At 72.4% G+C, this 109989-nt stretch carries 109 protein-coding genes (2 of these 109 only partly in view); 61 read left to right on the top strand and 48 right to left on the bottom strand.

Features of this window, described 5'->3' with window-relative positions:
- Positions 1-922, bottom strand: the 5' end (the start) of a protein-coding gene (locus ACIA5G_RS13335; protein WP_395923037.1) for a hypothetical protein. The gene continues 1487 nt to the left of window position 1, outside the view; only the first 922 of its 2409 coding nucleotides appear in the window; it begins with the start codon at positions 920-922; the stop codon falls past the left edge of the window.
- Positions 923-1197: 275 nt separating this feature from the next.
- Entirely contained in the window at positions 1198-1668 is a 471-nt protein-coding gene (locus ACIA5G_RS13330) for a MerR family DNA-binding transcriptional regulator (RefSeq protein ID WP_395923035.1), read from the bottom strand.
- A gap of 45 nt (positions 1669-1713) precedes the next feature.
- On the opposite strand from ACIA5G_RS13330, the gene ACIA5G_RS13325 reads away from it, so the two are divergent.
- Both ACIA5G_RS13325 and ACIA5G_RS13320 read left to right on the top strand, forming a co-directional pair.
- Positions 1714-1851 carry a hypothetical protein gene (locus tag ACIA5G_RS13325; protein WP_395923033.1) on the top strand — a complete coding sequence of 46 codons (138 nt, stop codon included), beginning with the start codon at positions 1714-1716 and terminating at the stop codon, positions 1849-1851.
- A 3-nt stretch (positions 1852-1854) separates the two neighbouring features.
- Positions 1855-2379, top strand: coding sequence for a class I SAM-dependent methyltransferase (locus tag ACIA5G_RS13320; protein WP_395923031.1), 525 nt, complete (start codon positions 1855-1857; stop codon positions 2377-2379).
- On the opposite strand, the gene ACIA5G_RS13315 is transcribed toward ACIA5G_RS13320, so the two are convergent.
- The 6 genes from ACIA5G_RS13315 to ACIA5G_RS13290 all read right to left on the bottom strand — a co-directional run bounded on the left by ACIA5G_RS13315 (position 2376) and on the right by ACIA5G_RS13290 (position 9030).
- Positions 2376-3113, bottom strand: a complete 738-nt coding sequence (locus ACIA5G_RS13315) for a GntR family transcriptional regulator (RefSeq protein ID WP_395923029.1) — start codon at positions 3111-3113, stop codon at positions 2376-2378. The two genes, ACIA5G_RS13320 and ACIA5G_RS13315, sit on opposite strands and share 4 nt — an antisense overlap.
- Positions 3110-4633 (bottom strand): beta-N-acetylhexosaminidase, encoded by a 1524-nt coding sequence (locus ACIA5G_RS13310; protein ID WP_395923027.1) that lies wholly within the window; start codon positions 4631-4633, stop codon positions 3110-3112. Before ACIA5G_RS13310 ends, ACIA5G_RS13315 begins: the two co-directional genes overlap by 4 nt.
- Entirely contained in the window at positions 4633-5451 is an 819-nt protein-coding gene (locus tag ACIA5G_RS13305; RefSeq protein WP_395923026.1) for a carbohydrate ABC transporter permease, read from the bottom strand. The genes ACIA5G_RS13310 and ACIA5G_RS13305 overlap by 1 nt, the downstream gene beginning before the upstream one ends.
- Positions 5448-6392: a carbohydrate ABC transporter permease gene (locus tag ACIA5G_RS13300; protein ID WP_395923024.1), complete on the bottom strand. Its 945-nt coding sequence runs from the start codon at positions 6390-6392 to the stop codon at positions 5448-5450. The genes ACIA5G_RS13305 and ACIA5G_RS13300 overlap by 4 nt, the downstream gene beginning before the upstream one ends.
- A 72-nt stretch (positions 6393-6464) precedes the next feature.
- Positions 6465-7748 carry an extracellular solute-binding protein gene (locus ACIA5G_RS13295; RefSeq protein ID WP_395923022.1) on the bottom strand — a complete coding sequence of 428 codons (1284 nt, stop codon included), beginning with the start codon at positions 7746-7748 and terminating at the stop codon, positions 6465-6467.
- 115 nt (positions 7749-7863) lie between these two features.
- Complete coding sequence (locus ACIA5G_RS13290; protein WP_395923020.1) at positions 7864-9030, bottom strand: carbohydrate-binding protein; 1167 nt, start codon at positions 9028-9030, stop codon at positions 7864-7866.
- Between the two features lie 214 nt (positions 9031-9244).
- Between ACIA5G_RS13290 and ACIA5G_RS13285 the strand changes: the two genes are divergently transcribed.
- The 3 genes from ACIA5G_RS13285 to ACIA5G_RS13275 are packed head-to-tail and all read left to right on the top strand — an operon-like array spanning position 9245 to position 11692.
- Positions 9245-9616, top strand: a complete 372-nt coding sequence (locus tag ACIA5G_RS13285; RefSeq protein ID WP_395923017.1) for a YciI family protein — start codon at positions 9245-9247, stop codon at positions 9614-9616.
- Positions 9609-10838 (top strand): RNA polymerase sigma factor, encoded by a 1230-nt coding sequence (locus tag ACIA5G_RS13280; protein WP_395923015.1) that lies wholly within the window; start codon positions 9609-9611, stop codon positions 10836-10838. The genes ACIA5G_RS13285 and ACIA5G_RS13280 overlap by 8 nt, the downstream gene beginning before the upstream one ends.
- The gene (locus ACIA5G_RS13275) at positions 10838-11692 is read left to right on the top strand and encodes a hypothetical protein (protein WP_395923013.1); all 855 of its coding nucleotides are present in this window, start codon (positions 10838-10840) and stop codon (positions 11690-11692) included. Before ACIA5G_RS13280 ends, ACIA5G_RS13275 begins: the two co-directional genes overlap by 1 nt.
- On the opposite strand, the gene ACIA5G_RS13270 is transcribed toward ACIA5G_RS13275, so the two are convergent.
- Positions 11670-12689, bottom strand: a complete 1020-nt coding sequence (locus tag ACIA5G_RS13270; protein WP_395923012.1) for a hypothetical protein — start codon at positions 12687-12689, stop codon at positions 11670-11672. The genes ACIA5G_RS13275 and ACIA5G_RS13270 overlap by 23 nt on opposite strands.
- 146 nt (positions 12690-12835) lie before the next feature.
- Between ACIA5G_RS13270 and ACIA5G_RS13265 the strand changes: the two genes are divergently transcribed.
- The 7 genes from ACIA5G_RS13265 (at position 12836) to ACIA5G_RS13235 (ending at position 22310) form a co-directional block, all read left to right on the top strand.
- Positions 12836-14002 carry an acyl-CoA dehydrogenase family protein gene (locus ACIA5G_RS13265; RefSeq protein ID WP_395923010.1) on the top strand — a complete coding sequence of 389 codons (1167 nt, stop codon included), beginning with the start codon at positions 12836-12838 and terminating at the stop codon, positions 14000-14002.
- Complete coding sequence (locus ACIA5G_RS13260; protein WP_395923008.1) at positions 13999-14826, top strand: MaoC family dehydratase N-terminal domain-containing protein; 828 nt, start codon at positions 13999-14001, stop codon at positions 14824-14826. The genes ACIA5G_RS13265 and ACIA5G_RS13260 overlap by 4 nt, the downstream gene beginning before the upstream one ends.
- Before the next feature lie 195 nt (positions 14827-15021).
- Entirely contained in the window at positions 15022-17016 is a 1995-nt protein-coding gene (locus ACIA5G_RS13255; protein WP_395923006.1) for a hypothetical protein, read from the top strand.
- Positions 17013-18494, top strand: coding sequence for a hypothetical protein (locus tag ACIA5G_RS13250; protein ID WP_395923004.1), 1482 nt, complete (start codon positions 17013-17015; stop codon positions 18492-18494). Before ACIA5G_RS13255 ends, ACIA5G_RS13250 begins: the two co-directional genes overlap by 4 nt.
- A 506-nt stretch (positions 18495-19000) precedes the next feature.
- Positions 19001-20026 (top strand): amidohydrolase family protein, encoded by a 1026-nt coding sequence (locus tag ACIA5G_RS13245; RefSeq protein ID WP_395923002.1) that lies wholly within the window; start codon positions 19001-19003, stop codon positions 20024-20026.
- On the top strand, positions 20023-20931 hold the full coding sequence (locus tag ACIA5G_RS13240; RefSeq protein ID WP_395923000.1) for an amidohydrolase family protein: 909 nt from the start codon (positions 20023-20025) through the stop codon (positions 20929-20931). The genes ACIA5G_RS13245 and ACIA5G_RS13240 overlap by 4 nt, the downstream gene beginning before the upstream one ends.
- A gap of 20 nt (positions 20932-20951) precedes the next feature.
- A complete protein-coding gene (locus ACIA5G_RS13235) occupies positions 20952-22310 on the top strand; it encodes an MFS transporter (protein WP_395922999.1) in 1359 nt (452 codons plus the stop codon).
- On the opposite strand, the gene ACIA5G_RS13230 is transcribed toward ACIA5G_RS13235, so the two are convergent.
- Genes ACIA5G_RS13230 through ACIA5G_RS13220 form a run of 3 tightly spaced genes read right to left on the bottom strand, consistent with a single transcriptional unit; the run spans position 22294 to position 26599 of the window.
- Positions 22294-24867, bottom strand: coding sequence for a family 78 glycoside hydrolase catalytic domain (locus tag ACIA5G_RS13230; protein ID WP_395922997.1), 2574 nt, complete (start codon positions 24865-24867; stop codon positions 22294-22296). The two genes, ACIA5G_RS13235 and ACIA5G_RS13230, sit on opposite strands and share 17 nt — an antisense overlap.
- Positions 24864-25322: a DUF3237 family protein gene (locus ACIA5G_RS13225; RefSeq protein WP_395922996.1), complete on the bottom strand. Its 459-nt coding sequence runs from the start codon at positions 25320-25322 to the stop codon at positions 24864-24866. The genes ACIA5G_RS13230 and ACIA5G_RS13225 overlap by 4 nt, the downstream gene beginning before the upstream one ends.
- Positions 25322-26599 carry an MFS transporter gene (locus ACIA5G_RS13220; RefSeq protein WP_395922995.1) on the bottom strand — a complete coding sequence of 426 codons (1278 nt, stop codon included), beginning with the start codon at positions 26597-26599 and terminating at the stop codon, positions 25322-25324. Before ACIA5G_RS13220 ends, ACIA5G_RS13225 begins: the two co-directional genes overlap by 1 nt.
- A 118-nt stretch (positions 26600-26717) precedes the next feature.
- Between ACIA5G_RS13220 and ACIA5G_RS13215 the strand changes: the two genes are divergently transcribed.
- From ACIA5G_RS13215 to ACIA5G_RS13205, 3 genes are all read left to right on the top strand, one after another.
- Positions 26718-27497, top strand: coding sequence for an IclR family transcriptional regulator (locus ACIA5G_RS13215; protein ID WP_395922994.1), 780 nt, complete (start codon positions 26718-26720; stop codon positions 27495-27497).
- Between the two features lie 61 nt (positions 27498-27558).
- Positions 27559-29352, top strand: coding sequence for a glycoside hydrolase family 3 protein (locus tag ACIA5G_RS13210; RefSeq protein ID WP_395922992.1), 1794 nt, complete (start codon positions 27559-27561; stop codon positions 29350-29352).
- Between the two features lie 4 nt (positions 29353-29356).
- Entirely contained in the window at positions 29357-30268 is a 912-nt protein-coding gene (locus ACIA5G_RS13205) for an alpha/beta hydrolase fold domain-containing protein (RefSeq protein ID WP_395922991.1), read from the top strand.
- Between the two features lie 8 nt (positions 30269-30276).
- On the opposite strand, the gene ACIA5G_RS13200 is transcribed toward ACIA5G_RS13205, so the two are convergent.
- The 4 genes from ACIA5G_RS13200 to ACIA5G_RS13185 are packed head-to-tail and all read right to left on the bottom strand — an operon-like array spanning position 30277 to position 33769.
- Complete coding sequence (locus tag ACIA5G_RS13200; RefSeq protein ID WP_395922990.1) at positions 30277-30984, bottom strand: alpha/beta hydrolase fold domain-containing protein; 708 nt, start codon at positions 30982-30984, stop codon at positions 30277-30279.
- Entirely contained in the window at positions 30981-32240 is a 1260-nt protein-coding gene (locus ACIA5G_RS13195) for an amidohydrolase family protein (RefSeq protein ID WP_395922989.1), read from the bottom strand. The genes ACIA5G_RS13200 and ACIA5G_RS13195 overlap by 4 nt, the downstream gene beginning before the upstream one ends.
- Before the next feature lie 24 nt (positions 32241-32264).
- Positions 32265-33029: an SDR family NAD(P)-dependent oxidoreductase gene (locus ACIA5G_RS13190; RefSeq protein ID WP_395922988.1), complete on the bottom strand. Its 765-nt coding sequence runs from the start codon at positions 33027-33029 to the stop codon at positions 32265-32267.
- A gap of 11 nt (positions 33030-33040) precedes the next feature.
- A complete protein-coding gene (locus ACIA5G_RS13185) occupies positions 33041-33769 on the bottom strand; it encodes an SDR family NAD(P)-dependent oxidoreductase (protein ID WP_395922987.1) in 729 nt (242 codons plus the stop codon).
- A 124-nt stretch (positions 33770-33893) separates the two neighbouring features.
- Between ACIA5G_RS13185 and ACIA5G_RS13180 the strand changes: the two genes are divergently transcribed.
- From ACIA5G_RS13180 to ACIA5G_RS13170, 3 genes are read left to right on the top strand one after another with little or no spacing between them, the layout of a single operon-like run.
- Positions 33894-34475, top strand: a complete 582-nt coding sequence (locus ACIA5G_RS13180; RefSeq protein ID WP_395922986.1) for a carboxymuconolactone decarboxylase family protein — start codon at positions 33894-33896, stop codon at positions 34473-34475.
- Entirely contained in the window at positions 34472-35344 is an 873-nt protein-coding gene (locus ACIA5G_RS13175; protein ID WP_395922984.1) for a fumarylacetoacetate hydrolase family protein, read from the top strand. The genes ACIA5G_RS13180 and ACIA5G_RS13175 overlap by 4 nt, the downstream gene beginning before the upstream one ends.
- Positions 35344-36201 carry a fumarylacetoacetate hydrolase family protein gene (locus ACIA5G_RS13170; protein WP_395923516.1) on the top strand — a complete coding sequence of 286 codons (858 nt, stop codon included), beginning with the start codon at positions 35344-35346 and terminating at the stop codon, positions 36199-36201. Before ACIA5G_RS13175 ends, ACIA5G_RS13170 begins: the two co-directional genes overlap by 1 nt.
- Here ACIA5G_RS13170 and ACIA5G_RS13165 read toward each other — a convergent pair.
- The 5 genes from ACIA5G_RS13165 to ACIA5G_RS13145 form a co-directional block, all read right to left on the bottom strand.
- The gene (locus ACIA5G_RS13165) at positions 36170-36313 is read right to left on the bottom strand and encodes a hypothetical protein (protein WP_395922983.1); all 144 of its coding nucleotides are present in this window, start codon (positions 36311-36313) and stop codon (positions 36170-36172) included. The two genes, ACIA5G_RS13170 and ACIA5G_RS13165, sit on opposite strands and share 32 nt — an antisense overlap.
- Positions 36310-36561, bottom strand: coding sequence for an alpha/beta fold hydrolase (locus tag ACIA5G_RS13160; RefSeq protein ID WP_395922981.1), 252 nt, complete (start codon positions 36559-36561; stop codon positions 36310-36312). Before ACIA5G_RS13160 ends, ACIA5G_RS13165 begins: the two co-directional genes overlap by 4 nt.
- A gap of 340 nt (positions 36562-36901) precedes the next feature.
- A complete protein-coding gene (locus tag ACIA5G_RS13155; RefSeq protein WP_395922980.1) occupies positions 36902-37429 on the bottom strand; it encodes a sigma-70 family RNA polymerase sigma factor in 528 nt (175 codons plus the stop codon).
- Positions 37430-37619: 190 nt separating this feature from the next.
- The gene (locus tag ACIA5G_RS13150; protein ID WP_395922979.1) at positions 37620-39050 is read right to left on the bottom strand and encodes a DUF4389 domain-containing protein; all 1431 of its coding nucleotides are present in this window, start codon (positions 39048-39050) and stop codon (positions 37620-37622) included.
- A 179-nt stretch (positions 39051-39229) separates the two neighbouring features.
- A complete protein-coding gene (locus tag ACIA5G_RS13145) occupies positions 39230-40393 on the bottom strand; it encodes a YbdK family carboxylate-amine ligase (protein ID WP_395923515.1) in 1164 nt (387 codons plus the stop codon).
- Positions 40394-40549: 156 nt separating this feature from the next.
- Here ACIA5G_RS13145 and ACIA5G_RS13140 point away from each other — a divergent pair, with 156 nt between their 5' ends.
- From ACIA5G_RS13140 to ACIA5G_RS13125, 4 genes are all read left to right on the top strand, one after another.
- Positions 40550-41341, top strand: coding sequence for a GAF and ANTAR domain-containing protein (locus tag ACIA5G_RS13140; protein WP_395922977.1), 792 nt, complete (start codon positions 40550-40552; stop codon positions 41339-41341).
- Between the two features lie 43 nt (positions 41342-41384).
- Entirely contained in the window at positions 41385-42149 is a 765-nt protein-coding gene (locus ACIA5G_RS13135; RefSeq protein WP_395922975.1) for an ANTAR domain-containing protein, read from the top strand.
- Between the two features lie 96 nt (positions 42150-42245).
- Positions 42246-42593: an HPF/RaiA family ribosome-associated protein gene (locus ACIA5G_RS13130; protein WP_395922973.1), complete on the top strand. Its 348-nt coding sequence runs from the start codon at positions 42246-42248 to the stop codon at positions 42591-42593.
- Positions 42594-42648: 55 nt separating this feature from the next.
- Entirely contained in the window at positions 42649-43122 is a 474-nt protein-coding gene (locus ACIA5G_RS13125) for an STAS domain-containing protein (protein WP_395922972.1), read from the top strand.
- Between the two features lie 10 nt (positions 43123-43132).
- Here ACIA5G_RS13125 and ACIA5G_RS13120 read toward each other — a convergent pair whose 3' ends face one another.
- Together ACIA5G_RS13120 and ACIA5G_RS13115 are read right to left on the bottom strand one after the other, a co-directional pair.
- Positions 43133-43378, bottom strand: a complete 246-nt coding sequence (locus tag ACIA5G_RS13120; protein WP_395922970.1) for a hypothetical protein — start codon at positions 43376-43378, stop codon at positions 43133-43135.
- A gap of 269 nt (positions 43379-43647) precedes the next feature.
- Positions 43648-44031: a DUF6069 family protein gene (locus ACIA5G_RS13115; protein ID WP_395922969.1), complete on the bottom strand. Its 384-nt coding sequence runs from the start codon at positions 44029-44031 to the stop codon at positions 43648-43650.
- A 63-nt stretch (positions 44032-44094) separates the two neighbouring features.
- Between ACIA5G_RS13115 and ACIA5G_RS13110 the strand changes: the two genes are divergently transcribed.
- Positions 44095-44583 (top strand): MarR family winged helix-turn-helix transcriptional regulator, encoded by a 489-nt coding sequence (locus ACIA5G_RS13110; protein WP_395922968.1) that lies wholly within the window; start codon positions 44095-44097, stop codon positions 44581-44583.
- A 36-nt stretch (positions 44584-44619) separates the two neighbouring features.
- On the opposite strand, the gene ACIA5G_RS13105 is transcribed toward ACIA5G_RS13110, so the two are convergent.
- Both ACIA5G_RS13105 and ACIA5G_RS13100 read right to left on the bottom strand, forming a co-directional pair.
- Positions 44620-45960, bottom strand: a complete 1341-nt coding sequence (locus tag ACIA5G_RS13105; protein WP_395922966.1) for an MFS transporter — start codon at positions 45958-45960, stop codon at positions 44620-44622.
- An 84-nt stretch (positions 45961-46044) separates the two neighbouring features.
- Positions 46045-46827: a DUF1932 domain-containing protein gene (locus ACIA5G_RS13100; protein ID WP_395922965.1), complete on the bottom strand. Its 783-nt coding sequence runs from the start codon at positions 46825-46827 to the stop codon at positions 46045-46047.
- Positions 46828-46902: 75 nt separating this feature from the next.
- Here ACIA5G_RS13100 and ACIA5G_RS13095 point away from each other — a divergent pair, with 75 nt between their 5' ends.
- The 4 genes from ACIA5G_RS13095 (at position 46903) to ACIA5G_RS13080 (ending at position 50986) form a co-directional block, all read left to right on the top strand.
- Positions 46903-47580: a GntR family transcriptional regulator gene (locus tag ACIA5G_RS13095; protein ID WP_395922963.1), complete on the top strand. Its 678-nt coding sequence runs from the start codon at positions 46903-46905 to the stop codon at positions 47578-47580.
- Positions 47581-48262: 682 nt separating this feature from the next.
- A complete protein-coding gene (locus ACIA5G_RS13090) occupies positions 48263-48967 on the top strand; it encodes a 4-carboxy-4-hydroxy-2-oxoadipate aldolase/oxaloacetate decarboxylase (RefSeq protein ID WP_395922961.1) in 705 nt (234 codons plus the stop codon).
- Positions 48964-50019, top strand: coding sequence for a 4-oxalomesaconate tautomerase (locus ACIA5G_RS13085; protein WP_395922960.1), 1056 nt, complete (start codon positions 48964-48966; stop codon positions 50017-50019). The genes ACIA5G_RS13090 and ACIA5G_RS13085 overlap by 4 nt, the downstream gene beginning before the upstream one ends.
- A gap of 10 nt (positions 50020-50029) precedes the next feature.
- Positions 50030-50986 carry a catechol 2,3-dioxygenase gene (locus ACIA5G_RS13080; RefSeq protein ID WP_395922958.1) on the top strand — a complete coding sequence of 319 codons (957 nt, stop codon included), beginning with the start codon at positions 50030-50032 and terminating at the stop codon, positions 50984-50986.
- Positions 50987-51013: 27 nt separating this feature from the next.
- Here ACIA5G_RS13080 and ACIA5G_RS13075 read toward each other — a convergent pair whose 3' ends face one another.
- Positions 51014-51760, bottom strand: a complete 747-nt coding sequence (locus ACIA5G_RS13075; protein WP_395922957.1) for an SDR family oxidoreductase — start codon at positions 51758-51760, stop codon at positions 51014-51016.
- 71 nt (positions 51761-51831) lie between these two features.
- Here ACIA5G_RS13075 and ACIA5G_RS13070 point away from each other — a divergent pair, with 71 nt between their 5' ends.
- Both ACIA5G_RS13070 and ACIA5G_RS13065 read left to right on the top strand, forming a co-directional pair.
- Complete coding sequence (locus tag ACIA5G_RS13070) at positions 51832-52779, top strand: RNA polymerase sigma-70 factor (RefSeq protein WP_395922955.1); 948 nt, start codon at positions 51832-51834, stop codon at positions 52777-52779.
- Between the two features lie 42 nt (positions 52780-52821).
- Positions 52822-53934, top strand: a complete 1113-nt coding sequence (locus ACIA5G_RS13065) for a DNA alkylation repair protein (RefSeq protein WP_395922954.1) — start codon at positions 52822-52824, stop codon at positions 53932-53934.
- On the opposite strand, the gene ACIA5G_RS13060 is transcribed toward ACIA5G_RS13065, so the two are convergent.
- The gene (locus ACIA5G_RS13060; protein ID WP_395922953.1) at positions 53931-55811 is read right to left on the bottom strand and encodes a primary-amine oxidase; all 1881 of its coding nucleotides are present in this window, start codon (positions 55809-55811) and stop codon (positions 53931-53933) included. The genes ACIA5G_RS13065 and ACIA5G_RS13060 overlap by 4 nt on opposite strands.
- 110 nt (positions 55812-55921) lie before the next feature.
- Between ACIA5G_RS13060 and ACIA5G_RS13055 the strand changes: the two genes are divergently transcribed.
- Positions 55922-57232: a TetR family transcriptional regulator C-terminal domain-containing protein gene (locus ACIA5G_RS13055; RefSeq protein ID WP_395922951.1), complete on the top strand. Its 1311-nt coding sequence runs from the start codon at positions 55922-55924 to the stop codon at positions 57230-57232.
- 52 nt (positions 57233-57284) lie between these two features.
- On the opposite strand, the gene ACIA5G_RS13050 is transcribed toward ACIA5G_RS13055, so the two are convergent.
- On the bottom strand, positions 57285-57416 hold the full coding sequence (locus ACIA5G_RS13050) for a hypothetical protein (RefSeq protein WP_395922950.1): 132 nt from the start codon (positions 57414-57416) through the stop codon (positions 57285-57287).
- A gap of 101 nt (positions 57417-57517) precedes the next feature.
- Between ACIA5G_RS13050 and ACIA5G_RS13045 the strand changes: the two genes are divergently transcribed.
- Positions 57518-58108, top strand: coding sequence for a hypothetical protein (locus ACIA5G_RS13045; protein ID WP_395922948.1), 591 nt, complete (start codon positions 57518-57520; stop codon positions 58106-58108).
- Between the two features lies 1 nt (position 58109).
- On the opposite strand, the gene ACIA5G_RS13040 is transcribed toward ACIA5G_RS13045, so the two are convergent.
- Together ACIA5G_RS13040 and ACIA5G_RS13035 are read right to left on the bottom strand one after the other, a co-directional pair.
- Positions 58110-58286: a hypothetical protein gene (locus ACIA5G_RS13040; RefSeq protein ID WP_395922947.1), complete on the bottom strand. Its 177-nt coding sequence runs from the start codon at positions 58284-58286 to the stop codon at positions 58110-58112.
- Positions 58287-58347: 61 nt separating this feature from the next.
- Positions 58348-58902 carry a TetR/AcrR family transcriptional regulator gene (locus tag ACIA5G_RS13035; protein ID WP_395922945.1) on the bottom strand — a complete coding sequence of 185 codons (555 nt, stop codon included), beginning with the start codon at positions 58900-58902 and terminating at the stop codon, positions 58348-58350.
- A 64-nt stretch (positions 58903-58966) separates the two neighbouring features.
- Between ACIA5G_RS13035 and ACIA5G_RS13030 the strand changes: the two genes are divergently transcribed.
- Entirely contained in the window at positions 58967-60016 is a 1050-nt protein-coding gene (locus tag ACIA5G_RS13030; RefSeq protein ID WP_395922944.1) for an alpha/beta hydrolase, read from the top strand.
- Here the strand turns inward: ACIA5G_RS13030 and ACIA5G_RS13025 are convergent.
- Together ACIA5G_RS13025 and ACIA5G_RS13020 are read right to left on the bottom strand one after the other, a co-directional pair.
- Complete coding sequence (locus tag ACIA5G_RS13025) at positions 59926-61638, bottom strand: MOSC domain-containing protein (RefSeq protein ID WP_395922942.1); 1713 nt, start codon at positions 61636-61638, stop codon at positions 59926-59928. The genes ACIA5G_RS13030 and ACIA5G_RS13025 overlap by 91 nt on opposite strands.
- 8 nt (positions 61639-61646) lie before the next feature.
- Positions 61647-62156: a CGNR zinc finger domain-containing protein gene (locus ACIA5G_RS13020; RefSeq protein WP_395922941.1), complete on the bottom strand. Its 510-nt coding sequence runs from the start codon at positions 62154-62156 to the stop codon at positions 61647-61649.
- Positions 62157-62246: 90 nt separating this feature from the next.
- Between ACIA5G_RS13020 and ACIA5G_RS13015 the strand changes: the two genes are divergently transcribed.
- Genes ACIA5G_RS13015 through ACIA5G_RS13000 form a run of 4 tightly spaced genes read left to right on the top strand, consistent with a single transcriptional unit; the run spans position 62247 to position 65231 of the window.
- Positions 62247-63134 (top strand): DUF427 domain-containing protein, encoded by an 888-nt coding sequence (locus ACIA5G_RS13015; RefSeq protein ID WP_395922939.1) that lies wholly within the window; start codon positions 62247-62249, stop codon positions 63132-63134.
- Position 63135: 1 nt separating this feature from the next.
- The gene (locus tag ACIA5G_RS13010) at positions 63136-63852 is read left to right on the top strand and encodes an SDR family oxidoreductase (RefSeq protein WP_395922938.1); all 717 of its coding nucleotides are present in this window, start codon (positions 63136-63138) and stop codon (positions 63850-63852) included.
- An 18-nt stretch (positions 63853-63870) separates the two neighbouring features.
- Complete coding sequence (locus tag ACIA5G_RS13005) at positions 63871-64299, top strand: VOC family protein (RefSeq protein ID WP_395922937.1); 429 nt, start codon at positions 63871-63873, stop codon at positions 64297-64299.
- Positions 64300-64316: 17 nt separating this feature from the next.
- The gene (locus ACIA5G_RS13000; RefSeq protein ID WP_395922936.1) at positions 64317-65231 is read left to right on the top strand and encodes a hypothetical protein; all 915 of its coding nucleotides are present in this window, start codon (positions 64317-64319) and stop codon (positions 65229-65231) included.
- Between the two features lie 108 nt (positions 65232-65339).
- Here ACIA5G_RS13000 and ACIA5G_RS12995 read toward each other — a convergent pair whose 3' ends face one another.
- A complete protein-coding gene (locus ACIA5G_RS12995; RefSeq protein WP_395922935.1) occupies positions 65340-66194 on the bottom strand; it encodes a helix-turn-helix domain-containing protein in 855 nt (284 codons plus the stop codon).
- 66 nt (positions 66195-66260) lie between these two features.
- Positions 66261-67433: an NAD(P)/FAD-dependent oxidoreductase gene (locus tag ACIA5G_RS12990; protein WP_395922934.1), complete on the bottom strand. Its 1173-nt coding sequence runs from the start codon at positions 67431-67433 to the stop codon at positions 66261-66263.
- A 277-nt stretch (positions 67434-67710) separates the two neighbouring features.
- On the opposite strand from ACIA5G_RS12990, the gene ACIA5G_RS12985 reads away from it, so the two are divergent.
- A complete protein-coding gene (locus ACIA5G_RS12985) occupies positions 67711-71013 on the top strand; it encodes a TM0106 family RecB-like putative nuclease (RefSeq protein ID WP_395923514.1) in 3303 nt (1100 codons plus the stop codon).
- Here the strand turns inward: ACIA5G_RS12985 and ACIA5G_RS12980 are convergent.
- Positions 70909-71274 (bottom strand): hypothetical protein, encoded by a 366-nt coding sequence (locus tag ACIA5G_RS12980; RefSeq protein WP_395922933.1) that lies wholly within the window; start codon positions 71272-71274, stop codon positions 70909-70911. The genes ACIA5G_RS12985 and ACIA5G_RS12980 overlap by 105 nt on opposite strands.
- A gap of 146 nt (positions 71275-71420) precedes the next feature.
- On the opposite strand from ACIA5G_RS12980, the gene ACIA5G_RS12975 reads away from it, so the two are divergent.
- The 9 genes from ACIA5G_RS12975 to ACIA5G_RS12935 are packed head-to-tail and all read left to right on the top strand — an operon-like array spanning position 71421 to position 81567.
- Positions 71421-72641, top strand: coding sequence for an NAD(P)/FAD-dependent oxidoreductase (locus ACIA5G_RS12975; RefSeq protein WP_395922931.1), 1221 nt, complete (start codon positions 71421-71423; stop codon positions 72639-72641).
- A 57-nt stretch (positions 72642-72698) separates the two neighbouring features.
- Positions 72699-73991 (top strand): hypothetical protein, encoded by a 1293-nt coding sequence (locus ACIA5G_RS12970; RefSeq protein ID WP_395922929.1) that lies wholly within the window; start codon positions 72699-72701, stop codon positions 73989-73991.
- Positions 73988-74989, top strand: a complete 1002-nt coding sequence (locus ACIA5G_RS12965) for a hypothetical protein (protein WP_395922927.1) — start codon at positions 73988-73990, stop codon at positions 74987-74989. Before ACIA5G_RS12970 ends, ACIA5G_RS12965 begins: the two co-directional genes overlap by 4 nt.
- Before the next feature lies 1 nt (position 74990).
- The gene (locus ACIA5G_RS12960) at positions 74991-78107 is read left to right on the top strand and encodes a hypothetical protein (RefSeq protein WP_395922926.1); all 3117 of its coding nucleotides are present in this window, start codon (positions 74991-74993) and stop codon (positions 78105-78107) included.
- A 52-nt stretch (positions 78108-78159) separates the two neighbouring features.
- Complete coding sequence (locus tag ACIA5G_RS12955) at positions 78160-78687, top strand: hypothetical protein (protein WP_395922924.1); 528 nt, start codon at positions 78160-78162, stop codon at positions 78685-78687.
- A gap of 9 nt (positions 78688-78696) precedes the next feature.
- Positions 78697-79530 carry a DUF3592 domain-containing protein gene (locus ACIA5G_RS12950; RefSeq protein WP_395922922.1) on the top strand — a complete coding sequence of 278 codons (834 nt, stop codon included), beginning with the start codon at positions 78697-78699 and terminating at the stop codon, positions 79528-79530.
- 28 nt (positions 79531-79558) lie between these two features.
- Entirely contained in the window at positions 79559-80563 is a 1005-nt protein-coding gene (locus ACIA5G_RS12945; RefSeq protein WP_395922920.1) for a hypothetical protein, read from the top strand.
- Positions 80564-80572: 9 nt separating this feature from the next.
- A complete protein-coding gene (locus ACIA5G_RS12940; RefSeq protein ID WP_395922918.1) occupies positions 80573-81388 on the top strand; it encodes an alpha/beta hydrolase in 816 nt (271 codons plus the stop codon).
- 38 nt (positions 81389-81426) lie between these two features.
- Positions 81427-81567, top strand: a complete 141-nt coding sequence (locus ACIA5G_RS12935; RefSeq protein ID WP_395922916.1) for a hypothetical protein — start codon at positions 81427-81429, stop codon at positions 81565-81567.
- Here ACIA5G_RS12935 and ACIA5G_RS12930 read toward each other — a convergent pair.
- Positions 81564-81971: an STAS domain-containing protein gene (locus ACIA5G_RS12930; protein WP_395922915.1), complete on the bottom strand. Its 408-nt coding sequence runs from the start codon at positions 81969-81971 to the stop codon at positions 81564-81566. The genes ACIA5G_RS12935 and ACIA5G_RS12930 overlap by 4 nt on opposite strands.
- Before the next feature lie 178 nt (positions 81972-82149).
- Between ACIA5G_RS12930 and ACIA5G_RS12925 the strand changes: the two genes are divergently transcribed.
- From ACIA5G_RS12925 to ACIA5G_RS12910, 4 genes are read left to right on the top strand one after another with little or no spacing between them, the layout of a single operon-like run.
- The gene (locus tag ACIA5G_RS12925) at positions 82150-83010 is read left to right on the top strand and encodes a TIGR03619 family F420-dependent LLM class oxidoreductase (protein WP_395922914.1); all 861 of its coding nucleotides are present in this window, start codon (positions 82150-82152) and stop codon (positions 83008-83010) included.
- Positions 83011-83021: 11 nt separating this feature from the next.
- On the top strand, positions 83022-83159 hold the full coding sequence (locus ACIA5G_RS12920; protein ID WP_395922913.1) for a hypothetical protein: 138 nt from the start codon (positions 83022-83024) through the stop codon (positions 83157-83159).
- A complete protein-coding gene (locus tag ACIA5G_RS12915; protein WP_395922912.1) occupies positions 83156-84310 on the top strand; it encodes a sialidase family protein in 1155 nt (384 codons plus the stop codon). Before ACIA5G_RS12920 ends, ACIA5G_RS12915 begins: the two co-directional genes overlap by 4 nt.
- Positions 84261-85079, top strand: coding sequence for a hypothetical protein (locus ACIA5G_RS12910; protein ID WP_395922910.1), 819 nt, complete (start codon positions 84261-84263; stop codon positions 85077-85079). Before ACIA5G_RS12915 ends, ACIA5G_RS12910 begins: the two co-directional genes overlap by 50 nt.
- On the opposite strand, the gene ACIA5G_RS12905 is transcribed toward ACIA5G_RS12910, so the two are convergent.
- From ACIA5G_RS12905 to ACIA5G_RS12890, 4 genes are read right to left on the bottom strand one after another with little or no spacing between them, the layout of a single operon-like run.
- Positions 85069-85953, bottom strand: a complete 885-nt coding sequence (locus tag ACIA5G_RS12905; protein WP_395922908.1) for an alpha/beta fold hydrolase — start codon at positions 85951-85953, stop codon at positions 85069-85071. The genes ACIA5G_RS12910 and ACIA5G_RS12905 overlap by 11 nt on opposite strands.
- 15 nt (positions 85954-85968) lie before the next feature.
- Complete coding sequence (locus ACIA5G_RS12900; protein ID WP_395922906.1) at positions 85969-87030, bottom strand: tartrate dehydrogenase; 1062 nt, start codon at positions 87028-87030, stop codon at positions 85969-85971.
- Positions 87031-87087: 57 nt separating this feature from the next.
- Entirely contained in the window at positions 87088-87969 is an 882-nt protein-coding gene (locus ACIA5G_RS12895; protein ID WP_395922904.1) for a LysR family transcriptional regulator, read from the bottom strand.
- Between the two features lie 5 nt (positions 87970-87974).
- A complete protein-coding gene (locus ACIA5G_RS12890) occupies positions 87975-88907 on the bottom strand; it encodes an MBL fold metallo-hydrolase (protein ID WP_395922902.1) in 933 nt (310 codons plus the stop codon).
- Positions 88908-88994: 87 nt separating this feature from the next.
- On the opposite strand from ACIA5G_RS12890, the gene ACIA5G_RS12885 reads away from it, so the two are divergent.
- Positions 88995-89867 (top strand): AraC family transcriptional regulator, encoded by an 873-nt coding sequence (locus ACIA5G_RS12885; RefSeq protein ID WP_395922900.1) that lies wholly within the window; start codon positions 88995-88997, stop codon positions 89865-89867.
- Here ACIA5G_RS12885 and ACIA5G_RS12880 read toward each other — a convergent pair whose 3' ends face one another.
- From ACIA5G_RS12880 to ACIA5G_RS12870, 3 genes are all read right to left on the bottom strand, one after another.
- Entirely contained in the window at positions 89868-90728 is an 861-nt protein-coding gene (locus ACIA5G_RS12880; protein WP_395922899.1) for a S1 family peptidase, read from the bottom strand.
- Positions 90729-90794: 66 nt separating this feature from the next.
- Positions 90795-91439, bottom strand: coding sequence for a TetR/AcrR family transcriptional regulator (locus ACIA5G_RS12875; RefSeq protein WP_395922897.1), 645 nt, complete (start codon positions 91437-91439; stop codon positions 90795-90797).
- 87 nt (positions 91440-91526) lie between these two features.
- Positions 91527-92021: a MarR family winged helix-turn-helix transcriptional regulator gene (locus ACIA5G_RS12870; protein WP_395922896.1), complete on the bottom strand. Its 495-nt coding sequence runs from the start codon at positions 92019-92021 to the stop codon at positions 91527-91529.
- A gap of 96 nt (positions 92022-92117) precedes the next feature.
- Here ACIA5G_RS12870 and ACIA5G_RS12865 point away from each other — a divergent pair, with 96 nt between their 5' ends.
- The 5 genes from ACIA5G_RS12865 to ACIA5G_RS12845 all read left to right on the top strand — a co-directional run bounded on the left by ACIA5G_RS12865 (position 92118) and on the right by ACIA5G_RS12845 (position 97789).
- The gene (locus ACIA5G_RS12865) at positions 92118-93002 is read left to right on the top strand and encodes a helix-turn-helix transcriptional regulator (protein ID WP_395922895.1); all 885 of its coding nucleotides are present in this window, start codon (positions 92118-92120) and stop codon (positions 93000-93002) included.
- Between the two features lie 63 nt (positions 93003-93065).
- Complete coding sequence (locus ACIA5G_RS12860; protein ID WP_395922893.1) at positions 93066-93554, top strand: (2Fe-2S)-binding protein; 489 nt, start codon at positions 93066-93068, stop codon at positions 93552-93554.
- Positions 93554-94552, top strand: coding sequence for an FAD binding domain-containing protein (locus ACIA5G_RS12855; RefSeq protein WP_395922891.1), 999 nt, complete (start codon positions 93554-93556; stop codon positions 94550-94552). Before ACIA5G_RS12860 ends, ACIA5G_RS12855 begins: the two co-directional genes overlap by 1 nt.
- Positions 94549-96783 (top strand): xanthine dehydrogenase family protein molybdopterin-binding subunit, encoded by a 2235-nt coding sequence (locus ACIA5G_RS12850; protein ID WP_395922890.1) that lies wholly within the window; start codon positions 94549-94551, stop codon positions 96781-96783. Before ACIA5G_RS12855 ends, ACIA5G_RS12850 begins: the two co-directional genes overlap by 4 nt.
- Positions 96770-97789 carry a hypothetical protein gene (locus ACIA5G_RS12845; RefSeq protein WP_395922888.1) on the top strand — a complete coding sequence of 340 codons (1020 nt, stop codon included), beginning with the start codon at positions 96770-96772 and terminating at the stop codon, positions 97787-97789. Before ACIA5G_RS12850 ends, ACIA5G_RS12845 begins: the two co-directional genes overlap by 14 nt.
- Before the next feature lie 95 nt (positions 97790-97884).
- On the opposite strand, the gene ACIA5G_RS12840 is transcribed toward ACIA5G_RS12845, so the two are convergent.
- Entirely contained in the window at positions 97885-98202 is a 318-nt protein-coding gene (locus tag ACIA5G_RS12840; protein WP_395922887.1) for a hypothetical protein, read from the bottom strand.
- A gap of 128 nt (positions 98203-98330) precedes the next feature.
- On the opposite strand from ACIA5G_RS12840, the gene ACIA5G_RS12835 reads away from it, so the two are divergent.
- Positions 98331-98816 carry a pyridoxamine 5'-phosphate oxidase family protein gene (locus tag ACIA5G_RS12835; protein ID WP_395922886.1) on the top strand — a complete coding sequence of 162 codons (486 nt, stop codon included), beginning with the start codon at positions 98331-98333 and terminating at the stop codon, positions 98814-98816.
- Here the strand turns inward: ACIA5G_RS12835 and ACIA5G_RS12830 are convergent.
- Entirely contained in the window at positions 98807-101947 is a 3141-nt protein-coding gene (locus ACIA5G_RS12830; RefSeq protein WP_395922885.1) for a family 43 glycosylhydrolase, read from the bottom strand. The two genes, ACIA5G_RS12835 and ACIA5G_RS12830, sit on opposite strands and share 10 nt — an antisense overlap.
- Positions 101948-102138: 191 nt before the next feature.
- Here ACIA5G_RS12830 and ACIA5G_RS12825 point away from each other — a divergent pair, with 191 nt between their 5' ends.
- A complete protein-coding gene (locus ACIA5G_RS12825; RefSeq protein WP_395922883.1) occupies positions 102139-102570 on the top strand; it encodes a Fur family transcriptional regulator in 432 nt (143 codons plus the stop codon).
- Positions 102571-102598: 28 nt separating this feature from the next.
- Positions 102599-104827: a catalase/peroxidase HPI gene (katG, locus tag ACIA5G_RS12820; protein ID WP_395922882.1), complete on the top strand. Its 2229-nt coding sequence runs from the start codon at positions 102599-102601 to the stop codon at positions 104825-104827.
- A 32-nt stretch (positions 104828-104859) separates the two neighbouring features.
- On the opposite strand, the gene ACIA5G_RS12815 is transcribed toward katG, so the two are convergent.
- Together ACIA5G_RS12815 and ACIA5G_RS12810 are read right to left on the bottom strand one after the other, a co-directional pair.
- Positions 104860-105723 (bottom strand): LLM class flavin-dependent oxidoreductase, encoded by an 864-nt coding sequence (locus tag ACIA5G_RS12815; protein ID WP_395922881.1) that lies wholly within the window; start codon positions 105721-105723, stop codon positions 104860-104862.
- The gene (locus ACIA5G_RS12810; protein ID WP_395922880.1) at positions 105720-106625 is read right to left on the bottom strand and encodes an SDR family oxidoreductase; all 906 of its coding nucleotides are present in this window, start codon (positions 106623-106625) and stop codon (positions 105720-105722) included. The genes ACIA5G_RS12815 and ACIA5G_RS12810 overlap by 4 nt, the downstream gene beginning before the upstream one ends.
- Before the next feature lie 156 nt (positions 106626-106781).
- Between ACIA5G_RS12810 and ACIA5G_RS12805 the strand changes: the two genes are divergently transcribed.
- Positions 106782-107672 carry a LysR family transcriptional regulator gene (locus tag ACIA5G_RS12805; protein ID WP_395922878.1) on the top strand — a complete coding sequence of 297 codons (891 nt, stop codon included), beginning with the start codon at positions 106782-106784 and terminating at the stop codon, positions 107670-107672.
- Between the two features lie 436 nt (positions 107673-108108).
- Here ACIA5G_RS12805 and ACIA5G_RS12800 read toward each other — a convergent pair whose 3' ends face one another.
- Positions 108109-108672: a TetR/AcrR family transcriptional regulator gene (locus ACIA5G_RS12800; protein ID WP_395922876.1), complete on the bottom strand. Its 564-nt coding sequence runs from the start codon at positions 108670-108672 to the stop codon at positions 108109-108111.
- Between the two features lie 109 nt (positions 108673-108781).
- On the opposite strand from ACIA5G_RS12800, the gene ACIA5G_RS12795 reads away from it, so the two are divergent.
- Positions 108782-109989, top strand: partial view of a GMC oxidoreductase gene (locus ACIA5G_RS12795; RefSeq protein ID WP_395922875.1) — the 5' portion only. Its footprint extends 355 nt past the window's final position; the window shows 1208 of its 1563 coding nt (coding positions 1-1208); its start codon is at positions 108782-108784; its stop codon lies off the right edge, out of view.

Here is a 109989-nt window from a genome sequence, read left to right as displayed (position 1 = left end):
TCGGCGCGTACGGCTGGCCGCCGCAGGCGCTCTGGGTGGTGATGGTCCAGCAGACCACCGCGCCGCTGCTGACGGTTCCGTACAGGTTGCCGCCGCTCTGCACCAGCCCGGTGATGCTGCTGACCGGCGGGGAACCACCGGTGGCGGCCAGCGGCCAGTACCCGCAGTTGGCCGCGGCGGCCAGGTCGAGGCAGCCGACGCCGACCGAGGTGCTCGTGACGGCGGGGTAGTAGACCTTCGCGGGCGCCGCGGGATCCCGGACGTACTGCGAGACCATGGTGCTGGCGATGTCGCCGGCGCCCAGGGTGCCGAGCGGGCCCACCGCGGTGTTGAGCACCTTCGGCCACGGGCCGCCCGGGCAGCGCTGCCCGGTGCCGAGGTCGGTGCAGACCACCTTGGGCGAGGTGGCCCCCAGGTGGTGGAAGATGTTCCAGGCCTGCAACGTGCCGTTCGGGGTGCGGTGCAGCAGCGGGGTGAAGCCGTCACCGCCGGTCGCGGTGGTGACCGCCTGCACGGGCGGGGTCAGCGAACCGGACAGCGAAGTCGCGTCGGGCCCGGCGGTGGGATTGGTCGCCCGCACGGCCGTGACGCCGGACGCCGGTTCGGCGCCGGTGAAGGTGCTGCCGTCGGTCGACCATTCCGGCGTCCAGCCGGGCGGGACGTGCAGTGAGCCGGATTGGAACGTCTGGCCGGCGCCGACGGCGTCGGTGATGGTGGCGGCGCCGGTCCCGGTGGCGTGGTCCTCGTAGCCGATGACCCAGTCGGCGGTGGCGCCGTGGGCGGCCGGGGATCCGGTGCCCTGCACGGACTTCGTCAGCGCCGACACCGCGGCGGGCGCGGGGTCGGCGGCCGCGGGCAGCGGGGCGGTGGTGGCCGCCACGAGCACCAGGGGCAGTATTGCTCCCAGCATGCGTCTTCGCATGAATGGTCCTCGATTCTTTCACGGTGGAAGTTCCGGGAAATGGTTTTCCCGGCCGAAGGAAAAGCCTATGCCCCGGTCACCGGGCGATTGAAGTGCTCTCACCCGGGCGCCAAAAAGGCGAAGCCAACAGCGCAGTTCGTTATCACCGCGAAATGGGGGAAGCTTGCTGCGACGAGGAAGCTCGGCCGGGTGATCACCCGGATGTCGTCAGCGGTTCACTCGTTCGGGTAACGAGTGGAGGCTAATAAGGCGGTGCTCCGCGAGCCGGTGAAGATTTATTTTCCGGATGTGTTCTCGTGCAGCTGCCGGTGGGACCGGGCCAGCGGCTCCCCGGCGAGCCGGGCGGTGACACCGGCGTCGAAGTTCGGGCACCGCGTGATGTCCTCGTGCGGGCAGCGCAGTCCGTGCTCGATGGCTTCGCGGGCGGCCTGCGCCCGGGCGATCTGCTCGTCGAGCTCCGCGAGCTTGCGCCGGGCGACCCGGTTCCATTCACCACCCGCGTCGTGGCGCGAGGCCATGAGCACCTTCTGCTCGGCGAGGGTGAACCCCGCGTCGCTGTAGAGCAGGATCGTGCCGACGACCCGCGCGGCCGACGCGGGGTAACGGCGCTGCCCGGAGATCCGGGCGGGTGCGGGGAGCAGGCCGAGTTCCTCGTAGTAGCGCAGTGCCGAGGTGCTGACCCCGGCGCGGCGGGCCAGTTCGCCGATGGTGAGCAGGGTGTTGACTTCAGGTGCGCTTGAAGGCATTGACTGCCCGCCATGGGAACTCGCCATGAAAGCAGGATGCCACGGGTGGTGCGTCGGGCGCTGACAGCCGCCGCCGAGTACGGCGTCGCCCGGGCCGGGCTCGCCGCGGTGCGCGCCCTGGACCACGACGTTGTCGGCCAGGCCCACCGGCCCCGGGGCCTGGCCGGGCGCGTCACGGCGTAGGAGATGGCCCACCGCCCGTCCAACCGGCAGCGCAGTCGTTGGGCGGTCTCGCTGCTCGAGGTGCGGCCCGGCGACGAAGTCCTCGAGATCGGCTTCGGTCCCGGCCTGGCGATCGCGGAACTGGCCCGCGCCGGCGCGGGCCACGTCTACGGCATCGACCACTCCGGCGTGATGCTCCGCCACGCGGCCAAGCGCAACGCGGCCGCCATCCGGGCCAGGCGCGTCACGCTGGCCGAGGCGTCGGTCGACCGGCTTCCGTTCGACGGCCCCTTCACCGCCGTCCTCGCGGTCAACTCCCTCGGGTTCTGGCCCGAGCCGGCCCAGCGGCTCACCGAGCTGCGCCGGCGGCTCGCGCCCGGCGGACGCCTGGCCGTCGTGTCCCAGCCCCGCTGTCCCGGCGCCACCGCGGCCACCACCCGCGACGCCGCGCGCAAGATCGAGGATCTGCTGAGGGGCGCCGGCTTCACGGAATTGCGCACCGAGACGTTCCCGCTCGATCCGCCGGTGGCCTGCGTGCTCGCGTCCTAGCCCGATTCCGCGTCGAAGCGCAGATGGGACGTGATCCGGTACCGGTCGCCGCGGTAGACCGAGCGGGTCAGCTCGACCACCCGGCCCGTGGTGTCCCGCGTCTGCCGTTCGATGTGCAGGATCGGGGCGTACACGGCGATTTCGAGCAGCTCGGCCTGTTCCGGGTTGGTGACCGCGGGCTCGATGGTCTGCACCGCGTCCCGCACGGCGATCCCGAAGCGTTCCCGCAGCAGCCGGTAGAAGTTGCCGGTCTCCAGGTCCGCCGGGGACAGCCCCGGCACCAGCGACGCGGGCAGCGCGAGCTGCTCGATCGCGATCGGCTCGTCGTCGACGTGCCGGACCCGGGTGACCCGCAGCACCGGCGTCCCCGGCTCCCGCTCGAGGTCCGCGGCCAGGGACCGCGAAGCCGGTGCGCTGCCGAAGGCGACGACGCGGCTGGTCCAGTGCCCTTCCGCGGGCGGGACGGCGAGGACCGTCGCGAGTTCCTGGGTCACCTTCTGCGGGCTGGTGAACGTGCCGCGGCCGCGCTGGCGCACCAGCAGCCCGGTGCGGGTCAGCTCGTCGATGGCCGCCCGGACGGTCGGGCGCGAGACGCCCAGTTCGGCGGCCAGGTCCCGTTCCGACGCCAGCCCGGTGCCGGGGCCGGCGTTCTCGATCACCTTGAGCAGGTGCCGCCGGACGCGGTCGCGCTTCACGGTGGGCGGGCGGTCCGCCGGCTCGTCGACAGCGGTCAAGGCACCGTCTTCCCGGATACGGGGACCGCGCCGGCGAACCGGACACGCTCCTTCGGCAGGGCGTCCAGGGCGCGCAACCGTTCGAGGTGACCGGTCAGCCGCTGGTGGAAATCAGCATAGTCGCGCTCCGGTGCCGACCACGCCCGCTCGGCCAGCGCGCACAGCCGCGGGAACGCCAGGTGCCGCACGTGGCCGGGGGTCGGCGCGTGCTCGGTCCACAGCTGCGCCTGGGTGCCCAGGACGCCGGGCCGGGTGCCGTCGGAAACCGCCAGCCCGCCTTCGAGCGGGTCGAAGCGGTAGACGTCTTCGAGTGTCGTCACCGGCTCGCGCGGTGGCTCGCCGGGGTCCTCGCTCTGCCGGTAGTCGAAGTAGGTCGATGTGTGCGGCGCCATCACGACCTGGTGGCCGCGGGCCACCGCGAGCGCGCCGTGCGCGGCGTCACGCCAGGCGGTGACGACCAGGTCCCGCGGGAGCAGGCCGGCCGCGTGGCCGGTCTCGTCCCAGCACACCGCCTGGCGCCCGAGGTCCGCGAGCACACCGTGCAGCTCGCCGAGGAACCACGGGTGCAGCTCGGCCGTGTCACGCAGCCCGAGCCGCGCCGCCCGGGCGAGCGCCGCCGGGTTCGTCGCCCACTGCGTCGTGGGGCATTCGTCCCCGCCGATGTGCAGGTGCCGGGCCGGGAAGACGTCCGCGACCTGCGTGAACACTTCCCGGCAGAAGTCGAGCGCGCCGTCGTGGACGCCGAGGATGTCCGGGCTGATGCCCCACTCGGTCCACACCGGCAGCCGCACGTCCGGCCGGTTGCCCAGCTCGGGGTAGGCGGCCAGCGCCGCGCGCACGTGCCCGGGCAGGTCGATCTCCGGCACGATCCGCACCCCGCGCTCGGCGGCGAAGCCGACGAGGTCATGCAGCTCGCGGCGGGTGTAGAAGCCGCCGTGGGGGACACCGTCGAAGACCCCGCTGCCGGCGGGCCCGACCATCGACTCGGCGCGCCACGCGCCGACGTCGGTGAGCCGCGGCCACCCGTCGATCTCGAGCCGCCAGCCCTGGTCGTCGGTGAGGTGCAGGTGCAGGACGTTGTACTTGTGCAGCGCCATCAGGTCGACGAACTCGCGCAGGAACTCCGGCGGCAGGAAGTGCCGGGCGACGTCGAGGAGCACACCGCGCCACGGCAGCCGGGGCGCGTCGCGGATGGCGAGGCAGGGCAGCCGCGGCGGGCCGTGCAGCGGCACCAGCTGCCGGATGGTCTGGACGCCGTTGCGCAGCCCCGCTTCCGTGGCCGCCGTGAGCAACGCGCCCACCGGCGTCACGTCGAGTTCGTACCCCTCCGGCCCGAGGTCCCGGTCCGGCACGAGGTCGAGGCGGATGGAGGGTCCACTGTGGATCGTCGGACGGCGCAGGTACCCGGCGAGGAGCCGGGCGGCACCCTCGGCGCCGTCGCTCGCGAGCACCCGCAGGCCGCCGGCCGGCACGAAGGAGCCGCTGCGGCGCGTCAGCCGCGCGGGGTGGGGGATCAGCATCAGCCCTTCACCGCGCCCGCGGTCATGCCCTCGACCAGGTGGCGCTGCACGAGCGCGAAGAATATGACGACGGGCAGCGCGAACAGCGTCGACGCGGCGATGAGGCCGCCGTAGTCGGTGCCGGTGCTCGTGCTGAACGAAACCAGCCAGACCGGCAGGGTGTAACCCGAGCTGTCCTTCATGATCACGTAGGCGAACAGGAAGTCGTTCCACGCGGTGATGAAGGCGAACACGCTGGTCGCGATCAGCCCGGGCAGCACGAGCGGCAGCAGGACCGAGCGCATCACGCGGGCGCGCGACGCGCCGTCCATCATGGCCGCCTCTTCGAGCTCGACCGGGATGCCGTGCAGGAACCCGCGCAACGTCCAGATCGTGAACGGCAGCACCAGCGCCACGTAGGTCAGGACGAGCCCGAACAGCGTGTCGAGCAGGTGCGCGCTCTTGAGGCCGAGGAACAGCGGGATGACCAGCGCGGGCACCGGCACCATCTGCAGGATCAGCACCCCGATCAGGAAGCTCCGGCGCCCGAAGAACCGGAAGCGTGTCAACGCCGTCGCGGCCAGGAAGGCGACCACGATGGACAGTGCGAGCACCGCGACGACGACCACGACGCTGTTGACGAGGTCCTGCACGAACCCCGGCTTGGCGAGGGCGTCCGCGAAGTTGTCCAGCGTGACGTCGAGGGGCAGGAAGTCCGGGGTCGGGCTGAGGATGTCCCCCGCGGGCTTGAACGCGGTGAGCACCATCCAGTAGACGGGGAAGATCCAGACGAGGCAGAACATGGCGGCGGCGATATTTCGGCCGAGGCGCCGGATCACAGGTCCTCCCCGGAGCGGACGAGCCGGCGCACGTACAGGGCGGTCATCGCGACCAGCAGCACGACCGAGACGACGGCGATCGCCGCGCCCTGGCCGAAGTTGTTGCGGCTGAAGGCGCGGGTGAACGTCCAGATGCCGAGGGTCGTGGTGCCGCCGTCCGGCCCGCCCTGGGTGAGGATCCAGATCTGGTTGAACACGGTGAAGTCCCAGATCACCGAGAGGATGGTGACCAGGCCGAGGATCGGCCGCAGGAACGGGAAGGTGATCGTGCGGTGGACCCGCCACGGCTGGGCACCGTCCAGCTCGGCCGCCTCGTAGTAGGAGCGGGGGATCTGGGACAGGCCGGCGTGGAGCGTGAGCGCGACGAACGGCACCGACTGCCAGACGACGAGGAGCCAGACGAGCGTGAACGCCGAGGCCGGCGACGTCGTCCAGTCGTGCTGGGTGAGGTCCCCGAAGCCGACCTGGGTCAGCAGCCAGTTCACCACGCCGTAGCCGGGCTGGAAGAGCCACTGCCAGACCACGGTGGACGCCACGTTCGGCAGTGCCCAGGCCGCGATCAGGCACATCGTGACCGCGGTGCGCATGCCCTTGCCGAGGCGCTGCAGCAGCAGCGCGACGACGAACCCGATCACGAGCGTCCCGGTGACCAGGGCCGCGCAGAACCCGACGCTGCGGGCGAGGACCGGGAGCAGCTGGTCGTCCCCGAGCACGGCCGCGTAGTTGTCCCAGCCGGCGAAGTTCGTGGTGCCGGTGAACAGCGACCGCAGGCCGTACTCCTGCAGCGAGATGACCACGAGCCGGACCAGCGGGTAGCCCAGCACGAGCCCGAGCAGCACCACCGCGGGCAGCAGCAGGCCGTAGGGCAGCAGCGTTCGACGGCGACGGCGTGGCGCCGCCGGTCTGCTTCGGACGGTCACGGGAGCTTTCTCCAGCACCACCAACGGAACTCCTTCGGGAGAGGGGCGGGACGGCCCGGTGGGGGACGGCAGTCGGCCGGGCCGCCCCGCCGGTCAGTGGGCGTTCAGCGCCTCGGTCAGGTGCGCGTCGAAGTCCCGGGCGGCGTCGGCGATCGGCCGGCTCCCGGTCGCGATGTCGGCGAAGAACGTGTTGATGGACTTGTCACTCTCGATGGTCGCCCAGCCGGGGGCGGCCGGCGTCGCGACGCTCGACTTCGCCGCGGTGGTGAAGGCGGCGTTGAGCGGCGGCAGGGTGGCGGTGACCTGGTCGATCAGCTCGGTCGAGATCGGCGTCCAGCCGTCGATGCCGACGATCGCCTCGCGCTGCACGGCCGGGTCGGTGGCCGCCTTGAGGTAGGCCAGGGCGAGGTCCTGGTGCCGGCTCTTGGCGGCGACGGCCAGGTCGGACCCGCCGAGGAACACCGGCTGCGTCTTCCCGGGTGTGGCGCTGGGGAACGGGAAGGTGCCGAGGCGGTCCTTCAGCTCCGGCTTGTTCTTGAGCACGGTGTTGACGCTCGAGTCGAGGATGGCGCCCGCGCCGCCGGCGGAGAAGATCGCGGCCTGGTCCGGGGCCTTGGTGTCGACGTTGCGGGACGCCGGGGAGGAGTAGGCGGCCTGGAAGTCCTTCCACGCCTGCAGACCCTTGAGCGCCTCGGGGCTTTCGAGGGCGCCGGCCCACTTCCCGTCCTTCTGCGTGGCGATCTGCCCGCCCGCGTCCCAGACGAACTGGAGCGCGCCGTACCAGTACCGGCCCGGGAAGTGGAACGCCGAGTAGTCCGGGGCGGGGTGCTTCGCCTTGATCTTGTCGAGGGCGGCGGTGAGCTCGGTGAACGTCTTCGGTGGTGCGGTAACGCCGGCGTCGGCCCAGACCTGCTTGTCGTAGATCACCGCGCGGTTGCCGGCGAAGAGCGGCGCGCCGTAGAGGGTTCCGTCCACAGTGGCCGGACCGGCGAGCCCGGGCAGCCAGTTCTGGCCCGCGGCGAGCTCGTCCTTGTGCGGAGTGAGGTCGGTGAGGGCGCCGTTGGCGGCGAAGAGCGGGACGTTCGTGTTGCCGATCTCGATGACGTCCGGCGTGGTGTCCTGGGCCAGCGCCGTGCTGATCTTCGTGTTGATGTTGTCCCATTCCTGGATCTGCACGGTGACCTTGGCGCCGGTGGCCTTCTCGAAGGCGGCGTTGATCGCCGCGGTGGCCCGGTCGCTGAGGTCGCCGTTCATCAGCCAGACGGTCAGCTGCTTGCCCTGGCCGTCCTGGGCGGGGGGAGCGGGGGTGTCGGTGCCGCAGGCACTGGCGGTCACGGCGGCGACGGCCAGTGCGGCGGCGAGGGTGCGTCTGCGCACGGGGAACTCCTGGGAGGCGGCGGAAGTGGCGGCGGAGCAGGGCCGGGACGAAGCGCCCCAAGGTGGCCTTGGTTGCGTCTTGGGGCGCTTCGTCGCGGAAGGCGCGGAACCGGGGTCAGCAGTGGCCGAGGTCGGCCCACTGGGCGGTGAGCCCGGGTTCGGAGCCCTGGGTCCACCAGTTCGCCTGCCACAGGTGGGCGTTGTGCTTCACCCGCTGGCCGCCGAGGTACACCGTGCCCCAGTCCCATTCCGCCGCCGTCGAGCAGTTGGCGGGCTGGGAAGGCGTGGTCGGCGTGGTCGGGGTGGTGGGCGTCGTCGGCGGCGTGGTCGGGGTCGTCGGGGTGGTGCAGCCGGTCACCGTGTCCACATGGGACGTCCCGGCCGTCCGGTACTGCGCGGCCTTGGCGACGGCGTCCGCCGGCGAGACGACCTGGTTGCCGGCGTAGTACGTCCAGTCGACCTGTTCGGTGTAGACGCTGTTCCCGCTCGTGTGGCCGGCGGTGTCGATGAACCACATGTTGTAGTTGATCGACATCGGCGTGCGCGGGTACACCGGGTTGCCCTGGGCGTCGGTGGTGTGGTCCGCGGTCGGCACGCCGTCGATGTAGTACTTGACGTGCCCGCCGGAGACCTGCGTGACGATGTCGTGCCAGCCCGCCAGACTGCGGTTCTGCGCGGTGGAGGTGCGCAGGCCGTCCCAGGTCGGGTTGTTCCAGTAGGTGTACCAGCTGGTCTGGTAGTTCGCCTGCGAGCCGCCCCAGCCGCCGTTGGGCAGGTACTCGGAGAAGTCGAGCTCGCTGTAGAGCGGGTCGCGGTCGTAACGCAGCGGCGAGATCGTGAAATACGTTTCGTTGACGTGGTCGCCGTCGGAGCCGCTGTCCGGCGCGTCGGTGAAGCGGACCCGGCTGGCGTACGTGCCCTCGAAGAACCGCAGCTGGTTCTGGTAGAGCTCGGCGTGCGTGGTGCCCGCCGCGCTGCCGTCGGTGGTGGCGGTGAGCTGCGCGACGCGCTCGCCGTTCGCCGTCGGGAAGCTGATGTTGCTGCTGAGCCACCGCGCGCCGGGCACACCGGGGCTGCCGACGTCGTTGCGCGTGGTCCAGCCGGCGCTGCCGAAGGCCGGGTCGGTGGGGGAGGCGTAGTGGAAGTCGTCGAACAGCACACCGCAGTCGGCCGCCGCGGCCGACGGGCTGGCGTCGGCGCCGCCGGAAAGGATCAGGGCCGTCGCGGCCACGGTCGTGAGGCTGGTCAAGACTGCTGTGGTGGTCCGGATTCTGCGGGACATGGGTCTCCTCCTGGGGGATGCGGGGAGCGCCGATTGGTCTAGACGAATCAGGTGGCGAGGACTCTCCTCCTGACCATTGGTAAAGTCAAGGAAGCGCCAGAAGTTACCTTTGGTAAGGTCCAGCGGCTCGATTTCGACGAGTCTTGCCGAGGCTGTCGAGTTACCGTCGTCCCGTTCGTCATCTCTTCGACCGATGCCGGACCAGGGAGGGCAAGTGCAGTACATGCTGCTGATCTACAACTGCGAGCGGCCGGAACCGGGTGACCCCGGCTTCGAGGACGCGCTCGCCGCGGTCAACGCCTTCGCCGACGAGTGCCGGCGCCGCGGGGTCTTCGTCTCCGGGCACCCGCTGCAGGGCGAGCACACCGCGACCACGGTGACCGTCCAGGAGGGCCGGACGCTGATCACGGACGGGCCCTTCGCCGAGACCCACGAGCACCTCGGCGGGGTGTACGTCCTGGACTGCCGTGACCTCGACGAGGCCCTCGAGCTCGCCGCGCTCTGCCCGATGGCCGCGCAGGGCTCGATCGAGGTCCGCCCGGTCGCCGGGGTGCCCGGGCTCGACCACCGGGTCGCGCATGGGTGATCGGGCGGCCGACGTCGTCGAGCGCGTCTACCGCGACGACCGCGCGCGGCTGCTGGCCGCGCTGGTGCGCGTGCTGGGCGACTTCGAACTGGCCGAGGACGCCCTGCAGGACGCGGCCGCGCAGGCGTTGCGCACCTGGGCCGTGATCCCGGACGACCCCGTCGCCTGGCTGCTGACCGCGGCGCGCAACAGCGCCGTCGACCGGATCCGCCGCGCCCGCGTCGGGCAGGCCAAGCTCGCCCGGCTCGCGGCCGGGGAAAGCGGGGTGAGGACGTTGAGCCTGCCGGACGACCGGCTCGCCGAAGTGGGGGACGACCGGCTGAGCCTGCTCTTCACCTGCTGCCACCCCGCGCTCGCCGAAGACGCCAGGATCGCGCTGACCCTGCAGGCCGTCGCCGGGCTGACCGCGGCGCAGATCGCCCGGCTGTTCCTGGTCGCCGAGCCCGCGCTGGCGCAGCGGCTGGTGCGGGCGAAGCGCAAGATCCGGGACGCCGGCATCTCGCTGAGCGTGCCACCGGACCACCTGCTCCCGGACCGGCTCTCCGGCGTGCTAGCGGTGCTCTACCTGGTCTTCACCCGGGGCTACGCGTCGCCGTCCGGGCGGGACGAGCCGACGGAGCTGCGGCGCGAGGCCATCCGGCTGGCGAAGCTGCTCGCCGCGCTGATGCCGGACGAGCCCGAGGCGCTCGGCCTGGTCGCGCTGCTCCTGCTGCAGGACTCGCGGTCCGCGGCGCGCTACACGGCGGGCGGCGACGTTGTCCTGCTCGAAGACCAGGACCGCACCCGCTGGGACCGGGCGGAGATCGCCGAAGCGCTCGGCGTGCTCGGGCGGGCGCTGCGCCACGGGACGGTCGGGCAGTACCAGCTGCAGGCGGCGATCGCGGCGCAGCACGCCCAGGCCCGCACGGCCGCCGACACCGACTGGGCGCGGATCGCGGGGCTCTACGCGCAGCTGCGGACGCTCGCGCCGTCACCCGTGGTCGCGCTCAACCACGCCGTGGCCGTCGCGATGGCCGACGGCCCCGAAACCGGGCTCGCCCTGGTCGAGGCGATCGACGGCCTCGACCGCTACCACCTCTGGCACGCCGCCCGCGCCGACCTGCTGCGCCGGCTCGGCCGCCCGGCCGACGCCGTCGTGGCCTACCGGCGAGCGCGCGACCTCGCCGAGGCCCCGGCCGACCAGCGCTTCCTCACCGCCCGCCTGCACGAACTGGAGTCCTGATGCGACTGTCTGTCTTGGACCACGGGCACCACCGCCGCGCCCGGCTGTTCCTGACGCTCACGAGCAAGGTGTCCCGCGTCGCGAGCCCGGACATCGTCAAGATGCTGCTGTACCGGCCGGAGTTCCTGACCCGGCCGCTGCTGGACCTGACCGCGCCCGCGATGCGCGGCGAGTCCTACTGGACGGCGGCCGAGCGTGAGTACCTCGCGATGAGCACGGCCGAGGTGCACGAGTGCCCGTTCTGCATCGTCACCCACGCCGAGCTGACGCGGATCGCCGGCCACGGCGAGATCGACCCCGACCGCCCCGCCGGCGCCCGCCCGGAACTGCTTGCCGTGCAAGGGTTCCTCCAGCAGGTGTCGCGGACGGCCGAGCTCGATCCCGCGCCGGTCCGCGACCTGCCCGAGCAGGCGGTGCTCGACGCGCTGCGGGTCAACCTGGTGTGGAACATCGTCAACCGGCTCGCCAACGCGTTCGGCTACGAGCTCCTCGACGGGCAGCTGAAGACGGGCACCCGCGCCCTGCACCGCGCCGGCTACCGCTTCCCGGGGTTCTTGCTCGGCGAGGACCACGGTGATCTCCGGGCGAGCGTCTTCGACCAGCCCGCGCACACGAGCCCCGAGCTCCGCCGGGCCGCCGCGGCCGGCGACGGCCTGGAAGCGCCGTGGCGGGACTACGCCGCCCTGGTGCGCGACGCCTCCCACCGGATCACCGACGACGACGTCCGCCGGCTCACCGCGGCGGGGCGGACCGAGGACGAGATCTTCGAGGTCACGGTGGCCGCCGCGGTCGGCGCCGCGCTGCGCAGCTTCGACGCCGGCCGCGACGCCGTCAGCAGCTCCGCTGGTAAGTGACCGCGCTTTCGGTGGTGGTGCCGGGCAGGTCGACGGTCGCCGCCAGCACACCGCCGTCGGTCAGGGCCGCGGGGTTGCCGGCGCGCCCGGTCGGTGTGCCGGGGAGGGTGTGGGTGAGCACGCCGTTCTCCCAGACGCCGAAGGCCCGTCCGCCGTCCGCGGTGCGGTACCGCCCGGCGAGGGTGCCGGCGGAGTCGGTCAGCAGGTCGTCGGTCTGCTCGGCGAGCCGGTGCACGAGGTGGCCTTCGAGGTCCCAAACGCCCGCGTACACGTCGGTCCCGTCGAAGCCGCTCGCGACGATATGGCCGTTGCGGTACGCGGTCGGCCAGAAGATGGTCCCCGGCACCGTCGTGAAGGTGCCGTCGGGGTGGCGGAGGATCAGGTCGGTGCCGTCGCCGCTCGTCGCTTCGATCAGGATCCGGCCCTGGTCGTCGGCGTCGACCGGGACGACGTCGTAGTACCGGCTCGGGTCCGGGTTAACCAGCTGCACGGTGCCCGGGCTCGCGGCGGGCCAGATGAGCAGCTTGAGGTCGTCGAAGCCGGTGCTGGTCATGCCGATGATGTCGCCGGAGTCGGTGACGATCTTGGCCCGCACCCGGGTGGCGTTCGGCGGCTTGGGCAGGTTCTCCCACCGGCCACCGCGGTGGGCCACGGCGTCGGCGATGTCGCCGTTCGCGTACGTCTGCCCGACGGCGACACCCGAGGAGTTGACGTCCCGCAGCTCCGTCTGCTTGCCGAAGGCGTCGCCGAGCTTTTCGATCTGGCCGTTGTGCCAGCGCACGAGGGTGGACCGGCCGCCGCTGTCGGTCATCGAACCGACGGCCCAGCCGCCGTCGGACGCGCCGGTGACGGCGGATCCGGGGTAGCCGCTCAGCAGCGGCAGCGTGGTCGCTTCCCAGGTGCACCCGGCCGCGGTGGCGGCCGCGGGTGCGGTGGTCACCGCCGCGGCCACCAGGCCGAGCGCCAGCAGAAGTCTTGTTGTCACAGTGGTTCTCACGTCGTCCCCCTCGTGGTGCCGGTCGGGTGGGTCACGGCCGGCGGGCGACGGCGGTTGAGCGCCGTTGCCCGATCGTGACCTCGGCGGGCCGGTCCGCGGCGGCCCATGATGGGGAAGCGCGGGTGCGCCGGAGCGGGAGGAGCGAAATGGACGGGCTGACCGAGGAGGAGGCGGCGATCGTCGCGGTGGTGCGGGACTTCGTCGAGCGCGACGTCCGGCCGGTGGCGCGGGAGCTGGAGCACGCCGACACCTACCCGGAAGCGCTGATCGAGCAGATGAAGGAGCTCGGCGTCTTCGGGCTCGCCGTCCCCGAACCCTGGGGTGAGACGCAGGTGTCGGCACAGTGCTACGCGGCGATCACCGAGGAGCTGGCGCGCGGCTGGATGAGCCTCGCCGGCGCGATGGGCGGCCACACCGTGGTCGCGAAGCTCATCACCACCTACGGCACGCGGGCGCAGCAGGACCACTACCTGCCGCGGATGGCGACCGGCGAGATCCGCGCGACGATGGCGCTCACCGAGCCCGGCGGCGGCTCCGACCTGCAGGCCCTGCGCACCACCGCCCGCCGCGACGGCGAGTCCTACGTGGTCGACGGCGCCAAGACCTGGATCACCAACGCCCGCCGCTCGCAGCTGGTCGCCCTGCTGTGCAAGACCGATCCGCACGCCGAGCCGGCGCACGCGGGCATCAGCATCCTGCTCGCCGAACACGGCCCGGGCTTCCACGTCTCCCGTGACCTGCCGAAGCTGGGGTACAAGGGGGTCGAAAGCTGCGAACTGTCCTTCACGGACTTCCGCGTCCCGGCGACCGCGCTCCTGGGCGGCGAGGAAGGCCAGGGGTTCGCGCAGATGATGCGGGGCCTGGAGATCGGCCGGATCCAGGTCGCCTGCCGCGCACTGGGCGTCGGCCGCGCCGCGTTCGAGGATTCCCTGCGCTACGCCCAGGAACGGGAGACGTTCGGGAAGCCGATCTGGCAGCACCAGTCCGTCGGCAACCTCCTCGCCGACATGGCCACCAAGCTGGAGGCGACCCGCCAGCTCGTGCGGCACGCCGCCCGGCGGTACGACTCGGGGGAGCGCGCCGACCTCGAAGCCGGGATGGCGAAGCTGTTCGCCTCCGAGACGGCGATGGAAGTCGCGTTGTCCGCCGTGCGCATCCACGGCGGTTACGGCTACTCCACGGAGTTCGACGTCGAGCGGTACTTCCGGGACGCGCCGCTGATGATCGTCGGTGAGGGCACCAACGAAATCCAGCGCACGGTCATCACGCGCCAGCTGGTCAAGCGCCACCCGATCGGCGGCGGCCGGGCATGACGGCCTTCGAAGTCACCGAACCGATCCTGCCCGGGCCCGCGCACGCCCTCGGCGCGCTGCTCGACGTCCCGGTGCCCGGTGACGGCGTCCTCCCGCTGCTGTGGCACTGGCTCTACCTGCTCGACCGGCCCGCGCAAGCCGACCTGGGCCCCGACGGGCACCCGGTGCGCGGCACCGTCCTGGCCCCACCGGGCCCGGGGCGACGGCGGATGTGGGCCGGCGGCCGCGTCCGCACCCCCGGCGAGCTGCGTTGCGGCGAGCCGGCCACCCGCCGGTCGGAAGTCCTGGCGGTGCGGGACAAGGAAGGCAAGACCGGCCCGCTCACCTTCGTGACCGTGGCGCACCGGATCACCCAGGCCGGCCGGGTCGTGGTCGACGAGGAACAGGACATCGTCTATCGAACGGCCGCGAGTGATACCGGGTTGTCGCCGGGGGAGAACACGGCAGAATTGCCGCCGGGTCCGCACGAGTGGCCGATCGAAGTGACCCCGACGCTGCTGTTCCGTTTCTCCGCGTTGACCTACAACGCCCACCGCATCCACTACGACCGGGACTACAGCCGCGAGATCGAGGGTTATCCCGGGTTGCTCACCCACGGGCCCCTGCAGGCGATCGCGATGGCCGAGGCCGCCCGGGCCCGCGGTGTGGCGAGCCGGCTGGAGTTCGAATACCGGCTGGTGTCGCCGTTGTTCGACTTCCAGGGGCTGGTCGCTTCCTCGGTGACGGAAGCCGGGGAAACCACCACCGCGGTCCGCGACCGGTCCGGCCGGCGGACGGCGACCGGGGCGCTGCGAACGATTAGGCCGAACCGGTTAAAACGATAACCGGAACGCACGGCCGCGGATTCCCCCAGGCGTCGCCGGTGAATAGCGGCAACCTGCGGAAATACCGGAAAGTGAATACCGCGGGGACCGGTCCCCGGCACATTCGTGGTCGTCCGGAGAACGCTGCACCCCGACCGGCCGCGTGCCATAGTGACGGCTCCGGCCGGAATCGGGTCGTTCGGGGATGGGGGGACGATGCCAGCCGACGTGTCCCCGTTGTCGGGCCTCGACGCCGTCACCGGCGGGCTCGTCGAACGGTTGCTGGCCCGCGCGGACGGCGAAAGCCGCCCGCTGCCCGTTGTCGTCGCACTCGGGGCGCGCGGCACCGGGAAGACCGCGCTGCTCGACGCCGTGGCCGAGCGGTGCCGGGAAATCCCGCACGCGCACCTCGACTTCGAACGGCACGACCGCGCGGACAGCCGGCCGCGGGAACTGCTGGCACACCTCGCCTTCGACCTCAGCCGGCAGTGGAAGCAGTTCGGGCGGCTGGCGTTTCCCCGGCTGTGGCTGTGCATGCTCGTGCTGGGCGCGCCGGTCGAACTGCAGGACCGCCGCGCCGCGCTGCGCAAGCTCCACGCCCTGCTGGCCAAGAACCAGCCGCTCGAGCAGAGCCGCGAGGCCATCGTGGACGTCGTCCGCCTCGCGGGGGGCATCGCGCCCGCCGGGAGTCTCCAGGGCTGGCCCGCCGCGACCGACCTCCTGCTGCGCGGCCTGAGCTGGTACGACCGCCGCCGGCTGATCGGCAAGATGCGGGCGCTGCCGGCCGGGACCGGCAACCACGAGGACTTCCTGCTCGAGATCGCCCGCCACGCCCAAGGGGACGACGAGGACCGGGACGCCGTCGACGCCACCTTCTGCGACGCCTTCCTCGCCGACCTGCGCCGGGACTACACCGGGCTCAACCGCTCGCGGCGGACGTTGAACAGCCTGGTGCTGCTCGACAACGCGCACACGCCGGGTGGCCGGCTGTTCCTGCGCGCGCTGACCGAAGCGCGGCAGCGGGCCACCGAAGCGGACCCGCTGGTCGTGCTCGCCACGAGCCGGACCTGGAACCCCGACTGGCACGAGAGCTGGTCACCGCCGGCCGCGCACCGCGGCGGCCCGGACCACCGCCCGCCCACCACGCACCGGACCGACGGTGTGCGCCGGCCGTCGCCGCGGCAACCGTCCGATGTGGACGCCGACTGGCGGCCCGACCCGAGCCGGCCGGAACCCCGGTGGTACCCGTGGTACCTGCTCGAACTGGGCGCGCTGTCGAAGGACGACGTCGTGGGCATCGCCGCGGGCAGTGAGATCCACCCCGCCTCCCGGCTGCCGCGGTTCCTCCACCGCCTCACCGACGGCCACCCCGGCGCGGTCACCGACGTCATCACCGCCGTGGCCCACCGCCACGACCCGCGGCGGCCCGGCGCGCTGCGCACCGCGTTGCGCACCCCGGCCGCCGGGCCGGACGGGCCGCCGCTGATCACCACGATGCGCGACTACCTGCTGCAGGACTTCTCCGCGCCGAGCCGGCAGGACCTGGTCACCGCGAGCGCCGCGCTGGACGTGGAGCTGTTGTTCCACAAGGAGATCCTCGACCTGCGGAACCCGGCGGGGGAAGGTGTGCTGTTCAAAGAGCTCGGTGACCACCTGTGGCTGCGCGCGGAGCCGGGCGAGGCACCCCAGTACGTGCTGCACCCCTGGCTGCGCCGGATCCTGTTGCAGGAGCTGGCTTCCCGCGCCGACGACCACCCGCTCAGCTGGACCCGTGTGCACACCCGGTGCCGCGAATTCTACGAGGAGAACGGCCGGCTCGTGGCCGCGCGTTACCACGACCTGGCGCTGGAGAACGTCGCCGCGGCGGTCGCGCACCTGCGCAAGCCGTTCGCCGACGCGCGCCACGCGGAGTTCGACGTGACGACCGCGGAGGCGTGGCTCGCCGAGCTCGACGTCGTCACCGCGGCCCCCAACCGGCTGGACAAGCACGCCGAGCCGTACGACCAGGTCCAGCTCCACGCCGGGCAGGGTGACGACGACCTCGGGACCACGCTGGCCTGGCTGGTCGTCGCGCTGTGGATCGCCCGCGATCCCCTCGGCGACCCGGGCGGGACGCTCGACTCGACGATCGAAGGGGCCTTCCACCAGCTGGCGCAGGGCCGGGGGCGGGGCTCGATCCTGCTGCACGAACGGGCGGAGGAGTACCGATGAGCGCGCGCAGTGACCGGATCCGGCCGCCGCGGCCGACGTGGTCGAAGTGGCTGGTGGCCGGCGGCGGGGTGCTGCTGCTCGCGATCGTGCTGGTCGCCGTGCTGGTGGTGGTGCCGGCGATCAGCGCGGCCGGGCGCACCTGCGGCGCCGGCGTCGAGAAGCGCGGTGACACGGAGGAATGCATCGGCGTCACCGACGGCGCGTACGTGTTCTCGCCGGGACTCGCCGACGTCGAGCAGCGCATCCGCGAGGAGAACGAGTCCGTCACGTCGTCGGGGAAGCCGCACGTCACCATCGCGGCCTTCCTCCCGATGACGCTGGCGGAGCACGACATCCTGTCCGACGAGTGGGTCCGCCACCAGCTGGAAGGCGCCTACATCGCGCAGCGGCGGGCGAACACGACCCGGTCGTGGGGCAGCCTGCCGCTGATCCGCCTGCTGCTGGCCAACCCCGGCAGCCGGCTGACCCACTGGGAGCCGGTGGTGGACGACCTGGTCGGGCGGGTGGCGGCCGAGCGGCTGGTCGCCGTCACCGGGATCGGGCTGAGTCTCGACACCTCCCGCGACGCGATCCGCCGGCTGTCGGAGCACCGGATCCCGGTGGTCGCCTCGCACCTGGCCGCCGACGAGTTCTCCGAGATCCCGGGCTTCATGCGGGTCTCGCCGACGAGCTCCACCTACGGCCTGGCGGCGGCGACCTACGTGCGCCCGACCGCGCACACGGCCACGATCGTGCAGGACGTCAACCCCGGCGACCTGTACCCGAAGACCCTGGCGACGGCGTTCACCCGCAAGTTCGCCGACGCGGCGCACCGGATCGTCGGCCGCACCGAGGAGTACGACTCGAGCCTGCCGGGGATCGAGAACACGTTCCTCCAGATGATGCCGAACATCTGCGGCAACCAGCCCGAGGTCGTGTACTTCGCCGGCCGCGAGAACCACCTCACGTCGTTCATCGCCGAGCTCGCCCAGCGCCCCTGCCTCGACCGGCACATCACGGTGCTGACGGGTGATTTGGCGCTGGTCGGGCCGCCGGAGGCGGAGATGCGCCGGGGCCTGCAGGCCAACGTCACGGTGCTGGCGCCCGGGCTGGCCCACCCCCAGGCGTGGACGAGCTCACCCCAGGCGTTCAACCCGGCCGCGGTGGCGAGCTTCCAGGAGGCCGGGTGCACGGACTGCTTCACGGCGATGTTCCCCAAGGAGCGGCTGGACGACGGCATCGCGATCCTCGCCCACGACGCGGTGCTCACGGTCGTGTGGGCGATCCGCGGAATCCCGCGTGTGTCGCCGGCCCAGGTGACGGCGCAGGATGTGTTGCAGGCGAAGAACCGGCTCCACGGGACGCTCGCGGTCCCGGGCGCGAGCGGCATGATCTCGTTCGACGACCGGGGTGACCCGGTGAACAAAGCCGTGCCGATCCTGCGGGTGCGGTTGGACGACACGCCGGAGTTCGTGCAGCTGTCGGCGCCGGACTCCTGAGCGGTCGGCGGCTCGCTCGGTGCGGTGAACGACTCGTTGATCGCGTCGGACGATAGGAACGAGTCGTTCATCGCGTCGGGGACGGCTTGACGCGGGTCGGCGACCGCGGCTCCTGAGGTTGCTGGGTTCAGGCGTGATGCACCCAATGTGGCATTCGGTGCGTCTGACGTACCCAACGCCACATTGGGTGCATTGCTCGCCGCGGCCGCCGCCGCGGCTGCTGCTGCCGCCGCGACCGCTGCTGCCGCCGCCGCGACCGCTGCTGCCGCCGCCGCGACCGCTGCCGCCACCGCGGCCACCGCCACTGCCTCCGCCGCCGCGGCCCAGGCGCCCGCTGTACCTGCGCGAGCACCGCTCCGCTGCGCCCGGTCAGCCAAGCCCGCAAGATCGTCACGTGCCGTTCCCCCCGCTCATCCCTCCGTCACAACCTCGTCGCAGATATTGTCAACAATTTCATCGACGATTAGGGTGCGGGTACCAAGCATGCGAAGCGACGAGGAACTACGTTGATCATCGACTGTCACGGCCACTACACGACCGCCCCGCCCGCCCTCGCGGCGTGGCGCGACCAGCAGATCGCCGCGCTGGACGATCCGGGTGTCGCACCCTCGCGCGCTGACCTGCGGATCAGTGACGACGAGCTGCGCGAGACGATCGAGCCGAACCAGCTGCGCCTGATGGACGAACGCGGCATCGACCTCACGATCTTCTCACCGCGGGCGTCGTTCATGGCCCACCACGTGGGCGGCTTCGAGACCTCGGCGGAGTGGGCGTCGATCTGCAACGAGCTCTGCTACCGCGTCAGCACGCTCTACCCGGAGCGGTTCGCCCCGGCCGCGATGCTCCCGCAGTCCCCGGGTGTCGACCCGGCGACCTGCATCCCGGAGCTCACCCGCTGCGTGGAGGAGTACGGCGCGGTCGCGCTCAACCTCAACCCGGACCCGAGCGGCGGCCACTGGACCGCCCCGCCACTCACCGACCGGTCCTGGTACCCGGTCTACGAGAAGATGGTCGAGTACGACATCCCGGCGATGGTGCACGTCAGCACGAGCGTCAACCCGGCGTTCCACACCACCGGCGCGCACTACCTCAACGCCGACACCACCGCGTTCATGCAGCTCGTGCAGGGTGACCTGTTCGCCGACTTCCCGACGCTGCGGCTGGTCATCCCGCACGGCGGTGGCGCGGTGCCCTACCACTGGGGCCGGTTCCGCGGCCTCGCGATGGCGCTGGACAAGCCGGAGCTCGAGGACCACGTGCTGAACAACGTCTTCTTCGACACCTGCGTCTACCACCAGCCCGGTTCGGACCTGCTCTTCGACGTCATCCCGGCGCGCAACATCCTGTTCGCGTCCGAGATGGTCGGCGCCGTCCGCAGCATCGATCCGCGGACCGGTCACCACTTCGACGACACGCGCCGGTACGCCGAAGCGGCGAACCTGTCCGAAGAGGACTGGGCGGCGATCCGGGAGCACAACGCCCGCGCCGTTTACCCGCGCCTGGACGCCCTGCTGAAGGGACAAGGCCGATGACGAAGACGCCCGGCTGGCTGGACTGGTACGCAAATCCGTCCACACCGGACTTCCGGCTGCCGTACGGGACCGTCGACGCCCACTGTCACGTCTTCGGCCCGGAACAAGAGTTCCCGTTCGCGCCGGAGCGCAAGTACACGCCCTGCGACGCGAGCAAGGAGCAGCTCTTCGCCCTGCGTGACCACCTCGGCGTCGCACGCACCGTCATCGTGCAGGCCACCTGCCACGGCGCCGACAACTCCGCCATGCTCGACGCCGTCCGGGCAGCCGGCAGCCGGGCGCGCGGGATCGCGACCGTCCGCGCTGACATCGGCGAACAAGAGCTGCGCGAACTCGACGCCCAAGGCGTCCGCGGGGTGCGGTTCAACTTCGTCAAACGGCTCGTCGACGCCTCGCCCGAAGAGGACCTGAGCACGATCGCGAAGAAGATCGCGCCCCTCGGCTGGCACGTCGTCCTCTACTTCGAGGCCGCCGACCTGCCCGAGCTCGAAGACTTCTTCGGCGAACTCCCCGCGCCGCTCGTGATCGACCACATGGGACGCCCCGACGTCACGAAACCGGTGAACGGCCCGGAGTTCGCCCGGTTCCTCGGCTTCGTCGACCGCAACGACGTCTGGGTGAAGGTCAGCTGCCCCGAGCGCCTCACCGTGACCGGACCGCCGGCCCTCGACGGCGAAAAGAACGCCTACACCGACGTCGTCCCGTTCGCCCGGCGCGTCGTGACGGAGTTCCCGGACCGGGTGCTGTGGGGGAGCGACTGGCCGCACCCGAACCTCAAGAACCACATGCCCGACGACGGGCTGCTCGTCGACTACGTCCCGCAGATCGCCGAAACCGCCGAACTGCAGCGAAAACTGCTCGTCGACAACCCGATGCGCCTCTACTGGCCCGGCGAAACCGCCTGAAACCCCCTGAAGGGCATGCAATGCAGCACGCCAACGCGCTCAACCGGCTGAACCGCCTGCCGATCTCGCGCTTCCACAAGATCACCCTGCTCGCCGTCTCGTTCGCCTACTTCTTCGAGTTCGCGGACATCAACAGCTTCGCCACCACCGCGCCCAAGCTGATCAAGCTGTGGGGCGTGACGGTGAACCAGGTCGCCTACGTGACCTCGCTGTCGTTCGTCGGGATGTTCTTCGGCTCGATCATCGCGAGCAAGCTCGCCGACCGCTGGGGCCGCAAGAACGCGTTGATGTGGACGACCGTCTGGTTCGGCGTCTTCTCTTTCGCGGCGGTGTTCTCGTGGGACATCGTGTCGCTGGGCGCCTTCCGCATCCTCACTTCGGCGGGCCTGTCGGCGATGACCGTCGTCGCGGTCATCTACGTCAGCGAGCTGTACCCGGCGGCGAGCCGCGGCAAGTACCAGGCGTACGCGATCGTGATCGGCATCTGCGGCACGCCGGTCACCAACCTGATCGCCAGCGCGGTGGTGCCGATCAACTCCTGGTCGTGGCGGCTGGTGTACCTGTGGGGCGCGCTCGGCGTTCTGCTGGTGCTGTTCACGCGGCATCTGAAGGAGTCGCCGCGCTGGCACGAGAGCCGCGGTGAGCACGAGAAGGCGGACGCGGTGCTGCGGGAGATCGAGGCGCAGGTCGCGGCGGAGAAGGGCCCGCTGCCGGAGCCCGCGCCGCCGATCGAAGAAGCTCCGATGGGCAAGGCGCCACTGCGCCTGCTGCTGCAGAAGAAGTACCTGTACCCCACGCTGCTGCTGACCGTCCTGTGGGTGACGCAGACGATCGGCTTCTTCGGCTACTCGAGCTGGGCGCCGACGCTGCTGGCCAAGGAAGGCTTCAGCGTCGAGAAGTCGGTGTTCTACGTCGCGCTGACGACGGTCGGCGCGCCGCTCGGCTCGTACCTGGCGGCCCTGGTCACCGACCGGTTCGAGCGCAAGTGGTGCCTGGTCGCGTTCGGCACGGTCATCGCGCTCTGCGGCCTGTTCTACGGGCTGACGTTCAACCCGATCCTGATCGTGGTGTTCGGCTTCCTGGTGAACCTGTTCGAGCGCGGCTACACGGCACTCGGGTACGCGTACTCGCCCGAACTGTTCGACACCCGCGGCCGGTCGCTCGGCACGGGCGTGTCGTACGGCCTCGGCCGGTTGTCCAACGCGGTCGGCCCGCTCATCGTCGCCGCGCTGTACAACGGGAGCGGCTACCAGAGCGTGTTCTTCTTCATCGCCGGGACCTGGCTGGTCGGAGCGGTGGTGCTGGCGATCTTCGGGCCGCGGACGCGGCAGGCGAGGCTGAAGCCCGCGACCACCGGCGTGATCACCACGGCGCCGTGAACGTGTGCCGTCCCGGTCCCGCGTTGACGCTTTCCGAGCCGGGAAGCCGGACGTCGGCGCGGGTCCCGGGCGGCACGTCGACCGTCAGCCGCAGCCGGCCGGCGATGAGTTCCCAGGCACTGCGGATGGGCCCGTAGGGGCTGAGGTGCTCGGCCTCGGCCCGGTCCAAGCCGCCGCCGGGGCAGGGCCGGACGAGGAACCGCCGGTAGCCCGCCTCGGCGGGGCCCGGGTCGTCGGGGAGCCGGATCCCCGCGATGTGGGTGTGCAGGAAGGACATCGCCGCGCCCTTGCTGTAGTGGTTCAGCGAACCGTGCACCTCACCGCCGTCGACGGCGTCCCAGCGCTCCCAGAACGTCGTCGCGCCGCGGTCGAGCATCTCCAGCCAGGACGGGATGCCCGTCGACAGCAGCACGCGGTAGGCGAGGTCCGGGTGCCCCGTGTCGGCCAGCGTGGGCAGCAGCAGGCCGGTGGTGAGGAAGCCGGTGCCGACGCCGGCCGCGGCGACCAGGTCGGCCAGCCGTCCGGCTACGACGTCCCGTAGGTGCCCGGGCACCAGCCCGAAGGCGAGCGCCCGGACGTGGTTGCCCTGCGTGGGTTCGGTGAGCACGCCGCCCGGCCGGAGGTATTCGCGCTGCCACGCGTTCCGGGCGCGGTTCGCGAGCCACCGGAAGCGGGCTGCGTCCGACGTGTGGCCGAGCAGCTCGGCGACGCGGCCGAGCACCCGGGCCGAGCGGGCCAGGTAGGCCGTGGCGACGATGCCGTGGTCGGCCTCGGGATCCGGGTTCGGCGGGACGCCCGGCTCGAGCCATTCGCCGAAGTGCCCGCCGGTGTCCCACAGGAACTTCTCGTGCGGAGCCGCGGCGGTCACGCGCGAAGGGTGCCGCCGCTCGCGGGCGGTCGCGGCCGCGTACTCGACCCAGCCGACCATCGATTCGTACTGTCCACTGAGGACTTCGAGGTCGCCGTAGGCCCGCCAGAGCTCCCAGGGCACGAGCACCGCCGCGTCACCCCAGCCCGCGGAGCCGGTCATCGCGTCCTGGAACTTGTTGCCGGACGGGCCGTCACCCGCGGGGTCGGGGGTGATCGTCGGGACGCGGCCGTCGGGCCACTGGTCCGCGGCCAGGTCCCGCAGCCACTTCCGGGAGAAGCCGGCGACGTCGTGGGTGCGGGCGGCGGTGGCGACGTGCACCTGCCAGTCGCCGGTGAAGCCCGAGCGTTCCCGCTGCGGGCAGTCGGTCGGGACGTCGCAGGCGTTGCCGCGCAGGCTCCACACCGCGGTCCGGTGCAGGGCTTCGAGCCGCGCGTCACTGCAGCTGAACAGGCCGGTCTCGGGGAGGTCGGTGTGCACGACGACCGCGGTGACTTGCGGGTGGTGCCCGTCGATCTGGACGTACCGGAAGCCGTGGGTGGTGTGCCGCGGTTCGAAGACGTCGCCGGCGCGGCCCGCGGAGACGACCGTGTCGACCTGCCCGGCGGGCAGCAGCTCTCCGGTGGCGAAGTCGAACGCCCGCAGGTGGTCGGTGGTGACGCGGCCGTCCGGCGCGAGATGCTCGCCGTGGGTCAGCGTCAGCCGGGTGCCGGCCGGGCCGAGGTCGCCCAGCCGGACCCAGCCGGTGATGTTCTGCCCGAAGTCGGCGACCACGCCGTTCTCGAGCCGGGTGACCGACACCGGCGGCAGCTCCTCGATCCGGCGGACCGGGGGCCCTTCGGTGAGCACCAGCTGTGCATGGCCGCCGGTTCGGGTCGACGCGGGGTGCCAGCCGTGCGCGTAGAGGCCGAGGGAACCCGGTGCGGGGAGCCGGAAGTCGGTCTCCTGGCCATCCATGAGGTCGGCCGCGGTGATCCGGCTCGGCCGCGACCACCAGCCCGGGCCGGTGGTGACCGTGGTGGTGCCGTTGACTTCCAGGGCCAGCAGGGCGGCGGTGCGGTTCCCGAAGCCGTCGGCGGTGCGCTCGAAGCCGTGGCGGCCGCGGAACCAGCCGTCGGAGAGCAGGAACTCGACCGAGTTCTTTCCTGGCCGCAGCAGGTCGCTGACGTTGTGCGGTTCGACCTGGACCCGCTTGCGGTAGGCGGTGAACCCGGGCGTCAGCTCGAGGTCGCCGACGCGGGTGCCGTTGACGAAGAGTTCGTAGATCCCGCGCGCGGTCGCCCACGCCGTCGCGGTCACGACCGGTTCGGCCAGGGTGAATTCGTGCCGCAGCTGGTAAGCCGGTCGCCGGCCGGGCGGCGCGACAACCGGTTCGTGCGGCTCGATCCAGGCCGCCGTGTCCAGCGCCGCGGGCAGCGTGACGACGTTCCAAGGCGCGAGTTCCGACCAGTCGCTCCGGCCGAGATCGGTCCACACGCGGACCTGCCACGACGTCGCCGGACGCCGGGGCAGGTCGACGAGCACCGACCGGTCGCTCTCACGGCGTCCCGACGTCCAGTCCGGGCCGGTCAGCCGGATCTCGTACGCGTGCTGGACGGCCGACCCGGCGGGCAGCCACCAGGAACCCCGTGGCGAAACCGAAGGACGGCCCGGCGTGAGGTGGTCGAGGCGCAACCGGGTGGGCTTCATGTCAGCCGGTAGAGGTCGTAGCGAACGGTGTCCGGGGCGCGTTCGGCCAAGCCGACCAGGAGGCCGGTGGTGAGCGGCCGGCCGACCGCACCGGACACCCGGACGGTGAGCCGGAACTCGTAGCTCGACCGGTCGACGTGCTCACCCCGGGCCAGCGCGGCCAGCACCGCCGGCGGCCCGGTGCGGACCCCCGTGGACGTGACCGACACCAGGCCCTCGGCGGTTTCGGCGAGGTAGCGCGCTTCGACGAGCGTGGTCCCGTCGGGCAGGATGCGCTGCCAGTCCGCCCCGAACGGCTGGATCCGGCCCGCCAGCCCGGGCCCGGTGAAGCTGCCGCCCGTGATCGGGACGATCCGGCTCCGCCCGGCCGGCGTCTCGCCGACGTCGAGGGGCTCGCCGAGCTCGACGACGGCCGAGCTGACGAACTCGAGCGCCGGTGGTGGGAACAGCGGCACTAGCGCACCTTCCGGATCGGCAGGATCAGCACCGCGCCGAGCAGCCCGGCGATCGCGCCCGCGACGAACAGCGCCGGGAAGTTCTGCGGCACCGCGGCCGTCGCGCCGATCGCGAGGATCGCCGGGGCCAGGGCCGGCACGACCGACGTCGGCAGGTTGCCGGCCAGGTTCATCAGCCCGAGGTCCTTCGCCGTGTCGGCCGGGTCGGGCAGCACCTGGGTGATGAGCGCGATGTCCACCGCGAAGTAGACCCCCTGGCCGAGGCCGATGATGCCCATCGCGACCAGGAACAGGGGATAGGTGCTGGTGAACGTCGCGAGCAGCAGCCCGCAGCCGAAGATCACCGCGGCGGTGACGACGAACGGCTTGCGGCGCCCGACCCGGTCGGAGATCTTGCCGGCCAGGGGCGCGAACAGCAGGGCCGCGCCGGTGAGCACGAGCGTGGACAGGAAGACCGCGTTCGCGATGCCGGCCGGCGGGATGTGGAAGACGTTCAGCAGGTAGAACGTCTGGTACGCCTGGATGGCGGCGACCCCGAAGAAGACCAGCAGCCGGCTCAGCCAGGCGTAGCCGAAGTTGGGGTGCCGCACCGGGTTCACCCAGAACGTGCGGGGCAGGTCGCGCCACGCGAACGCGGGCCGCTCGGCCATCGGCAGGCGCCGGTCCCGCATCGTGACGGCGAGCAGGACCGTTCCGAGGACCGCGAGCCCGGCCGGCAGCAGGATCATCGCCGGCAGGTTCGGGGCGACCAGCTGCGCGATGAACAGACCGAGCACCGCGCCGACCGGGAGGCTCAGCCCGACGATGGCCGACGCGGGGCCGCGGCGGTCCGGCGGCAGCTGGTCCGGGATGACCGAGGTGAACGCGACGGTGGACGCGCTCGCGCCGACCGTCGTGCAGCTCGCCGCCACGGTCAGCGCGAACGTCGTCGCGCCCAGCTGGAGCCCGATCGCCCCCAGCGTGAACAGGATCGCGCCGAGCACCAGGAACGGTCTGCGCCGGCCGAACCGGCCCGTCGTCCGGTCGCTGAGCCGGCCGAAGACCGGGAAGGCGACCAGGGAGCACAGCGCGCTGATGCTGGTCACGATGGACACCATCGTCGTGGCGCCGGCCGGGTCGAGCAGCGTTGCCTTCACCGACAGCGTCAGCACGGCCGGGACGAGCACCGCCATCCCCGCGCCGACCGCGGCGAAGGCGAAGAAGAAGAGAAATCCGCGCCGCGGTCCGGGGAACGCCGTGTCGGCGGATACGGAGGTTTGGCGGAAAGAAGTACTCATCGTTGGGCACCTTTCACGTCTCGGTCGCGGCGGCACACCGGATGACCTGCGGGAAGGATGGGGGCCCGGTGCGGTGTACCGTGAGAGCGATGCCAATCAATGGAACGCCGAGGTGGCCATGACCGAGTCCGCGCGGGTGCGCGGGCGCCGTCCGGCGCACGGCGAGCCGGTGGTCGACCGGGCGCTTTCCCTGCTCTCGACGTTCGACGCGGAGCACCGCACGCTCACGCTCGCCGAGCTGAGCCGCCGGGCCGAAATGCCGCCGAGCTCCGCGCTGCGGCTGGCGAACCGGCTGGTGGACTGGGGTGCGCTGGAGCGCGACGACACCGGCCGGTTCTGTGTCGGGCTCCGGCTGCTGGAAGTCGCGACGCTCGCGCCGCGCGGCCACGGGCTGCGGCAGGTGGCGCTGCCGTTCATGAACGACCTCTCCGAGGTGACGCACCAGCACGTCCAGCTCGCCGTCCGCGACGGGATGCAGGCGATGCTCGTCGAACGGCTTTCGGCGCACCAGGCGACGCCGGTGGACTACCGGATCGGCGGCCGGCTTCCGTTGCACTCCACCGGGGTCGGCCTCGCGTTGCTGGCCTTCGCGCCCAAGGAGGTGCAGGAGGAGCTGCTTTCGAAGCCGGTCTACAGCGAGCCGGACAACCGGCTCATCCCGGCGGACGTCCTGCGCCGCACGCTCGCCGAGGTGCGCCGCGAGCGGCTGGCGATCTTCCGGCGCGAGGACGAGCACCATTCGATCGTGTCCGTCGCCGCGCCCGTCTTCGGCCGGGACGACACGGTGGCGGGTGTGCTCGGTGTCCTCGTCCCCAAGCGGATCGCCCAGCCCCGGCGGCTCGGACTGGCCGTGCAGACCTCGGCCCGCGGCATCTCCCGGGAGCTGGCCGGCCGCTGAGGCTGCCATTCAATGGCACGGCGGTGGGTGGCGCGCCGGATCGGCGGTCATCCTCGGCGCCATGCTCCCTCTGCTCGACGACCACGGCGTCGCCTTCCGCGATCTCGACGGCGACGGCGTGATGGCCCCGTACGAGGACCCTCGCCGTCCGGTGGCCGAGCGGGTGCGCGACCTGCTCGCCCGGATGACCCCGGCGGAGAAGACCGGGCTGCTGTTCCACGCGCCGGTCGCCGTCGCCCCGGACGGCGGCGTGGTCGACGCGCCCGCCGGGTTGCTGCCGGCCGCGCCCACGACGTCCGTGCTGCGCGACGGGCACCTGCGGTGCCTGAGCCTGATGGCGCCGGTCGCCGCCGGGCCCCTGGCCCGCTGGCACAACCACGTCCAGGACCTCGCCGCGCACAGCCGGCTCGGCATCCCGGTGCTGCTGTCGTCCGACCCGCGGCACTCGGCGAACGAGAACCCGCTGACGTCGGTGCCGTCCGGTGGTTGTTCACGCTGGCCGGAGCCGCTCGGGTTCGGCGCGCTCGACGACGAGGACCTGGTGCGCGAGTTCGCCGCGACCGTGCGGGCGGAGTACACCGCGGTCGGCGTCCGGCTGGCGCTGCACCCGATGGCCGACCTGGCCAGCGAGCCGCGCTGGGCCCGGATCTCCGGCACGTTCGGCGCCGACCCGGACGTCGTGGCCCGGCTGGCCGCGGCCTACGTCGAAGGCCTGCAGGGGCCGGCGCTCGGCCCGGGTTCGGTGGCGGCGATGGTCAAGCACTGGCCGGGCGCGGGACCGCAGGCCGGCGGGCTCGACGCGCACTTCGCTTCCGGGCGCGACCAGGTCTACCCGGCCGGGTTGTTCGAGTTGCACCGCGACCGGTTCCGGCCGGCACTGCGAGCCGGGGCCGCCGCGGTGATGCCGTACTACGGCCGTCCGGTGGGCGTGCCGGGGCTGCGTGAGGTCGGGTTCGCGTTCGACCCTTCGGTGGTGGCCGGGCAGTTGCGCCGCGACGAAGGCTTCGACGGCTTGGTGTGCACCGACTTCGGCCTGCTGACCGACAGTGTGCTGGCTGACGGGACTGTGTGGCCGGCGCGCGCGTGGGGTGTGGAGCACCTGGACCGGACTTCGCGGGCGCTGCTGCTGCTCGACGCCGGGGTTGACCAGTTCGGCGGGGAATGGTGTCCCGAGGTGATCATGGGCCGGGTCGGGGCGGCGCGGCTCGACGAGTCCGCCGGGCGGGTGCTCACCTTGATGTTCCACTTGGGACTGTTCGAGAACCCTTACGTGTCCGAGGAAACCGCTGCCGTCACGGTCGGTCGTTCCGACTTCGCCGCGGCGGGGGCCTCGGCTCAGCGGCGGTCGATGGTGGTCGTCACCGACGCCGGCGTACTGCCTCTTGTGGACGGTGTCCGGCTCTACGTCGAAGGCGTCGACCGGTCGGTGGCCGAGCGCTATGCGTCCGTTGTGGACACGCCGGAGGAGGCCGAGGTGGCGCTGGTGCGCTTCGGGGCGCCCTACGAGCCCGCTGCGAAGCTGCCCGAGGCGTTCTTCCATCAGGGTCGCCTGGACTTGCCCCCGGATCAGCTCGAGCACTTCACCGCGCTGGCCGCGAGGGTGCCGACAGTCGTCGACGTCTTCCTCGAGCGCCCGGCCGTCCTGCCGGAGGTCGCCGCGGCCGCGGCCGCGCTGCTGGGGGACTTCGGCGCCACTGACGACGCCGTCCTCGACGTGGTGTTCGGCCGTGCCCGCGCGGAGGGCCGGTTGCCGTTCGAACTGCCGTCTTCGATGGCCGCCGTCGAAGACCATCCCGAAGACCTCCCGGGCGGGACGGTCGATCCGCTGTTCCCGCTCGGCCACCCGAAAGGCTGACCGTATGCCGATCCATCCCGCTGTCGCCGCGAAGCTTCCGCTGCTCGACGGTGTCCCGTCGTTCGAGGCGTTGGTGACCGATCCCGCGTTCCGCGACCGGATGGTGCAGTTCATGACGCCGTCCGTCGGTAATCCGCCGCCGGTGGTCAAGACCCGCGAGGAGACCGCGGCCGGGGTGCACGTCCGCGTCTACTCGCCCTCGCCGGAGGACGCGGACGGGCGGCCGTGCCTGGTGTGGCTGCACGGCGGCGCGTTCAAGATGGGCGACCTCGACATGCCGGAGGCGGACTGGGTGGCGCGCGAGGTGGTCACGCGCACGGGCGCGACGGTGGTGAGCGTCGACTACCGGCTCGCGATCCCTTACCCGGCCCCGCACGACGACGTGGTGGCGGCGGTGCGCTGGGTCCGTGATGCGCTCGCGCCGTCGCGGGTCGTGCTGGGCGGCGCCAGTGCGGGCGGCAACTTGGCGGCGGGCGCGGCCCTGCGCCTACGCGACGACGACGGCTGGGTACCGGCGGAGCTGGCACTGGTCTACCCGGTGCTGCACCCGGAACTCCCGCCGCCATCGGCCTCCTTGACGCGGCGGATGGCCGAGGTGCCGCCGATCCTGCACTTCCCGCCCGACGAGGTCCGCACGATCACGGAGGACTTCCTCGGCGGCCCGGCGAGCAGCGCGGACGGTTACGCGATGCCGGGCTTGGCGGTGCTCGAGGGGCTGTGCCCCACGCTGCTGCTGACGGCCGAGTACGACGACCTCCGCCCGTCGGGGGAGAAGTTCGCCGCCGCCCTGGCCTTGGCCGGGGTCGACGTGCGTCACGTGCAGATCCCCTCGATGCTGCACGGGTTCTTGGGGCTGCCGTCGGCGATCGAGCCGGTGGACCAGGCGCTGCGGCTGGTGGCCGGCCTGCTCGCCTAGCACCGCGTTCAGCCGAGCCCGCGCAGGAACTCCACCGAGCGGTCGACGATCGCACCGACGTCCGGGGCGTCCACCCACATGTGGCGGGCGCCCGGGACCAGGTCCAGTTCCACCGGCGCACCCGCGTCTCGCAATGCCGAAGCCAACTGGCTGCTCTGGGTCGGGGGCACCATGTCGTCGGCGTCGCCGTGCATCAGCAGGATCGGCGGGGCATCAGCACGAACGAAGCTCAACGGGCTCGCTTGCCGCGCTAAGGCCGGGTTGTCGCAAGGCGCCACGCCGAGCAGCTCGGTCTCCCGCGAGACGTCACCGTCGAGGCCGAGCAGATCCGTGGGCGGGTACCACGCGACAACCCCGTCCACGTCACCGCCGTCCAACGCGGCCAGCAAAGCGAGGTGCGCACCCGCCGACTCGCCCCACAGGAACGTCCGGGAACAGTCCACTTCGGACCGAAGCCAGGCGACGGCCGCGCGCACATCGTCCAGCTGGGCGGGAAACTGCGCCTCCCCGCTCAGCCGGTAGTCCGCCGCGGCGACCACAAAACCCCGCGAGGCCAGCGTCGAGCACAGCGACGCAGGGATCGTGGTCCGCCGGGAACCCCGCCGCCAGCCGCCGCCGTGCAGGTACACGATCGCCGGGAACGAGCCGTCGCCCGGCGGCCGGTGCAGGTCGAGTTCCAGGGGCCGGAAGCCCAGGACCTCGCGGTACACCGTCACGCGGCGGGCACCTTGTGGAACCGGCCGCCCTGCATGATCGCCAGCAGGTTGTCCTTGTCCTGCAACAACGTCACGTCCGCGGTCGGGTCGCCGCGCACCACCAGGACGTCGGCGAAGTAGCCCTCGGTGAGCACGCCGACCGGCATGTCCAGCACCTGGCCGCCGAACTGCGTGGTCGCGCGCAGCGCCTCGGCGGGGGAGTAGCCGAACAGCCGCACGAACAGTTCCAGGTCGCGGGCGTTGCGCCCGATCGGGTTGTTCGGGAAGCCGTAGTCGCCGCCGGGCAGCACCCGCAGGCCGCGTTTGCGCAGCTCCGGGTACAGCTGCTCCATCGCGGCAAGAGACTTCACCGAGCCCATCTTCTCCGCCAGCGCCGCGTCGATGCCGAACTCCGCACCCTCGTGGACGTTCGCCCACATGATGCCGACCGCCGGGGACAGGAAGATCTTGTCCTTGTGCTCCTCCAGCAGGTCGATCGCCTCGGGATCGGCGTACGAGCAGTGGTAGACCGACCGGAACCCGCTGCGCACCGCCAGCTTGATCGACTCCGGCGACTGCGCGTGGCAGTTGAGCCACACCCCGGACTCGCGCGCCTGCTCACCGGCCGCGGCGGCTTCCTCCGCGCTGTACTGGGTGACCATCGAGCCGCCCTCGAAGAAGACGTCGTCATTGCTCATCAGCAGCTTGACGCTGTCGAAGCCCAGCTCGGCCTGCTCGCGGATGAACGCCCGCACTGCCTCGGGACCGATCTCCTTCGGCTCCGGCCCCTTCGGCCCCATCTGCACCGGGTTGTTGTCCCGCTCGAACGACGCCGCGCGCATCCGCGGCCCCGGGACCTCGCCCGCGGCGATGCGGTCGCGCAGCCGGACCTCGGTCGGCACCGGCGTCAGCGACCCCGCGGAGTACGCGCTGGTGAAACCGTGGTCCAGGAGGATCCGCGCGTTGCGCTCGGCGAGCGCGAGGTGCTCGTCCGGCGTGGGCATGTGGTGGAAGAACGAGACGTCCAGCGGCGGGTTGAACGACGGGTCGACGTGCCCGACCGCCGACGGGAACGTCAGGTGCGCGTGCGACTCCACCAGCCCCGGCATGACTGTCGCGCCGCGGCAGTCGACGACCTGATCACCCGGCTCGGGTTCGACGCCGGAGCGCACGGCTTCGATCCGGTCGCCGCGGACGACGACGTCTCCCGGCACCGCCGGGGCGCCGGTCCCGTCGAACACCCGGCCGCCGGTGAAGATCACCCTGGTCTCGCTCATCTGCCCGTCCTCACTGACGAGAAATCATGCGCCGATCATGTTGTAGCCGCCGTCGGCGACCATGAAGCTGCCGGTCATGTGGCTCGCGTCCTCGGACGCGAGGAACAGCGCGGTCCCGGCGAGCTCCTCGGGGCGGGGGATGCGGCCCATCGGGGTGTCGTTGCGCAGCTGCTCGCCGCGCCCGGACTTCCAGTCCTCGCGGCCCAGCGTCGCCTCGGTCTCGATGAAGCCCGGCGCGAAGACGTTCACCCGCACGGTGGGGGCGAAGGCGCGCGCGTACGACTTGGTCAGGCCGATGATCCCGTACTTCGCCGCCGCGTACTGCGGGGCGCGGGCGCTGCCGCGCGCCACGACCGTCGAGCCGATGTTGACGATCGCGCCGCCGCCCTGGGCGAGCATCCGGTCGCCGAACTCGTGCGTGCACAGCAGTGTGCCCTTGATGTCGACGGCGAGGACGTGGTCGATCGACTCCTCGGTGATGTCCCGCCACGACATCTGGTCGCGCGCGACGTCGCCGACGTTGTTGACCGCGACGTCGACCCGGCCGAAGTGGCTCCACACCTCGTCGGCCATCCGGCGGATCTGGTCGTGCTCGGAGATGTCCGCCTGCACGAGGAACGCCTTGCGCCCCAGCGCTTCGACCCGCGCCGCGGTGCGCTCGGCACCGGCCCGGGACCCGCGGTAGTGCACGGCGACGTCGGCGCCCTCCTGCGCGGCGCGCACGGCGATCTCGGCGCCGAACCCGGTGCCGGCGCCGGTGACGAGGACGGTCTTGTCGGTGAATCGCACGAAAGAACTCCTTAAACGAGGGTGCGGCCGCCGTCGGCGTACAGCACGTGACCGGTGACGAACGCCGAGCGCTCGGAACAGAGGAACAGGACCGGGCCGACGAGGTCGTCGACCGTGCCGAGCCGCCCGGCCGGGACGAGCGACGTCAGCTCGTCGCGGACGCCGGGCCGGTCGAGGTGGTGGCGGGTCAGCCCGGTCTCGGTGTAGCCGGGCGCGACGGTGTTCACGGTGACGCCGCTGCCCGCCCATTCCCGGGCCATCACCCGGGCGAGCTGGTTGACCCCGCCCTTCGTGGCGGCGTAGGGCGCGTGGTGCGGGTGGGCGAGCAGGCCGGACACCGACGACAGGTAGACGATCCGGCCGTGCCCGGCCGCCACCATCACCTCGCCCGCGGCCTTGCCGGTCCAGAACGCGCTGTTCAGGTTCAGCGTGACGATCGATTCCCAGACCTCATCTGGGGTCTCGAGCACCGGGCGCCGGTCGTTGACGCCGACGGCGTGCACGAAAACGTCCAGCCCGCCAAGCAGCTCGACGGCCCGGGCGACGCACTCGCGGCTGCCCTCGGCCGTGGCCAGGTCCGCCCGCAGCGTCTTGGTGCCGACCGCGGCCAGCCGCTCTTCGTCGAGGTCGGCGACCACGACCTCGGCGCCCGCTTCGGCGAGCGCCGCGGCGACCCCACCGCCGATGCCGCCGGCCCCGGCGACCAGGGCTTTCCGCCCGTCCAGACCCAGCCAATCCACTCCGCGCGCTCCTTCGATCCTCGGTTCTGCCGACGGTAGGTTCCGAGCGCGGGCCGAGGAACGACCGTGCCATTGGTTGGCAACCCCCGGCGTCAGAAGAGGGCTCGCTGGTGGGATGGCCGGCATGAGCAGGCTGCCGCACCTCACCCCCGACGACCTCGACCCCGAGCAGCGGGCGCTGTACACCACGATCACCGGCGGCCCCCGCGCCGCCGGACCACAGCGGTTTTCCCTGGTCGACGACGACGGCGTGCTGACCGGCCCGTTCAACACGATGCTCCTCGCGCCACCGGCCGGGCAGGCGCTGCAGGGGCTCGGCGCCGCGATCCGGTACGAGACGACGCTGACCGATCGCGTCCGCGAGCTGGCGATCCTCGCCGTCGCCGCCCGCTGGGACTGCGCGTTCGAGCGGCACGCCCACGAGCCGCACGCGCGAGCCGCCGGGATCACCGAGGCGCAGCTCGAAGCGGTCCGCGGCGGCGCGATGCCGGAACTCGTCGACGAGACCGAGCGGGCCGCGCTGCGGTTCGTGTTCTCGCTGCTGCGCGAGGAGGACGTCGACGACGTGACTTACGCCGAGACCGTGCCAATCATTGGCAACCGGATGGCCGTCGAGCTCACCACTTTGGTGGGCTACTACGCAACGCTGGCCCTGCAGCTGCGGGTCTTCCGCGTCACCGACCCCGGAGGAAGCAGACACCGATGAAGCTCGTCACCTTCAACGACAACCAGGTCGGGCGCATCGCCGACGACCAGGTGCTGGAACTCGACACCGCCTCGACCCGCGAGTTCTTCGAACGCGACCGGGACGTGCCCGAGACCGGCCGTCGTTACCCGCTGGCCGAGGTGCGCCTGCGCGCGCCGATCGTGCCGAAGAAGTTCTTCCACACCGCGGGCAACTTCCGCGAGCACCACGAAGACCTCGCCCGGGTCAACTGGTCGCACCCGGTGAACAAGGGGATCGTCTTCTTCCAGAACGTCGACGCGATCATCGGCCCCGGCGACGCGATCGTCTACCCCGAGCACCTGACGTCCGAACTGGACTACGAGCTCGAACTGGCCATCGTGCTCGGCAAGCCGGGCAAGTTCTTCAGCGCCGAGCAGGCGGCCGAGCACATCGGCGGCTACCTCGTTTTCAACGACATCACCGCGCGCGACATCCAGCGCCGCGAGATGGAGTCGGGCGTCTTCTCCTTCTCCAAGGCCATCGACACGTTCTGCCCGATCGGCCCGTACATCGTGACCGCCGACGAGATCGAGGACCCGCACAACCTCGACATGGAGCTGCGCGTCAACGGCCAGGTCCGGCAGAAGTCCAACACCGGGCGGATGTCCGTGTCGATCCCGCAGCTGATCGCCTACCACTCGCCGCAGACCTACAGCGCGGGCGACCTCATCACGACCGGCACCGTCGCCGGTGTCGCGGCGAGCACCGAGGATCCCTTCGCCAACTACCTCAAGCCCGGCGACGTCGTCGAGGCCGAGATCGAAGGCATCGGCGTGCTGCGCAACCGCGTCGTGTCCTGGCAGGACGCCCACGGCACCCCGCCGCCGGCCGCGGACCAGTGGATCTGATGCGCCTGTCCACAGTGGACGACCGAGCCGTCCTGCTCGCCGGCGACGGCGTCATCGACGTCGCCCGGGCGAGCGACGGCCGCTTCGGCCCCGACCCCATGGCCGTCCTCGAGCAGTGGGCGGCCTTCCGGGGGTGGGCGGCGAAGGCTTCGCTGCCCACCACGGAACCCCTGGCCGGCCGCGCGTTCGACGCGCCCGTGCCACGGCCGCGCCAGGTCTTCGCGATCGCCCTCAACTACCCGCCGCACGCCGCCGAGGCGGGTTACCAGCAGCCCGCGGATCCGTTGGTGTTCACCAAGTTCCCGAGCTGCATCACCGGCCCGGACACGACGGTGGAGCTGCCCGGCGACCGCGTCGACTGGGAGGTCGAGCTGGTCGTCGTGATCGGCAAAACCGGCCACCACGTCGCCGTAGAGGACGCTTGGGACCACGTCGCCGGGCTGACCGTCGGGCAGGATCTCTCCGAGCGCGGGGTGCAGCTGCTCGGCACCCCACCGCAGTTCTCGCTCGGCAAGTCGTTCCCCGGCTTCGGCCCGACCGGCCCGGCCCTGGTGACGCCGGACGAGTTCCCCGACCCCGGCGACCTGCGGCTGGTCACCGAGCTGAATGGCACGGTCGTCCAGAAGGCCCGGGCCGGCGAGATGATCTTCGACGTGCCCGAGCTGATCGCGCGGCTCTCGGCGATCTGCCCGCTGCTGCCCGGCGACCTGGTGTTCACCGGAACTCCGGCCGGCGTCGGCAACCGGATGAGCCCGCCGCGCTACCTCGGCCCGGACGACGTGCTGGTCAGCCGGATCGAGGGGATCGGCGAACTGCGGACCCGCTTCAGCGCAGGAGCGTCTCGAACGCGATCGTGAAGAACGCGGCGAAGCAGGAGCCGTCCTTGGCGGCACGTTCGCCGACGATGGCGCCTTCCCGAGCGTTGACGAGGAACCGGCCCAGCACCTCCGGATCCTGCGCCGACGTCACGGACCCGTCGGCCTGGGCTTCGCGGATCGTGTCCGCCACGGCCGCCGACCGGCTTCCTCCCAGACGAAGTGGCCCGCGTCGAGGACGTCGAGCCGGCTGTGGGGCAGCCGCTCGTGCAGGTACTCGGCGTTGGCCGTCGGCACCACGGGGTCCTTCCGCCCGGCGATGATCTGCACCGGCGTCTTGATGCCGGGCAGCAGGCCGCCGAGAACCGGCAGCTCGGCGGGATAGGCACGGATATAAGGCATCTGCTCGACGAACCGCTGGCCCGATACGCGGCGAGGTAGTCCTCACGCACGACGTGCGGCTTCACCAGCCCGAGCGCGTCGGCGATCCGCACGACGAACTCACCCATCGCCCGCGGCGACAGCAGTTCTTCGCGCAGCTCGGAGTGCCCGAACCCGGGCAGATTCACGGCGACCAGGTGGGCGTGCGCCGCTAGCCTCGCCCGGCTCGCGTCGAAGGCGAACAGGCTTTCCGGCCACGGGCTCAGCAGGAGCGCGTCGGCGTCGCGCGGCCCGTCGCTCTCGGCGTAGCGGATGGACAACCCGTCGATGCTCCGGAACCGGGGCGTGAGCTCAGTCATGACTACACGTGACGCCGGAGGGTGGACAGGGCACGGTGCTGGCTCACCCGAACCGCGCCCGCGCTGGGCATGCCGAGCGTCGTGGCCGTGTCCCGCGCGGACAGTCCCAGGAGCACCCGCAGGACGACGACGTTCCGCTGCCGCGCCGCCAAGTGGCCGAGCAGGCAGTCCACCCGCTCCCGGCCTTCGGGATCTTCCGAGGGGGAGAGCTGCAAAGCGGCCAGGTGTGCGACCGGTGAGCTGGCGTCGCGGGTGCGGCGGCGCCGGGCGTCGACCACCTTGTGCGCTGCGATCCCGTAGACGAAGCCCAGGAACTTGTCGGCGTCGTACCGGTAATGGGGCAATGCGCGCAGTACGCCGAGCAGGACTTCCTGAGCGCAGTCTTCCGCGTCGCTGTCACGCACATTGCGGCCGCCCAGGCGGGCGCGGCAGTAGGTGAGCACCGCGGGGCGGACCAGCCCCAGCACGGTGTCCGTCGCGGTGGGGTCACCCGCCATCGCCGACTGCAGCAGGGTTCCGTCGACCGTCATCGGCTGCTCCTCGGACGCTGGTGCGTTCTGCCGTGCCGAGGTCCGGGGCCGTCCGAACAGCCTAGGCTCCTTGGGCCACCCACCAGAAAGAATCCCCCGGATGGGGGATGCGCCTGGGGTTGCAAAAGAAGGTGCCCGCCGAAACCCCTTGGGAAGCCAGGGTTTCGGCGGGCGGTGGTGAGCGATTCCCTTACACCGTCGACGTCCGTTCCGGCTCGGGCGCCGGCACCTGCGGTGTGCCGGGGCCGCGTGAGGCGCCGCGCGCGGCGATCCAGATCAGCGCCACGCCGCCGGCGAGCACGAGCAGGCCCACACCGAGGACGAAGGCCGCGACCCAGCCCAGTGCCGGGACCGTCGCGCCGGCTTCGACCTGGGCCACGACGCCGCGTGAACCGTCGGCGTTCATCACCACGAGCGTCCAGTCGCCGTCCTGCACCGGCCATTCGAGCGTCTGGGTGCCCACGCCGGTGGCGCCGGCGGCCCAGATCCCGGCCTCGCCCGGGCGCACGCCGAGCGCGCCGCCGGGGTGGATCACCGTCACGGCACCGTTTTCCGTCAGGTTCGTGACGGTGCTGTACTCCGCCGCGGCGAGGTAACGCGAGACGTCCGCGGTCCTGGCGATGCCGACGAAGACCGGCTTTTCGGCGCCGGTCGCGCGGATCCGCGTCTCGCCGACGGTCGCGGCCCAGCCGGCGGCGCCGGCTTCGACGCCGTGGAGCTGGATCGGGTCGCTCGTGAGGGCGTACCCGCCGGCGGAGAAACCGTTCGAGGCGCTGAAGTAACCGTCGGCGTCGCGCTGGGTGCGGTCCGCCCACAGGACGGCCGCGCCACCGGTGAGCAGGCCGGCCGAAACCAGGACGAGCACCGCGCCCGCGATCGCCGCCGCGGTCCGGCCGCCGGTCCAGCCGGCGTGCCCGGGTGCGGGCGTGTCCGGCGACGGTGCCGGCTCGGTGTCACCCGGCTCGGCCCCACCCTGGTCGAGGCGGAACGGCGGGTAGACGTCGGTCAGCAGCGACACGTAAGCGGCCACCCGCAGCACCCAGCGGTCCAGGCCGAGCAGGAAGTCGAAGAGCGGCCGCGGGTACCGGCCGGTCACCAGCAGGATGACCCCGGCCACCAGCACGAGGACGCCGACCAGGCCGCCGGCCGCCCAGGTGAAGCCGTCCGAGCCGTCCCGGCCGGCGAGCCAGCTGCCGCCACCGGCGAACAGGCCGACCAGGACCAGGTGCGGGAGGGCCAGCAGCCACGACTTCACCAGGACGAGACCGCGCGAAAGGTGTTGCGGGTACTCGACTTCCAGCCGCGCCGGGTAGTCCGGTACATCGGCGAGCGTGAACGGGGGATACCGGTCCGTGCCGAGCGCGCTGCTCGCGTAGAACTGGACGCGCCAGCTCCAGCGCAGGACGCCGACCGTGAAGTCGAAGAGCGGCCGCGGGTAGCGCCCGGTGATCAGGATCGCGAAGAACGCCACGACGCCGACGAACGGGTAGGCGAACCACAGGACCGCCAGGATCAGGTAGTGGGGGACCGCGAGAACCCACTTCACCAGCCAGAGCCAGCGCGACAGGGGTTCGTCGAGCCGGGCCTCGACCCGGATCGGGTAGCTGCGTGCGGCGGTCATGGTGGTCCTTCCTCGGGTCGTGAACGGGCCGCGCCGGTTCCGCCCCCCGGCGTCCGGATCGGCGTGCGGCCACGCCGGTGTTCCGGCGCGGCCGTTTCACCCCTCCAGCGTGGCGGCGCACAGCCCGCGGACCAGGGTCCGGCGACCCCGGCCGCCCGGCGAAGGTCACCGGATCGGGCTCAGCCCTCGTGGACGGTGACCGGGCAGCGCGCCGGCGACGAGCAGGACGCCCCGGCGAGGGTCGCCGATGCCAGCTTCGCCACGAACGCGCCGGGGGAGCCCGCCTCCGCGAACAGCGCGCGCTGCAGCTGCGCGCCGGTTTCCCCGGCACGCACCGCGGCGAGCTGCCGCTCGACCGTCGCCAGGTCCCCGGTGGCCAGCAGAGCGGGGTGGACGTACTCCAGCAGCCGGTCGACGATCAGCCGCTGCGGGAGAACTTCGCCGGTGAAGGGGTCGATGCCGTGGCCGGGGCCGCCGTCGCGGGCCGCGGCGGTGAGCGACGCGGCGACCAGCGGCGTCCGGACCGGCCGGGGCGCAACACCGGCCCGAGCCTCTTCGAGGATCGTGACGACGAGGGCGCGGACCAGGCCCGCGCACAGCACCGCGTCCTCGGCGGTGAGGCCGACGTCCGCGATCCGGATCTCCACGGTCGGGTACTTCGGCGAGAGCCGGGCGTAGAAGTAGACGCCGTGGGCGTCCATCGCCTCACCGCGGCGCACCGATTCGTCGACGCTGGCGGAGTAGGCGGCCACATCCGGCCAGTCCAGCGGGGGTTTTGCCGTCGGCCAGCGCGACCACAGCGGGTACCGGCCGCTGGCCCACCCGGAGTCGGCGCCGTGCGCGAACGGCGAGTTCGCGCTGAGCGCGAGCAGCGGGGCGAGCCAAGGGCGCAGCCCGGCCAGGACCCGGACGCCGAGCGCCGGCGACGGGATGCCGACGTGCACGTGGCAGGCGCAGGTGCCCGCCTGCGGGATGAGCTCGGGGAACCGCGCGGCCAGCGCCTGGTACCGGGGTTCGGCGGTGACGCCGGGCAGCCCCGGCAGGTCGCCGCACGGCGGTGTCCCGGACGCCAGCAGCAGGCAGCCGGCGTGCCCGGCCGCGTCCGCGACGAGCCCGCGCAGCCCGAGCAGGTCCGCCCGGAGCTCGTCGAGACCGGTGCGGATCCCGGTGGCGGTTTCGATCTGGAAGCGCAGGAACTCCGGCGTCACCGCGGGTTCGCCGTCGAGCAGCGCCAGCACACGGGGCGCCGCGAGCGCCACCCCGCCGTTCACCGGGTCCGCGAGGACGAATTCTTCCTCAACACCGAGGGTGAGCCGATCCCGTTCCGGCAGCGGAAGTCGCACGTGCAAGGCCGGCTCCGTCCTTCGATGGGATCGCCAGTGTCGTCCGGTCGCGGTGCGCCGGAGAAGGGCCGCCGGTCCTCCATCGGGGAACTTTCGGCCCTTCCGCGGGCCGACGGGACCGAAGGCCTCGGGTACCCTGCGGAGGCGCTTCCTGCCGTGAGGAATCGCCGATCGCAGAACCGGGAAGCGCTGACGAGGGTGTCCACTATTCGTGACGAGTGGGGTGAGAACTCCTCGCTGGGTCGCCTGTGGGCGATGCTGACCGCCTTGGCGGAAGAACGTGACCGGACGCCGTCGGTCGAATTCGTGTGCGAGGTGGCCGCGGAGCGGTTCGGGACCGAGAGCGCCTGCCTGATCGTCACCGGGCCGACGGGGATCGCCGAGCTGCACAGCTCGATCGGCAAACTCGGCCACCGGATCCCCGAGATCGAAGTGATGGTGGGGGAAGGGCCGATCCGGGACGCGCTGGAGCTGGCGTCCACGGTGCTCGTCACCAACCTCGACGCCCAGCCGGTGCTGCGCAGGTGGCCGCTGTTCGCGCCGCTGGCCGCCGAGGCGGGGGCGAGGGCGTGCTTCGCCTTCCCGCTGGCCGTCGGCGTGGTCCGGGCCGGTGTGCTCGTCCTGCTGCACGACGCGACGCTGGCGCCCGGCGCGGCCGCCCTCCGGGAAGCGCTGGTCTTCGCCGATCTCATCCTGGCAATGCTGATGGGGGACCAGGTCGCCCGGCAGGGGAAGGCCCCCGGGCCGGCGCAGGACGAGTTCCCGATCGTCGGTCCCGAGGTGCACCAGGCGACCGGGATGGTGGCCGCGCAGCTGGACACCGACCTGGACACCGCGTTCGCCCGGTTGCGGGCGCGGGCCTTCGCCGACGAACGCCCGCTGTCCGAAGTCGCGGCCGACGTCGTCGCGCGCCGGCTGCGCTTCGACCCCGATCCGGACATCCGATGACCGAAGCCGGCGGCGGTAGGCTGCCGGAGTGGGAAGGACGCCGATGCGTGAAGCCGGGCTGATCGACACCCTCGTCGAGCTGGCCGACACGCTCACCGGCGACTTCGACCTGATCGACTTCCTGCACCTGCTGGCGGGCCGGTGCGTCGAGCTGCTGGACGCCGACGCGGCCGGCGTCCTGCTGGCCCACCCGCACGGCCGGCTCCAGGTCGTCGCCAGTGCCGACGAAGCCCCCGAAGTCGTCGAGCTGTTCCAGATCCAGGTCGACGAAGGACCGAGCGTCGACGCCTGGCTGGCTGGTGAGCCGGTGAGCCACCCCGATCTCGCGGACAGCGGCAGCCTGTGGCCCCGACTGCGGGAAATGGCGGCGACAGCGGGGTATTCGGCGGTCTACGCCGTCCCGATGCGGCTGCGTGACGAAAACGTCGGGGCGCTCTGCCTGTTCAAGGCCACCACCGGCGAGCCCGGTGCGGATTCGGTGCGGGCGGCGAAGGCGATGGTCGACGTGGCCACGATCGGCCTGATCCAGGCCCGGGTGGCCCGGGAACAGGAAGTCCTCGTCGAGCAGCTGCAGACGGCGTTGCACAGCCGGATCGTCATCGAGCAGGCGAAGGGCTTCGTGGCCGAACGGCTCGGGGTGGACGTCTCGGCGGCGTTTGCCCTGCTGCGGGGATACGCGCGGTCCCGGGAACGGCGGCTGACCGAAGTCGCGGGCGAGGTCGTCACCCGCTCGGCGAACGTCCAGGACCTGTTCGACGGCGTCGAGGGTGAGAAAGGTTCCTTCGGCCCCCGGGCCGGGGACGTGTGACCCTGGGCAGGCCTCGGCCCGGTTGGACACGCTGATCGGAGGCCGGACGCCCGTTTCGCGGACTCGGGTGCGCACCGGTCACCGAAAGGACGACGCATGCTGATCCAGATCAGCACGGACCGGACCATGCCCGGCGGTGAAGAGCTGATCCGGCACTTCGAAGCGGAGCTCGCCGGCAAGCTGTCGCGGTTCAGCGACCACATCACGCGCCTGGAAGTCCATTTCAGCGAAGAAGCCGCGGCCGCCGAGGGACTGGACCGGCGCTGCGTGCTCGAGGCCCGGCCGGCCGGGCGGCGGACGGTGGCCGTCAGCCACCACGCGGGCTCGGTCGGCGACGCGTGCCGGGGTGCGGTGCACAAGCTCGAGAGTGTGCTCGAAAGCATGTACGGCCGGCTGGACCACCACAAGGGCGGGGACTCCATCCGGCACCAGGACGCACCGTGACCGTCCTCAATGGACCGACTACCGCCCGGACGAGACACCGCAAGGAGATCCGATCGTGAAACCCTTCGCCGTCGACCTCCCGCACCCGCGCCGCCCGCTCCTCGAGGTGGTTCCGCCGTCGGTACCCCGGCCGCGGCCGGCCGTGGAACCCGTGCCCGGGCGCCGGTACCAGGACCTGACGATCACGCTCGAGTGGTGCGGCCGCACGCTGGTCGTCGCCGCCGACGGCGACGTCGACCTCAACACCGCGCCCATGCTCCGCGACGCGCTCGAAGCAGCCCGGAACCGGGCGCCGAGGCGGATCATCGCGGACCTGTCCCGCGTCCGGTTCCTGAACAGCGCCGGGTTGGCGGTCCTGATCGACGCGCATCGCCGGTCCGGGCCGGGCACCGGCCTGCGGCTGGTGGCCACGACCCGCGCGACCTGGCGGCCGTTGCGGCTCGTCCAGGACTGCGAACGGCTGGTCATCCATTCTTCGCGGGAAGCGGCCGTTGCCGCATCGAGCCGTCCGGAGGGCAGTGCCCGCTGACCCGGCGAGGTCAGCGCCGGCGAGCCTGCGGGCTGCTTCGCCAGCGCCGGGGAACCACCGGCGTTTCTTCGGGCGGCCCGTCGTCGGCCGGACGGCCTTCGGCGGGCGAGAGACCGAGGACGGCCAGCAGCTCGACGCAGTCGTCGGCGTCGTGCGAGGCCGATGCGACCACTCGAACGGCCTGGCGCCGCTGTTCGCCGGTGAGGGTGAACGGATCCGTCGCGTCCGCGGGCGGCCACTTTCGCGGGCCGGTCATCGGACCGCGGTGGGGGAAAGGATGATCATGCCGGCCCCTCCGGTCGGGCTCGACCACGGGAAGTGGTGCCGCCGGGGATCGGGGCGGAGTCGCCGGGCGCCGGCCGGCACCCGGACCCCCGAATGTAGTCCTCCCCGGCCGGGCCCGGGGACGGCAAACGGGTCGGATTCCCGGCCGGCGGTCAGCGCGGGGGTGCCGCTGACCGGACAGTCCTTTGTGGACTCAAGCGGGCAGGTGCACGAGCCGGTCCGGAAGTTACCGGAGCTGAGCTAGCCGCGGCTCGGGCGCATCGCGGCGACGACCGCGGTGGCGACGACGAGGTGCATCAGCATCAGCCCGACGACGTTGGCCGCCGTCGCGCCCGCCGTCAGGAGCAGCAGGTCCGGGATCCAGGTGAGCACGAGCACCACGGGCACGACCACGCGCAGCGCCTTCGGGGCCCGCCGGGCGATCAACGTCCAGCCGATCGCGCCGAGGAGGACCCCGACCACCGTGGCCGGCAGGTAAGCGGCGGGGGAGAGACCCGTGCCGGTGCCGCCGTCGTCGAGCGCGGACGCCACCAGGTAGATGGCCGTGTTCACGGCAAGTGCCGCGAGCGCGGCGATTCCGAGCCGGAGGGCGACGGCGGTGGTCGGGGTGGCGGTGGTGGTCATCGCTCCTCCTTGGGTTGTGTGTTAAACCCAAAGGTAAGTTGGGTTGCGTGTTAAAGTCAAGCGGTGGACGACGGACAGCAGCCGGTCGAATGGCTCGACAGCCGGCAGGAACGGGCCTGGGTCAACCTGGCGAAGGTTTTGCTCACGCTGCCCGGAGCGCTGGAAAGCCAGCTCCTGCGCGACGCCGACCTCACGCTGCTGGGCTACATGATCCTGGCCCGGCTGGCGGTGGTGCCCGAGGAGACGCTGCGGATGAGCGAGGTCGCGGAGATGGCGAACGGTTCGCTCCCGCGGATTTCGCACGCGGTCGCGCGGCTCGAAGACCGGGGCTGGGTGACGCGGACGGTGCGCACCGGGCAGGGCCGCCGCTTCACCGTGGCGACGCTGACCGACGCCGGCCGGAAACACCTCGACGCGTCGGCGCCCGGGCACGTGGCGAACGTGCGGCGGCTGGTCGTCGAGCCGCTGGGGGAGGACTTCGAGCGGCTCGGGACCGCCGTCGGGCGGATCGTCGAGGCGCTCGGGCTGCCGACGAAGTTCCTGAGGCAGTAGGTTCCGGCGCGGGGCGGTGGCCCCGCGCCGGAGACGTCACGCGTTCTGCGAATCCTCGACCGGGGTCCGGTCGGCCGGCCCGGAAGCCTTGGCGCTGTTGGCCTTCTGTCGCACCAGGGCCACCATCACCGCGCCGAGCAGTCCGGCGATCGCGAACACCAAGAAGCCCAAAGAGGACAGTCCACTCGCGACCAGGATGCCGCCCAGCCACGGCCCGAACACCGCGCCCAGCCGGCCGACGCCGGACACCCAGCCGAGCGCCGTGGCCCGGCTGTCGGCCGGGTAGTAGGCGCCGACCGCCGCGTAGATCAGCGTCTGCGCGCTGAACAGCCAGGCGCCGGTGAGGAACACGACGACGTAGGTCACCAGCAGCGGCATGTGCAGCGCCAGCAGGCCGACGCCGCACGCGGTCAGCGCGAACCAGATGATCGCGACGGGCCGCGCGCCGAACCGGTCCGCGAGCCGGCCGGCGATCAGCATCCCCGCGATGCCGCCGAGGTTGATCACGAGCAGGAAGCTGATCGCCGAGCCCAGGTTGTAACCGTTGCCGCGCATCATGGTCGGCAGCCAGGTGTTGACGCCGTAGACGAGCAGCAGCCCGGCGAACGAGGCGATCCAGAACAGCAGCGTCGTCAGCCGGACCGTCGGGGTGAAGAGGCCGCGCAGGCCGCCGCGGCGGTCGGTGGCCGGCTCCGGCGCGAACGCCTCGAGCGGGACGGCGAACTTGTCGGCGATCGCCCGCGCCCGGTCAGTCTTGCCCTTGGCCAGCAGGAAGGTCATCGACTCCGGCAGCAGGAAGACGATCGCGGGCAGCACCGGGACGAGCAGCAGCGCGCCCAGCCAGTACACCGAACGCCAGCCCAGCGACTGCACGAGCGTCATCCCGAGTGCGCCGGCCAGCGCCCCGCCGGCCTGGTGTGCGGTCATCACGGTGGTGACGGCGAGGTTCTTCCGCCAGGCCGGCGCGTACTCCATCACCATGGCGATCGCCGACGGCAGCAGGCCGCCGAGGCCGACGCCGGCGACGAACCGGGCCCCGCCGAAGAACTCGACCGTCGGGGCGGCGGCGCAGGCGGCCGCGGCCAGGGAGAACACGGTGACGCCGGTGATGATGATCTTCCGGCGGCCGATGCGGTCGGTGATGATGCCCGAGGTCAGCGCCCCGAGCATCATCCCGAACGTCGTCAGGCTGCCGATGGTGCCGCCGCTGACCGGGGTCAGGCCGAATCCCTTGTCGGCGAGCACACCCGGCAGGGTCGCCCCGTAGACGAACAGGTCGAGCCCGTCGAGCAGCACGAGGACCCAGCACAACGCCGTCACCCGGACGGAGAGCCGAACCGTGGCGGCGGTCGAGCCGCCGATGGCACCTGTGGACATCCTCGTCCCTTTCGTCCAGGGGCTGCGAGAGTGTCCGAAGCTACATCGGTTGAGATATTGAACACAAGACTCAATTCAAGATTGTTAACAATCCTGTGAATCAGCTATGTGTGCAAGTTGGTCACGAGCCGCGCCGGCGATGTCGGCGCGGACGCCCAGCTCGCCGAGCATCTCCGCGGCGGCCGCCATCTCGGCGGTGCGGCGGACGGCGTGCCGGTACGAGCCGTCGACCAGCCGGTCCACGGTGGCCGCACCGGCGCCGGTGAGCTCGTCGACGACGATCTTCCGGAGCCAGTCCTCGCAGCCCGCGGCCCGGGCGGCCTGCAGGGCCTCGACCACGGCGGCGGACATCCCCTTGAAGAACACGCTGCGCAGCAGCTTGCGTTCGGCGGCGAGCCCGGCTTCGCCGGCCATGACCTCGACCGCGGCGCCGAACGAGTTCAGCGCGGTGGCGACGGTCCCGGCGGCGGCGCCGGTGGCGAGCATCGGGACCCGCAGGCCGCGGCCCGGGACCGGCGCCATGATCGCGACGTCGGCGAACGGCACGCCGTGCGCGGCGGCGATGCCGGCGAGTTTGCGCTTGGTGCCGGGGGAGGCGGTGTTGAGGTCGGCCCACGCCGTCCCCGTCCCCGTCCGCAGGCCGGCCAGGCCGGCTTCGAGCGCTTCGACGGCCGCCGCCGAGCTGTTCACGCTGAGCACCAGGTCGGCGCCGTCAGCCGCTTCGGCTTCGGAGCTGGTGGCGACCACGCCGTCGGCCGCGGGCACGGCCGGGTCGTAGCCGCGCACGACGGCTCCGGCGGCGACCAGGTCGCGGGCGAGCGCAATGCCGGCTTCGCCCAGTCCCAGTACCGCGATGGTTCCGGTCATAGCAGAATCCTCTCTACAAGCTACGATCGAGTACACGATGTGCTCGACAAAATTGTCAACAAACGGAGTCGGGGTATGACCGAGAGTGCTGCGGACCGGCAGCCGGGGGAGCGTTCCGTGGTGGCGGCCATCCGCGACGCGATCGTCCGCGGCGAGTTCGTGCCCAACCAGCGGCTGGTCGAGGCGGACCTCTCCAGCCAGTTCGCCGCGAGCCGGGCGACCGTGCGCGCCGCGCTGATCGAGCTCACGAACGAAGGGCTCGTCGAGCGTGTGCAGAACCGCGGTGCCCGGGTGCGCGCGGTGTCGCTGGAGGAGGCCGTCGAGATCTCCGAAGTCCGGATGATGCTCGAGTCGCTGTGCGCGGCGAAGGCGGCGGAGCGGATCAACGACGCCGAGGTCGGCGAGCTGCTCGAACTCGGCGAGCTGATGCAGGCGGCGGTGGGCACCGGCGACGTCGTCGGGTATTCGGGCCTCAACCAGCGGCTGCACCGCCGCGTCCGCGAGATCAGCGGCCAGCGCACGGCGGCGCAGGTGCTGGAAAGGCTGCGCGGGCAGAGTGTCCGCCACCAGTTCCGCCTGGCGATGCGCCCCGGCCGGCCGCAGGTTTCGCTGCCGGAGCACCTGGCGATCATCGACGCGATCTGCGCGCACCACCCCGAGCGCGCGGCAGAGGCTGCGCGGGTCCACCTGGGAAGTGTGATCGAGGCGCTGCGGGCGGCGGATGCCGCGGAGGTTTCGCCGCTGCACCGCTGATCGGGGGTGGCGATCTGATGTCGTGAACGACTCGTTCATGGCGTCAGGCGCGGTGAACGAGTCGTTCACGGCGGTGGGGACGTGGCTGGGATGGACCCGGGCGGGCGCGCTGTTACTTGCGCGGGCGACCGGGCGGGGGCTCGCTATGACCCGCGCGGGCGGTGCTGCCTTCCGGTGTGGACTGCGCGGGGCGCGCTTTTGCCCGCGCGGGCGGCCTTTCGGTGTGGACCACGCGGAGTGCGCTATGACCCGCGCGGGCGGGCTTCCGGTGTGGGCTGCGCGGGGTGTGCTGTTGCTTGCGCGGGCGGGCTCCCGGTCTGGACTATGCGGGGTGCGCTATGACCCGCGCGGGCGGGGTTGCCTTCCGGCGTGGACTGCGCGGGGTGTGCTGTTGCTTGCGCGGGCGGGGGTTGCCTGCGCGGGCCCGCCGTTGCTCGCGCCGTGAATTGCCCGCCGTGAATTGCCCGCCGGCGTTGCCCGCGGGGCGCTCGTCGGGGGTGCACCTCGCGCAGACTTCCCACATCGCTGCGGGCCACCCATCCGGTAGCGGTCTGCCTCTCTGCTGCGAGTCGCCTGCGCCGCGAGCCGCCTCCCTGCCGCCACATCCTTGGTCACAGTCGCAGCACCATCATCCCCGCCAAAATTGTTGACAATTTCGTCTACGGAACCGTACGGTGACCACATGAAGCCCGTCATCGTCACCGATCCGCCGCGCGCCGACCTCGAGCAGGTGACGCGCCTGGCCGACTACGGCGTCGCCACCGTTCACGAGGCGCTCGGCCGGTCCGGGCTGCTCGGCCCCGACCTCCGGCCGATTCAGGACGGCGTGCGCGTCGGTGGCACCGCCGTCACCGCGCTGTGCTGGCCCGGGGACAACCTGATGATCCACGCCGCCGTCGAGCAGTGCCGCGAAGGCGACATCCTGGTCGTCACCACCACTTCGCCGTGCCGTGACGGGCTCTTCGGCGAGCTGTTCGCCACCGCGCTGCGCCACCGCGGCGTGCGGGGCCTGGTCACCACCACCGGCGTCCGCGACGTCGCCGAGCTGCGCGAGCTGGGCTTCCCGGTGTGGTCGGCGGCGGTGAGCGCGCAGGGGACCGTCAAGGCGACCGCGGGCGCGGTGAACGTCCCCGTCGTCCTCGGTGGGCAGGTCATCCGCCCGGGCGACGCGATCCTGGCCGACGACGACGGCGTCATGCGCGTACGCCGCGAAGACGTCCGAACCGGACTGGAAGCGAGCCAGGCCCGGCTGGAAAAGGAAGCAGCCGCACGGGAAGCCTTCGCCAACGGCCAGCTCGGGCTCGATCGGTACGGGCTGCGCGAAAAGCTCGAAGCCCTCGGCGTCCGCTACCTGACCGCCGAGGAGTACGAGAAGGAGCAGGCATGACCGGCGTGCGCTGCATGCTCATGCGCGGGGGCACGTCGAAGGGCGCCTACTTCCTCGCCGAAGACCTGCCCGCCGACCCGGCTGTCCGCGACGACCTGCTGATGCGGATCATGGGCACCCCGGACCCGCGCCAGATCGACGGGGTCGGCGGCGCCCAGCCGGTCACCAGCAAGGTCGCGATCGTTTCCGGGGCCACCGAGCCCGGCCACGACGTCGACTACCTGTTCCTGCAGCTCGGTGTGGAAGAGGCGACCGTCTCCGACCGGCAGACCTGCGGCAACCTGCTGGCCGGCGTCGGGCAGTTCGCCGTCGAACGCGGGCTCGTGCCCGCCGGGGACGAGCGCACCACCGTGCGCGTGCGGCTGCTCAACACCGGCACCATCGCCGTCGCGAGCTTCGCCACGCCCGGCGGCGAAGTCGACTACAGCGGTGGCACGGCCATCTCCGGCGTGCCCGGCACCGCCGCCCCGGTCGAACTGGACTTCACCGAGACCGAAGGGTCCGTCTGCGGCAGCCTGCTGCCCACCGGCCACGTCCGCGACGACGTCGGCGGCATCCAGGTGTCCTGTGTGGACAACGGGATGCCGGTCGTCGTGGCGCGCGCCGAAGACCTCGGCATCACCGGCTACGAAGACACCGCCGAGCTGGCGGCCGACACCGCACTCGCCGGGCGGATCGACGCGCTGCGCATCGAAGCCGGGAAGCTGATGGGGCTCGGCGACGTCAGCGGCAGCTCGATCCCCAAGACCACCCTGGTCGCCGCGCCCCGCGACGGCGGCGCGATCTGCACGCGGACGTTCATCCCGGTCAAGCCGCACCCCTCGATCGGTGTTCTCGGCGGCGTCAGCGTCGTGACCGCGCTGCTGCTGGACGGCGCCGTCGGCAGCGACCTGCTCGCCGCGGGCGAGCCCGTCGAAATCGAGCACCCGAGCGGGAAGCTCGCGGTCGGCATCGAGTTCGACACCACCGTCACCCCGCCCCGGGTCCGCCGGTCGACGGTGATCCGCACGGCGCGAAAGCTGTTCGACGGCACCGTTTTCCCGCGTTCCTGAGGAGCCTGCCATGCCCGATCCCTCGCCCCGTCACGAAATCGCGCACCTCGGACACGTCGAACTGCGCACCCCGGAGCCGGAGAAGAGCCTCGACTTCTTCGTCCGCGTGCTCGGCCTGACCGAGAACGGCACCGACGGCGACTCGGTGTACCTGCGTACCTGGGACGACTACGAGCACCACAGCCTGAAGCTGACCGCGGCGAAGACGTCCGGCGTCGGGCGGACGGCGTTGCGCACCTCCAGCGAGGACGCCCTCAAGCGGCGCGTCGTCGCGCTCGAGGAGCGCGGGCTGGGCGTCGGCTGGACCGACGGCGACACCGGGATCGGCCCGACGTACGTGTTCCGCGACCCGGACGGCCACGAGCTCGAGATCTACTGGGAGACCGAGCGTTACGACCCGCCGGAGCACCTGCGCCCGGCGTTGAAGAACCAGGCGCAGGCGTATCCGGCGCGCGGGGTCGGGGTCCGCCGCCTCGACCACGTCAACTACCTGGCCCAGGAGGCGGAGGCCAACGGGCGGTTCATCTGCGACGCCCTCGGCGGCCGGGTCACCGAGCAGATCCAGCTCGACAGCGGCGTGATTTCCGGGCAGTGGACGCACTTCGCGCAGAAGTCCTACGACATCGTCTACACCAACGACTGGACGAAGACGAACGGGCGGCTGCACCACATCGCGTTCGCGACCGACACGCGCGAGGACATCCTGCGTGCGGCCGACATCGCGCTCGACACCGGTGTCCACATCGAAACCGGGCCGCACAAGCACGCGATCCAGCAGACGTTCTTCCTCTACCTGTACGAGCCCGGCGGCAACCGCATCGAGCTGTGCAACCCGACCGGACGGCTGATCTTCGCGCCGGACTGGGAGCCGGTCACGTGGACCGAGGCCGAGCGGGCCAAGGGCCAGGCGTGGGGCCTGAAGACGATCGAGTCGTTCCACACCCACGGCACGCCGCCGGTCGACTGACCGCCCTCAGCGTGCCGGCTCACGGCGTCACCAGGGCACGGAACCCTCCTCGCCGAAGAAGCCGCCGGTGGGCCCGTCCGCGCCGAGCGAGGCCAGGCGCACCACGACCGCCGCGCCCTGGGCCGGCGTCAGGTACCCGGTGTGGTTGTTGATGTCCGTGTCGACGAAGCCGGGGCTGACGGCGTTGACCAGGATGCCGTCCTTGCGCAGTTCGTTGGCGTACTGCACGGTCAGCGCGTTCACCGCGGTCTTGGACGGCGAATACGCGGCCGACGCCGGCAGCCGGGTCAGCGGGCCGTCCGGGTCGCTCGCCAAGGCCAGTGACCCCGCGCCGCTGCTGACGTTGACGATGCGCGGCGCCGGTGCTCGCCGCAGCAGGGGCAGCAGCGCGTTGGTCACCGCGATCACCCCGAAGACGTTGGTCTCGAAGACCGCCCGGACCATGTCCAGGTCGACCGAGCTCGGGAGCTGGTCAAGGGCGTCCGTAGGGGAAACCGGGCCGGAGCCGGTGATGCCGGCGTTGTTGACCAGCACGTCGAGCCGGCCGAAGCGCTCATCGATCCACCGGGCGGCCGCCCGGACGCTGGCCGCGTCGGTGACGTCCAGGACGACTGCGACACCGCCGACCGCCGCGGCGGCCTCTTCGCCGCGTTGCGGATCGCGGGCGCCGAGCACAACCGTCATGCCCAGCGCGGCGAGCTGTTCGGCGGTCGCGCGGCCGATGCCCTTGTTCGCCCCGGTGACCAGGGCGACCTTCTGCGTGTGTTCGTTCATGCCCCCGAGACGAAACGGCCCGGTCGTTCTGTGACATGTCACAGCGGGCCGGGCTGGTTCGTCCCGGGTGCGTGACCCAGACCGAGGAGTTCGAAGACCTCCGCCCGCTGCTGTTCTCGATCGCCTACCGGATCCTCGGCAGCGTGACCGAGGCCGAGGACGCGGTGCAGGAGACCTGGCTGCGCTACGAGTCCTCCACGACGCGGCCCGAGTCCGTCAAGGCGTTCCTGGCCGCGACGGTGTCCCGGATCGCGATCGACGTCCTGCGTTCGGCGCGCGTGCGCCGCGAAGAATACGTCGGGCAGTGGTTTCCCGAGCCGCTGCTGGCCGATCCCTACGAGGACCCGGAACGCTCGGCGGAGCTGGCCGATTCGGTGTCCATGGCGGCCCTGGTGCTGCTGGAGCGGCTCAGCCCGCTCGAACGCGCGGTTTTTGTGCTGCGCGAGGTGTTCGGGTTCGGTTTCGGGGACGTCGCGGCGGCCGTGGGACGCTCGGCAGCCGCGTGCCGTCAGCTCGCCGTGCGGGCGCGCCGCCACATGGACGCCGGCGGCGCCCGGTTCGCGGCGGACCGCCGGGAGCGGGAAGAGCTCGCCGGGCGGTTCTTCGACGCTTTCCGCGAAGGCGACGTCGACGGGCTGCGGAAGCTGCTCGCCGCCGACGTGCAGATGGTCGGTGACAGCGGCGGCAAGGCCCCGTTGTGGGGCAACGGGATTCACGGCGCCGTCAACGTGGCGCGGGTGCTCGTGGGGCTCGTCGCGCCGTTCGCCCGGATCGGCGGCGTGGTGGAGTCCCGCGAGCTGAACGGCCAGCCGGGGGCGCTCTTCCGCGACCGGGACGGCAAGGTCGTCAACACCCTGGCCCTCGACGTCCTCGACGGGCAGGTCCAGGCGATCCGCGTGGTGCTCAATCCCGACAAGCTCGCCCACCTGGGCCCGGTCGCGGACGCCTGGGTGGTCGTCCGCGAGACGAACCGGGCCCGGCGGTCAGGGCGACCGGCAAAAACTGTCGGACCCCCGTGAAATGATCCTCGCGAGTCACCCGCAGCCCGACCGGAGGTCTTCATGCCTTTCGCCGACGAACTGATCGGCGCCCGCACCGTGCGCGACCTCGTGGCGGCCCTGCGCGTCGCGGTGCCGCGCTCGAAACCGGTTTCGGTCGCCGCGGCGGAGACCGCGCTCGCGCCGTTGTCCCTTCGCGAACGCAGCGATCTGCTGCGTGACGCGCTGCTGAACGACCTGCCAGGGGACTACGCGTCCTTCGCCGCGACCGTGCGCTCCGCGGCCTCGGCGCCGACCTTCACCGGCTGGCTGATCTGGCCGGTCACCAGCGCGGTCGCGGTCAAGGCGATCGAGCAGGGCGACGAAGATGCGTTCGATGACGCGCTCGTGCTGCTGGCGGAGTTGACCCCGCGGCTGACGTCGGAGTTCGCGCTGCGGGTGCTGCTCAACCACGACCTGGACCGCGCGCTGGCCACGATCGCCGGCTGGACCGGTTCGGACAGCCACGACGTGCGGCGGCTCGCGTCCGAAGGAACCCGGCCGATGCTGCCGTGGGCGGTGCGGGTGCCGCGGATCCTGGCCGAGCCGAACTCGACCCTGCCGATCCTGAACGCGTTGTACCGCGACAACAGCGAGTACGTCCGGCGGTCGGTGGCCAACCACCTCAACGACATCAGCCGCCGCGACCCGGATCTGGTCGTCGCGACGGCGTCGCAGTGGCTGGCCGAGCCGGGCGAAGATCCGGGCGCCACGGGGAAGGTCGTGCGGCATGCGCTGCGCACGCTCGTCAAGCAGGGCCACCCCGGCGCGCTCGGGCTCCTCGGGTTCGCGCCCGCCCGCGTCGAGGTGACCGGGCCGCGCTTGTCGGCGGACGCGATCGCGATCGGGGCGGCGCTGACCTTCACGGCCACGGTGCGCAACCTGGAGTCCGAGCCCGCCCGGCTGGCGATCGACTACGTCGTTCACCACCGCAAGGCCAACGGCACCACGACCGGCAAGACGTTCAAGCTGACCACGCAGGTCCTCGGGCCGGGGGAGAGCTACGAGCTGAGCCGCGAACACTCCTTCCGGGTGATCACCACCCGTCGCTACCACCCCGGCGCGCACGCCCTGGAGCTGCAGGTCAACGGGGTCCGCTCCGGCCGGGCGGACTTCGACCTCCTCGCGGCTCCTTAGCCGTGGCAGGTGTCCCGGCCCGGGGGCACGTCCAGGGCGGGGTTGCGGTCGAAGAAGCCGACCGGCCGGAGCTTGAAGCCGGTGTGGTCGACGGGCATGATCGGCCAGTCCTCCGGGCGCGGGAAGTGCGTCAGCCCGAAGGTGTGCCAGCCGACGAGGTCCTGCCCGTCGAGGTCGCGATCGCCGGCCACGAAGGCCGGGAGCCCGGCGCCGCCGGGGTGCTGGTTGACGAAGTCGCCCGCCGCGTACCGCTGGGCGGGGTCGAACCGGGTGACCCACAGGTGCTTGGTCGCGAAGGTCGCGCGGCGGCTGATGGAAGAGTCTTCGTCGGCCAGCAGCTCCGGGTTTCCCTCCGGCAGCAACGCATACGCGACCGGGTCGCCGAGGCGGTTGCGCGAGCCCGGGTTCGTGATGTGCCAGACGCGGCCCTTGCGGTTGTCGGCCATCCGCTGTGCCTCGGACTCCGTGCGCAGCGGGGTCCGGCGCTGGGTGAAGGCGTTGCCGCGCTGGTTGTCCGGGCCCATCGGCACGCGCTCGACGTCGACCTCTTCGACCAGGTTCTCCGGCCCGTCGACCATCATGTCGAGGCGCGCGCTGAACAGGTGCTGGTGGTACGGCGCGCCGAGACCCGGCGCGAGCTGCGACGCGTACGGGTAGCCGGGGCCGGGGTAGGCGGAGGTGAAGACGACGCCGGTCGCCTTGACCTCGCACTCGATGGTGCCGTCGAGGTAGAGGTACCAGTAGAAGCCGTAGTCGTAGTTGCCGATGGTGGTGAAGAACGACAGCACCATGCGGCGCTGGCGGCGGGTCTCGGCCGAGCCGGCCCAGAGGTCGGTGTGCTTCCAGAGGATCCCGTGGTCCTCTTCGTGCAGGCAGATCGCGTTCGGCAGCGTGCGGGGATGGCCGGACTCGCCGGCGATCACCGCGTCGAGGTAGGTGATGTCGCCGACGCAGTCGCAGCCCAGCTCGAGCGCGTTGGCGTAGCGGCCGACCAGGTACTCGCCGGTGTCGAAGTAGTTCTGCCACGACCGGACCGGCGACGGGTCGCCGTACGGCACGACCATTTCGGCGATCGACGCCCGGTGCACGATCGGGCGTCCGTCGAAGGCGATCTGGTGCAGCACCAAGCCTTCCCGGGCGTCGAAGCCGATGCGCAGCGACCAGTTCTCCCACTGGAGGAGGTGGCCGTCGAGGGTGAAGCTGGGGCCCTGCGGCTGGGTGATCTCGATCGGCTTCTGTGACGTCCGCGGCGGGCCGGTGACGGCGGGGTCGTCGAAGTTGCCGGACTCTTCGGGCACCGGGACCGCGCCGGTGTCGATGACCTGGTCGACGGTCTTGGCCACCACGTCGACGTAGGCGACCAGGCCGTCGACGGGATGGGCCCAGGGGTGGTCCTTCGGGTGCCGCTGCACGAACGCGAGCCCGCGCAGGATGCGGCGGCCGACCTCCTCGGGGTACTCGAACACCCCGGCCGAGAGCGGGGCGACCCGCACGTCGGCGACGTCCAGGTCCCGCGCGGCCAGTGCGGCCAGCCAGCGCTCGTCGGTGGCGAGGATCTGCTCCACCAGCTCGAACTCCTCGTCGAGCACCGGCAGCTGCCCGTCGACGGCCGGGTCGAGCCGCCGTTCGGCGACGACCTTTTCCGCTGTTGTGGAGAGGAGGACGTCGTGTCCGCCGCGCGCGGCGACGTCGTGCAGCAGCACGCGGACGACGCGGTCGGCCGGCTGCCCGCCGTAGAGGGCTTCCTTCGGCGGCTCTTCGAGTCCGAGGTAGACCACGCGCGCGGTCGGCGGGAGCAGGCCGGCGTCGGCGAGCACCTGCCGGGCGGTGGTGATCTCCTCGGCGGTCAGCGGGGCGAGCGGGTGAGCGAAGGACATCGGGCGGCTCCCGTTTTCTCCAGGTGTAGACTGAAGAGTGCGGCAAACCCGCCGCGAACGCCAGGGCCGGCGGTCACTTCACCGGTAAAGACGGCCCGGGGAGGTGCGCCGTGCCCAAGCAGATCGACCACGACCGGCGCCGCGCGGAGATCGCGGAGGCGACCTGGCGGCTGATCGCGAAGCGCGGCCTCGAGGCGGCCACCCTGCGGGAGATCACCGCGGCGCTCGGGATGGCGCACGGGGCGCTGAAGCACTACTTCCCGGACAAGAACGCGATCGTCAAGGCGGCGTTCACGCACGTCTTCGAGGCGACCAACGCCCGGATCAGCCACCGGCTGGGCGACGCGACCGGGCTCGCCGGGCTGCGGGTGTTCTGCCACGAGATCGTGCCGGCCGACGAGGTGACGGAGCTCGAAGCCCGCGTGGTGCTGCCTTTCTGGCAGCGCGCGCTGGCCGACGCGGAGCTGGAGTCGGTGTTCGTCTCGGCCATGGCGGAGTGGCGTGCCCGGATGGCGGGGTTCTTGCGGGCGGGGCGGGAAGACGGCTCGGTTGTTTCCCCGGTGGCCGAGGAGGTGCTGGTGGAACAGCTGCTGGCGATGTTGAACGGCCTGCAGGTCCACGCGCTGCTGACGCCGAAGGTGACAACGCCTGGACTGCAGCGGCAGGTGGTGGATGCTTTTGTCGACGGTCTCGGGCCGCCGGGTGCGGGTGGCGGGGCCTTGGCAGTGGTCGGCCCGGATGCGGTCGGCGCTGGGCCGGGATTTGTTGGGGTGGCTGCGATCGGCCCGGTCGAGTCAGCAGCCGGTCCGGCCGCCGGGTCCGCGACGGCCGCTGTTCCGGACATCGAGCCGGAAGCCGGCTTCGCGGATTCCTCCGGCGAGGCCTCGGCCGCCGCCCGCCGCGAAGCCGCTGACTTCCTGTCCTTCGCCGAGACCGCCGTCAGCGCCACCGCCGAGCGGCTTCCTGACACCGATCGGCAAGCCATGACGCTGGTCCTGCTGCTGCACCGGGTCGCGAACACCGTCGTCTACGATCTCGAGTCCACTGTGCACCGGCCGGCCGGCTGGAGCTGGTCGGCGTTCCGGCTGCTGTTCACCGTCTGGGTGGCCGGCCCCCAGGAGGCCGGCCGGGCCGCCGAACTGACCGGGATGAGCCGGGCCGCGGTGTCCAGCCTGGCCAAGACCCTCGACGCCGCCGGGCTCGTCGGTCGCGCCCCCGACGAGCGTGACCGGCGCAGCGTCGTCCTTTCCCTGACTAAGCCGGGGAAGAAGCGGCTCGAAGCCGCCTTCCGGGAGCACAACCGAAGAGAGTCCCGGTGGGCCGGACTGCTGACGCCCGAAGAGCTGACCGCGGTGAACACCCTGCTGGCCCGGCTCGCACGTACCGCCCAGGACCAGGACTGGATCAGCCACCGGTTCTGATCAAATGTTTAAATACTCGCCGGCCCCCGGCAAGGGAGCCGGCGAGGCGAGGTCACTGGCAGGCTTCGCAGTCCGGGTCGTCGATGCGGCACGCGGCTCCGTCGGTGAGCGGGAAGTCGAAGTCGTCGAGCACGGGCACGACCGGCGTGGCGGCCGCTTCTTCGGGCGCGGTGGTGGCGGACATGGCACTCCCTTGGGTACGAACGGTTTCCACTCCTCTGTAGCGCCGAAGATCGACAGACATTCCGTGACGCGCGGCACACCCGGTGTGCTAACTTCCCCGGCATGCGCCGGATGCTCGCGGTTTTCGCCTCCCTGCTGGTGTTTTCCCTGATCACCCCGGGTGCGGACGCCGCGCCGAAGCCGGGCCGCGAGTGTTCGACGCCGTCGATCGACCGGCTTCAGCAGTGGCTGGCCAGCGGTGAAGGCACCACCGTCCCGGCCACCGGGAACCTGCTCGTCCGCGAGCGGCACGGGTACGCCGCCAAGGTGACCTTCCTCAACAACGAGTGGCACGTGGCCGTCGTGTGGCTCGGCAACCAGTTCGAGGCGCAGGCCGATCTCTCGCGTTCGGCCGGCTTCTGGCTCACGTACAGCGCGACGGACGACCTCTACGTCCAGCTGCGCCCGGCGTCGCACTGGAGCGGCGGCGACAAGTGGCTCACGCTCGTGCCGTCGACGCACGGGAAGCTCGTGACGAAGTTCTTCGGCTTCTCGCCGCGCAAGTGGACGTCACTGCCGGAACTCGGCACGCCGTCGTACTCGTTCGCTTCGGCGCTTCCGGAGGCACGCGGCCTGGTCTTCGTCGGCAAGACGGCGAACCGGCTCGACTTCCGCGGCCTGCGCATCGACGGCTACCGGCCGCCCTGCCTCTGAATCAGTGCGGGTTGCCCATCGACGAGTTGTCGTAGCTGCCCTGGCCGCCGGCGCGGTAGGTGTACCGGCCGGACTTCCGGCCGCGCCGCGCCCGCCGGCCGAGCAGGACGAAGACGATCACGAGCGTCAGGATCAGCAGCGCGATCCCGCCGAGGCCGAGCACGAGTCCGGTGGGCATCGGCCGAGCATAGTTCAACGGCGCTGCCGCCCGCGGCGGCCGAGTCGACAAGTCGGCGAGGTCAGCGCAGGACGCGCCGGATCATCTCCACCAGCTCGGCGACGTCGGCGTCGGCCATCGGCTTGCCGGTCATGCCCATCCGGTGGAGCAGGGTGCCGACGATGACGTCGATGACGAACAGCACCCGGTGCTCCGGCTCGCCCAGCACGTCCTGGAGCGCGAGCCGGTACGGATCCTGCAGCCGCGTGGACAGCACTTCGCGCAGGGCGGGGTCGCTGACGGCGTCGACGAACACCCCCGCGAACGCGCCGCCCACGCCCGGCTCGCCGATCTTCGCCGCGACCCAGTGGATGGCCGACGCCACGATCTCGTCCGTGCCCGCGCCGTCGAGGGGTGCGGGGCCGAGCGCGTCGACGAGGCAGTCCGTGATCAGGGCGCCCTTCGACGGCCAGCGGCGGTAGAGCGTCGTCTTCGCGACACCCGCTTCGGCGGCGATGCGGTCCATCGTCGCGCCCGCGTAGCCGAGGTTGTGCACCGAGCGCAGGGCGGCCGCGAACACGGTCGCGTCCAGGTTCGTTCGGGGCCGCCCGGGCGCGGACGAGGTGGAAGCCGGCACCGGAACAGGCTACCCTGGCAATTACGCTACCGTTAGTATCGTAATTCGGCCGGAGGAGAACACCATGGGAGACAAGGCACCACTGCGCGCCCGGCTCGTCCTCAGGGACAAGCTGGACTGGGAAACGCTCACCGACGCCCAGGTGATCGCCGTGCGCGAGAAGGTCAACCGCCTGCGCCGGGCCCGCACCACGCGGATCGTCACCGGGCTGCCCGACCGGGGCACCCGCATCGAGGAGACGACGATCGACCTGCCGGGCCGGCGGCTGATGCTGCGGGTGCACCGGCCGAGACGGTCCACCGGAAAGCTCCCGCTGGTCCTTTCCTTCCACGGCGGCGGTTTCATCGTCGGCACGGCCGCGCAGAACGACTGGCTCAACAGCCGGATCGCCGCCCGCTGCCCGGCCGTGGTCGTCTCCGTCGAATACCGCCTCGCCCCCGAGCACCCGCTGCCCGAACCGGTCGACGACGGCTACGACACGCTCGTCCGGCTCGTCGAAGACCCCTTCGGCTGGGGCATCGACCCCGGTGCCGTCGCGGTCCTCGGCGAGAGCGCCGGCGGGACGCTCGCCGCGCTCGTCGCCTTGCGCGCCCGCGAAGCCGGGCTGCCGCTGCACGCCCAGGTACTGATCTACCCGAGCACGGACTGGACCGAGACCGCGCACGCCTACCCCTCGGTCGCCGCGAACGCTGGCCGGCCCGGGCTCTCGATCTCCGAGTGGTCCGCGGCCCGCCGGCTGAGCGTGCCGCCGGACCTCGACGCGCGGACGGTGTCGCCGGTGAAGTTCGAGAGCCTGGCCGGCCTGCCGCCGACCCTGGTCGTCACCGGCGAGCTGGATGCCGCCGAAGACCACGGCCGCCGGTACGTCGAGCGGCTGCGCGAGGCCGGCACCGACGCGCGCGTGAGCCGCTACGCCAAGGCCATCCACAGTTTCCTCAGCGTGCCCGGCCTGGTCCCGGCGGCCCGGCCCGCGCGTCGCGAGGTCGTCGCCTTCCTGCACGACCGGCTGCACCCGGCTCCGCGTCAGAGGTCCAGGACGACGTCCTCCTGCGGCCTCGCGCAGCAGACCAGCGCTTCGCCGGGTGCCGGCGGCTCCAGCGGATCCGGCTCGTAGGCGACACTGCCGGAGAGCATCGGCGTCACGCACGTGTGGCACACGCCGGTGCGGCACGACCAGCGGGTCGGCACGTCGCAGGCCTCGGCGAACTCCAGCAGGCTGGGGTAACTGTCGTTCCACGGCACCGTGAGCCCGCTGCGCGCGAAGGTGACCGCCGGCCCGGTGCCCGCCGCGCCGGCCGGGGGATGCGGGGTGGTGCGGACGGCGTCGGTGATCCCGGGGTTGATCGCGGACACCCCGCCGAACAGTTCACTGTGGACGTTCGCCGGGTCGAGGCCGAGCTTGACCAGGGCTTCGCGCATCGCGGTCATGAACGCGTCCGGGCCGCACAGGTACGCCGTCGCGGCGCGGGGCAGCTCCAAAGTGGACAGTGTCTCGGCGGTCAGCCGGCCGTGGGTGGCGCCGGGTGTGCCGGGTGCCGGTTCTTCCGCGGTGTAGTAGACGTTTTCGTGGCCGTGAGGGAGGCTCGCCAGCAGTTCGTGCGCTTCGGCGGCGAACGCGTGCTCGGCCGCCGTGCGGGTGGTGTGCAGCCACCGGACCTCCCGCCCGGTCCGGCTCGCGGCGAGCGCGTGCAGCATCGCCAGCACCGGTGTGACGCCGATGCCCGCGGAGATCAGGAGCACGGGCCCGGTGTCGCCGGCCAGTACGAAGTCGCCGCGCGGCGCGGCGACGTCCACCACCGCGCCCGCCTTCAGCCGGGTGTGGAGATAGCCGCTGACCACGCCGTCGCGCTTGACGCTGATGCGGTACTCGCTGTCCGACGGCCTCGCCGACAGCGAGTAGCTGCGGACCGGCGCCGGGTCGCCGGCCTCGGGGACACGCAGGGTGAGGTACTGGCCGGGGACGGGCCGGGGGAGCGGGGCGCCGTCGTCGGCGGCCAGGTGGATCGAGGCCACGGTGGTGCTCTCGGGCACGATCCGCTCGACGCGCAACGGCCGGAAACCGCGCCACCCGCTCGGCTCGGGTGCCGGCGCCGCCGCGAGCAGGTCGCGGAACGACCCCTGCCAGCCGGGGCTGAGCGCCGGGATGTCGACGGCCTTGCGCAGTGTTTCGGCGTCCCGGCCGGGCAGGTAGAGGAGCGCGTCGACGTCGGCGACGCTCAGCTCGTGACGCCCGGTCCGGGTGCGGACGATCTCGTCGCCCGCCTCGACGTGCCCTTCGGTGATGACACGCAGGTAGAAGCCGGGCCGGTGGTGCGCGACCAGCAGTGACGGCATCCGCGGCTCGCCCAGCCGCATCCCGACGCGGAAGCACGTGACACGCGGCTGGGTGACCTCGAACTCGGCCTCCCCGATGCGGTAGCGGTCGCCGATGTGCACCTCGTCGTCGGGCAGGCCGTCGACGGTGAAGTTCTCGCCGAACTGGCCGTCCGCCAGGTCGTCCCGGCCCAAGAAACGCCGCCAGTGCTCGTAGGACTGGCGCTGGTAGACGAGCACCGCGCGGTTCTCGCCGCCGTGGCCGCCCAGGTCGCCCTGGCCGTCGCCGTCGACGTTGAGCCGCCGGACCATCAGCCGGCCCTCGACCGGGTACTTGAAGATTCCGGTGTGGACGGTCTTGCCCTGCCAGGGCACGTCCTTCGGCATCCCGACGTTGAGTGAAACCAGGCGCGCCACGGTCATCGTCTCCTTCAGTCCGCCGCGCCCGGGCGGGAGCGCTGGTAGTGCCGCCGGGCCTTCATGCGGTTGCCGCAGACCGCCATCGAACACCAGCGGGCGCCGTTGGGCTTGCTGTGGTCGATCAGGAACAGCCGGCAGTCGGGGTTGGCGCACGGGCGCAGCCGGCCGGGGCTCGACTTGGCGAGCTCGTCCCAGGCGAGCACGGCTCGCGCGGCGGCCGACCGGCCCGGCGGGACGTCGAGCTGCCACTCGACCCCGCCGTCACCGAAGGATGCCCGGTAGCTCACGGCGTCGACGAACCGGGCCGCCGAAGCGGGCGTGTCCTGACCGCGCACGATCCGCTGCAGCACGGACCGCGCTTCGAGCACCGCGCGGTGTTCGTCGTCGGTCGCCGGCTGCCCGTGCGCAGCCAGCCAGTCCCGGCCCGCCCCCACCTCGGCCAGGTCGTCCCCGGGCACCCCGTCACGCACGGGCGTGGTGTTCAGCAGGTCGAGCAGCAGCGCCTCGTCCGTCGTCGTCATCCTAACCTCCAAACCCATGCTTGACAGGTTACAGCATCGATGTTTCCATTTCTAACCATCAAAGTCACTAATAAAGGTTAGGAGCACGTGATGGGACTGGCCTGGCAGCAAGGACCGCTGTCCACCCGGGCGGTGGGGCACTTCCTGGTCGAACAGCCGCTGCCCGAGCAGATGCTGTTCGCGGAGCCGCTGCGGCGGCGGATGCGCGTCCGGTTCGGCGGCGAGTGGGTCGCCGACAGCGAGGACGTCGTCCTGCTGCACGAACCCGGGCGTTACCCGGTGGCGTACTTCCCCGTGGCCGACGTCCGCGAGGGCCTGCTCGTCGCGGAGAACCGCACGACGACGCACCGCGAGCTCGGCCCGACGGAGTGGTTCACCGTGGAGGCGGGGGACCAGAAGGCGCCCCGTGCGGCCTGGCGCTACCCCGGCCTCCCCGGCCACGCGGACGTCCTGCGCGACCGCGTCGCCTTCGCCTGGCGCGCGATGGACGCCTTCTACGAGGAGGACGAGCGCATCGTCGGGCACGCCGCCGATCCGTACCACCGCATCGACATCCGGCAGACCTCACGCCACCTCGTCGTGCGTGACGGCGACCGCGTCGTCGCCGAATCCCGGCGCCCGGTCGTGCTCTACGAATCGGGCTTCGCTCCGCGCTGGTACGTGCCGCGCGAGGACGTCGACCTCACCGCGCTGACCCCGGCCGAGGGCCAGACGTTCTGCCCCTACAAGGGATTGGCCGGCTACTACGACATCGGTTCGGGCAAGCGCGCCGCCTGGGGGTACCCGGAGGCGTGGCCCGAGGTCGAGCGGGTGTCCGGGTTCGTGTCGTTCGAGCCGGACGTCGTCGACGTGACCCTCGACGGCCGGAAGCTGGCGCTCGAGCCGGGCCAGACGGTGACCCCGCACGGCGTCGACCGGGGCCTGGACCCCGACGAGCTCAAGGCAGGCGTCGCGCCGGCCCCGACGGGAGGGAACTGACATGACATCTTCGTTGCAGGACCGGACAGTGCTCGTGGTCGGGCGTGGCAGCGGGATCGCGCAGGCGGTGACGCTCGCCCTCCGGGCAGCCGGGGCGAAGGTCGTCGTCGCCGGCCGCGACGAGCAGGCGCTCGCCGCGGCGTACGACGACCCGGATGTCACCGCGGCCGCCGTCGACCTCACCGACGAAGCCGCCGTCGCGGCGCTGGCCGAGCGGCTCGGCCGGGTCGACCACGTGGTGTCGACGGCATCGGCCCGGGCCCGGGGCGCGCTCGGCGACCTCGGCCACGACACCGTGCTCCGGTCGTTCGACGTGAAGGTGCTCGGGCCGCTCCTGCTGGCAAAGTACTTCGCGCCGCGCATGCCGGAAGACGGCTCGTTCGTCTTCTTCTCGGGATCGTCCGCCCGCAAGCCCGCTCCGGGCATGCTCGCCGTCGGCGCCACGAACGCCGCGGTGGACGTGCTGACCCGCGGCCTCGCGGTCGAACTGGCGCCGATCCGGGTGAACGCGGTGTCGCCCGGCACGATCGACACCGGCGCTTACGACGCGCTGGGGGAGCAGAAGAAGGCCGAACTGTTCGCCACCCGCGCGGCCACCAGCCCGGCGCGCCGCGTCGGGCGCGCCGAAGACATCGCCGAAGCCGTCGTCTTCGCGCTGGGCAGCACCTTCCTGACCGGTGTCTCGCTCGGCGTCGACGGCGGCGAACCCCTCGTCTGAGTACCAGGAGCGTCCACGATGAACTACCTGATCGAGATCCTCACCCTGCCCGTGTCCGACGTCGACCGGGCGACGCGGTTCTACGCCGAGCAGGCCGGGTTTTCCCTCGACGTCGACTACCGGCCGAACGACGGGTTCCGGGTCGTCCAGCTGACCCCGCCCGGCTCGGCGGCGTCGATCCAGCTCGGGATCGGGCTGACCGACGCGCCCCCGGGATCGGCCCGCGGCGGCTATCTCGTGGTGTCCGACATCGAAGCGGCGCACGGCGAGCTGGCGGGCCGTGGAGTGCCGGTCGGGGCGTTGCGGCACAAGAAGTCCGCGGCCTGGCAAGGGGACTACACGCCGGGGCCGGATCCGGAGCGACGGGACTACGCGAGCTTCTTCGACTTCGCCGACCCGGACGGAAACACGTGGGTGGTCCAGGAACGCGGTTACGGGACGCGCTGATTCGCTACCGTGACGGCATGACGGAGGGTGTGCCGACCTGGCCCGAGGTCTTCGGCCGCCTGCAGGCGGCCGGGTTCCGCACCGTCACCGGGGTGATCCGGTACCGCGTCCCCGGCGACGGCGAAGGCGAGCTGCGGTTCTGGCACGAGGTTCCCGGCCGGTGGCGGGTCGAGGACGAGCACGGCGTCCGGCACGTCACGGACGGGCGGCGGGAACTGGTCCGCCGCGACGGCCGGCTCGAAGACCTTTCCCACACCGGTTTCCACCACGGGCTGCCCCACCCGCAGTCGCTGTTCGGGCTCCGGCTCGGCGGGCGCGTCGAGTTCGACTGGCTGCGCGACTTCCCCGCGCCGGAGCGGCCGGGCGAGCCGGCCGAGGTCGGCGGGCGGCAGGCCTGGGAGTTCGCGCTGCCGGCGGTCGAGCACAAACGCGCCCGCAAGCCGTACCCGTTGCGCGTGGCCGTCGACCAGGCCACCGGCGCCGTGCTCCGGCTGGCCGTCCCGGAAGGCGATTACTTCGTGGAACTGACGGAGTTCACCGTGGACGGCGAGCTGCCGCCGGACGTCTTCACCTGGGCCGGCCCGGTGTCCACCCGGCTCGCCGACGAGCGTGCCGAGGCCGAGCGGGTCGGCCGCTGGCTGGCCGGAGCCGAGCTGCCGATGCCGCGCTGGTGGCCGCGCGGGCTGCCCCACCACGGCGGTGACGGAGATCCCGCCACCGGCGCGTACCGCGTGCTGCTGGAGGTGCCGGGGTTCCCGGAACTGTCGCGCTGGCCCGCCGGGGCGCCCATGCCCGGCGGCTGGGACGGGCGGCACGAAGGCCGCCACGTCCACCGCTGGAGCGACCGCCGGTGGGAGTGGGCGCTCGCGGTGGACGAGCCGCTGAGCGAGCCGGACCTGGCGCGGGTCGTCGAGTCGATTCCCGACGCCTGAGGGGGCGAACACGTGAGTGAGCACCGCGCGGTCGTGGACCGGATCGCTGGGGTGGACGGGCGGTGTGCTGCCGGGAGGCGTACCCCGACGCTCGAACTGTTCTGACGCTCAGGGCGACTCGACCGGCGTCGCCGCCCAGGACGCCAGGATGCGCAAGGCTTCGTGCGCCGGCGAGCCCGCGTCGGCGGTGAGGACCATCAGCCGCTGCCCGCTGCCGTCGGGGCTCTCCCACATGTCGCAGTCCAGGGTGAGCTCACCGACGACCGGGTGGCGGTAGTGCTTGACCCCGTAGCCGGCCGACGTCACGTGGTGGGCCGCCCACCACGTGCGGAACTCGGGGTGGTGGACGGCGAGCTCGCCGACGAGGTCCGCCAGCTCCGGCGCGTCCGGGTCGCGCGCGGCCTCCAGGTGCAGGGCAGCCACCGCCGTGCGCGCGGCGTGTTCCCACTCGACGTGGAGGACGCGCACCTGCGGATCGGCGAACAGCAGGTAGACGTAGTTGCGCCGGTTCGCCGGGTAGCGCGCAAAATCGGTGAACAGCGCCGCGGCCGATTCGTTCCACGCCACGATGTCCATCCGCCGTCCGAGCACCATCGCGGGTGTTTCGGCCAGCTGGTCGAGCAGCCGTTTCATCGCGGGCCGCACCTTTTCGCCCGCCCGGCGCCGCGGCCGGCGGAAGGGCTTGCCCGCCAGTTCGTACACATAGGACTGCTGGTCCTCACTGAGCCGGAGTGCGCGGGCCAGGGTCGCGAGCACGGCGGACGAAGCCGGCACCCGCCCCTGTTCGAGCCGCGTGAGGTAGTCGACGCTGATCGCCGCCAGCTGGGCCACCTCCTCGCGGCGCAGGCCGGCCACCCGCCGCCGGGTGGCGGGCTCCGGCAGGCCGACGTCGGACGGGTTCAGCTGCGCGCGGCGCGCCTTGAGGAAGTCGCCGAGCTCCCGGGGCCGGCTGATCGGGTCCATCCGGCCATTGTCGCCCGGCCGCGCCGCTCGTGCCTGGGCAGGTTTCTGCCCAGGCACGAGTCTCGGTCACGATCGGAGCTCACCGACCGGCGCCGGCAGCAGGTCCTGGCGCTTGCGGTCGGTGACCCACCACTTGCGCACGCCGGGCTTGCGGGCTTCGTAGGCCAGCTGCTTGACGGTGCTCCGGCACACGAACTCCTTGAGCTTCGCGCCCGGGCGGCCGCCGACGTACAGCTTGATCGCGTGGTCGTCCCGGTGGGAGAACTGGAAGAGGCCGTGGGTCCGCCCGAGGCTCAGGCACAAACCGGCGAAGCCGACGCCGATCGGCGCCGGCGCCGTGCCGGCGATCCGGGCCAGCACGGTCTCGGCGGCCTGCGGGCCCAGCTGCACCGCGGACTGGCAGCCCATCCGGAACGGCAGGTCCGACGGCGCCGCCGAGTCCCCGGCCGCGACCACCCGGCCGTCGTCGACGCTGGTCAGCGTCTCGTCGGTGCGCAGGCGGCCGGTGGTGTCGGTGCTCAGCCCGCTGCGGGCGGCCAGGTCCGGCACCCCGAACCCGGCGGTCCAGACGGTCACCGGGCTCGGCAGCTCGCGGCCGTCGTCCAGCGACACGCCGGTGGGGGTCACCGCGGTCACGGCGGCGCCGTCGAGGATCGTGACACCCAGCTCGGCCAGGTGCTCGGCCACCGAACGGCGTCCCCGCGGGTGCAGGTACGGGCCGAGCTCCCCGCCGCAGACGAGCGTCACGGCGCGGCCCCGCTCGGCGAGCTCGGCGGCGGTCTCGATGCCGGCGGGCCCGGCGCCGACCACCGTCACCGCCGCAGCCGGAGCGGCGTCGAGGACCTCGCGGAGCCGTTGTGCTTCCTCGAAAGTCGCGACGGGATGGGCGAAGTCGGCCGCGCCGGGCACGTCCGTCCCGGCGTTGGCGCTGCCGACGGCGTAGACCAGGTAGTCGTAACCGAGCGTGCCGCCGCCGGCGAGCGCCACGGTGCGTCCGGCCGCGTCGATCCGGGTCGCGGTGTCGACGACCAGGCGGACGCGCCCGGCCAGGACGTCCCGGTAGTCGGTGACGGCGCTGTGGGAGCCGCCGATCAGCTGGTGCAGGCGGATGCGCTCGACAAAACCGGGGCGCGGGTTGATCAGGGTGACGTCGACGTCGTCGCGCTGGGTCAGGCGGTTCGCCGCCATCACGCCGGCGTACCCGCCGCCGATCACGACCACTTCGGTGTTCTCGCTCATGGTGTCTCCTTCGCTCGTCGGCCCCAAGACACCGGCCGGCCGGGCGGTGTGACACCGGCGTGTCGGCGGCGCCGTCGTTCTCGGTTCCGTCGCGGACCGTGAACCGCCGAGCGGTCGTCCGCCGCCGTCGCGGGCGCCGACCAGGCCGGCGCCACGAGCGTCGCAAGCTCCACCGCGGGTCCGTGAGCGCCGGGCCGGAGTGCGTGTCGGCGGCCGGTCGGCGTGTCGGCGGCGGTGTGCTCCAGCCGGGTGAAGCGGCGTGTCAGACTTCGCGGCGATGTACACCCCAGCCGACCTCGCCGACCTGCTCGAATGTGAGCACCGCAGCGTCCTCAAGCAGGCGCTGGCCGCGGGCCTGCCGGGCGCGCCACGGCCCGCTCCGAGCCTCACCCGGCCCGAGGTGGCCGACCCGGCCGCCGTGAAAGCGACCGAGGCGGACCTGCGGTCGGGGGCGCTGATGATCCACCAGGCCGTCCTGCGTGACGGTGAGTTCTCGGGGCGCGCGGACCTCCTGGTCCAGGACGACGAAGGCCGCTACGAGGTCCACGACGCGACGCCGGTCCGCCACGCCGATCCCGCCGCCGTCGTGCGGCTGACCGCGGTTGCCGACGCGCTGCGCCGGGGCGGGTGGCCCGCCGGTCCGCACATGCACCTGCGGCTGGGGGACGGCAGCACCCGGACGCTGCGGGTCGACGACTTCCGGCCGCTGGTGGAGCGGCTGCGGGCCCGGCTGCAGGGCCGCGAACCCCGGCTGCCGGCCCGGCTCTGGGCCGACGAACGCCCGGCCTGCGCCGGCTGCGGCTTCGCCCAGCACTGCGCGTCGGCCCGGGAGGCCGACCGCGACCTCTCGCTCGTCGCCGGGATGCGCAGCGACCAGCGCCGCAAGCTCGTCGCCGCCGGGCTGGGCTCGATCGACGCGCTCGCCGAGGCCGGGCCCGCCGACCGGCCACGCGACCTGTCGACGACGTCGTTCGCGAACCTGCGTGCCCAGGCCGCGCTGCAGGTCCGGCAGGACACCACCGGCGACATCTCCTACGAGATCGTCGACCCCGGCGCGCTCGCCGAGCTGCCGGCGCCCGCGCCCGGCGACGTTTTCCTCGATCTGGCGGGTGATCCGCACGCGCTGTCGGGGGAGGGCTTGGACTACCTCTTCGGGGCCGTCACCGCCGACGGCGGCCAGCGGTTCACGCCGTTCTGGGCGCACAGCCGCGCCCAGGAGAAGCGGGCGTTCGAGGAGTTCGTCGACTTCGCCTCGGCCCGCGTCGCCGAGCACCCCGGCTCGCACGTCTACCACTACGCGCCGTACGAGGTCACCGCGATCAAGCGGCTCGCGGCGGTGCACGGGACCCGCGAGGAGGAGGTCGACCAGCTGCTGCGCGGGGGTGCCGTCGTGGACCTGCACACGGTGGTGCGCAAGGCCTTGCGCGTGTCGCAGCGGTCGTACTCGATCCGGTACCTCGAGCCGCTCTTCCGGCCCGGCGCCCGCGAGAGCAGCGTGAAGACCGCGCTGTCCGACGTCGAGGTGTACGAGGAGTACCTGGCGTTCACCCGGTCCGGCGAGGCGGAACGCGCGGACGAGGTCCTGCGCGGCATCGGCGAAAACGCCGAGTACGACTGCGTTTCCGCCTGGCGGCTGTTCGAGTTCCTCCATCAGGTCCGCGCCGACGCCGGTGTCGAGCTGCCCGAGCCGGTCGAGGAATCCGCCGAGGACGCGCTGCTCCGCCAGACCGAAGAGGATCTCGCCGCCGAACGGCGTGCCGAACGCGCCGCGCAGCTGGCCGCGCTGGTCGACCCGCTGCTCGACGGGCTCCCGGACGACCCGGGTGCCTTCACCCCCGACGAACGCGCCCGCGCGCTGCTGGCGGCGTCGGTCGGCTACCACCGCCGGGAGACCAACCCGGCGTGGTGGGAGTACTTCCGCCAGCTGGCCGCCCCGCTCGGCGACCTCGAGGTCGACACCGCCTGCGCCGTCCCGGTTTCGCTGGAAGCGGGGGAGTGGGTGCCGCCGGCCGGGCGCGTCCGCAACGCCAAGCGGACGCTGCTCCTCGCGTGCGACCCGGACCGGCCGCACCCCTTCGCACCCGGTGACGACGTCCGGCTGCGCTACGGCGACACCGCCCGCGACGCCAAGGTCGTCGCGGCGTCGGCCGTGGAGCTGACGCTGGAGGAGAGCAGCCCGCCCGACGCGACCACCGCGGACCGGCCGGTCGCGGTGCTGCCCGGCAGCCCGGTGCGGCCCTCGCCCAAGGACGAGGCGGTCGCCGACCTCGCCCGCCTGGTTGTCGACACCCTCCCGGCGCTGCCGCGCCACCCCGGCGTCGACCTGCTCCGCCGGACGTCACCGCGGCTGCTCGCCGGCGCCGCGCTGCCGGAGCCGGGTGACGACCTGGTCCGCACGGTGATCGAAGCCGTCGACGAGCTGGACGGCTCGGCGCTCGCGGTGCAGGGGCCGCCCGGGGCGGGCAAGACCTACCTCGCCGGGAAGCTGATCGCCCACCTCGTGCGCGCCGGGCGGACCGTCGCGGTCACCTCCACCAGCCACAAGGCCGTGGAGAACGTGCTGAGCGCCGCCAAGAAGAGCGCGCCGGAGCTGCCGTGTGCCAAGCGGGCGAAGAGGACGCCGGACCCGGCGGCGCCGTGGGAACAGCCGAAGAGCAACCCGGCGCTGGTGAAGTGGCGCGAAGAGCACAACACCGGGCACCTGGTCGGCGGCACGGCGTGGACGTTCGCCAACGCCGCGATCCGCGAAGAGCCGTTCGACCTGCTGATCATCGACGAGGCCGGCCAGTTCGCCCTCGCCGACGCGCTCGCCGTGTCGATGTGCGCCAAGAACGTCCTGCTGCTGGGTGATCCGCAGCAGCTGCCGCAGGTGGTGCAGGGCACGCACCCGGCGGGCGCGGAGGCGTCGGCGCTCGGCCACCTGATCGGCGAGGCCGACATCATGCCGCCGGCGCTGGGGTACTTCCTCGACGAGACCCGGCGCATGCACCCCGCCGTGTGCGAGCCGGTGTCGAACCTGTCCTACGCCGGCCGGCTGCACGCCCACCCTTCGGCGGCCGACCGCGCTCTCGACGGTGTTGCCGCGGGCCTGTACCTGGCCGAGGTCGACCACCACGGCAACACGACGCGGTCGGTGGAGGAGGCGGCCGCCGTCGTCGCGCTCGTGGCCGGCCTGCACGGCCGCCCGTGGACCGACCACGGCACGACCCGGCCGCTCGGGGACGCCGACATCGTGGTGGTCGCGCCCTACAACCTGCAGGCGCGGACGGTGACGCGGGCCCTGGAGGACGCGGGGTTCCCCGGTGTCCGGGTGGGCACGGTCGACCGGTTCCAGGGCCAGGAGGCGCCGGTCGTGATCACCACGATGACGTCGTCGTCGGCGGTCGACCTGCCGCGCGGGCTCGACTTCCTGCTCTCGCGCAACCGGCTCAACGTCGCGCTCTCGCGGGCGCAGGCGCTGGCGATCCTGGTGTGCTCACCACGGCTCGTCGAGGCCGACATCCGGACCGTGGACCAGATGCGGCTGGTCGCGGGCATGATCGGCCTGATGACCGCAGCAGGGCCGTGGCCGCTCGGGTGACTGGCTCCACTTGAGCGCGGCGTGCCAGGTCGCGATCAGCGCCTCGTCGTCGGCGTAGCTCGGCGCCGTCCCGACCGGCACCCAGGCCTGCTCGACCGGAGCGCCGTCCTCGACGCGCACGACGGTGACCCCGGCGTATTCCAGCACTTCACGGCCGTGCCCGGCGGGCACCGAGACCGCACGGGTGCCCAGCTGCAGCCGCACTTCCCGTTCACCCATCAACCAGGTTCCCCCATCTCGTTCGACGATGGTGTCGCGCACCGGCCGCGATCCGTAACAGTTTCCGGGGTCCTCCGGCCGGGTGTGCGGTGAGCGGCACGGATCCACCGGTCGGCGGCGGCTTTGCCCGGTGACCGGTGGATCGCCGGCGGACCGGGCACCCTCCGGGGTGACGGAGGGAGTTCGGCATGGCCGGAGAGGTCGTCGTCGTGGGTGGCGGCTTGGCGGGGTTGAGCGCGGCGGTGGCCCTGCACCGGGCCGGGGTCCGGGCGACCGTGCTCGAGGCGGGCGACGACGTCGGCGGCCGGGTCCGCACCGACGTCGTCGACGGCTTCCGGCTCGACCGGGGGTTCCAGGTGCTGCTGCCCGCGTACCCCGCGCTGCGGCGGCTGGTCGACGTCGCGGCGCTGCATCCGCACCCGTTCACCCGCGGCACGATCGCCGTGACCGACGGCGGCCGTCGCTGGCTGGCCGGGCCGTGGCACGGACGGCCCGCCCTGAGCGGCGTCGCCGGGTTCGCCGCGAGCCATCCCGGCGACAGCGCGCGGGTGGCGACGCTGGCCGTGCGCGACGTCCTGCGGCCGGCGCTTGCCGACAGCGGCCGCAGCACCGCCGAGGAGTTCCGGCGCTGGGGCTTGTCGGAGGCCACGGTCGAGCAGGTGCTGCGGCCGTTCCTCGCCGGGGTTTTCCTCGACCCGGCCCTGGACACGTCCGCCCGGATGTTCCACCTGCTGTGGCGCAGCTTCCTGCGCGGCGGAGGCGCGCTGCCGGCCGAGGGGATGCAGGCCCTGCCGCGCCAGCTGGCTGCCGCGCTGCCGACGACCACGATTCGCACCGGTGTCGAGGTCACCGAGATCACGGCCGACGGCGTCCGCACCGCGTCGGAGTCGCTGCCCGCACGGGCGGTGATCGTGGCGACCGATGGCGACACCGCGGCCCGGCTGCTCCCCGGCGTCGAGGCGCCCGGCTGGCACGCGGTGACGACGTTCTACTACCGCACCGCCGAGTCACCGTTGCGGTCGCCGACACTGCTCGTCGACGGGCTTGACGAGCTGCTGATCAACACCGCGGTGCTCAGCGAGGTCGTCCCGGGTTATGCGCCGCCGGGGTCGGCGCTGATCACGGCATCCGTGCCCGACCGCGCCGACCCCGGCCTCGAGCCGCGGGTGCGGCAGCGGCTGGCGCGCATCTACGAGGTCGACACGCGGGACTGGGGCTTGGTGGGCACGTATGCCGTGCCCCGGGCGCTGCCGGTGTTCGGACCGGGCGCGCCGTTGCGCCGGCCGGTGCGGATCGGGCCGGGCCGGTACGTCTGCGGTGACCACCGGGACACCCCATCGGTGCAGGGGGCGCTGGTGTCGGGACAGCGCGCGGCAGCCGCCGTGCTGGCCGACCTGGCACGGCCGTAGGGAGTCCGCCGCGGCCGGCTGTCGTAAAGTGCGGTGAGGACGTGGGGGAGGGCGACGGTGACGGGAGCGGGCAATGCCCGGCTGCGCTCGGCGGTCCTCGCGGCAGCGTGGGTCCGGATTCCCGGCGTCGAGGTTCTTTCGTCGGGGGACGGCGGCCCGCTGACCCGCACGATCAAGAAGATCATCGACCCCTTGGTCGTCCGCACGGCGGCGCGCCCGCGCCTGGGCCGCCCCCTCCTGGAGCCCGCTGCGGCGGCTGAACTCACCGAGCTGCTGCTGGCCGACGCGCCCCGGCTGCGGGCGACGGCCGCCTGGTTCACGCACCTGAAGCGGCAGCGCCGCGCTCTGCGCATCACGGCGGGCGACGTCCAGGACGTCTGCTTCCCGCTGGCGTACGAGCTGGCGACGGCGTTCGGGATGCCCGGCCCGGAAGCGCCGGAGAAGGCCGTGTCGGCGTTGCGCGAGCTGCACGGCGAAGGCGACGAAGCAGGCATCGCCCAGCTGACCGCCTATCTGGACGACCCCCGGGTGGCGGCGGACCTGACCGCGGACCTGCGCCGCCACTGGCGATCCGACGCCGGTCTCGCGGCGGAGGACGCCGTCGCGCTGCTCGGCGGGTTCGTGTCGGACCTCTCCGACACGGCCTGGCGGACGCTGGCCCGCTCCGCCGCCGGACACGCCTTGGGGCTGGCTCTCCGCCGGCCCGGAGGCGCCGATGTCCTCACCCAGCCGGTGTCCGACCTCGGTCTGCAACGCGGTGACCGCACCGCGGTCCCGCCGCTGCTCCGGCGCGACGAAGCCGGCCCCGAACTCCTCGAGCGCAGCGTCGAACGGCGGGTGCGCGCCACGCTGCGCCGGCTTCCGGCCGGTGAGCGGGGTCCGGTCGACGCCCTCGTCGAGGACGAACGCCGCCGGGTGGTCGCCGGGTTCGGGCTCGGGCTGCCCGCGCTGGCCACCTGTTTTGCGCTCGGCGTGGTCCTCGCGCCCGCGCTCCGGCCGCTCGACGGCGCCGCGCCGAGCGAGATTCCCGAGTTCGCGCGGCAGCTGAACGCGCAGGTCGCGCGCGAGGGATACGTGCTGCACGCGCGGCGGGCCCTGGCCGGCGCGACCCCGCTGACCCCGCGGCCGGACCCCGAGCTGGTGCGGGAGCTGCGGGAGTTCGCCAAGCAGTTCCTCGGGCGGCTGTGGATCCGGCTGCACGGCTTCGACGTCCGGGGTGACCGGCCGGCCGACGCGGCGGACGTCCGGGATCTCGTCACCGGCGTGGTGCGCTCGACGTCGCTGGATTTGCGGACGAAGGTGCGTCGCGCGCTGGTGGCTCGCCTGCCGGACTTGGAGGCGGTGTCGTGACGCATCCCGTGCACACCCCGGTCGTCGCGGCCGACGGCGGGCTCGTCCGGTTCGCCCTCGCCGACCTGCTCGGCGGCGCGCCCGGGTTGATGACCGTCGAACTCAGCGACGCCGCGGCCGCGGAACCCTGGCTGACGCGGCTGGTAGGCAGCGAGCGCGCGCTGGAGGCGATCGCCGCCGGGCACGTCGACGTTCCCGCCCACCCGGAACTGGCCACCCTCGCGCTGCTCCTCTGGGCCCGCCGGTGGTGGCCCGCGAGCCCGTCACTCGGCGTTCCGTCGCTGGATCCGGCCCTGCTGGACCTCGAAGCGGCGGCCGCCACCGCTGCGGTCGAGGACCTGGCCGAAGGCCTGCTCGACGGCTTCGAAGCGTCCCCGGCCGAGCTGTTCGACGCGGCCGCCGAGGGAATCGCCGTCACGTCCGTTGCCGAGGAGGTGCGCGGCCTGTGCCTGCGGTTGTCGGCCTGGTTCGACGACCGGGACGACGTCGTGCGTGCCGAAGCCGCGGCCGGGCTGGCGGCCGCCGTCTCGCCGGGGCAGCGGGCGTACGCCTTGGCTGCGGGTGCCGGTCCGTCGATGCTCGGGGAAGGTGTTGTCGTCGAGGGCCGCGCGAGTGTCGACTGGGCGCGGGTTCCGCCGGGTGTGCTCGACGCCGCGGAGGACACGGTCGCCTGGCGGATCGTCGCGGCGCCGGTGGGCACCCGGCTCGAGGTCGAAGTCGAGGGGGCCTTCGCCGACGCGGCACTGACCGCGTTCGCGACCCACGACGGTGCGGTGATCGCCGAGGTTCCGCTGCACCTGGGCGCCGGGCGGTTCGCCGGGAGCGCCGACCTGGACGTCACGTCGGTCGACATCGTGGTGGGCGTGACGGCCGAGAGCATCGTCGGGACCACGGCGGAGGACCGGGCCGAGGTGGTTTCGCTCGTGCGGGCGCGGCCGCCGGCGGCCCGGACGCTGGCCGAGCGCGCGGCCGCCGCGTCGGCCGAAGAGGAGTTCTGACGTGCTCGTCGGCCTGCCAACGCCGTTGAATCCGCCGGACCGGCCGCTTCCGCCGGAGCTGGCCGGCGCGAGTTCCCACGGTTACAACTGCCGTTGTGTCGCCGTGGAGTTCGGCCTCGATCCGGCGCCCTACGGCGAATTCCCCGCGTGCTCGCTCACCGAGGCTTCGTACCGGCGGTTGCTCGAGGAAGCCGTCGAGAGCCAGGTGGCGGCCAAGCGGCTCGCCGCCGCGAGGGACTTCGCGGGTGCGCAGCGGGAGTACGTCCGGATGCGGCAGGTCGCGCACCGGCTCGACCGGACCGACCTCGAAGTGGCCGCGCTCAGCGATTTGGCCGCCCTCTGCTACTCGGCGGGCGACCTGCGGAACGCGCGCCAGTGCGCCGAAGCCGTGCTGGCGGACTTCCGCGTGAGCGCCGCGGCGGCCGTCCATTTCGGACAGTACGCCGAGATCCGGATGGTCGAGGGGTCTCGTGAGGTCGTCGAGCGCGTGCTCGTCTCACTGTCCACGGAGGAGGGTGCGGTCGCGCGGGCGCGGGAGCTGATCGCGGGACAGCGGCACCGGGCGGCGCAGCGGAAGGCAGCCGGGCCGGGGCAGTACCCGCCCGAGCTGCTCGACCTGCACGGCGCCGACGAGCTGGAGCTGCGCATCCTCGAGGTCCGCGTCCAGGTGGCCGAGGGTGACCCGGCCGGCGCGCTGGACGCGCTCGAGCCGATCCTGGTGGCGCTGGACACGCTCGCCGGCGTCCACGAGGTCCGCGACCAAGTGGCGTCGCTGCGGGCGATGGCGCAGGCCGAGCGCGCGCGTTTGCGCCAGGCAGGCGGCGAAGACGCCGACGCGCGGGCCGACCTGGTCCGGCTCGGCGCCCGGCACGAGGGCCGGCCGGCGGCCGCGAAGTTCGCCATCACCCTCGCCGCGGACCGCGCCCTCGGCGGCGACTTCCCGGGCGCGGTCGAGGCGATCATCACCGCCCGCAACGACCTGGCGGCGGCGGGCGCGACCGGCGACGTGGCGGAGGCGAGCCACGCACTGGGCACGTTGCTGCTGCTCGCGGGCGATCCGCGGCAGGCACGCGACCAGTTCGAGCACGCGGGCAAGATCTGGACCGCCCACGGCGACGAGCCGGGTCTGCGACGCCTCGACGTGGCCCTGGCCCGGTGCTTCGCGGCGGAAGGCCAGTGGGAGAAGGCTCAGGAGCACGCGACACGCGCCCGGGAGTCGGCGCGGGCGTCCGGCGAGTGGCTGGAGTGCCTGCACACGGACTTCGTCGCGGCGACGATCGCCTACACCCGCGGCAACGACCTGCCGGGAGTACTGGATCTGCTGCTGCCCTTGACGTTGGCCGCGGCGGACTACCGGTTCGAGTTCACCTCCCCGCGGGCACGCACGGCATGGGCGAGCTCGGTGAGCGGCCCGGCGACGGGATTGCTGATGGAGCTGCTGGCCCGGCTGAAGGAGCCGAGGCTGGCGGCGGAGCTGATCGAGCGCACCTGTGCGGTCGGGGCGTACACCGGCGCCGAGGGGCCACTGCTCGACCTGACCGGTGCGGTGCCGGGGTTGGAACCGGCGCTTGCGGGCGAGTCTGAGGTTACGTCTGCCGCAGGGGAACGGCGGGTTGCGATATCCGCCGACTCGCGCGAGACACTGGAAGCCGCTGGAGAGCCGCAGGTCGTGCGGGGTCCGCTTCCCCTGGCCGCCCTCGGCGCCGTCACCTCAACGCTCCCGCTTCGCCTGGCCCCACCCCCAGCCCTCCGCTGGTCCCCGGCCTCACCGATGCAGCTCGACCCCTGGCTGAAGCTCGCCACCGAGCGCTACTCCTTGGCACGCAACGAAACAACACCCGTCGAAACCTGGCCCGAACCCGACCCCGGCCGCGAAACCTTCCTCCTTCGCTACGCCGACGCCGGGCACACCTACCTCAGCTGGCGCACGACCGCCGACCTCGACTCCGTGCACACCCATCCCGTCGACGCCGCCCTCGTCGCGACCGCACGCGAGCTCCTGGCCGAAGCCTCCCCGACACCGCGCGAAGGCGAGAGCGTCGCCGAGGCCGTCCGGCGTTCGTTGGACCACAACGCGTTCGGCAGCGTCGAAGGCGAACAACGGCTGGCCCGCATCCTCGCCCTCAACCTCCTGCCCGCCGACCTCGTCGCCGCACTGCGAAACGCCACCGGACGGCCGCTCCTGCGGATCCAGCCGTCGCCGAGCCTGGCCGCCGTGCCGTGGGGGTTGCTCGCGCTGCCCGACCGGCGCCCGGACCGTGTCCTCGAACCCGGTGAAGAAAGCCTTTGCTTCGACGGTGACGACCGCGTCCTCGACGTCGCCGACGTCTCCCTGCTCGCCCCGGCCGGGATCCCGCGGCGGCCGCCTGCCGCCGACGGGCCGCCCGCCTACTTCCTCGACCCGCGGATCCCCGGCCAGAGCGCCTTCGGTGAGCTGGGCTCGGTGCTGGGCAAGCAGGAACCCACGTCGAAGCTGATCCGGCACCTCGACGCGCGGCTCGCCGGCGGGCCCGTCCAGCCACCGGCGAAACAAGGCATCGACCTCGTGCGCCGGACCGACACCGACCGGCGGCTGCTCGCCCGGGTGCTGGCCGGGCCGTGTTCGCGGCTCGTCTTCGCCGGGCACGTCAGCCTCGTCCGTGACGAACACGGCGCGCAGACCGCGCTGCACCTGTCCTGCCCGGCCGAGCTGCCCGGCACCGCCGAGCCGATCGGTGCGCACCGGCCGTTCACCGCCGCCGATCTGGCCCGGTCCGAAGTGGACACGATGCCCGCGCGGGTGGCCTTGATCGGCTGCGCCAGCGCGAGCGACTTCGGCCTGGCCGAGCCGTTCGGCGTGCTGCTGGCCGCCGTCGCGGCCGGGGCGCGGCTGGTGGCCGCGACGGTCTGGGCCCTGCCGACGTCGGCCGCGGTGCCCGGCGCGGACCCGATGGCCGACCTGGTGATCGCCGTCGACACGGCGCTGGCCGGCGACGACCCGGTCACCGAGCTGTGCGCCTGGCAGCGCAGCCGGCTCGCGCAGTGGCGCGAACACCCCGAGCCGGCCCGCTCGCCGGTCTTCTGGGCCGCCCTGACCTGCCTCGACGCCTCCGACGACGGGCAAACCTGGGTTCGGTAGCGGCGCGTCCGGCCGAAGCTGTGTGCACACCGCACAGCGAAAGGCAGGGCCGATGTTCAAGAAGATCCGCGACAAGGTCAACGAGGCGACGCAGCAGGGCGCAGCCCGCGGCGCGCAGGACTTCCAGCAGCACGCGGAGCAGTTCCGGCAGGCCGCCGCGGCCCAGGGGTACGACATCACGCCGCAGCTGCCGACGCCGCAGCTCGCAGCGCAGGCGCTCCGGGGTCTGGCCGCCGACCCCGACATGGCGGCGTTCATGGCGCTGCCGCCGGGGGAGCAGCTGAGCCAGCAGCAGGAGCTGCAGGCCTACGGCACCGAGCTGCGCCGGCTCTACGACACCGGCGAGCCCGCCACCCTGGTGGTCCGCGCCCTGGAGCCGACCGGCCGGACGATCGCCGGGCAGGCGCAGTACACCGCGACGCTGGAGGTCACCCGCGCCGACGGCAGCACCTACCGGACGGTCACCCCGCTGATCACGCCGCTGGCGACGATCCAGCAGTACGCGCCCGGCACCCGCCACGAGGCCCGCGTCGACCCCGCCGACCCGGCGAAGGTCGGCGTGTTCGGCCCGATCGCCTAGGGGGCCACCATGTTCGGATCGTTCACGATGGGCCTGTCCGAAGAGCCCGGGCAGGCGCGCCGGGCCGCCCGGCGGCTCTGGCTGCTCGGCGTGCCGGCGACGCTCGCTTGGGCCGTCGCCGGCTGGTCGGGGGCGCTCGGGCTGCTGGACGGCTTCCGGCTGATGTCGCTGAACCGCGTCGACGCGTGGGGGGCCGACGCGGGCCCGGCGGGTTCGCTCGCGCTGTTCTTCAGCGTCGCGGTCACGGTGGCGTCGTCGCTCGGCTTCGCGATGCTGTGGGGCGCGGGCCTGTCACTGCACCGCATGGGAATCGGGTTCCGGGCGAGCTCCCTGACCGCGTCCCTGGGCGTGGCGCTGGGCAGCGGGGTCGCGATCCCGTCGTGGACGCCGCCGGAGTCGGTCGGGCAGCGGCTGCCCTTCCTCGACGGCAAGGCCGAGCCCTGGTCCGATGTGGACTGGGTCGTCTACTACGAGCCCTACCTCGTGCCCGCCGTCTCGGGGCTGGTCGCGCTGGTGACGATCGTGGTGATGCTGCGGGCGTTCCTCACCGCAGCGGAGGCCGACGACCGCGCGGAGGCGCTGCGGCACCTCGGCCGCCAGGTGACCGGGCACGTCACGCAGCTGGAGTTCACCAACGTGTGGGTCATGGGCAACCCGCGGTTCACCGTCCACGTCCGGTTCCCCACCGAGAGTGGGGAGCGCACGGTGGTGACGACGATGATCACGCCGCTGTTCCAGGCCCCGGCCCCCGGCTCGGCGGTGCGGGTCCGCTACGACCCGGCCGACCCCGACGTGATCTTGGTGGAACCGGATCCGGCGGAGTCGTTCCCGCCGTTCGGCTAGCACCCCTTCGAGAGCCCGGAGCACATCGATGTCCACCGCACTCGCGCCGGCCCGTGGTTTCCTCACCGGCGCTGTCATCGGCGTGACGCTGAGCGCGTTCGTCACCGGAATCATCATCGAAAACGTCCCGGTCATCCTGACCGGGCTGGGACTTCCGCTCGCGTACGGCGTGCTGCGCTACCTCGCCGGCCTGCCGCGACGCGCCCGCGAAGCCGTGGTCGTTCCCCGCGTCGCGCTGGCGAAGGTCGAAAGCCTCCGCGCCGGCGGCACCGAAACCGGCGACGTTCCGGTCGACTTCGTCTTCACGGTCGCCCCCGACGGCGCCGCGGCCCACCGCGTCCGGGTCACCCACCCCGTCAACCTGATCGACCTGCCGCGCCACCGGGCCGGCGACGTCCATGTGGTCGAGTACCCGCCGGACCGGCCGTGGAAGGCCCGGATCGTGCCGGACCCGGCGCCGGAGTGGCGGCGGCGGATGGCGGGTGCCGAGATCGCTTCGGCCCCCGAGTCCGCGCTCGTGCAGGAGCCGCCGGAGGGGTGCGCGTTCTCGGTGGCCGTGCTGCTCGGGCTGCTGCTCGGCGCGGTCGCCGTCGTCGCGCTGTACCGCGTCGAACTGTTCACGCCGGACCCGCCCGCGGAACCGGAGACGTCGTCGGTGACGTCTTCGTCGGGCTCCGCGACGATCACCGTCGGCCCCGGGCAGTCGTTCCTGGACGCGGGGGAGCTGCGCCGGGCGATCGACTCCCTGGCCGGGCACGCCGACGTCTCGCGGGTACTCACCGCATCCGTCCAGGAGCACCTGGTGTCCGTGGTCTTCGCGCCCACTGACGACGCGGCGGTCCCGCACTTCGACCTCCGGGCGGCGCCGCTCGACCGCATCCCCGACCTGGTCCGGCGGGCGACGAGCACCCTCGACGTCGGATCGCCGAAGTCCTGGCAGGTCACGGTTGTCCGGCTGCCCGACGCGCTCACGGTCCGCGTCACCGTCACCGGGCCCGGCGGGAGCGCCTCGCTCACCCTGCCGCCGCAGTAGCCTGAGCCGATGGCCGTCGCCGTGCGGGTCCTGCTGGTGATCGCGGTTGTCGTCGTGGTCGTGCTGGCGCTGTTCTGGGCGTTCCAGCGGAGGCTGATCTACCTGCCGGACACCGCGCCGGTGCCCGCCGCCGCGCGTGTGCTGCCCGGCGCCGAGGACGTCCGCCTCCACACCACCGACGGGCTCGAGCTGGGCGGCTGGTTCGTCCGGCCGCCGGGTGAGGCCCCGGCGACGGTCCTGGTGGCCAACGGCAACGGCGGCAGCCGGACCGGGCGTGCCCCGCTGGCCGCGAAGCTCGCCGAAGCGGGCTTGGCCGTGCTGCTGTTCGACTACCGCGGTTACGGCGGTAACCCGGGTGATCCGAGTGAAGACGGCCTGGCCCTCGACGTCCGCGCGGCCCACCGGTTCCTGGTCGAGGACCGGCGGGTGCCGCCCGGGCGGATCATCTTCTACGGCGAAAGCCTCGGCTGCGCCGTGGTGACCGGGCTGGCCCGCGACCACCCGCCCGCCGGGCTCGTCCTGCGTTCGCCCTTCGTCGACCTCGCCTCGGTGGGCGCCGAGCTCTATCCGTACCTGCCGGTGCGGCTGCTGCTGCGCGACCGCTTCCCGGTCCGGGACGACGTCGCGCGCCTGCGGGTGCCGACGGTGGTCGTCCTGGGCGACCGAGATTCGGTCGTCCCGCCGGGCCAGAGCCGCGAGGTCGCCGCCGCGGCGTCCGCCCGGCTGGTGGAGTTGCCCGGTGCCGACCACAACGACCCGGTGCTGGTCGAAGGGCCGCAGGTGGTCGACGCCGTGACGGCGCTGATTCCCGGCGCCACCGGATAGTGATGTTTGCCCGCCGGGGACGCGGGAACCTTTTCGGCATGGCTGATGCGGGAATCACCGAAATGTCGGGCCGGGCCGGGACCATCGCGGCCCTGCGACGCGTACTCCTCGCGTTCGGGGTCGGCGGCGCGCTGGGGTGCGTCGCGTGGATGGCGTTATGGCTGGCGATGCACGTCTAGGACTGCAACCGGGGTAGCACGGCGAGCCAGGCCAGGGCGTCCGCGACGCTGCGGTGGATCGGCAACGTCTGCGCCAGGTCGAGAATCGTGATGGGTCGCACCACCGCTCGCTGCGCCCCGACGATCGCGAACGGCACTCCGCTGACGTGCGCTTCCGAAGCGGCGACCAAGAGTTCGGTGACGCCCCGGGCACTGCAGAAGGTCACCCCGGAGAGGTCGAGGACCAGCGCTCGCGGCGCCAGCCCGGTTTCTTCGGCCAGGCGGGTTCTCAGCCGGCCGACCACCGCCAGGTCGATTTCACCCCGGGCGGTCACGAGGGTGGTTTCCGCGGTCGCGGTGACGCGCAGGGTGAGTGTGGCGGGAATGTCCACCCGGGACATCGGAGCGGCGATCTGGTCGAGCACACGGGCCTCCTCGGAGCGAGGTACGGCCGGGAAGCCGGCACACCCGGTGCCCGTCTCCCGGACCTCTGCGGTCGAACGCGCAGGGAACGGACGGCTACCGGTTGAACCGTGAGGCCTTCACCCTACGCCTTGATCGGTTGTTGCCTTGTCGCCGGCGTCAAGGTTTAGCTTTCGGTGCGTGGAATTCGGGATCAGCTACAACACGGCCTTCTTCGGTGTCGACCCCGACCGGATCGGGCGGTTCGCCCGGGATGCGGAGGAATGCGGCTTCGAGTCGCTGTACCTGCCCGAGCACGTCGCGCTGTACCCGGGCGCGAAGATCGGGCCGATGGAGCTGACCCCGTCGCTTCCCTACGGTGATCCGCTCGAGATCCTGACCTTCGTCGCCGCGACCACCCGGCGCATCCTGCTCGGCACCGGCGTGTTGTTGTTGCCGTACCACCACCCGGTGGTGCTGGCGAAGCGGCTGGCCACCGTCGACGTGCTGTCCGGCGGGCGCCTGCGGCTGCTCACGGTGGGCGTCGGCGCGCTGCCCGGTGAGGCGCGAGCGGCCGGAGTCGACTACACCACCCGTGGCCGCCGGGCGGACGAAGCGATCGACGTCCTGCGGCTGCTGTGGGCCGGCGGCGAGGACGGCGTCAGCTTCGCCGGGGAGTTCTTCACCTTCGACGACGTCTGCAGCTTCCCGAAACCGCTGGGCGCCACCCGGCTGCCGATCCACGTCGGCGGGTCGAGCCCCGCGGCGGCACGACGGGCCGGCCGCCGCGGCGACGGCTTCTTCCCCGGCGGCCTGCTGACCCCGGACGAACGCCGCGGTCACCTCGAGCTCGCCCGGTCGACGGCGATCGAGGCCGGCCGCGACCCGGACGACGTCCAGTACACCCGCTGGGGCTCGATCAGCCTGTCGGTCGACGACGCCGAAGCGCTGGCGCGGGAGGGCGTGCACCGGGTCGTCGTGACACCCACCTCGGCCGAACCGGCCCGGCAGCGCGAAGAGATGGAGGAGTTGGCCGAGCGGTTCGCCCTGCGTCGCGGCTAAACCGTCCGGTGGTGTCCGCCGGGGTGGTGGCCGGTCCGGCCGGGGTGACGTCCGCGGCGCCGAGCGGCGTCACGGCGTTGCAGCCGGCGTACGGGGCGGCGGTGGTCGAGCCGCAGGACCCGTCACCTGGACCGACCCGGCCGGGGTGACCCGGCACCGGTTCGTCCGCAGCTTCCAGGTCAGCGCCGACGGCGATCCCGCGGTCAAGCTGCGCATCGAGTACCAGGACGGCGCCGGCAAGTGGCAGGCCGCCCTCGACGCGCGCACCGGCGGGCCGTTGCTGAACGCGACGGACGCGCAGTTCGCCAAGGTCGGCAACGTCTTAACCGCCACGAACGGCGACCTCGTGGCCGTCGAAGAGCTGGGCCGGGTCGACGCGGCGGGCAAGCGGTACGCCGTCCGGTGGACCTCGGCCGACGGCGGGGTCGGCCGGCGGCCGAGCCGCGCCGACCTCGACTTCACCGGCGGCACCATCAGCTCCGGGACCGGCCGGCTCTTCCAGGGGGTGCTGACCCTGCCGGACGGCAGCCAGGTGGTGCCGTTCTACGCGGCGCACCAGGGCAGCCTGTCGGCGGCGTACCTGCTCTCGGGCAACCACGACGGCACCGCGTGGAAGCGCGCGTCGACCGTGTTCCTGTCCGGCACCTACAACTACACGGAAGCCACGGTCACCCGGCGTGCTGACGGGCGCCTCCTGATGGTGACGCGGCTCGACCAGATGTCCGGCGGGTACGCCTACAGCCGACTGCTCGGCCGGGTCACCACCGCCCCGGTGAACTCGGCGGCCGACCTCGGCACCGCCGGCTGGGGTGCGGCGTACGCGCTGAAGGTGCCCGGTGCGGCCGACGAGAACGCCGTCCGCGGGGTGAACCCGGTCCTGCACACGATGGACCAGGGTGTGCTGATGCTCGTTTTCGGGCGGCCGCGCAACAAGATCACGTTCAGCTACGACGGCGGCACCACGTGGTCCACCGTCCACAGCTTCTACGACAACCTGCCGACCGGCTGCTCCGGCGGTTACGGCGGGCACCCGTGCGACACCCTCGGCTCCAGCGGTTACCAGGGGGTCGCGGTGACCGGGCCGCGCACCGCCGAGGTGATGGGGGACAACTGCCAGTCGGGCTGGGGGCTGCGCGGGGGCGTACGCCTACCCGAACACCACCGACGACCGGCTGTGGAGCGCCACGGTCACGCTCTCCTGAGCGGACGGCGACTGGTGCCCGGTGGACGCGTGCGGTACAACCGGGAGCGTGGCCGAGCGCGCGCAGCGCCCCGACCCGCACGTCGTGGTCGTGCGTGACGTGCTGGTGCGGTACCTCGACGCCTGGACCGCGACGGTGCTGCGGTCGCAGCGCGGCGGCACCTACGTCGAATGCGGCGGCTTCGCGGCCGACGCGTTCCGGGTCTTCGGCGAGTTCGCCGACCGCCTCGAGGACCACCACCTGGAAGCGGTGCTCGTCGGCCAGGCGGTGCCGGCCGCGCCGCCGGCGAACCTGGGCGTCCGGTCGGTGGCCGGCCTCGGCGACGTCGAGGTGACCGGGCCGATGCTGGCGCACCTGGCCGGTGTCGAGGCGTGGCCGCCGGGTTTCCTGCGGGGCAAGGCGCACGAGGTGGTGCTGACGGCGGCCACGGCCGCGGACCACCGCGAGCGGCTGCGCGCGGCCGGGCTGGGGTGCGCGGTGGTGGTCGAGCTGGTGGCCGAGGACGGCAGCGCGCCGGTGCTCGTGTTCGCCACGGCGGACGCCAAGCACCTCGCGACCTTCAAGAACGAGCTGTGGGCGGTCGACGAGTTCGCCGGCATCCGCTACCGCGACCCGCGGGACGCCGAGGGCGTGCTGGTGGACATCTCGCTCACCCCGCAGCTCCTCCCGCTGCGCCGGGCCCTGCTGGCCGAAGTGGCCCGGCGGGGCTCTCGCACGGTTGCCGAGCTGCAACGATTCACGCTGCTGGAGACGATCTACCGCGCCGAAGACACGACTGGGGCACTGAATGCCGCGGTGACGGCGGGCGAGCTCGCGCGCGAGCCGGAGAAGGGGCGCCTGACCGCGCGCACGGTGCTCAGCCGGTGACGGCGAAGAACTCCGCGAGCGCGGCGGCGACCAGCTCGGGCTGTTCCTCCGGGAGGTAGTGGTCACCCGGCAGCGCCCGCCCCCGGACGTCGCTCGCGTACTCCCGCCACACCTCCAGGACGTCATAACTGCGCCCGACGAAGCTGTGCTCGCCCCACAACGCGAGCAGCGGGGCCGCCACCAGCCGTCCGGCGTCGGCGGTGTCGTGCTCGAGGTCGATGCCCGCCGCCGCGCGGTAGTCCGAACAGGACGCCGCGATCGCGGCCGGGTCCGAGAAGCACCGGATGTACTCCCGGACCGCGGCCGGGTCGAAGGGCGTGCCGCCGTGGTGGCGGGCCGCCATCCGCGCGGTGATCCAGAACTCCGGGTCGGCGCCGATGAGGTGTTCCGGGATCCCGTGGCCCGCGGCCAGGAAGAACCAGTGGAAGTACCCGAGCCCGAACGCCTTGTCGGCGTGCTCGAAGCTGTGGCGGGTCGGGACGATGTCCAGCACCGCCAGCGCCGACACGGCCTCGGGCGCGTCGAGGGCGAGCCGGTGCCCGACGCGGCCGCCGCGGTCGTGGCCGGCGACGCCGAACCGCTCGAACCCCAGTGCGTTCATCACCAGGAGCTGGTCGCGGGCCATGGCGCGTTTGGCGTATTCGGCGTCCCCGTCGCCCGGCCGGGGCTTGGCGCTGTCGCCGTACCCGCGCAGGTCGGCGAGCACGACCGTGTGCGTGGCGGCCAGCACCGGCGCGACGTGGTGCCAGATGAGGTGGGTCTGCGGGTACCCGTGGAGCAGCAGGAGCGGCGGCCCGTCGCCGGCGACGGCGCAGCGGATCCGCACCCCGTCGGCGTCGATCGAGTGGTAGGTGAAGGGCAGCGGGACACTCATCGAAGCGGCTCCGGTTCAGGCGGCGGTGAAGTCCAGGACGGCGCGGGTGAAGGTCTCGGTCGTGGCCGTGCCGCCGAGGTCGGGGGTGCGCAGCGGGGTCTTGGCGAGGACGTCGGTGATGGCCTGCTCGACTTCGGCGGCGGCCTCGGCGTGGCCGAGGTGCGCCAGCAGCATCGCCGCCGTCCAGATGGCGCCGAGCGGGTTGGCGGTGCCGCGGCCGGCGATGTCCGGCGCGGAGCCGTGCACCGGCTCGAACATCGACGGGAACTCGCGCTCGGGGTTGATGTTCGCGGCCGGCGCGATGCCGATGCCGCCCGCGACGGCGGCGGTGAGATCGCTGAGGATGTCCCCGAACAGGTTGGACGCGACCAGCACGTCGAAGCGCCCGGGGTCGAGGACCACCTTGGCGCACAAGGCGTCGATGTGCTCGGAGTCCCAGGTGACGGCCGGGTGCGCCGCCGCGGTTGCGGCGACGACCTCGTCCCAGAACGGCATGGTGTGCACGATGCCGTTCGACTTGGTCGCCGACGTCAGCCGCCCGCGGCGCTCGCCCGCGAGCCGGAAGGCGAAGTCGGCGACACGGGAGACGCCGGCGCGAGTGAACACGGCTTCCTGGACGGCCATCTCGTCCGGGAAGCCCCGGCCGAGCCGGCCGCCGATCTCGCTGTACTCGCCTTCGACGTTCTCCCGGACGACCACGAGGTCGACCTCGCCGGGCCGGGCGCGCCGCACCGGGCTCTCGACGCCCTCGAAGACCTTCACCGGCCGCAGGTTGACGTACTGGCGGAAGCTCCGCCGGATCGGGATCAGCAGGCCCCACAAGGAGACGTGGTCGGGCACCGACGGATCACCCACGGCGCCGAGGAAGATCGCGTCGTGGTGGCGGATCCGGTCGAGGCCGTCCGCGGGCATCATCGCTCCGAGTCCGGTGAAGCGGCGGCACGACCAGTCGAACTCGTCGTAGGCGAACGTGACGCCGTGCCGCCGGCCGACGGTGTCGAGCACCCGGCAGGCGGCGGGCGTGACCTCCTGGCCGATGCCGTCCCCGGGGATGAGCGCGATGCGATGGGTGACCATGCCGTTGATGGCACCACCCGCGCGGCGGCCGCGTCCAAGACGGAGTTCCACCCGGCGTTATCGGCTCGGGCTATAAGCGAGCGCGAGGAACGCGCGCGCCGCCGGGGTCAGGTCGCCGGCCCGACTGGCCAGGGCGAGGTGGAGGTGCCGCGCCGGCTCGAGGTCGAGGACCAGCGCACCGGCCTGCCGCGCCAGCGGCGCCCAGGAGTCGGCGAGCACCGCGACCCCGACGCCGCCCAGCACGAGCGGCAGGACGGTCTCGCGGTGCTCGGTCTCGACGACCTCGGTCAGCTCGACGCCGGCGGCGCGGATTTCGTCCACCAGGCGCCGCATCCCGGTGCCGGACTGGCCGACGATCAGCCGCTGCCCGGCGAGGTCTTCGTGGCGCACCACGGTGTCCGGGGCGAACGGGCCGCCGGCCGGGCAGACGAGCACGAACCGCTGCCGGCCGATCGGCCGCAGGTCGACCCCCACGCCGGCGGGCGGTTCGGCGGCGGCCAGCAGGCCCAGCTCGGTCTGTCCACTTCGGACCTGGTGGAGCACTTCGTCCGCGGTGAACGCGGCCCGCACCGCCACGGACAGCCCGGGGTGCGCTTCGGTGACGGCCTTGATCATCCCGGCCAGCGGCTCGACCGCCTGCGACGGCATGGCCGCGATCTCGACCCGGCCGACCTGCAGGCCCGCCACGGATTCGACGCTCGCCCGCGCGGCGGCGAGCCCGCGCAGGACCTGGCGCGCGGGCTCGATCAGCGCCCGGCCCGCGTCCGTGAGCACGAGCCGCCGTCCGACGCGGTGGAAGAGGGCCAGCCCGAGGTCGCGTTCGAGCGTGCGGACGGCCTGCGAAAGGGACGGCTGCGCGACGTACAGCGCCGCGGCGGCCTTGTTCGCGCTGCCGTGGTCCACGACCGCGAGGAAGTAGCGCAGCTGCCGGGCGTCCATGCTGGTCAGTTTTGCAGAGGAACCGCTTCCGGGCCTTCGGAAGGAGCCCAGCGGTGGATCGCGAAGCGGCTGCCGTCCCGGCGCACCTCCGCCGCGCCGGGACCCGCGAAGTGGGCCGGGACGACGAGCTCTCCGTTGTCCGCCGCGCGTTCCAGGACGCTTCGCCGGGTTGCCGCGGCCTGGCGCGGGTCTTCGCAGAAGCAGCTGCTGTGCTCCGGCGCGAGGATCTGCACCGGGCTGTGCAGCAGGTCGCCGACGAACACCGCGCGGCCGGAGCCGGAGGCCAGGCGCAGCACCGACGAGCCGGGGGTGTGGCCGGGCGCGGCTTCGAGCGTGAGGTTGCCGTCGATGCGGTGGGTGTCTTCCCACAGCACGGCCCGGCCGAGCACGGGGGCGACGCTGTCGGCGTAGACGAGCAGGCTGCCGTCCCGGCGCAGCTGCTCGCGTTCGTCGCGCGGCGCGGGCCGGCGATGGGCGTTGCGAGGGTCGAAGTACGTCTGGTCGGCGCGGGGGATGAGGTAGGTGGCGTTCGGGAAGGCCGGCGCCCATTCGCCGTTGCGCAGCTCGGTGTTCCAGCCGACGTGGTCGTAGTGGATGTGCGTGTTGACCACGACGTCGACGTCCTCCGGGCGGACGCCGGCGGCGGCGAGCCGGTCGAGGAAGGGGGTCGCGAGGTGGTCGAACAGCGGGATCTGCGGCCGGTCGCGGTGGTTGCCGACGCCGGTGTCGACGAGCACGACCCGCCCCTCGCTGCGGAGCACCCACGTCTGCACCGCGCCGCGGTAGCCGCCGGTCTCCGGGTTCCAGTGGTCGGGCGCGAGCCACGCCGCGTTGTCCGCCCAGAGCCCGTCCGGGCTGCCGGCGACGATGGTCTGCGCCGGGGCGATCTCGCCCTGCCACTCGACGACCTTCAGGACTTCGACGTCACCAATGTGCATGACTCCACGCTAAGGCCGACGATTGAGCGTTCCAATGTCTGAACTGCTCGATCTGATGCGTGAACGTCTCAGAGTTACGATGGCCGGGTGGATCTCCTGAGTGACGCGATCGCGGCGGTGCGGATCGGGCAGCCGACGTCGAACCGGCTTCGCGCCGGTGACGGGTGGTGCTACCGCTTCGCGCCGTACGAGGGCGCAGGCTTCCACGTCCTGTTGCGCGGCAGCGGCTGGCTGGTGCCGGACGAGGGCGAGCCGGTGCCGCTCGGCGCCGGGGACGTGGTCCTCGTCCCGCACGGCAGCGCGCACACGCTGTCCGCCACCCCGGACGCGACCGGTGCGGTGCCCTTCGAGACGGCGGTGCCCGAGCCGGCCGGCCGCACGGAGTTCCTGTGCGGCAAGTACCGGCTGGACCACGCCCGGCAGCACCCGGTGCTCGCGGACCTGCCCGAGGTTGTCCACCTGCCCGCGCGGATCGGCCGGCACCCCGAACTCCGGGCGGCGATCGACCTGCTCGGCGCGGAGGTGACCGAGCCGCGGCCGGGACGGGCGACGGTGGTCACCGGGCTGCTCGACCTGCTGCTGGTGTACCTGATCCGGGCGTGGCTCGACGGCAACCCGGCGCCGGGCTGGCCGCAGGCCCTGCGTGACCGCGAAGTCGCCGCGGCGCTGGAGGAGCTGCACACGAACCCGGCGGCGCCGTGGCGCATCGAGGACCTGGCGGCCCGGGTGGGCCTGTCCCGCGCGACGCTGGCCCGCCGCTTCACGGCGTTGACCGGCCGGCCGCCGATGGCGTACCTGACGTGGTGGCGGCTGACCATGGCCGCGCGGTTGCTGCGGGAGACGGAGCTGCCACTGCCTTCGATCGCGTCGAAGGTCGGATATGCGTCGCCGTTTGCGCTTTCGCACGCTTTCAAGCGCCAGTTCGGAGTGGCGCCGGGGGGTTACCGGACGCCGCGGTAGTCAGCCGATCTGCTGGCGGATCCAGTCCGCCACGACGTCCACCCGCGCGATGGTCTCGGGCCCCGGCTGCGGACACGGCGGCCCGGTGTTCACGATCGCCACCAGCGTCCCCGTGAGGTCGTCCGCCGAAACGAAGAACGGGCCGCCCGAATCCTCCGGGCACGGGCCGTTGTCCACCGTCCGCGTGCCGACCGGCAGGGCCTCCAGGGTGGCCCGGTCGATGCCCGACACCTTGAAACGGCCGCGTTTGAGGTGGTCGGACGGGCCGAGCACGGTCGCCGAGTGCGAACCCCAGCCGGCGAACTGCAGCTCCGCGCCGACCGCGGGCCGGCTGTCGGCGAGCGCGACCGGGGTGATGTCGTCCACCGGCGCGCTGAGCTTCGCCACCGCCAGGTCGTTGAGCGGCGACTGCCGGACGTCGACCACCTCGGCCGTGTGCCCGCCGGGGTCACTGTCCTTCAGCCGGCCGACCGTCACGGTCATCGTGTAGGGCGGCCGGCCGCCGATGCGGGCGTCGTTGAGGTTGTGGAAGCAGTGCCCGGCGGTGACGATCCACTGGGGCGCGACCAGCGCGCCGCTGCAGGCGCCGTCACGCACGCCGCCACCCGCGACCGGGATGTCGTCCGACGTCAGTTTGGCGTTGAACGGCAGGACCGGCTGCGGCGCCTCGGCCGTGGCCGGCGGCGGCTCCGAGGCCGCGGGGTCGGGCAGGCTGTGCCCGTGGGGGGCCGCGGCCAGGGCCGGCAGCGCGGGTGCCGCGGCCAGTGCGGTGTGGGCGAACGCGACGCCGGCCCCCGCCAGCACCGCGACCGCCGTCGCTCCCGGCCGGAAGAGCCGCCGTCGTTCCGAAGTTCGCCTCACACCTCAAGTACACGAGCGGGACGCCGGTTTGGTTGAGTGCAAAACGTTTCCGCCGGTCAGGCAGGGTCACTGCCGCCGGCGAGCCGGCTTCGTCGCCGCGATCGCCGGCCAGAGCACCGCCACGACCGCCTCGGCGATCCCGTCCTTCGGCTCGCCCCGGTAGAAGGCGGCGAAGTAGCTGCCGAAGCACAGCGTCGCGATCGTGTGCTTGTCGATGCCGTCCTGGATCGCGCCGCTTTCCTGCAGCTGCGTCAGCACGTTCTCGACCAGCGTGACCCGCGGTTCGACGGCGTGCTCGCGGAGGATCCCGAGCAGCTCCGGCGTGCGGACCGCCTCACCGGCGAAGTTCCCCATGAGCACCATCGCGTCGGGGTTGAAGTACTCGGGATCCAAGCGGCGGACGGCCTCGACGAGCGCCTCCCGCGGCTCCAGCCGGCCCAGGTCCACGGTGTACATGTCCCGCTGCCGGCGGAAGCCGTAGTCCAGCGCGTCGACGACCAGTTCGAACTTCGTGCTCCACCGCCGGTAGAGCGTCGGGCGGCTGACCTTGGCATCCGTCGCGATGTCGCCGATGGTCATCAGCGAGTAGCCGTCGCGGACCAGGCGCGCGCGGGTGGCCAGGATGATCGCCTCGTCGAGCGCCGCGTCGCGAGGACGGCCACCTGGTCGCGGCGCGGCTTCGCTCGTCGCTTCTTCGTGTGCTCGCGCCATGAACCCACCTCGCTGCCGACGCCGGACCCGCATCCTAGCCGATTCGTTACAGCGAGTGGTTGTTACGCATGGGCGTGCGACGCCGGGCTACGGCGAATGAGGCGCCGGTGCAAGCCCTGAGTCGTCGTCCGCCAGCATGCGGCGGTTCGCCTCGCCGAGGCCGTCGGCCAGCGCGCTCAGCTGGTCCGGGGTGAGGACGTCGACGAGCAGCTCGCGGACCAGCGCGACGTGCCCGGGTGCGGCCTGCTCCAGCAGCGCCTGACCCTCGTCGGTCAGCACGGCGTAGACCGCGCGGACGTCGCTCTCGCACGCGCGCCGCCGGACGAGCCCGGCGTGCTCCAGCTGGCCGATCTGGTAGGTGAGCCCGCTCTTGGAGTTCGACACGGCGCAGGCCAGCTCGGCCATCCGCAGCTCCCGGTCCGGGGCCGCGCCGAGCCGGACGAGGATCTCGTACTGCAGGTGGGACAGGCCGGCGTCGCGCTTGAGCTGCTGGTCGATCCGCTGGTGGAGCAGGGCGTAGGTGGTGCGGAACGCGGTCCAGGCCCGCTTCTCTTCGGAGCTCAGCCACCGCGGGGGACCCATGTCACCACCGTACCGGTCGTTCAAATTCGAACCCAGTCTCAACCGTGCTGTTAGTGTCGGCACGTCGGTATTCGGCAGGAAGCACCGTGGAGCGGCGTGTCCGAGGCGTTGACGTTCGATCCGGGTGCCGCTGCCCGCGTGCGGCTCTGCAGTCGCCGGGACAACGGCTGGTCCGCGCTGTGCGTGCGGCTGCTGGACAACGCCGAAGAAGCCCAGCTCGACCTGCCGCCTGCCCCCGACCAGACGATCGTCCTGGTCAGCGCGGGCACCACAACGGTCGAGTCGCGCCACGGCGCCCGCTGGCGGCGCGCGGACTACGGCCCCGGTTCGATCGGCCTCACCGCCCCCGGCCACCCGACCCACATCCGCTGGCGCGGAACGGATCGCACGTTCACGACGCATGTGCACCTGCCGGGCACCCTGATCGACCGCACCGCCCTGGAACTGTGGGGCAAGGACGCAACCCGGCTCGGCCGGCCGGACGCCCTTTCCGTCGAGGACCCGGTGCTCGCGTCCGTGACCGAAGCACTGGGCGAGGCGGCGCTCGCCGGCGTCGACGAGCTCTACGCGGAGTCGGCGGCGACCTTCCTCGCGGTCCACCTGCTGACCCGCCACGCCGCGGCGCCCCCGCCCCGCGAGCCCGGCCGGGACGAGCTGCGGACCCGCCGGGCCGTCCAGTTCATCCGCGACAACCACCACCTCCCGCTGTCGCTGGCCGACATCGCCGCGGCGGCGGACCTGAGCCCGTTCCACTTCTTGCGCATCTTCAAGACGGCGACCGGGGAAACGCCGTACCGCTACCTGACGCACGTGCGGGTCGAACGGGCGCGCCGCCACCTCGAGCGGGGCGACCTGTCGGTCACGGAGATCGCGCAGGTGTGCGGCTTCGCGACCCCGTCCCGGTTCGCTTCGGCGTTTCGTGCCCAAATCGGACAGTCGCCGTCGGCCTACCGGGCCAAAGTTCGGGACACTGCGCAATAAACGGCGGCCCGGGCAGCAATCACAGGAAGGCGCCACCGCCCGCGCGCGCGTTAGCGTCGGCCCGTGTCCACTCCAGAAACCACCGTCGAAGCGACCGTCAACGGCGAGGCCGTCCGGCTCGAGCTCGACCCCCGGGAGTCGCTGCTCGACGTGCTGCGTGAGCGGCTCGGCCTGACCGGCACCAAGAAGGGCTGCGACCAGGGCCACTGCGGCGCCTGCACGGTGCACCTGGCCGGCCGGCGCGTGGTCTCCTGCCTGACCCCCGCCGTGCAGGCCGCGGGCCAGGCCGTCACCACCATCGAAGGCGTCGCCGGCCCGGACGGCGAACTGCACCCGCTGCAGCAGGCCTTCGTCGACAACGACGCGCTGCAGTGCGGCTACTGCACCCCTGGCCAGATCATGTCCGGCCTGGCCTGCATCGCCGAAGGGCACACGGCCGACGACGACCAGATCCGCGAGTACCTGAGCGGCAACCTCTGCCGCTGCGGGGCCTACGTCGGCATCGTCGCCGCCGTCCGCCAAGCCGCCGAAGCAACCGCAAAGGAGGGCTGATGCGTCCCTTCGCCTACGTCGCGCCCGACAGCGTCGGCTCTGCCGTCGACGCCCTGCGTGACGCCGCGCCCGGCACGAAGGTGCTCGCCGGCGGCACCACGCTCTACGACCTGATGAAGCTCGGCATCGAAACCCCGCCCGCGGTGGTCGACGTGCACCGGCTGCCCGAGCTGAACACCATCACCGCCGGAGCGGACGAACTGGTTTTCGGGGCCGGCGCCCGGATGGCCGACGTCGCCGACCACCCGGTCGTCCGTGACGCCTACCCCGCCCTGTCCGAATCGCTGTGGCGCGCGGCTTCCCAGCAGCTGCGCAACATGGCGACCGTCGGCGGGAACTTGTTGCAGCGCACCCGGTGCGGCTACTTCCGCGGTGGCCCGGAGTTCCCCTGCAACAAGCGTGAACCCGGCAGCGGCTGCGCCGCGCTCGAAGGCCACGACCGCACCCACGCCCTGCTCGGCGCGAGCGACACGTGCATCGCGACGTACCCGGGTGACTGGGCGATCGCGCTGCTCGCCTTCGACGCGGTCGTCGACGTGGTCGGCCCGCGCGGGGAACGCACCGTGCCGCTCAAGGATCTGCACGTCGAACCCGGGGACGACCCGGCGCGCGAACACGTCCTGGACGCCGACGAGCTGATCCTGCGCATCCGCGTCCCGGCCACCCCCGCGGGCCACGGCTCCACCTACCTGAAGATCCGGGACCGCGAGTCCTACGCCTTTGCGCTCGCGTCCGCCGCGGTCGCGCTGACCGTCGAAGACGGCATGATCGGTGACTGCCGGATCGCGCTCGGCGGCGTCGCCACCCGGCCCTGGCGGGCGGACGAGGCCGAACGGACGTTGCGTGGCGCGCGGCTGACCGCCGAGGCCGCCCGGCACGCCGGGGAGATCGCATTCGCCGGTGCGCGGCCCGGCACCTACAACGGATTCCGAGTCGAGCTGGGCATTCGCACCGTCGCCGACGCCGTGCGCATCGCCGCGGAGAGGGCCACCCGATGACCGACACGCGCCGTGTGGACGCCTACGAGAAGGTCACCGGCAAGGCCGCCTACGGCACCGACCGCGTTCCCGACGGCGTCGCGTACGCAACGCTTGCCCTCGCCCGCATCGGCCGCGGGCGGGTGTCCCGTGTGGACACTGCCGCGGCCGGGGCCGTGCCGGGCGTGCTGCTCGTCGTGACCCGCTTCGACGCCGAAGAGCTGCAGGGCGCGGGCTTCATCATGGGCGGCGGGTTCTCCTTCCAGAGCCTGCAGCCGCTGCTGGACGACCACATCGCCTACCGCGGCCAGCCGATCGCCCTGGTCGTGGCCGAGACCCTGGTCGCCGCGACCGAGGCGGCCGACCTGGTCACCGCCGAATACGACCCGGAGCCCTTCGCCGTCCACCTGGACGCCGCGGGCGCGACCACCCTGGTGCAGGAAGAGGCGATCCCGCTGCCGTTCCTCGCCGACATCAAGGTCGGCGACGCCGACGCGGCGGTCGACGCGAGCCCGGTGCGGATCGACAGCACCTACGAGTACGCGGCCCAGCACGCGGTGCCGATGGAGCTGAACGGCGGCGTCGTCGAATGGCGGGGTGACACGCTCGTCGTGCACGAGGGCACGCAGAACGCGGCCGCCCTCCGGTTCGGGCTCGCCCAGCAGCTGGGCCTCGACGCCGCGAACATCGAGGTCCGCTCGCCGTACGTCGGCGGGGGCTTCGGCCAGAAGAACTCGCTGCAGCCGCACCTCGGCCCGCTCGCGCTGGTGGCGCGGCGCCTGGGCCGGCCCGTCAAGCTGGTGCTGGCCCGCACCCAGACCTTCCACAACGGGAGCTTCCGCCCGGCCACCCGCCACCGCGTCCGCCTCGGCGCGGACGCGTCGGGCCAGATCCTCGCCGCCGTGCACGAGGTCGACCAGCAGACGTCCCGGCACGACCTGTTCCCGGCGATGCACACCGAGGTCACCTCCCGGCTGTACGGCTTCCCGGCGTTCCGCGGCCGGCACCGCCTGGTGCAGACCGACGTGCAGACGCCCGGTTACATGCGGGCGCCGTTCGAGAGCTCGGCGATGTTCGCCTTCGAGTCGGCGGTCGACGAACTGGCGTATGCCACCGGCCAGGACCCGGTTGCGGTGCGGCTGGCCAACAACACGATGACCGACCCGGTGACCGGACGGCCGTTCTCCACCCGCTTCCTCGCCGAGTGCCTCCGCCGGGGCGCGGAGACGTTCGGCTGGGCGGACCGCACTCCCGAGCCGGGCTCGATGCGCGCCGACGACGGTTCGCTGATCGGCTGGGGTGTCGCCGCGGGCAACTACCCGGGCAGCATCGTGCCCGCCGTCGCGCACCTCACCGCCGGCGCGGACGGCCGGGTGACGGTCGGCGTCGACGGCCACGAGATGGGCCAGGGCATCCGCTCGGCGATCGCGCTGCTCGTTGCGGGTGACCTCGGCATCCCCGCGCGCGACGTCGAAGTGCGCGTCGGCGACACCCGGTTCGCCGCGCAGCACCTCACCGCGGGTTCGTGGGGCACGGCGAGCGCGCTGCCGGCCGTCCACTCCGGACTGCGGGAGCTGCGGAAGCACCTGAACGTGGCCGATACCGGTGAGGTCGATGTTGCTGCGGCCGTCCAAGGTCTTTCGGGGGTTCCGGGTGGCGGAGCCCCCGGCCCGGGGCGGAGCCCCGGTTTTCACAGGCGCGCCGGGCGTCCGGTGGAGGTCGAGGTGAGCACGCTCGGGCCCGGGCAGCCGCCCGAGGCGCTGGACCAGGCGAAGGCCGGGCACCTGGCCATCTCCGGCCCGGTGTTCCCCGAGTTCAGCACGTTCAGCTGGGTCGCCCACTTCGTCGAGGTCCGCGTGGAGCCGACGACGTGCCGGATCCGGGTGCCGCGCGTGGTCAGCGTTGTCGACTGCGGCCGGGTGGCCAGCCCGGCCACCGCCGCCAGCCAGGTGCGCGGCGGCGTGATCTGGGGCATCGGCGGGGCGCTGCGCGAGGAGAGCCTGGTCGACGACCGGTTCGGCGGTTTCCTCAACTCGACGCTCGAGGAGTACCCGATCATGGTCAACGCCGACGTCGGGCGCATCGACGTCGGCTTCGTGGACGAGCCGGACCTGCTGTTCAACCCGGTCGGGGTGAAGGGGCTCGGCGAGGTCGCGATGGTCGGGGTCACCGCGGCGGTGGCGAACGCCGTCCACCACGCGACCGGCAAGCGCCACCACCGGCTGCCGATCCGCCTCGATGACCTCCTCTAGCGAGGTCTTGGACGACCGCCCGGCGGTCTGCAAGCCGGACGCGCTCAGCCCGGCGGAGCTGGCGGACGCGCGGCGGGCCCAGCCCCGGCGAGGGTTGCTCGGCTGCGCGTTCGTCCTGCCGGTGACCGCGCTGCTCGCGGCGGGCGCGGGCGGGCCGGCGCGCACCCTGGAGGTGCTCGGACCGCCGGTCACGTTCGCGCTGCCGATCGTCGCGATGATCGCGTTCTGGTGGGCGGACTGGCCGGGGTCCCTCCTGCGCGGCGGCTGGAGCGGCGTGTCCGACACGGCGCTCGTGGCGGCGGGCGGAGCCGTGCTGGCCCTACTCGGCCGGGTCGTGACCGGGACGGCCTCGGTGCCGCTGGCCGCGGGCATCTTCACGCTGATGCTGCAGCTGACCCTGGTCGGCGAGGGCTGGCCACTGCGCGGCCGGGGCGAGCGGTGGCCGGGTGTCGCGGCGTTGGCGGTGAGCTGGGTCGCGGGCCTGGCGCTCTTCCTGGGCCTGGTCCGGACGGGAGCCGTGCCGGGGGAGGAGTACGGCGCGGTGTTCGCCGTGCTCGGTGCCTGGCAGATGGTCTGGTACGTCGCGCTGCGCGGCTGGCCGTTCGCCCGCATCCGGCGCCGCGCGATCCGGCTGGCAACGGCCCACGGCGCAGTCCTCGCCTGCGGTTTCGTCACGTACGCGGTGGTACGGCTCGCGTGGGAACCGGACCGGATAGCGGCGGTCGCGGGCGCGGCCATCGCGTCGGTACTCGTGGTGGCGATGTTGTTCGAGGCGTGGCCGGCGATCCGGCTCACGCCGCTGCCGGGACGGTCCTCGGTGCTCGTGCTGGTGGCACTGCTGACGGCCGTGTTGTCGTGGGTGGTACCGCAGGTGGCGCACTGGGCCGCGGTGCCGGACCGGCTGGTCGTCGGCTGGTCGACGCACACCACGCTCAACGCGCTGAGCTTGGCGGTGATCCTGCACGTGGCGGTCTGGCGCCGCTGGCCCGCTGGCTCAGCGCCGTGAAGCCACGGTCGCCAGCTCTTCGCTGATCTGCTGGAGCAGCTCGGTAGCCGCGTCGCCGAGGGCCTCGAGGTCGGCCAGCGTCGTCTCTTGGTTCTTCACTGGTGGTCCTCGAAGGCTTCGTGGCGGGCGATGACGGCTTCGGCGAACGCGGCGTGCACCGGGAGGTACTCGTCGAGACCTACCGCGGTCTCGGCCCACGCGTGCCACCGGACGTGCGCCTCGGCGACGTCGATCTTCGCGGCGGCGGCCACCGTTGCGGGGCTGGTGCCGGCGAGGATCGCGTGGTGCATGAGCGAGGGGGACGAACTGCGGGCGAGGTCCGCCAGCGCGGCGAGGCGAGCGAGTTCGGCGAGCGCGTCCGGTCGGCGGCGCGGGGCCGGGACGGCACGGGCGTTCTCCAGAACGCTGGTCATCAAACGACTCCTGGACGGAAGAAGCTGAGGAACCTGAACGGCCGTCGATTACCCCGCCCCGAACCGGATAAACGCAGCCGCTCGTGATCTCCGTCTCACCGGTTCGGGGTGGCAGAATCGGTGCCCTGATGACCAACGACGACCTCGCGGCCCACGCCCGCGCCCTGATCTCGGCGAACGCCTACCTGACCCTCGGCACGACCGGCGACGACGGCGCGCCCTGGACGTGCCCGGTCTACTTCGCCCCGCAAGACGATCACACCTTCGTGTGGGTCTCGGAGACCGGTGCCCGCCACTCGCGCAACATCGCCGCGCGCCCGCGGGTGAGCCTGGTCGTCTTCGACTCGACCGTCGCGCCCTACCACGGGCGCGCGGTCTACGCCGTGGGCGAGGCGGGGGAGCTGTCGGGCGAGGCGCTCGACCGCGCTTTGGCGAGCTATCCCCGTGGTGACGGCGACGGCGCTTCGGAGCTGACGCTCGAAGACGTCTCCGGGGCGTCGCCCTACCGGATGTACTCGGTGGTCGCGTCGGAGCGGTGGGTGCTGTGCCCGCGGGATCCCGGGCAGCCGTGCGACCTCCACGGCGAAGCCCGGGACCACCGGGTTCAGTTGTAGCGGACCTTCCCCTGGCACTGCGGGACCCGCTGCGGCCGCACGCTTTCCAGCGTCGGCGTGACCGGGACGATCGTGCCGTCGCGGCGGAAGGTCAGCTTGTCGATCGTCGTCTCGCGGTGGGTCCCGTCGCCGCCCGGGATGCCGAAGCGGTGGTAGGCCAGGTACCAGTCGTCGGTGCCCGGGACCTGCAGCATCGAGCTGTGCCCGGTGCCGAGGATGCCCAGGTGGGCGTCCTTGCTCAAGATCAGGCCGCGGTTGGTGAACGGCCCGGTCGGCGACGGCGCCGTCGCGTAGCCGACCCGGTAGTCCTCGCTGCGGGTGTCGTCGATCGACCAGCTCAGGTAGTACGTGCCGGTCCGCTCCGCCATGAACAGGCCCTCGCGGAACCCGTCCAGGCCGGTCAAGCGGGTGATCTTCGCCGGGTCGAACGAGACCATGTCGTCGTTCAGCGGCACCACGTAGGCGTTGCCGTTGCCCCAGTACAGGTACGGCTGCCCGGTGTGGTCGACGAACACCGCCGGGTCGATCGCCTGGCCGCCGTCGGGGTTCGCCGCGATCAGCGGCTTGCCGGAGTCGACGAACGGGCCGGTCGGCGAGTCGCTCACCGCCACGCCGATCTTGGCCTCGGCGCAGAAGTAGAAGTAGTACTTGCCGTTGTGCTGCGCGATCGTCGGCGCCCAGGCGTTCTTGTCCGCCCAGCTCACGTCCGGTCCGAGGTCGAGGACGACCCCCTGGTCCGTCCAGTCCACGAGGTTCTTCGACGACCAGGCCGAGAACTTCGTGCCGCTCCAGCCGTCGAAGCCGTCCGTGGTCGGGTACAGGTAATACGTGTCCCCGAACGCGACGATGTTCGGGTCCGCGTTGAAGCCCGGCAGGACCGGGCTGCGCGTCTCGTGCGCCTCGACCGTCCACACACGACGGTCACCCTGGGCGCCGGTGACGGTGAACTGCCGTGGCCGGCTCAGATCCACCGGCCGGCTGTCCGGCTTGATCGTGGCCCCCGGCGCCAGCCCGAACTTCGGCGCCAGCCGGCGCAGGTCGGTCCCCGGCCGCACCGGCAGCACCACGGTGGACGCGCCGGAGTCGATGACTGCGGGCGTCTTGAGCGAAGCCAGCTCCACCGACCGGATCGTGGTGCTGTTCGACGGCAGTGCCGCCACCTGGAGCCCGGTGAGCGCCCGGTTGTAGAGCCGCACGTCCTTCATCCTGCCGGTGAAGGTCTTGTCCCCCGCGTAGACGGACCGGCCGAGGTAGTTCGCCGCGGTGACACCGCCGCCGAGGTCGGACGGCTTGATCGTGGCGTTCGTGGTGCGAGCGACCTCGACGCCGTCGAGGTACAGCACCGCGACCCCGTCGCCGACCGTCAGCGTCACGTTCTTCCAGACCCCGCGTGGCAGCCCGCCGGCCGACGCCACCTGCTGTTCGGTGGTCCAGTTGCCGGTCGCGATCGCCCCGCGCAGGCCGCCGCTCGGGGTGCCGCCGGTGGTGAACAGGTAGCCGTCCCCGGCGCCGGAGGGCGCGGTGTTGCCGAGGCCCCAGAGGAAGTACGGCGTCTGCTGGGCCGGGTCGACCAGGACGTCGGCCGACACGCTGGCCGCGGCGGCGCCGGTCAGCAGGTTGTTCGGCAGCTGGACGTGTCCGTTCTTGCCGCCGAAGGCCAGCGAACCGCCGGCCCACGAAACGTCACCGGCCAGGGCGCCGTCGTAACCGTGGCCCGTGGTGTCGGCCGCGACCTGGCCGGACTTCGCGTCCAGCGGCCAGTGCGCGACGAGCCCGTTCTGATCGGCCTTCACCGGCGCCGGGGGAGCGCTCAGCCGGTCCATCTCCGCCTGCGTGACCGGCAGGACGGTGCCGTGGCGCGGTGACGCGGGCAGGTGCGCGCCGGTGGACATCGTCCACTTGCCCGAGTTCAGGTCGGTGGACTCGAACGGGACGTAACCGCGGCCGCCGAACTCGTCGATGAACAGGTACCACTTGTTCTCGGTGTTCGACTTGAACCCGGTGGGTCCTTCGCCGGCGGAGAGACCGGGACTCGTCGCCGTCGCCTTGCCGATGCAGTCGGCGACAAAACCGTAGTGCGGGTCGAGCAGGTCGGTGGACTTCTCCTCGGTGATGAACTTGCTGCACGGCGTCGAAGACGTGTTGTTGCGTTCGTCCTTGGTGAAGCGGTAGTAGGTGTCCTGGTTCTTGATGATCGTCGAGTCGATCACCGAGTAACCCGGGTCGTTCCACACCTGCGGCGCGCTGAAGGTGACGAAGTCGCGCGTGGTGGCGTACATCATCCGGTTGTAGCTGTCGCCGGTGTGGTTCGGGTCGTTCTCCGCGTACAGCTTCGAGGCCCAGTACACGACGTACGTCCCGCGCTTGGCGTCCCAGAAGGCTTCCGGGGCCCAGGTGTTGCCGGCGGTCGGCGGCGAGACCTGGACGCTGCGCTGGCGCGACCAGTGCGCCAGGTCGGTGGACTCCCAGACCATGATCGAGCGGCTGCCGGTGCGCTGCGCGGCGTCCCAGCCGCGGCCGGCGTAGATCCGCAGGTCGGTGGCCAGCAGGTAGAACTTGTCACCGTCGGGTGAGCGCAGGATGTACGGGTCGCGCACGCCGAGCTCGCCGAGGCTCGACTTGAGCACCGGGCGGCCCTGGTTGAGCTCGGTCCAGTTCAGCGGGTCGTTGCCGCGGCTCAGCGCCGAGTAGATCTGCTCGCCGTCCGAAGTCCCTTCGCCGGTGAAGTAGAAGAAGCTGTAGCCGGCCAGCGGTTCCTGGGCCGGCTTGGGGACGACGGTCGCGGTGAACCGCCGCGTGGTGCTTTCGCGGCCGAGGCTGACCTTCGCGGTCAGGACGACCTCGGCGGGCTTGCTACCGGACGGCGGGCGGGTGACCTCGCCGGTCGGGGTGATCACGGCGGGCGCGGACGAGGTCCAGGTGACGCTCGTCCCGCCCGCGCCGCCGGCCGGCAGCGTGAGGTTGCCGCGGACGTCGTCGATGCCGGGCACCGAAAGTGTGCTCGCGGCGGCGCGGACCGGGGAGGTGGTGGCGGTCGTCGGCGTCGCGCCGGCGCCGGTGGTGCCCAGGGGGACGAGTGCGGCCACGACGGCCAGCAGCACGCCGAAACGGCGCGGGGAGAACAACTTCATTGTTGTGTTCCTTCGGGGCGCAACGGGGACCAAGGGAATGTTAGCGTTAACATTTCACGGGGCACGCTGACTTTAAAGTCCGTCGTGTCCGGTGGTCAAGGGCCGGAAGAGGGGTGCGCGCGGTCCGACACGCGGTACCCGGTCGGGTGGCCAATCTTGATTCATTCAAGAAAATGGGGCAGACTCGCCCCGTGCCCACGACCACGGACTTCGAGCAGATGCTGCGCGAGGCGTCCCTGCGCGTCACGCGGCCGCGGCTGGCGGTGCTGTCCGCGGTACACGGGCACCCGCACGCCGACACCGACTCGATCATCGGCGTCGTGCGGGACGGTCTCGGGGAAGTGTCCCACCAGGCCGTCTACGACGTCCTGCGGGCACTCACCGGGGCGGGGCTGCTGCGGCGTATCCAGCCGCCCGGCTCCGTCGCCCGGTACGAGGCCCGCGTGGGGGACAACCACCACCACGTCGTGTGCCGGTCCTGCGGGGCCATCGCCGACGTCGACTGCGCCGTCGGCCATGCGCCCTGCCTGACCGCGTCGGACGCCCACGGCTTCCTGATCGACGAAGCCGAGGTCGTCTACCGGGGCCTGTGCCCCGACTGCTCCACCGCGTCGAGTTCCTGAACGTTTTTCTTGTCCCGGAAGGATTCCTGTGTCTGACAGTGCTGACGCCAAAGTTGGCGAGCTGAACGAAGAGGCCGCGGGCGGTTGCCCGGTCTCGGCCGGGCGTCGCAACCACCCGACCGAAGGCGCGGGGAACCGCGACTGGTGGCCGAACCAGCTCAACCTGAAGATCCTGCGCAAGCACCCCGCCGTGGCGAACCCCATGGGCGAGGACTTCGACTACGCCGCCGAGTTCAAGACCGTCGACCTCGACGCGCTGGCCGCGGACGTCGACGCCGTGCTGACCACCTCGAAGGAGTGGTGGCCCGCCGACTTCGGGCACTACGGGCCGTTCATGATCCGCATGGCGTGGCACAGCGCCGGCACCTACCGCATCGACGACGGCCGCGGCGGAGCGGGCGCCGGCATGCAGCGCTTCGCGCCGCTGAACAGCTGGCCGGACAACGGGAACCTCGACAAGGCGCGCCGGCTCCTGTGGCCGGTCAAGAAGAAGTACGGCAAGAAGATCTCGTGGGCCGACCTGATGATCTTCACGGGCAACCGCGCCCTGGAGACCATGGGCTTCAAGACCTTCGGCTTCGCCGGCGGCCGCGCCGACGTGTGGGAGCCGGACGAGGACGTGTACTGGGGCCCGGAGCGCACCTGGCTGGGCGACGAGCGCTACACCGGTGACCGCGAGCTGGAGAACCCCCTGGCGGCGGTCCAGATGGGCCTCATCTACGTCAACCCCGAAGGCCCGAACGGCAACCCGGACCCGCTGGCCTCGGCCCGCGACATCCGCGAGACGTTCGGCCGCATGGCGATGAACGACGAGGAGACCGTCGCCCTCATCGCCGGTGGCCACACCTTCGGCAAGACCCACGGCGCGGCCGACCCCGACCAGTACGTCGGTGCCGAGCCGGAGGGTGCGGGCATCGAGGACCAGGGCCTCGGCTGGAAGAACACCTTCGGCTCCGGCAAGGGCCGCGACGCCATCACCAGCGGGCTCGAGGTCACCTGGACCTCCACGCCGACGCAGTGGAGCAACCAGTTCTTCGACAACCTGTTCGGCTACGAGTGGGAGCTGTCGAAGAGCCCGGCCGGCGCCCACCAGTGGGTGGCCAAGGACGCCGAGGACACCATCCCCGGCCCGGAGGCCGGCGACCCGGCCCGCAAGCCGACGATGCTGACCACCGACCTGGCGCTGCGCGTCGACCCGGTCTACGCGCAGATCTCCAAGCGCTTCCACGAGAACCCGGACCAGTTCGCCGACGCGTTCGCCCGCGCCTGGTACAAGCTGACCCACCGCGACATGGGCCCGATCCAGCGCTACCTCGGCCCGCTGGTGCCGGCCGAAGAGCTGATCTGGCAGGACCGCGTCCCCGCCGTCGACCACGAGCTGGTCTCCGACGCCGACGTCGCGGACCTCAAGGCCAAGCTGCTGGACTCGGGCCTGACCGTCGCCCAGCTCGTCTCGACCGCGTGGGCGTCGGCTTCGACGTTCCGCGCCAGTGACAAGCGCGGCGGCGCGAACGGCGCCCGCATCCGCCTCGAGCCGCAGCGCGGCTGGGAGGTCAACGAGCCCGACCAGCTGGCGCAGGTGCTGCGGACCCTGGAGAGCGTCCAGGAGTCCTTCAACAGCGCCCAGACCGGCGGCAAGAAGGTCTCGCTGGCCGACCTGATCGTGCTCGGCGGGGTGGCCGCCGTCGAGAAGGGCGCCAAGGACGCCGGCGTCGAGATCTCGGTGCCGTTCACCCCGGGCCGCACCGACGCGACGCAGGAGCAGACCGACGCGGAGTCCTTCGCGCCGCTCGAGCCGACGATCGACGGGTTCCGCAACTACCGCGGCAAGGGCCACCGCCTGCCGTCGGAGTTCTTGCTGATCGACCGCGCGAACCTGCTGAACCTGAGCGCGCCCGAGCTGACCGTCCTGATCGGCGGCCTGCGGGTGCTGGGTGCGAACCACGCCCAGTCTTCGCTGGGCGTGCTCACCGAGACGCCGGGTGCGCTGACGAACGACTTCTTCGCGAACCTCCTCGACATGGAGACCGAGTGGAAGTCGACCTCGGAGGACCAGGAGACCTTCGAGGGCCGTGACCGCGCCACCGGCGAGGTCAAGTGGACCGGCTCCCGCGCCGACCTGGTGTTCGGCTCGAACTCCGAGCTGCGCGCCGTCGCCGAGGTCTACGCCAGCGACGACGCCAAGGAGAAGTTCGTCCGCGACTTCGTGGCCGCCTGGGCCAAGGTCATGGACGCCGACCGGTACGACCTGGTCTGATCTCCGGCACTCCGCGCCCGGGTCCGGCACTCTCAGTCGAGGGTGCCGGACCCGGGCGCGAGTCGTTCCAGGGTCCCGATGTCGGCGGCGAAGTCGTCCGTCGTCGGCGGCATGAGGACAACGTGGTCCGCACCGGCGGCGAGGTGCGCCCGCGCCTTCGCAGCGACGGCGTCCGGTTCGGCCTGGGCGACCACCGCGTCGGCCAGCGTGTCGACGTCGTCGGCGGAATACCCCAGCCGCTGCACCGCTTTCCGGTACCAGCCCATGCCCAGGCTGCCCGTCACCTTCTCCCGCGCCGCCTCGGCCCCGCCCGAGACCACCGGCAGGCCGATCACCAGCAGCTTGTCCGGGCCGAGCGCCGAGCGGGCTTCGGCGGTGAGCTCCGGCGGCAGGTTCGCCGGGAAGGCGCCGTCGGTGAGCTCGGCGGCCAGCGCGAGCATCTTCGGCCCGTTGGCGCCGAGGATCCGCGGGTAGGCCGCGTCCGGCGCGGGCGGCCAGGTCTGCGTGTCCATCCGCGTCAGGTAGTCGCGCACCGTCTTCAGCGGGCTGCCGTAGTCCCGGCCGATGGCGGCGGCCTGTTCCGGGTGGCCGGCCCCGATCCCGAGCACGAGCCGGTCCGGGTAGGCGTCCGCGAGCTGCGCCGCGGCGGCGTGCAGCACCTGCGGTTCGCGGGCCCAGATGTTCGTGATGCCGGTGCCGAAGGTCAGGTGCTCGGTGGCGGCCAGCAGGATCGCCAGCTGCACCAGGGCGTCCTTGCCGCCGACGACTTCGTTCGTCCACACGGTCCGGTAGCCGGCGCGCTCGAGCCGTCGGGCCCCTTCGCGCTGCGCGTCGGCGGACGCCGTCTTGGTGAACGAGATCGGCAGGTAGACACCGACCGGTCCGAGGTCTCTCATCGGGGTCCTTCCGAGAAGTAGTGGCCGGCTTCGAGGTCCGCGAGGAGCCCGGGCTGCTCGGGCTGCCAGTCGAGCTCCTTGCGCGTGCGCTCGGCCGTCGCCGGGATGTCGAGGGTGAGCACGGCGCCCACGAACCCGAAGTGGTCGTACGCCGCCTCCGGCGCGATCGACGTCACCGGCACGTCCAGGTGCCGCCCGATCACCTCGGCGAGCTCGCGGACCGGCACCGCCTCGTCGCCGATCGCGTGCCACCGCGTTCCCGCGGGCGCCGACTCCAGCGCCAGGCGGAACAGCCGGGCCGCGTCCAGCCGATGTACGGCGCACCAGCGGTTCGCGCCGTCGCCGGGATATGCCGAGACGCCCTTGGTGCGGGCGGCGGAGATCAGCCGCGGCACAAAACCCTGGTCGTGCTCGCCGTGCACACTCGGGGGCAGCCGCACGACCGACACCCGGACCCCGCGGCCGGCGAAGGCGAGCGCCACGGTCTCCGTTTCGAAGCGGGGCGAGGTGACCGCCGTGGACTCGGGCACCGTGTCCTCGTCCACCACCCGGCCGGGCGCCGCACCGGCGGTGCCGGAGGTGATCACCAGCGGCCGCCCGGAGCCCGCGAGCGCTTCGCCCAGCGCCTCGATCGCCCGCCGGTCCTGCTGTGCGGAGGCGGCGAAGTCGGTGAAGTCGTGGTTGAAGGCGAGGTGGATGGCGCCGTCGGTGGCGGCCGCGCCGGCACGCAGGCTCTCGAGGTCGTCGAGGGAGCCGCGGTGCGCCTCCGCTCCGGCGGCTTCGAGCGCCGCGGCGGACGCGTCCGACCGGGCGAGGCCGAGGACCTGGTGACCCGCGCCGAGCAGCTCGCGGACGACAACGCTGCCGATGAAACCGGTGGCGCCGGTGACGAACACACGCATGGTGGTGCACTCCTGACGAGAGGGGAACTTCTCCGTCCACCGTGGTCTCACGGAGCGTGCCAGGTCCAATGACTGTTTCGCGCAGCGTGACGCGGTCTGTGCATCACCGCAGGTCATCGGCTCCGGCCGGGTTTCGGGCGGGGTTACGCTGGGGACATGCCCGACACGGATCTCGACCTGCGGCTGGTGCGCAGCTTCACCGTCGTCGCCGAGCGGCGGCACTTCGGCCGCGCGGCCGCCGAGCTGCACCTGACGCAGTCGTCATTGAGCCGGCAGATCATCCGGCTGGAGCAGCAGGTCGGCGCGCGCCTGCTCGACCGCACCCCGCAGGGCACCCGGCTGACGGAGGCGGGTGAGGCGTTCCTGCCGCTGGCCGTCGAGGTGCTGCGGACGGCCGCCGCGGCCGCGGCGCACGCGCGGGCCGTGGCCCGGCCCCGCCGGATCACCGTCGGCTACATCGCGAACCTGATCGTCACCCCGGCCGTGCGCGAGCTGCGCCGCCGCCACCCCGACGCCGAGGTGCACACCCAGCACCTCCGGTGGGACGACGGCCGCGCGGCGCTGCTGGAGCACCGCGTCGACGTCGCGGTGGTCCGGCTGCCGCTGTCCACGGCGGGGCTGCACGTCACCGTGCTCTACGACGAGCCCCGGGTGCTGCTCGTCTCGCGCGACCACCGCTTGGCGGGCAAGGAATCGGTGACGCTGGACGACATCGCGGACGAGCCGCTGCCCCGGGGGACCGCCGACCCGGTGTGGGACGCGTTCTGGCGCATCGACCCCCGCCCCGACGGCCGCCCGGCCCCGGACGGGCCGCGGCTGAACGCAGTCGAGGACAAGTTCGAGCTGGTGGCGAGCGGCCAGGCGGTGGCGATCGTCCCGGCGGGCCCGGGTGATGTCAGCAGCCTGCGCCCGGACCTGACGACGGTGCCGCTGGAGGACGTCGAGCCGGCCCACGTGGCGGTGGCCACCCGCGCGGACGACCGGAACGGCCTCGTGGCGGCGTTCCGCAAGTGCGCGGAGGTGATGCTGACCGGGCTGCCCGAGTGACGGCTTGGGTGTGCTGAAGGGGACTTTCCTCAGGGGTGGTGCGAGGAAAGTCCCCTTCGGCGCACCCGGACCGCGTGCGTGCGTCCGCTGTCCTTTGTGGATTCCTGTTCGGTCATCGGGATGTCGGCGAGGCGCCCGCCGTGGTGCGGGCCGGCTCCGTCCGCTTGCGTTGGATCGCTTCCTGCGCGCGCTGCAACTTGTCGTGCCAGGCTCCGGAATCGTTTGTCATGGTGTGCTCCGCGGGACCGGATGTGGGTGGTGGCGCCGCGGCCGTCGGCGAACTCGGCCACGGTCGGAGGATGCGGCCCGGCGAAGCGGCCGGGAGTCCGGCGAGCTGCTGGTGCCGCGGGGGATAAGTACCCCGGCTTCCCGCCGGTCAACCGCCGTTTTGTGTACTCCACCAGGGTGACTTCGGTTCCGTTGCGGGCGCGGGGGTTCAGTCGCGGGTCCCGGCGAGGCCGTCGAGGAACACCCGCACGAGCCGTTCCGCCGGTTCCGTCCGCGCCTGCGGCGCCGGGCCCGCCACCAACGCCGCTTCGTGCATCTCGAACAGCAGCGCCAAGTCCGCCGGCTCGAGATCCGGCCGCACGCTGCCCGCGCGTTGCGCCTCCTCGAAAGCCGGGCGCAGCAAGGCGATCAGGGCCTGGGTGTACTGGCGCTGGCTGCGTTCCGGCAGTTCGCGGAACAGCCGGACGAGCGGGCGCCGCCGGGCCTGCATCGCGAGGATCCTGCGCAGCAGCTCGCGGAACGACTCCTGGTCCCGCAGCTGGCTTTTGAGCGTCGTGAGGTGGTGCGCGGCGACGGCGAGCGCGAGGGCCGTGCGGTCGGGGAAGTGCCGGTAGACCGTCGCCCGGCCCAGGCCGGCGCGGCGGGCGACCTCGTCCAGCACCACGTCGGCGTCTTCGCTGAACGCCTCGTCGGCGGCGCGGAGGATCGCTTCGCGGTTGCGGCGGGCGTCGACGCGCCGGGGCACGGCCGCAGACGGTCGCACAGCGCGCATGACCGGGAATGCTACTCGCGAGTAGTGAGACCGGCAATCCGTTCCATCTCTCGGTTCGGGTTCCTACAGTCACCCTCGGTCACCGTTGTCCGCCGGAGGAGCCCACACCATGCGCACCCTGAACCGCCGCACCGTCCTGCAGGGCGCGGCCGCCGTCGCCGGGGTCGCCGCGCTCGGCGCGGGCCGGATCCCGGTCACCCGGGAGGAACACCGGGTCGTCGTCATCGGGTCCGGGTTCGGCGGCGGTGTGACGGCACTGCGGCTCGCGCAGGCCGGGGTGCCGGTGCTGGTGCTCGAACGCGGCCGGCGCTGGCCGACCGGGCCGGACGCCGAGACGTTCCCGCACCCGACGTCGGCACCCGACAAGCGGATCTTCTGGCTCGGTTCGGCGCCGGCGCTGCCCGGTCTGCCGTCCCTGCCGCCCTTTGAGCGCTACACCGGCTTGCTGGAGCAGGTGAGCGGCCGGGGGATGAGCATGATGTGCGCCGCCGGGGTCGGCGGCGGTTCGCTGGTGTACCAGGGCATGACGCTGCAGCCGACGGCGGAGCTGTTCAACTCCTGCTTCCCGGAACAACTCGACTACGCGCGGATGGACGCCGAGTACTACCCGCGTGTCGCCGCGATGCTCGGGATCGCCACGGCGCCGGACGCCCTCGTCGAGAGCAAGCCGTACCAGGCAGCGCGGATCTTCGCCCGCAACACGCGGAACGCGGGTTACGGCGTGGAGAAGATCCCGATGCCGATCGACTGGGACTACGCGCTGCGCGAACTCGACGGCGAGCTGAAACCGTCCTACACCAACGGGGACTGCGCGCTCGGGGTGAACAACGGCGGCAAGCACTCGGTCGACGTCACCTACCTCGCGGCCGCCGAGGCCACCGGCCGCTGCACGGTGGCGACCCTCCACAACGTCACCGACGTCGCCCTGGCGAACGACGGCCGCTGGGAGATCCGCGTCGACCGCATCACCACCGACGGAACCGTGCTCGAGAAGAAGGTCCTCACCGCGAAGGCGCTCGTCATGGCGGCCGGCACGGCGAACACCACCCGCCTGCTGATGCGGGCCGGCGCGAAGGGCGACATCCCCGACCTGCCCGACGCGCTCGGCGCCGGCTGGGGCACCAACGGCGACCGCATCTACACGTGGACGAACCTCGCCGACGACTTCGGCGCGCCGCAAGGCGGCCCGGTGGTCTACGGCAGCAAGGAATGGGACAACCCCGCCACGGCCAACACCGTCATCCAGGCGTCCCTGCCGCCGCTGCCGGACCTGCGCACCACGATGCTCGTCGGGTACGGCGTCAGCCAGGGCCGCGG

It is taken from the genome of Amycolatopsis sp. NPDC051758, from assembly GCF_044453095.1.
Classification (GTDB): Bacteria; Actinomycetota; Actinomycetes; order Mycobacteriales; family Pseudonocardiaceae; genus Amycolatopsis.
This window is presented reverse-complemented; position numbering and strand designations above follow the sequence as displayed.

Excerpts from the sequence above, each read along its gene's own strand:
- ACIA5G_RS13105 (WP_395922966.1), bottom strand. The coding sequence starts at position 45,960 with ATGTCCACAGGTGCCATCGGCGGCTCGACCGCCGCCACGGTTCGGCTC.
- ACIA5G_RS13220 (WP_395922995.1), bottom strand. The coding sequence starts at position 26,599 with ATGAGTACTTCTTTCCGCCAAACCTCCGTATCCGCCGACACGGCGTTC.
- ACIA5G_RS13205 (WP_395922991.1), top strand. The coding sequence starts at position 29,357 with ATGCCGATCCATCCCGCTGTCGCCGCGAAGCTTCCGCTGCTCGACGGT.
- ACIA5G_RS13210 (WP_395922992.1), top strand. The coding sequence starts at position 27,559 with ATGCTCCCTCTGCTCGACGACCACGGCGTCGCCTTCCGCGATCTCGAC.
- ACIA5G_RS13020 (WP_395922941.1), bottom strand. The coding sequence starts at position 62,156 with ATGACGACGACGGACGAGGCGCTGCTGCTCGACCTGCTGAACACCACG.
- ACIA5G_RS13275 (WP_395923013.1), top strand. The coding sequence starts at position 10,838 with ATGCGACTGTCTGTCTTGGACCACGGGCACCACCGCCGCGCCCGGCTG.
- ACIA5G_RS13260 (WP_395923008.1), top strand. The coding sequence starts at position 13,999 with ATGACGGCCTTCGAAGTCACCGAACCGATCCTGCCCGGGCCCGCGCAC.
- ACIA5G_RS12835 (WP_395922886.1), top strand. The coding sequence starts at position 98,331 with ATGACCAACGACGACCTCGCGGCCCACGCCCGCGCCCTGATCTCGGCG.
- ACIA5G_RS12830 (WP_395922885.1), bottom strand. The coding sequence starts at position 101,947 with ATGAAGTTGTTCTCCCCGCGCCGTTTCGGCGTGCTGCTGGCCGTCGTG.
- ACIA5G_RS12950 (WP_395922922.1), top strand. The coding sequence starts at position 78,697 with ATGTTCGGATCGTTCACGATGGGCCTGTCCGAAGAGCCCGGGCAGGCG.
- ACIA5G_RS12870 (WP_395922896.1), bottom strand. The coding sequence starts at position 92,021 with ATGGGTCCCCCGCGGTGGCTGAGCTCCGAAGAGAAGCGGGCCTGGACC.
- ACIA5G_RS13250 (WP_395923004.1), top strand. The coding sequence starts at position 17,013 with ATGAGCGCGCGCAGTGACCGGATCCGGCCGCCGCGGCCGACGTGGTCG.
- ACIA5G_RS13060 (WP_395922953.1), bottom strand. The coding sequence starts at position 55,811 with ATGTCCTTCGCTCACCCGCTCGCCCCGCTGACCGCCGAGGAGATCACC.
- ACIA5G_RS12850 (WP_395922890.1), top strand. The coding sequence starts at position 94,549 with ATGACCGACACGCGCCGTGTGGACGCCTACGAGAAGGTCACCGGCAAG.
- ACIA5G_RS13045 (WP_395922948.1), top strand. The coding sequence starts at position 57,518 with ATGCGCCGGATGCTCGCGGTTTTCGCCTCCCTGCTGGTGTTTTCCCTG.
- ACIA5G_RS13290 (WP_395923020.1), bottom strand. The coding sequence starts at position 9,030 with ATGTCCCGCAGAATCCGGACCACCACAGCAGTCTTGACCAGCCTCACG.
- ACIA5G_RS13040 (WP_395922947.1), bottom strand. The coding sequence starts at position 58,286 with ATGCCCACCGGACTCGTGCTCGGCCTCGGCGGGATCGCGCTGCTGATC.
- ACIA5G_RS13135 (WP_395922975.1), top strand. The coding sequence starts at position 41,385 with ATGCGTGAAGCCGGGCTGATCGACACCCTCGTCGAGCTGGCCGACACG.
- ACIA5G_RS12935 (WP_395922916.1), top strand. The coding sequence starts at position 81,427 with ATGGCTGATGCGGGAATCACCGAAATGTCGGGCCGGGCCGGGACCATC.
- ACIA5G_RS12800 (WP_395922876.1), bottom strand. The coding sequence starts at position 108,672 with ATGCGCGCTGTGCGACCGTCTGCGGCCGTGCCCCGGCGCGTCGACGCC.
- ACIA5G_RS13030 (WP_395922944.1), top strand. The coding sequence starts at position 58,967 with ATGGGAGACAAGGCACCACTGCGCGCCCGGCTCGTCCTCAGGGACAAG.
- ACIA5G_RS12810 (WP_395922880.1), bottom strand. The coding sequence starts at position 106,625 with ATGCGTGTGTTCGTCACCGGCGCCACCGGTTTCATCGGCAGCGTTGTC.
- ACIA5G_RS13025 (WP_395922942.1), bottom strand. The coding sequence starts at position 61,638 with ATGACCGTGGCGCGCCTGGTTTCACTCAACGTCGGGATGCCGAAGGAC.
- ACIA5G_RS13170 (WP_395923516.1), top strand. The coding sequence starts at position 35,344 with ATGCGCCTGTCCACAGTGGACGACCGAGCCGTCCTGCTCGCCGGCGAC.
- ACIA5G_RS13175 (WP_395922984.1), top strand. The coding sequence starts at position 34,472 with ATGAAGCTCGTCACCTTCAACGACAACCAGGTCGGGCGCATCGCCGAC.
- ACIA5G_RS12815 (WP_395922881.1), bottom strand. The coding sequence starts at position 105,723 with ATGAGAGACCTCGGACCGGTCGGTGTCTACCTGCCGATCTCGTTCACC.
- ACIA5G_RS12855 (WP_395922891.1), top strand. The coding sequence starts at position 93,554 with ATGCGTCCCTTCGCCTACGTCGCGCCCGACAGCGTCGGCTCTGCCGTC.
- ACIA5G_RS13320 (WP_395923031.1), top strand. The coding sequence starts at position 1,855 with ATGGCCCACCGCCCGTCCAACCGGCAGCGCAGTCGTTGGGCGGTCTCG.
- ACIA5G_RS13160 (WP_395922981.1), bottom strand. The coding sequence starts at position 36,561 with ATGCCTTATATCCGTGCCTATCCCGCCGAGCTGCCGGTTCTCGGCGGC.
- ACIA5G_RS13095 (WP_395922963.1), top strand. The coding sequence starts at position 46,903 with ATGACCGAGAGTGCTGCGGACCGGCAGCCGGGGGAGCGTTCCGTGGTG.
- ACIA5G_RS12945 (WP_395922920.1), top strand. The coding sequence starts at position 79,559 with ATGTCCACCGCACTCGCGCCGGCCCGTGGTTTCCTCACCGGCGCTGTC.
- ACIA5G_RS12995 (WP_395922935.1), bottom strand. The coding sequence starts at position 66,194 with ATGGACCCGATCAGCCGGCCCCGGGAGCTCGGCGACTTCCTCAAGGCG.
- ACIA5G_RS13080 (WP_395922958.1), top strand. The coding sequence starts at position 50,030 with ATGCCCGATCCCTCGCCCCGTCACGAAATCGCGCACCTCGGACACGTC.
- ACIA5G_RS13180 (WP_395922986.1), top strand. The coding sequence starts at position 33,894 with ATGAGCAGGCTGCCGCACCTCACCCCCGACGACCTCGACCCCGAGCAG.
- ACIA5G_RS13120 (WP_395922970.1), bottom strand. The coding sequence starts at position 43,378 with ATGACCGGCCCGCGAAAGTGGCCGCCCGCGGACGCGACGGATCCGTTC.
- ACIA5G_RS13050 (WP_395922950.1), bottom strand. The coding sequence starts at position 57,416 with ATGTCCGCCACCACCGCGCCCGAAGAAGCGGCCGCCACGCCGGTCGTG.
- ACIA5G_RS12905 (WP_395922908.1), bottom strand. The coding sequence starts at position 85,953 with ATGAGTGTCCCGCTGCCCTTCACCTACCACTCGATCGACGCCGACGGG.
- ACIA5G_RS12900 (WP_395922906.1), bottom strand. The coding sequence starts at position 87,030 with ATGGTCACCCATCGCATCGCGCTCATCCCCGGGGACGGCATCGGCCAG.
- ACIA5G_RS13255 (WP_395923006.1), top strand. The coding sequence starts at position 15,022 with ATGCCAGCCGACGTGTCCCCGTTGTCGGGCCTCGACGCCGTCACCGGC.
- ACIA5G_RS12845 (WP_395922888.1), top strand. The coding sequence starts at position 96,770 with ATGACCTCCTCTAGCGAGGTCTTGGACGACCGCCCGGCGGTCTGCAAG.
- ACIA5G_RS13115 (WP_395922969.1), bottom strand. The coding sequence starts at position 44,031 with ATGACCACCACCGCCACCCCGACCACCGCCGTCGCCCTCCGGCTCGGA.
- ACIA5G_RS13005 (WP_395922937.1), top strand. The coding sequence starts at position 63,871 with ATGAACTACCTGATCGAGATCCTCACCCTGCCCGTGTCCGACGTCGAC.
- ACIA5G_RS13310 (WP_395923027.1), bottom strand. The coding sequence starts at position 4,633 with ATGCTGATCCCCCACCCCGCGCGGCTGACGCGCCGCAGCGGCTCCTTC.
- ACIA5G_RS13215 (WP_395922994.1), top strand. The coding sequence starts at position 26,718 with ATGACCGAGTCCGCGCGGGTGCGCGGGCGCCGTCCGGCGCACGGCGAG.
- ACIA5G_RS13155 (WP_395922980.1), bottom strand. The coding sequence starts at position 37,429 with ATGACGGTCGACGGAACCCTGCTGCAGTCGGCGATGGCGGGTGACCCC.
- ACIA5G_RS13015 (WP_395922939.1), top strand. The coding sequence starts at position 62,247 with ATGGGACTGGCCTGGCAGCAAGGACCGCTGTCCACCCGGGCGGTGGGG.
- ACIA5G_RS12990 (WP_395922934.1), bottom strand. The coding sequence starts at position 67,433 with ATGAGCGAGAACACCGAAGTGGTCGTGATCGGCGGCGGGTACGCCGGC.
- ACIA5G_RS12955 (WP_395922924.1), top strand. The coding sequence starts at position 78,160 with ATGTTCAAGAAGATCCGCGACAAGGTCAACGAGGCGACGCAGCAGGGC.
- ACIA5G_RS13010 (WP_395922938.1), top strand. The coding sequence starts at position 63,136 with ATGACATCTTCGTTGCAGGACCGGACAGTGCTCGTGGTCGGGCGTGGC.
- ACIA5G_RS12975 (WP_395922931.1), top strand. The coding sequence starts at position 71,421 with ATGGCCGGAGAGGTCGTCGTCGTGGGTGGCGGCTTGGCGGGGTTGAGC.
- ACIA5G_RS13235 (WP_395922999.1), top strand. The coding sequence starts at position 20,952 with ATGCAGCACGCCAACGCGCTCAACCGGCTGAACCGCCTGCCGATCTCG.
- ACIA5G_RS13075 (WP_395922957.1), bottom strand. The coding sequence starts at position 51,760 with ATGAACGAACACACGCAGAAGGTCGCCCTGGTCACCGGGGCGAACAAG.
- ACIA5G_RS13100 (WP_395922965.1), bottom strand. The coding sequence starts at position 46,827 with ATGACCGGAACCATCGCGGTACTGGGACTGGGCGAAGCCGGCATTGCG.
- ACIA5G_RS13150 (WP_395922979.1), bottom strand. The coding sequence starts at position 39,050 with ATGACCGCCGCACGCAGCTACCCGATCCGGGTCGAGGCCCGGCTCGAC.
- ACIA5G_RS13330 (WP_395923035.1), bottom strand. The coding sequence starts at position 1,668 with ATGCCTTCAAGCGCACCTGAAGTCAACACCCTGCTCACCATCGGCGAA.
- ACIA5G_RS12840 (WP_395922887.1), bottom strand. The coding sequence starts at position 98,202 with ATGACCAGCGTTCTGGAGAACGCCCGTGCCGTCCCGGCCCCGCGCCGC.
- ACIA5G_RS13000 (WP_395922936.1), top strand. The coding sequence starts at position 64,317 with ATGACGGAGGGTGTGCCGACCTGGCCCGAGGTCTTCGGCCGCCTGCAG.
- ACIA5G_RS13085 (WP_395922960.1), top strand. The coding sequence starts at position 48,964 with ATGACCGGCGTGCGCTGCATGCTCATGCGCGGGGGCACGTCGAAGGGC.
- ACIA5G_RS12875 (WP_395922897.1), bottom strand. The coding sequence starts at position 91,439 with ATGGCGCGAGCACACGAAGAAGCGACGAGCGAAGCCGCGCCGCGACCA.
- ACIA5G_RS13280 (WP_395923015.1), top strand. The coding sequence starts at position 9,609 with ATGGGTGATCGGGCGGCCGACGTCGTCGAGCGCGTCTACCGCGACGAC.
- ACIA5G_RS13090 (WP_395922961.1), top strand. The coding sequence starts at position 48,263 with ATGAAGCCCGTCATCGTCACCGATCCGCCGCGCGCCGACCTCGAGCAG.
- ACIA5G_RS12940 (WP_395922918.1), top strand. The coding sequence starts at position 80,573 with ATGGCCGTCGCCGTGCGGGTCCTGCTGGTGATCGCGGTTGTCGTCGTG.
- ACIA5G_RS12895 (WP_395922904.1), bottom strand. The coding sequence starts at position 87,969 with ATGGACGCCCGGCAGCTGCGCTACTTCCTCGCGGTCGTGGACCACGGC.
- ACIA5G_RS13240 (WP_395923000.1), top strand. The coding sequence starts at position 20,023 with ATGACGAAGACGCCCGGCTGGCTGGACTGGTACGCAAATCCGTCCACA.
- ACIA5G_RS12985 (WP_395923514.1), top strand. The coding sequence starts at position 67,711 with ATGTACACCCCAGCCGACCTCGCCGACCTGCTCGAATGTGAGCACCGC.
- ACIA5G_RS13195 (WP_395922989.1), bottom strand. The coding sequence starts at position 32,240 with ATGAGCGAGACCAGGGTGATCTTCACCGGCGGCCGGGTGTTCGACGGG.
- ACIA5G_RS13130 (WP_395922973.1), top strand. The coding sequence starts at position 42,246 with ATGCTGATCCAGATCAGCACGGACCGGACCATGCCCGGCGGTGAAGAG.
- ACIA5G_RS12805 (WP_395922878.1), top strand. The coding sequence starts at position 106,782 with ATGCCCGACACGGATCTCGACCTGCGGCTGGTGCGCAGCTTCACCGTC.
- ACIA5G_RS13265 (WP_395923010.1), top strand. The coding sequence starts at position 12,836 with ATGGACGGGCTGACCGAGGAGGAGGCGGCGATCGTCGCGGTGGTGCGG.
- ACIA5G_RS13065 (WP_395922954.1), top strand. The coding sequence starts at position 52,822 with ATGCCTTTCGCCGACGAACTGATCGGCGCCCGCACCGTGCGCGACCTC.
- ACIA5G_RS12890 (WP_395922902.1), bottom strand. The coding sequence starts at position 88,907 with ATGCACATTGGTGACGTCGAAGTCCTGAAGGTCGTCGAGTGGCAGGGC.
- ACIA5G_RS13230 (WP_395922997.1), bottom strand. The coding sequence starts at position 24,867 with ATGAAGCCCACCCGGTTGCGCCTCGACCACCTCACGCCGGGCCGTCCT.